At 68.5% G+C, this 115,343-nt stretch carries 99 protein-coding genes and 2 pseudogenes (1 of these 101 running past the window's edge); 37 read left to right on the forward strand and 64 right to left on the reverse strand.

Translation table 11 applies throughout. The annotated features are described in order from the left end of the window. Positions 1–198 precede the first annotated feature (198 nt). The 3 genes from ACWEKS_RS16810 to ACWEKS_RS16820 all read left to right on the forward strand — a co-directional run bounded on the left by ACWEKS_RS16810 (position 199) and on the right by ACWEKS_RS16820 (position 2,212). Positions 199–1,014, forward strand: coding sequence for a heavy metal-binding domain-containing protein (locus tag ACWEKS_RS16810; RefSeq protein ID WP_452340935.1), 816 nt, complete (start codon positions 199–201; stop codon positions 1,012–1,014). Further along, positions 1,011–1,382 carry a DUF5073 family protein gene (locus ACWEKS_RS16815; protein WP_452340936.1) on the forward strand — a complete coding sequence of 124 codons (372 nt, stop codon included), beginning with the start codon at positions 1,011–1,013 and terminating at the stop codon, positions 1,380–1,382. Before ACWEKS_RS16810 ends, ACWEKS_RS16815 begins: the two co-directional genes overlap by 4 nt. A 128-nt stretch (positions 1,383–1,510) precedes the next feature. Next, entirely contained in the window at positions 1,511–2,212 is a 702-nt protein-coding gene (locus tag ACWEKS_RS16820; protein WP_452340937.1) for an endonuclease/exonuclease/phosphatase family protein, read from the forward strand. Here ACWEKS_RS16820 and ACWEKS_RS16825 read toward each other — a convergent pair. After that, positions 2,209–3,201, reverse strand: coding sequence for an oxidoreductase (locus ACWEKS_RS16825; protein WP_452341066.1), 993 nt, complete (start codon positions 3,199–3,201; stop codon positions 2,209–2,211). The two genes, ACWEKS_RS16820 and ACWEKS_RS16825, sit on opposite strands and share 4 nt — an antisense overlap. A gap of 140 nt (positions 3,202–3,341) precedes the next feature. Here ACWEKS_RS16825 and ACWEKS_RS16830 point away from each other — a divergent pair, with 140 nt between their 5' ends. Further along, positions 3,342–4,163, forward strand: a complete 822-nt coding sequence (locus ACWEKS_RS16830; protein WP_452340938.1) for an alpha/beta fold hydrolase — start codon at positions 3,342–3,344, stop codon at positions 4,161–4,163. Positions 4,164–4,235: 72 nt separating this feature from the next. Here ACWEKS_RS16830 and ACWEKS_RS16835 read toward each other — a convergent pair whose 3' ends face one another. The 5 genes from ACWEKS_RS16835 to ACWEKS_RS16855 all read right to left on the reverse strand — a co-directional run bounded on the left by ACWEKS_RS16835 (position 4,236) and on the right by ACWEKS_RS16855 (position 9,850). After that, positions 4,236–5,072, reverse strand: a complete 837-nt coding sequence (locus tag ACWEKS_RS16835) for an enoyl-CoA hydratase/isomerase family protein (RefSeq protein WP_452340939.1) — start codon at positions 5,070–5,072, stop codon at positions 4,236–4,238. 30 nt (positions 5,073–5,102) lie between these two features. Beyond that, on the reverse strand, positions 5,103–6,176 hold the full coding sequence (locus ACWEKS_RS16840) for a DNA polymerase IV (RefSeq protein WP_452340940.1): 1,074 nt from the start codon (positions 6,174–6,176) through the stop codon (positions 5,103–5,105). Between the two features lie 64 nt (positions 6,177–6,240). Then, positions 6,241–6,711, reverse strand: a complete 471-nt coding sequence (locus ACWEKS_RS16845) for a hypothetical protein (protein ID WP_452340941.1) — start codon at positions 6,709–6,711, stop codon at positions 6,241–6,243. Between the two features lie 190 nt (positions 6,712–6,901). Next, positions 6,902–7,873 carry a class I SAM-dependent methyltransferase gene (locus ACWEKS_RS16850; RefSeq protein ID WP_452340942.1) on the reverse strand — a complete coding sequence of 324 codons (972 nt, stop codon included), beginning with the start codon at positions 7,871–7,873 and terminating at the stop codon, positions 6,902–6,904. Positions 7,874–7,969: 96 nt separating this feature from the next. Further along, the gene (locus ACWEKS_RS16855; protein WP_452340943.1) at positions 7,970–9,850 is read right to left on the reverse strand and encodes an ABC transporter ATP-binding protein; all 1,881 of its coding nucleotides are present in this window, start codon (positions 9,848–9,850) and stop codon (positions 7,970–7,972) included. Between the two features lie 177 nt (positions 9,851–10,027). On the opposite strand from ACWEKS_RS16855, the gene ACWEKS_RS16860 reads away from it, so the two are divergent. Together ACWEKS_RS16860 and ACWEKS_RS16865 are read left to right on the forward strand one after the other, a co-directional pair. Next, positions 10,028–12,799 (forward strand): FAD-binding and (Fe-S)-binding domain-containing protein, encoded by a 2,772-nt coding sequence (locus ACWEKS_RS16860; protein WP_452340944.1) that lies wholly within the window; start codon positions 10,028–10,030, stop codon positions 12,797–12,799. A gap of 370 nt (positions 12,800–13,169) precedes the next feature. After that, on the forward strand, positions 13,170–14,087 hold the full coding sequence (locus ACWEKS_RS16865) for a DNA-3-methyladenine glycosylase family protein (protein ID WP_452341067.1): 918 nt from the start codon (positions 13,170–13,172) through the stop codon (positions 14,085–14,087). Between the two features lie 7 nt (positions 14,088–14,094). Here the strand turns inward: ACWEKS_RS16865 and ACWEKS_RS16870 are convergent, their stop codons facing one another. Genes ACWEKS_RS16870 through ACWEKS_RS16880 form a run of 3 tightly spaced genes read right to left on the reverse strand, consistent with a single transcriptional unit; the run spans position 14,095 to position 17,088 of the window. Next, a complete protein-coding gene (locus ACWEKS_RS16870) occupies positions 14,095–15,369 on the reverse strand; it encodes an extracellular solute-binding protein (RefSeq protein WP_452341068.1) in 1,275 nt (424 codons plus the stop codon). 11 nt (positions 15,370–15,380) lie between these two features. Beyond that, positions 15,381–16,211: a carbohydrate ABC transporter permease gene (locus ACWEKS_RS16875; protein WP_452340945.1), complete on the reverse strand. Its 831-nt coding sequence runs from the start codon at positions 16,209–16,211 to the stop codon at positions 15,381–15,383. Continuing rightward, the gene (locus tag ACWEKS_RS16880) at positions 16,201–17,088 is read right to left on the reverse strand and encodes a carbohydrate ABC transporter permease (RefSeq protein WP_452340946.1); all 888 of its coding nucleotides are present in this window, start codon (positions 17,086–17,088) and stop codon (positions 16,201–16,203) included. Before ACWEKS_RS16880 ends, ACWEKS_RS16875 begins: the two co-directional genes overlap by 11 nt. A 195-nt stretch (positions 17,089–17,283) precedes the next feature. On the opposite strand from ACWEKS_RS16880, the gene ACWEKS_RS16885 reads away from it, so the two are divergent. From ACWEKS_RS16885 to ACWEKS_RS16900, 4 genes are read left to right on the forward strand one after another with little or no spacing between them, the layout of a single operon-like run. After that, positions 17,284–19,164 carry an SCO2524 family protein gene (locus ACWEKS_RS16885; RefSeq protein WP_452340947.1) on the forward strand — a complete coding sequence of 627 codons (1,881 nt, stop codon included), beginning with the start codon at positions 17,284–17,286 and terminating at the stop codon, positions 19,162–19,164. Beyond that, positions 19,161–20,093 (forward strand): SCO2523 family variant P-loop protein, encoded by a 933-nt coding sequence (locus tag ACWEKS_RS16890; RefSeq protein WP_452340948.1) that lies wholly within the window; start codon positions 19,161–19,163, stop codon positions 20,091–20,093. Before ACWEKS_RS16885 ends, ACWEKS_RS16890 begins: the two co-directional genes overlap by 4 nt. Beyond that, a complete protein-coding gene (locus tag ACWEKS_RS16895) occupies positions 20,090–21,139 on the forward strand; it encodes an SCO2522 family protein (protein WP_452340949.1) in 1,050 nt (349 codons plus the stop codon). Before ACWEKS_RS16890 ends, ACWEKS_RS16895 begins: the two co-directional genes overlap by 4 nt. A 12-nt stretch (positions 21,140–21,151) precedes the next feature. Beyond that, positions 21,152–22,135 (forward strand): SCO2521 family protein, encoded by a 984-nt coding sequence (locus tag ACWEKS_RS16900; protein ID WP_452340950.1) that lies wholly within the window; start codon positions 21,152–21,154, stop codon positions 22,133–22,135. A 30-nt stretch (positions 22,136–22,165) separates the two neighbouring features. Here ACWEKS_RS16900 and ACWEKS_RS16905 read toward each other — a convergent pair whose 3' ends face one another. The 4 genes from ACWEKS_RS16905 to ACWEKS_RS16920 form a co-directional block, all read right to left on the reverse strand. Then, complete coding sequence (locus ACWEKS_RS16905; protein WP_452340951.1) at positions 22,166–22,978, reverse strand: hypothetical protein; 813 nt, start codon at positions 22,976–22,978, stop codon at positions 22,166–22,168. Positions 22,979–23,028: 50 nt separating this feature from the next. Continuing rightward, positions 23,029–23,499, reverse strand: a complete 471-nt coding sequence (locus ACWEKS_RS16910) for a GNAT family N-acetyltransferase (RefSeq protein WP_452340952.1) — start codon at positions 23,497–23,499, stop codon at positions 23,029–23,031. 155 nt (positions 23,500–23,654) lie between these two features. Next, entirely contained in the window at positions 23,655–23,906 is a 252-nt protein-coding gene (locus ACWEKS_RS16915) for a hypothetical protein (RefSeq protein ID WP_452340953.1), read from the reverse strand. Then, a complete protein-coding gene (locus ACWEKS_RS16920; protein WP_040862491.1) occupies positions 23,876–24,079 on the reverse strand; it encodes a hypothetical protein in 204 nt (67 codons plus the stop codon). The genes ACWEKS_RS16915 and ACWEKS_RS16920 overlap by 31 nt, the downstream gene beginning before the upstream one ends. Positions 24,080–24,342: 263 nt before the next feature. Here ACWEKS_RS16920 and ACWEKS_RS16925 point away from each other — a divergent pair, with 263 nt between their 5' ends. Together ACWEKS_RS16925 and ACWEKS_RS16930 are read left to right on the forward strand one after the other, a co-directional pair. Then, positions 24,343–25,263 carry a helix-turn-helix domain-containing protein gene (locus ACWEKS_RS16925; RefSeq protein WP_452340954.1) on the forward strand — a complete coding sequence of 307 codons (921 nt, stop codon included), beginning with the start codon at positions 24,343–24,345 and terminating at the stop codon, positions 25,261–25,263. 38 nt (positions 25,264–25,301) lie between these two features. Continuing rightward, positions 25,302–25,505 (forward strand): DUF397 domain-containing protein, encoded by a 204-nt coding sequence (locus ACWEKS_RS16930; RefSeq protein WP_354840899.1) that lies wholly within the window; start codon positions 25,302–25,304, stop codon positions 25,503–25,505. A gap of 46 nt (positions 25,506–25,551) precedes the next feature. Here ACWEKS_RS16930 and ACWEKS_RS16935 read toward each other — a convergent pair whose 3' ends face one another. From ACWEKS_RS16935 to ACWEKS_RS16950, 4 genes are all read right to left on the reverse strand, one after another. After that, positions 25,552–25,707: a hypothetical protein gene (locus ACWEKS_RS16935; RefSeq protein ID WP_354840902.1), complete on the reverse strand. Its 156-nt coding sequence runs from the start codon at positions 25,705–25,707 to the stop codon at positions 25,552–25,554. Positions 25,708–25,837: 130 nt separating this feature from the next. After that, a complete protein-coding gene (locus ACWEKS_RS16940) occupies positions 25,838–26,584 on the reverse strand; it encodes a succinate dehydrogenase/fumarate reductase iron-sulfur subunit (RefSeq protein WP_379384410.1) in 747 nt (248 codons plus the stop codon). Positions 26,585–26,586: 2 nt separating this feature from the next. Next, the gene (locus ACWEKS_RS16945; protein ID WP_452340955.1) at positions 26,587–28,518 is read right to left on the reverse strand and encodes a fumarate reductase/succinate dehydrogenase flavoprotein subunit; all 1,932 of its coding nucleotides are present in this window, start codon (positions 28,516–28,518) and stop codon (positions 26,587–26,589) included. Between the two features lie 40 nt (positions 28,519–28,558). Further along, entirely contained in the window at positions 28,559–29,392 is an 834-nt protein-coding gene (locus tag ACWEKS_RS16950; RefSeq protein WP_379400718.1) for a hypothetical protein, read from the reverse strand. Positions 29,393–29,728: 336 nt separating this feature from the next. Here ACWEKS_RS16950 and ACWEKS_RS16955 point away from each other — a divergent pair, with 336 nt between their 5' ends. Continuing rightward, positions 29,729–31,030, forward strand: a complete 1,302-nt coding sequence (locus tag ACWEKS_RS16955) for a thiolase family protein (protein ID WP_452340956.1) — start codon at positions 29,729–29,731, stop codon at positions 31,028–31,030. Positions 31,031–31,416: 386 nt separating this feature from the next. Here the strand turns inward: ACWEKS_RS16955 and ACWEKS_RS16960 are convergent, their stop codons facing one another. From ACWEKS_RS16960 to ACWEKS_RS16975, 4 genes are all read right to left on the reverse strand, one after another. Beyond that, positions 31,417–31,704, reverse strand: a complete 288-nt coding sequence (locus ACWEKS_RS16960; RefSeq protein ID WP_379435940.1) for a hypothetical protein — start codon at positions 31,702–31,704, stop codon at positions 31,417–31,419. Positions 31,705–31,886: 182 nt separating this feature from the next. After that, entirely contained in the window at positions 31,887–32,873 is a 987-nt protein-coding gene (locus tag ACWEKS_RS16965) for an alpha/beta fold hydrolase (protein WP_452340957.1), read from the reverse strand. Between the two features lie 361 nt (positions 32,874–33,234). Further along, positions 33,235–35,190, reverse strand: coding sequence for an acyl-CoA dehydrogenase family protein (locus tag ACWEKS_RS16970; protein WP_452340958.1), 1,956 nt, complete (start codon positions 35,188–35,190; stop codon positions 33,235–33,237). Positions 35,191–35,317: 127 nt separating this feature from the next. Further along, entirely contained in the window at positions 35,318–36,502 is a 1,185-nt protein-coding gene (locus ACWEKS_RS16975) for an AAA family ATPase (protein WP_452340959.1), read from the reverse strand. Between the two features lie 188 nt (positions 36,503–36,690). On the opposite strand from ACWEKS_RS16975, the gene ACWEKS_RS16980 reads away from it, so the two are divergent. The 3 genes from ACWEKS_RS16980 to ACWEKS_RS16990 all read left to right on the forward strand — a co-directional run bounded on the left by ACWEKS_RS16980 (position 36,691) and on the right by ACWEKS_RS16990 (position 38,305). Beyond that, positions 36,691–36,948 (forward strand): hypothetical protein, encoded by a 258-nt coding sequence (locus ACWEKS_RS16980; RefSeq protein WP_354840935.1) that lies wholly within the window; start codon positions 36,691–36,693, stop codon positions 36,946–36,948. 220 nt (positions 36,949–37,168) lie between these two features. Continuing rightward, positions 37,169–37,840, forward strand: a complete 672-nt coding sequence (locus ACWEKS_RS16985) for a C40 family peptidase (RefSeq protein WP_452340960.1) — start codon at positions 37,169–37,171, stop codon at positions 37,838–37,840. A gap of 42 nt (positions 37,841–37,882) precedes the next feature. Further along, positions 37,883–38,305: an RNA-binding S4 domain-containing protein gene (locus ACWEKS_RS16990; RefSeq protein WP_452340961.1), complete on the forward strand. Its 423-nt coding sequence runs from the start codon at positions 37,883–37,885 to the stop codon at positions 38,303–38,305. 88 nt (positions 38,306–38,393) lie between these two features. Here the strand turns inward: ACWEKS_RS16990 and ACWEKS_RS16995 are convergent, their stop codons facing one another. The 5 genes from ACWEKS_RS16995 to ACWEKS_RS17015 form a co-directional block, all read right to left on the reverse strand. Continuing rightward, the gene (locus ACWEKS_RS16995) at positions 38,394–39,551 is read right to left on the reverse strand and encodes a cation:proton antiporter (RefSeq protein WP_452340962.1); all 1,158 of its coding nucleotides are present in this window, start codon (positions 39,549–39,551) and stop codon (positions 38,394–38,396) included. Between the two features lie 27 nt (positions 39,552–39,578). Next, positions 39,579–39,968 (reverse strand): hypothetical protein, encoded by a 390-nt coding sequence (locus ACWEKS_RS17000; RefSeq protein ID WP_452340963.1) that lies wholly within the window; start codon positions 39,966–39,968, stop codon positions 39,579–39,581. Positions 39,969–40,047: 79 nt separating this feature from the next. Next, on the reverse strand, positions 40,048–42,690 hold the full coding sequence (locus tag ACWEKS_RS17005; protein ID WP_452340964.1) for an acyltransferase domain-containing protein: 2,643 nt from the start codon (positions 42,688–42,690) through the stop codon (positions 40,048–40,050). 222 nt (positions 42,691–42,912) lie between these two features. Beyond that, positions 42,913–43,086 carry a type II toxin-antitoxin system VapB family antitoxin gene (locus ACWEKS_RS17010; protein WP_354840953.1) on the reverse strand — a complete coding sequence of 58 codons (174 nt, stop codon included), beginning with the start codon at positions 43,084–43,086 and terminating at the stop codon, positions 42,913–42,915. 143 nt (positions 43,087–43,229) lie between these two features. After that, a complete protein-coding gene (locus ACWEKS_RS17015) occupies positions 43,230–44,204 on the reverse strand; it encodes an NAD(P)H-dependent flavin oxidoreductase (RefSeq protein ID WP_354840956.1) in 975 nt (324 codons plus the stop codon). Between the two features lie 284 nt (positions 44,205–44,488). Between ACWEKS_RS17015 and fadD5 the strand changes: the two genes are divergently transcribed. Beyond that, on the forward strand, positions 44,489–46,054 hold the full coding sequence (fadD5, locus tag ACWEKS_RS17020) for a fatty-acid--CoA ligase FadD5 (protein ID WP_452340965.1): 1,566 nt from the start codon (positions 44,489–44,491) through the stop codon (positions 46,052–46,054). On the opposite strand, the gene ACWEKS_RS17025 is transcribed toward fadD5, so the two are convergent. Further along, a complete protein-coding gene (locus tag ACWEKS_RS17025; RefSeq protein WP_452340966.1) occupies positions 46,051–48,507 on the reverse strand; it encodes a flippase-like domain-containing protein in 2,457 nt (818 codons plus the stop codon). The two genes, fadD5 and ACWEKS_RS17025, sit on opposite strands and share 4 nt — an antisense overlap. A gap of 340 nt (positions 48,508–48,847) precedes the next feature. On the opposite strand from ACWEKS_RS17025, the gene ACWEKS_RS17030 reads away from it, so the two are divergent. Further along, positions 48,848–49,474: a GDSL-type esterase/lipase family protein gene (locus tag ACWEKS_RS17030; RefSeq protein ID WP_452340967.1), complete on the forward strand. Its 627-nt coding sequence runs from the start codon at positions 48,848–48,850 to the stop codon at positions 49,472–49,474. Here ACWEKS_RS17030 and ACWEKS_RS17035 read toward each other — a convergent pair. Then, the gene (locus ACWEKS_RS17035) at positions 49,420–50,919 is read right to left on the reverse strand and encodes a threonine/serine ThrE exporter family protein (RefSeq protein WP_452340968.1); all 1,500 of its coding nucleotides are present in this window, start codon (positions 50,917–50,919) and stop codon (positions 49,420–49,422) included. The two genes, ACWEKS_RS17030 and ACWEKS_RS17035, sit on opposite strands and share 55 nt — an antisense overlap. A gap of 182 nt (positions 50,920–51,101) precedes the next feature. Here ACWEKS_RS17035 and ACWEKS_RS17040 point away from each other — a divergent pair, with 182 nt between their 5' ends. Continuing rightward, entirely contained in the window at positions 51,102–52,019 is a 918-nt protein-coding gene (locus tag ACWEKS_RS17040) for a LysR family transcriptional regulator (protein ID WP_452340969.1), read from the forward strand. Positions 52,020–52,047: 28 nt separating this feature from the next. Continuing rightward, a complete protein-coding gene (locus ACWEKS_RS17045; protein WP_452340970.1) occupies positions 52,048–52,692 on the forward strand; it encodes a class I SAM-dependent methyltransferase in 645 nt (214 codons plus the stop codon). On the opposite strand, the gene ACWEKS_RS17050 is transcribed toward ACWEKS_RS17045, so the two are convergent. Further along, entirely contained in the window at positions 52,667–53,566 is a 900-nt protein-coding gene (locus ACWEKS_RS17050; RefSeq protein WP_452340971.1) for an NmrA family NAD(P)-binding protein, read from the reverse strand. The genes ACWEKS_RS17045 and ACWEKS_RS17050 overlap by 26 nt on opposite strands. A gap of 87 nt (positions 53,567–53,653) precedes the next feature. Between ACWEKS_RS17050 and ACWEKS_RS17055 the strand changes: the two genes are divergently transcribed. Then, positions 53,654–54,070: a winged helix-turn-helix transcriptional regulator gene (locus tag ACWEKS_RS17055; protein ID WP_379400700.1), complete on the forward strand. Its 417-nt coding sequence runs from the start codon at positions 53,654–53,656 to the stop codon at positions 54,068–54,070. Between the two features lie 39 nt (positions 54,071–54,109). Here ACWEKS_RS17055 and ACWEKS_RS17060 read toward each other — a convergent pair whose 3' ends face one another. From ACWEKS_RS17060 to ACWEKS_RS17070, 3 genes are all read right to left on the reverse strand, one after another. Next, complete coding sequence (locus ACWEKS_RS17060) at positions 54,110–55,663, reverse strand: phytoene desaturase family protein (RefSeq protein ID WP_452340972.1); 1,554 nt, start codon at positions 55,661–55,663, stop codon at positions 54,110–54,112. A 158-nt stretch (positions 55,664–55,821) separates the two neighbouring features. Continuing rightward, positions 55,822–57,357 carry an FAD-binding protein gene (locus tag ACWEKS_RS17065; RefSeq protein WP_452340973.1) on the reverse strand — a complete coding sequence of 512 codons (1,536 nt, stop codon included), beginning with the start codon at positions 57,355–57,357 and terminating at the stop codon, positions 55,822–55,824. An 89-nt stretch (positions 57,358–57,446) separates the two neighbouring features. Then, positions 57,447–58,349 carry an NADP-dependent oxidoreductase gene (locus ACWEKS_RS17070; protein WP_452340974.1) on the reverse strand — a complete coding sequence of 301 codons (903 nt, stop codon included), beginning with the start codon at positions 58,347–58,349 and terminating at the stop codon, positions 57,447–57,449. A gap of 66 nt (positions 58,350–58,415) precedes the next feature. Between ACWEKS_RS17070 and ACWEKS_RS17075 the strand changes: the two genes are divergently transcribed. After that, positions 58,416–58,838, forward strand: coding sequence for a winged helix-turn-helix transcriptional regulator (locus ACWEKS_RS17075; RefSeq protein ID WP_452340975.1), 423 nt, complete (start codon positions 58,416–58,418; stop codon positions 58,836–58,838). A gap of 12 nt (positions 58,839–58,850) precedes the next feature. On the opposite strand, the gene ACWEKS_RS17080 is transcribed toward ACWEKS_RS17075, so the two are convergent. The 4 genes from ACWEKS_RS17080 to ACWEKS_RS17095 all read right to left on the reverse strand — a co-directional run bounded on the left by ACWEKS_RS17080 (position 58,851) and on the right by ACWEKS_RS17095 (position 63,909). Beyond that, a complete protein-coding gene (locus tag ACWEKS_RS17080; RefSeq protein ID WP_452340976.1) occupies positions 58,851–59,489 on the reverse strand; it encodes a class I SAM-dependent DNA methyltransferase in 639 nt (212 codons plus the stop codon). Between the two features lie 9 nt (positions 59,490–59,498). Then, positions 59,499–61,442, reverse strand: a complete 1,944-nt coding sequence (locus ACWEKS_RS17085; protein WP_452340977.1) for a DUF6301 family protein — start codon at positions 61,440–61,442, stop codon at positions 59,499–59,501. A 135-nt stretch (positions 61,443–61,577) separates the two neighbouring features. After that, positions 61,578–63,509 carry a CocE/NonD family hydrolase gene (locus ACWEKS_RS17090; RefSeq protein WP_452340978.1) on the reverse strand — a complete coding sequence of 644 codons (1,932 nt, stop codon included), beginning with the start codon at positions 63,507–63,509 and terminating at the stop codon, positions 61,578–61,580. A 31-nt stretch (positions 63,510–63,540) separates the two neighbouring features. Continuing rightward, entirely contained in the window at positions 63,541–63,909 is a 369-nt protein-coding gene (locus ACWEKS_RS17095) for a MerR family transcriptional regulator (RefSeq protein WP_452340979.1), read from the reverse strand. Positions 63,910–63,993: 84 nt separating this feature from the next. Here ACWEKS_RS17095 and ACWEKS_RS17100 point away from each other — a divergent pair, with 84 nt between their 5' ends. Further along, on the forward strand, positions 63,994–64,779 hold the full coding sequence (locus ACWEKS_RS17100; protein ID WP_452340980.1) for an amidohydrolase family protein: 786 nt from the start codon (positions 63,994–63,996) through the stop codon (positions 64,777–64,779). 162 nt (positions 64,780–64,941) lie between these two features. Here the strand turns inward: ACWEKS_RS17100 and ACWEKS_RS17105 are convergent, their stop codons facing one another. The 3 genes and pseudogenes from ACWEKS_RS17105 to ACWEKS_RS17115 all read right to left on the reverse strand — a co-directional run. Continuing rightward, the gene (locus ACWEKS_RS17105) at positions 64,942–66,453 is read right to left on the reverse strand and encodes an LAGLIDADG family homing endonuclease (RefSeq protein WP_452340981.1); all 1,512 of its coding nucleotides are present in this window, start codon (positions 66,451–66,453) and stop codon (positions 64,942–64,944) included. A gap of 421 nt (positions 66,454–66,874) precedes the next feature. Then, positions 66,875–67,636, reverse strand: a complete 762-nt coding sequence (locus ACWEKS_RS17110) for a hypothetical protein (protein ID WP_452340982.1) — start codon at positions 67,634–67,636, stop codon at positions 66,875–66,877. Between the two features lie 15 nt (positions 67,637–67,651). Then, positions 67,652–67,915 (reverse strand): annotated as a pseudogene (locus ACWEKS_RS17115) (RBBP9/YdeN family alpha/beta hydrolase); the annotation flags it as partial. 15 nt (positions 67,916–67,930) lie between these two features. On the opposite strand from ACWEKS_RS17115, the gene ACWEKS_RS17120 reads away from it, so the two are divergent. The 3 genes from ACWEKS_RS17120 (at position 67,931) to ACWEKS_RS17130 (ending at position 72,177) form a co-directional block, all read left to right on the forward strand. Then, a complete protein-coding gene (locus ACWEKS_RS17120; protein WP_452340983.1) occupies positions 67,931–68,164 on the forward strand; it encodes a hypothetical protein in 234 nt (77 codons plus the stop codon). Between the two features lie 281 nt (positions 68,165–68,445). Beyond that, complete coding sequence (locus ACWEKS_RS17125; protein ID WP_452340984.1) at positions 68,446–69,798, forward strand: DUF1254 domain-containing protein; 1,353 nt, start codon at positions 68,446–68,448, stop codon at positions 69,796–69,798. A gap of 801 nt (positions 69,799–70,599) precedes the next feature. Further along, on the forward strand, positions 70,600–72,177 hold the full coding sequence (locus ACWEKS_RS17130; protein WP_452340985.1) for a hypothetical protein: 1,578 nt from the start codon (positions 70,600–70,602) through the stop codon (positions 72,175–72,177). Between the two features lie 23 nt (positions 72,178–72,200). On the opposite strand, the gene ACWEKS_RS17135 is transcribed toward ACWEKS_RS17130, so the two are convergent. Next, positions 72,201–72,827 carry a helix-turn-helix domain-containing protein gene (locus ACWEKS_RS17135; RefSeq protein WP_452340986.1) on the reverse strand — a complete coding sequence of 209 codons (627 nt, stop codon included), beginning with the start codon at positions 72,825–72,827 and terminating at the stop codon, positions 72,201–72,203. Between the two features lie 840 nt (positions 72,828–73,667). Here ACWEKS_RS17135 and ACWEKS_RS17140 point away from each other — a divergent pair. Further along, complete coding sequence (locus tag ACWEKS_RS17140) at positions 73,668–76,946, forward strand: protein kinase domain-containing protein (RefSeq protein WP_452340987.1); 3,279 nt, start codon at positions 73,668–73,670, stop codon at positions 76,944–76,946. Here ACWEKS_RS17140 and ACWEKS_RS17145 read toward each other — a convergent pair. Beyond that, positions 76,938–77,069: pseudogene (locus tag ACWEKS_RS17145) on the reverse strand (IS3-like element ISMysp3 family transposase); the annotation flags it as partial. The gene ACWEKS_RS17140 and the pseudogene ACWEKS_RS17145 sit on opposite strands and share 9 nt — an antisense overlap. 166 nt (positions 77,070–77,235) lie before the next feature. Further along, positions 77,236–78,660: an aldehyde dehydrogenase family protein gene (locus ACWEKS_RS17150; RefSeq protein WP_452340988.1), complete on the reverse strand. Its 1,425-nt coding sequence runs from the start codon at positions 78,658–78,660 to the stop codon at positions 77,236–77,238. A gap of 131 nt (positions 78,661–78,791) precedes the next feature. Here ACWEKS_RS17150 and ACWEKS_RS17155 point away from each other — a divergent pair, with 131 nt between their 5' ends. Continuing rightward, positions 78,792–79,385 (forward strand): TetR/AcrR family transcriptional regulator, encoded by a 594-nt coding sequence (locus tag ACWEKS_RS17155; RefSeq protein ID WP_452340989.1) that lies wholly within the window; start codon positions 78,792–78,794, stop codon positions 79,383–79,385. Between the two features lie 531 nt (positions 79,386–79,916). Here the strand turns inward: ACWEKS_RS17155 and dnaB are convergent. The 5 genes from dnaB to rpsF all read right to left on the reverse strand — a co-directional run bounded on the left by dnaB (position 79,917) and on the right by rpsF (position 84,973). Beyond that, positions 79,917–82,562, reverse strand: a complete 2,646-nt coding sequence (gene dnaB / locus ACWEKS_RS17160) for a replicative DNA helicase (protein WP_452340990.1) — start codon at positions 82,560–82,562, stop codon at positions 79,917–79,919. A 627-nt stretch (positions 82,563–83,189) separates the two neighbouring features. Beyond that, complete coding sequence (gene rplI / locus ACWEKS_RS17165; RefSeq protein ID WP_354841000.1) at positions 83,190–83,645, reverse strand: 50S ribosomal protein L9; 456 nt, start codon at positions 83,643–83,645, stop codon at positions 83,190–83,192. 17 nt (positions 83,646–83,662) lie between these two features. Next, positions 83,663–83,932, reverse strand: a complete 270-nt coding sequence (gene rpsR / locus ACWEKS_RS17170; RefSeq protein WP_040814320.1) for a 30S ribosomal protein S18 — start codon at positions 83,930–83,932, stop codon at positions 83,663–83,665. A gap of 64 nt (positions 83,933–83,996) precedes the next feature. Further along, entirely contained in the window at positions 83,997–84,548 is a 552-nt protein-coding gene (locus ACWEKS_RS17175) for a single-stranded DNA-binding protein (RefSeq protein WP_356996014.1), read from the reverse strand. Positions 84,549–84,682: 134 nt separating this feature from the next. After that, entirely contained in the window at positions 84,683–84,973 is a 291-nt protein-coding gene (gene rpsF, locus ACWEKS_RS17180) for a 30S ribosomal protein S6 (RefSeq protein ID WP_452340991.1), read from the reverse strand. Positions 84,974–85,219: 246 nt separating this feature from the next. Here rpsF and ACWEKS_RS17185 point away from each other — a divergent pair, with 246 nt between their 5' ends. Continuing rightward, on the forward strand, positions 85,220–86,635 hold the full coding sequence (locus ACWEKS_RS17185; RefSeq protein ID WP_452340992.1) for a glycosyltransferase family 87 protein: 1,416 nt from the start codon (positions 85,220–85,222) through the stop codon (positions 86,633–86,635). Here ACWEKS_RS17185 and ACWEKS_RS17190 read toward each other — a convergent pair. Then, positions 86,537–87,097, reverse strand: coding sequence for a CGNR zinc finger domain-containing protein (locus ACWEKS_RS17190; protein WP_452340993.1), 561 nt, complete (start codon positions 87,095–87,097; stop codon positions 86,537–86,539). The genes ACWEKS_RS17185 and ACWEKS_RS17190 overlap by 99 nt on opposite strands. A gap of 84 nt (positions 87,098–87,181) precedes the next feature. On the opposite strand from ACWEKS_RS17190, the gene ACWEKS_RS17195 reads away from it, so the two are divergent. After that, positions 87,182–88,108, forward strand: coding sequence for a DMT family transporter (locus tag ACWEKS_RS17195; RefSeq protein ID WP_452340994.1), 927 nt, complete (start codon positions 87,182–87,184; stop codon positions 88,106–88,108). A gap of 58 nt (positions 88,109–88,166) precedes the next feature. On the opposite strand, the gene ACWEKS_RS17200 is transcribed toward ACWEKS_RS17195, so the two are convergent. Beyond that, a complete protein-coding gene (locus ACWEKS_RS17200) occupies positions 88,167–89,306 on the reverse strand; it encodes a DUF475 domain-containing protein (RefSeq protein ID WP_452340995.1) in 1,140 nt (379 codons plus the stop codon). 100 nt (positions 89,307–89,406) lie between these two features. Then, positions 89,407–89,982 carry a TerD family protein gene (locus ACWEKS_RS17205; protein WP_379400682.1) on the reverse strand — a complete coding sequence of 192 codons (576 nt, stop codon included), beginning with the start codon at positions 89,980–89,982 and terminating at the stop codon, positions 89,407–89,409. Positions 89,983–90,195: 213 nt separating this feature from the next. On the opposite strand from ACWEKS_RS17205, the gene ACWEKS_RS17210 reads away from it, so the two are divergent. From ACWEKS_RS17210 to ACWEKS_RS17225, 4 genes are read left to right on the forward strand one after another with little or no spacing between them, the layout of a single operon-like run. Beyond that, positions 90,196–91,398, forward strand: a complete 1,203-nt coding sequence (locus ACWEKS_RS17210; protein WP_452340996.1) for a hypothetical protein — start codon at positions 90,196–90,198, stop codon at positions 91,396–91,398. Positions 91,399–91,438: 40 nt separating this feature from the next. Continuing rightward, a complete protein-coding gene (locus ACWEKS_RS17215; RefSeq protein WP_452341069.1) occupies positions 91,439–92,650 on the forward strand; it encodes an HpcH/HpaI aldolase/citrate lyase family protein in 1,212 nt (403 codons plus the stop codon). Beyond that, positions 92,647–95,100, forward strand: coding sequence for a phosphoribosyltransferase (locus ACWEKS_RS17220; protein WP_452340997.1), 2,454 nt, complete (start codon positions 92,647–92,649; stop codon positions 95,098–95,100). Before ACWEKS_RS17215 ends, ACWEKS_RS17220 begins: the two co-directional genes overlap by 4 nt. Positions 95,101–95,118: 18 nt before the next feature. Continuing rightward, positions 95,119–95,922 carry an HAD family hydrolase gene (locus tag ACWEKS_RS17225; RefSeq protein WP_364609748.1) on the forward strand — a complete coding sequence of 268 codons (804 nt, stop codon included), beginning with the start codon at positions 95,119–95,121 and terminating at the stop codon, positions 95,920–95,922. On the opposite strand, the gene ACWEKS_RS17230 is transcribed toward ACWEKS_RS17225, so the two are convergent. The 5 genes from ACWEKS_RS17230 to ACWEKS_RS17250 all read right to left on the reverse strand — a co-directional run bounded on the left by ACWEKS_RS17230 (position 95,923) and on the right by ACWEKS_RS17250 (position 99,875). Further along, a complete protein-coding gene (locus ACWEKS_RS17230; protein ID WP_452341070.1) occupies positions 95,923–96,681 on the reverse strand; it encodes an isocitrate lyase/PEP mutase family protein in 759 nt (252 codons plus the stop codon). Further along, positions 96,662–97,396 carry a dihydroxyacetone kinase phosphoryl donor subunit DhaM gene (dhaM, locus tag ACWEKS_RS17235; protein ID WP_452340998.1) on the reverse strand — a complete coding sequence of 245 codons (735 nt, stop codon included), beginning with the start codon at positions 97,394–97,396 and terminating at the stop codon, positions 96,662–96,664. The genes ACWEKS_RS17230 and dhaM overlap by 20 nt, the downstream gene beginning before the upstream one ends. An 8-nt stretch (positions 97,397–97,404) precedes the next feature. After that, complete coding sequence (dhaL, locus tag ACWEKS_RS17240; protein WP_452341071.1) at positions 97,405–98,022, reverse strand: dihydroxyacetone kinase subunit DhaL; 618 nt, start codon at positions 98,020–98,022, stop codon at positions 97,405–97,407. Beyond that, positions 98,022–99,023, reverse strand: a complete 1,002-nt coding sequence (gene dhaK / locus ACWEKS_RS17245; protein WP_452340999.1) for a dihydroxyacetone kinase subunit DhaK — start codon at positions 99,021–99,023, stop codon at positions 98,022–98,024. The genes dhaL and dhaK overlap by 1 nt, the downstream gene beginning before the upstream one ends. A gap of 81 nt (positions 99,024–99,104) precedes the next feature. Then, positions 99,105–99,875: a hypothetical protein gene (locus ACWEKS_RS17250; RefSeq protein WP_452341000.1), complete on the reverse strand. Its 771-nt coding sequence runs from the start codon at positions 99,873–99,875 to the stop codon at positions 99,105–99,107. Between the two features lie 89 nt (positions 99,876–99,964). Between ACWEKS_RS17250 and ACWEKS_RS17255 the strand changes: the two genes are divergently transcribed. Next, positions 99,965–101,509 carry a TerD family protein gene (locus ACWEKS_RS17255; RefSeq protein WP_452341001.1) on the forward strand — a complete coding sequence of 515 codons (1,545 nt, stop codon included), beginning with the start codon at positions 99,965–99,967 and terminating at the stop codon, positions 101,507–101,509. Here ACWEKS_RS17255 and ACWEKS_RS17260 read toward each other — a convergent pair. The 3 genes from ACWEKS_RS17260 to ACWEKS_RS17270 form a co-directional block, all read right to left on the reverse strand. Beyond that, positions 101,506–103,119: a glycosyltransferase family 87 protein gene (locus ACWEKS_RS17260; protein ID WP_452341072.1), complete on the reverse strand. Its 1,614-nt coding sequence runs from the start codon at positions 103,117–103,119 to the stop codon at positions 101,506–101,508. The genes ACWEKS_RS17255 and ACWEKS_RS17260 overlap by 4 nt on opposite strands. Before the next feature lie 93 nt (positions 103,120–103,212). Beyond that, complete coding sequence (locus tag ACWEKS_RS17265; RefSeq protein ID WP_452341002.1) at positions 103,213–105,726, reverse strand: transglycosylase domain-containing protein; 2,514 nt, start codon at positions 105,724–105,726, stop codon at positions 103,213–103,215. A 469-nt stretch (positions 105,727–106,195) separates the two neighbouring features. Beyond that, positions 106,196–106,609 (reverse strand): DUF5318 domain-containing protein, encoded by a 414-nt coding sequence (locus ACWEKS_RS17270; RefSeq protein WP_354841034.1) that lies wholly within the window; start codon positions 106,607–106,609, stop codon positions 106,196–106,198. Positions 106,610–106,888: 279 nt separating this feature from the next. Here ACWEKS_RS17270 and ACWEKS_RS17275 point away from each other — a divergent pair, with 279 nt between their 5' ends. Together ACWEKS_RS17275 and ACWEKS_RS17280 are read left to right on the forward strand one after the other, a co-directional pair. Continuing rightward, positions 106,889–107,446 (forward strand): PadR family transcriptional regulator, encoded by a 558-nt coding sequence (locus tag ACWEKS_RS17275; RefSeq protein WP_040862623.1) that lies wholly within the window; start codon positions 106,889–106,891, stop codon positions 107,444–107,446. Then, a complete protein-coding gene (locus ACWEKS_RS17280) occupies positions 107,439–108,536 on the forward strand; it encodes an inositol-3-phosphate synthase (protein WP_452341003.1) in 1,098 nt (365 codons plus the stop codon). Before ACWEKS_RS17275 ends, ACWEKS_RS17280 begins: the two co-directional genes overlap by 8 nt. Before the next feature lie 59 nt (positions 108,537–108,595). Here ACWEKS_RS17280 and ACWEKS_RS17285 read toward each other — a convergent pair whose 3' ends face one another. The 6 genes from ACWEKS_RS17285 to ACWEKS_RS17310 form a co-directional block, all read right to left on the reverse strand. After that, entirely contained in the window at positions 108,596–109,021 is a 426-nt protein-coding gene (locus tag ACWEKS_RS17285) for a GyrI-like domain-containing protein (RefSeq protein WP_452341004.1), read from the reverse strand. Positions 109,022–109,028: 7 nt separating this feature from the next. Further along, entirely contained in the window at positions 109,029–109,484 is a 456-nt protein-coding gene (locus ACWEKS_RS17290) for a GyrI-like domain-containing protein (protein ID WP_354841042.1), read from the reverse strand. A gap of 335 nt (positions 109,485–109,819) precedes the next feature. Beyond that, positions 109,820–112,126 (reverse strand): transglycosylase domain-containing protein, encoded by a 2,307-nt coding sequence (locus ACWEKS_RS17295; RefSeq protein ID WP_452341005.1) that lies wholly within the window; start codon positions 112,124–112,126, stop codon positions 109,820–109,822. 136 nt (positions 112,127–112,262) lie between these two features. After that, entirely contained in the window at positions 112,263–113,162 is a 900-nt protein-coding gene (locus ACWEKS_RS17300) for a carbohydrate ABC transporter permease (protein WP_452341006.1), read from the reverse strand. Beyond that, complete coding sequence (locus ACWEKS_RS17305) at positions 113,162–114,136, reverse strand: carbohydrate ABC transporter permease (protein ID WP_452341007.1); 975 nt, start codon at positions 114,134–114,136, stop codon at positions 113,162–113,164. The genes ACWEKS_RS17300 and ACWEKS_RS17305 overlap by 1 nt, the downstream gene beginning before the upstream one ends. Before the next feature lie 124 nt (positions 114,137–114,260). Next, on the reverse strand, positions 114,261–115,343 hold the 3' portion of the coding sequence (locus ACWEKS_RS17310) for an ABC transporter substrate-binding protein (RefSeq protein WP_452341008.1). It continues 222 nt past the right edge of the window; only the last 1,083 of its 1,305 coding nucleotides appear in the window; its start codon lies beyond the right edge, outside the window — the gene reads right to left on this strand; its stop codon occupies positions 114,261–114,263.

Here is a 115,343-nt window from a genome sequence, read left to right on the forward strand (position 1 = left end):
ACTCGACGGTGGAGTGCACGCCCTCCAGCGCGGGTAGCCCGCCGCCCTGCTGCAGCACGTAGGACGGCGCGCACGCGGGCGAGGTGCTGTCGTAGCTGTGAACACGCACGGCTCCCGGCCATTTCGGCAGGCTCCGAACCTGACCGGGTCGTACCCTCGTTTAGGGGTCCATCGGGGATCCGACGGAGGGCGAACGACATGCAACCGAACCAGCCCGGTCAGCCGAATCAACCGAACCAGCTCGATCAGGTAGCGGGCGAGCGGCTTTCGCACGCGAACCGGATCTTCACCTCGGATCTGTCGGTCAACGAGTTCGCGCTACTGCACGGGGCGGGCTTCGAACCCATCGACCTGGTGATGGGCGTGTCCGTCTATCACGTCGGGTTCCAGTTCACCGGGATCCGGCAGCAGCAGGAGTTGCCGGTGCTGACCGAGGCCACCTATCGGGCGCGGTGGAATGCCATGTCGCGCATGCAGGCCGAGGCGGACTCGCTCCAGGCCGACGGGGTGGTGGGGGTGCGGCTGGAGTGGCGGCAGCACGGGGAGTCGATGGAGCATCTGGAGTTCATCGCGGTGGGGACCGCGGTGCGGTTCGCGAAATCGCCGGGCAGCTATCGGCGGCCGAACGGGCAGGCCTTCACCAGTCACCTCTCGGGGCAGGACATGGTGACGCTGATGCGCACCGGCTACGCCCCGATCGCCTTCGTCATGGGTAACTGCGTGTTCCACGTGGCGGTGCAGGGCTTCCGGCAGATGCTCAGCCAGATGGGCCGCAATATGGAGATGCCGCAGTGGACCCAGGGCAACTATCAGGCCCGCGAGCTGGCCATGTCGCGCATGCAGGCCGAGGCCGAACGGGACGGCGCGAACGGCGTCACCGGCGTCAGCGTCGATATCTCCAACTACGCGTGGGGATATCACACGGTCGAGTTCTACGCCTCGGGCACGGCCATCCGCCGCATCGGCGACGGCGACCCGATCATTCCGCAGTTCACCCTCGGCATGGACTCGTGAGCGATTTCGATACCGGGGCCGCCACCCGCGCCATCGATGCCGCGCTCGGCGGCCCGGGCGGCCTCGGACTGGTCTTCACCGTCTTCGCGGGCGTCCCCGGGGTGACCCGGACACCGCCCCGCAAATCTCTGTTCCGCTCCGAGCCGGAGCGGGTCCAGATCGGTTCGTGGCGTTACGAGGTCACCTCCGACGATCGGATTCGCGCGGCCCACGTGGTGGGCGGCATCGTGCTGGCCGAGGAGCTGCTGCCGGCCGCCACCATCGCCCCGCACCTGGCCCGGGCGCTCGCCGAGATCGCCGCCTCGTACGGTCCGACCGCGCTGCCCCACCTCTCGGCGGCGCTGGACGTACTCGCGGGTCCGGGCTGAGCACAAATGTCGAAGAAGGGCTGCACCGACGATCGAGAGAGGGCTGCTTGGCAACCAACCGGCGAATATCCTTTGTTTCACATGAAACGAAACCCGCACGGTCAGTTGGTTTCTCGTAGGGTGCGTAGGTGATCACCATTGCCACCTGGAACGTCCTGCACCGCGTCCACGCCGACAACTGGGACAGCGAGATGGCCGCGCGCTGGCCGCAGGAGGCGAAGCGGATCGCGGTCGTGACCGCCGCCGTCGCGGCCCGGCCCGAAGCGGTCATCGCGCTCCAGGAGGTTAGCGGCGATCAGCTGGCGAGCCTGCGGGAGGCGCTGCCCGACCGGACTTTTCACGTCCTCGACTACCCGCGCATTCCGAGCCCGCGCCGGGTGCCGAGCACCCTGGCGGATCGCTCCGAGCATCTCGTGCTGATCGTGCGCGGGCCGAGCCGGTTCGTCACCGCGGAGCCGCACGCGGTCGATCCGGGAAAAGGCCTGCTGGCGGCCGAGATCGACGGCATTCTGATCATCGCCACCCATGTCAGCGGGGACCGGCGCCGGGCCGGCCAGCTCGAGCGCCTGGCCGCGGTCGCCGGCGACGGCCCGGCAGTTCTGCTCGGTGACTTCAATGTCGGCCGGGACGATCTCGCCGCCGCGTTGGGCGCCGGCTTCACCATCCCCGGGTTTCCGCCGGATTCCGTCCCCACCCGGCCCCGGACGGCCGGTTCGAAATCCCAGTTCATCGATCATGTGGTCACGCGCGGCGTGCCGGTGCGCGGTGTCGCGGTCGAGGATGTGGCCGGGGCGTCCGACCACAACCTCGTGCGCGCGATCGTCGGCTAGAACTCGCCCGCGACCCCGAGAATGGTTCGGCCGGAGTGGGTTCCGTCCAGGATGGCGCGCAGCACCGACTCCGCCTCGGTGATGGGTGCGAAATTCTCCAGCAACGACAGATGCCGGGGCTTCAGGTCCTTGGCCAGCCGCGCCCACAGTTCACGGCGCTGGGCGATCGGGAAGTGCGCGGAGTCGATACCGATCAGGGACACGCCGCGCAGGATGAAGGGCATGACCGTGGTGGGCAGGTCGGAGCCGCCGGTCAGGCCCGAGACCGCCACCGCGCCACCGTATTTGACGGTGCTCAGAATGTGGGCCAGCGAGGTCCCGCCCACGCTGTCGACGGCGGCCGCCCACTGCGCCTTGCCGAGCGCGCGCAGCTTCTCCCCTTCGCCGGGCTGCCGGCCGATGACCGAGGCGGCGCCGAGCGCCGAGAGCAGTTCGCCCGCACCGAGTTTGCCGGTGGAGGCCACCACCTCGAATCCGAGCCCCGACAGAATGTCCACCGCCACACTGCCGACGCCACCGGTCGCACCGGTGACCAGCACCGGGCCGGAGCCGGGGGTGAGACCGCGGTCGAGCAGCGCCTGCACACTCATGGCCGCGGTGTAGCCCGCGGTGCCGATGGCCGCCGCCTCGCGCGGGGTCAGGCCGTCCAGCTTCACCACCCACCCGGCCGGAATCCGTGCGTACTCGGCGAAACCACCGTGGTGGGCCACGCCGATGTCGTAGCCGTGCGCGACGACCAGGTCGCCGGGCGCGAATTCCGGATCGCTGGAGGACACCACCTCACCGGTGAGATCGATGCCGGGGATGAGCGGATACTGCCGCACCACGCCGCCGCGCGGGGTGATGGCCAGCCCGTCCTTGTAGTTGGCGCTCGAGAAGTGCACCTTGATCGTCACGTCGCCCGGCATGAGGAAGTCGTCGGCGACCTCCTCCCGGATGAGGGCGATCCCACTGTCCGTTTCGTGTGCCACCATCGCCTGGAACTCCATGTCCAGAGCATAGGTCGCCACCTGCGCGGACGCGCCACCTTCCGGACCGATCGCGCCCGTTACCCGGCAGGTAATCGCTTTCGTTCCCGCGCTTTGCGATTGTCGAATCAGCGATCGAATTGCGAAGGAGCGCAGCAGATATGCCGACTTTCCAGACCACCACCGACGGCACCACCCTCTACTACCAGGACTTCGGCTCCGGCACCCCGATCCTGTTCGTGTCGGGCTGGACGCTGAACAGCGACCAGTGGGAATACCAGATGCACTACTTCCTGGCGCAGGGCTACCGCTGCGTCATGATGGACCGGCGCGGCCACGGCCGCTCGGACACCCCGGCCACCGGCTACGACGTCGATACCCGCGCCGACGATGTCGCCGCCCTGATCGAGCACCTCGACCTGCGGGATCTCACCATCGTGGCGCACTCGGCGGGCGGCGGCGAGACGGTACGCTACCTGAGCCGGCACGGTTCCGATCGGGTGGCGCGAATCGCGCTGCTGGCCCCGGCGATTCCGTTCATGATGCTCACCGACGACAATCCGATCGGCATCCCGATCGAGGCGCTGGAGGGCCTGCTGGAGCAGCTGCGCACCGACCGGCCCAAGTGGTTCGTCGAACGGTCCCAGGGCTATTTCGCCACGCACCTGCGTCCGGGCGTCACGCAGGCGGTCATCGACGAGGAGATCAGGCGCTGCCTGTCGGCCTCGCCGTACGCGATCCAGGTCATGCAGCGCGAAGCGTTCACCACCGATCACCGCCCCGATGTGGCCGCGCTGACGGTCCCGACGCTGCTGCTGCACGGCATTCCGGACCAGTCCATCCTGATCGATGTCGCGAGCCGTCAGGTCGTGAAGCTGGCCCCGCACGCGGTGCTGAAGGAGTACCCGGACGCCGGGCACGGTCTCTACATCACCCACGCGGCCGAGGTGAATGCCGAGATCCTCGACTTCATCAAGGGCTGACGGCGAACTCGAGGACCGAGAGCTCCGGCATGACTCGCCCCCGACCTCGGCCGGGGGCGAAACCCGTTGTCCTCAGGCGAACTTCGGTGCGCGCTTGCCGGTGAACGCGGCGATGCCCTCCTGCCCGTCGGCGGAGTCGGCGCAGCGGGTGATGAAGGCCGCCTCGGTGTCCAGCTGCTCCTCGAGGGTGTGCCGCGAGGACACCAGCAACAGCTTCTTCACATTGGCGTTGGATCCCTTGGGGCCGGTCGCGAATTCCTGCGCCAGCGCCTCGACGGCGGCGGTCAGCTCGGCATCGGGCACCACCCGGTGCAGCAGACCCCACTCCAGCGCCTCCGCGGCGGACAGGGTGCGGTTGGTGAGCATCAGCTCCTGGGTCTTGCGCAGGCCGATGATCCGCGGCAGATAGTAGGACGCGCCGCCGTCGGGGCTCAGGCCGACCTTGGTGTACGCCATGGTGAAGGCGGCGGATTCGGCGGCGACCACCAGATCGCCGGCCACCGCGAGGCTCATGCCCGCGCCGGCCGCGGTGCCGTTCACGCCCACGATGAGCAGCGCGTCCATCCGCGCCAGCGCCGACACCGCCCGGTGCAGGGTCCCGGCCAGCTTCTCGATGAATGCCCCGGTGTCCGCGCTGGCGGCCATGGCCCGCACGTCGCCGCCCGCGGAGAAGAACCGTCCGGCCGCGGTCAGCACCACGACCTTCACCGTGGGATCCTCCGAGCAGTAGGTGGCCGCGCGCTCCAGCTCGTCCGCGAGCGCCTGATCGATGCCATTGGCGGCATTGGGCCGGTTCAGCGTGATGCGGGCGATCGGGCCGTCGTGCTCGAACAGGATGTTCTCGTAGTCGTGCCCGCCCGTCGCCCCGCCGCCACCCCTGTGGGAATCGCTGCGCGATGCTGAGTTCATTCGAGTGCCTTCCGTCGGGTGGAACCTGGATCACAGCATGGCGTACTCGACCCGGACCCCGAGCAACCGGATGGGCCGATCCAACTCGAAGGCGTGCAGCACTTCCAGCGCCGTCTGCACGATCTCGTCCACATCGGTGGTCGGTGTGGATAGCTTCCGCTGCTTGCTCCGGGTGAAGAAGGTCTTGGTACGCACCGTGACACTGACCCGCCCGACGGCCCGTCCGGTCGCGAGGGTCTCCTCGGCCACCTGGGTGGCCAGCCGCACCACCGCGGCATCGATCTCGGCGCGTTCGGTGAGATCCCGCGGGAAGGTCTCGGATCGGCTGTGGCCCACCGGTTCTCGCGGCTCGGCGATGTCCGTGTCGCCCGCGCCGTGCCCGAGCACCCACAGATACGGCCCGGTATTGGGGCCGAACTCCGCCGCGAGCGCCTTCCGGTCGGCGGCGGCCAGGTCGGCCACCGTCTCGATCCCCAAGCCGCTCAGGCGTTTCGCGATGCGCGCGCCGATGCCCCAGAGCGCGGAGGTGGGCCGGTGCGCCATCAGCTCGACCCAGTTGTCCCTGGTCAGCCGGAAGATTCCGGTTCCGGTGTCCGCCGCAGGCGGCTCGTCGGCCGACCGCGCCGACTTGCCGACCGCCTTGGCGAAGCCGGTGGCCAGCTTGGCCCGGGTCTTGTTGTCCCCGATGCCGACCGCGCAGGTCAGCTCCAATTCCGCGACGGCGGACCGGATCTCACGCGCCAGTTCCCCGGGATCCTCGGTGTCCACCGCCAGGAACGCCTCGTCGAAACCGAGCACCTCGACCCGGCCGGGGAAGGTGCGCAGCAGCGCCATGATCTCCTCGGACGCCTCGGCGTAGCCGGCGAGGTCCTGGGGCAGGAAGACGCCGTCGGGGCAGATCCGCGCGGCCGTGCGCAGCGGCATGCCCGCCCGCACCCCGAAGGCCCGGGCGGGATAGGACGCGCAGGACACCACCTTGCGGGGTTCGGCCGGATCGCCGTTGCCGCCCACGATGATCGGCTGCCCGCGCAGCTCCGGATGCCGCCGGAACTCGACCGCGGCCTGGAATTGGTCGAGGTCGACGTGCAGCAGCCAGCGCGTCACTCCTCCGTCATACCGCATGGTCTCCCGGAATGCCGGGAACTGCCGAAACGGTCAGCGGGAGCGGTCAGCGGGAGCGGCGCAACCACCTGAGCGGCGAGCGGTAGGCGTAGCGCGCCTTCACCGCACCGGTGTCCACCGCACCCGTGACCCGGATCAGCGGCGCGCCCGGGAATCGCGGCAGCTTGACCCGGTTGGCCACCGAGCCGGCGCCCGGCTGCACGCCGTCCGTGTCGACCCGCCAGCCGCGCGGCACGATCAGCACGACCGTCCCGGCATCGGCCTCGACCCGGATGTCGATTTCCCGCCGTGAGCACCGGGCCCGGGTGAAGTCCAGCACCAGCTTGCCCGAAACACAGTCGGCCACCAGCTGTTTGGGGACGATCCAGTCGTCGTCGGTACGCTTGGTGCCGCTCGTCACCCGTAGTTCCATGGCAGGGGTATCGGCGCTGGGCTGATATCGGCGGGCGCCGAACATCCGCTCGATATCGTCGACACGGGTCGCGGGCGTGTGCCGCTGCTCCTTGGTACGGGTCACCGAAACTCCTCCCCCGGCATGTGAAACGATCTTGTGGGGTATGCCATGGGAGCTCGAATTATGCCGCATAGCAGGGCATTCCGGGAGGTCGGAGCGGCCGCTGTGGCCACAACACGGTGTCGGTTCGGGCACGGCCAGATCACGATCGTGCCCGAACGCGGCTCCGACCCGCGCGTGGTCGCGGTGACGGCTAGCGGCGGCCGAGGAAGACCGTGGTGGCGCCGAGAATGTAGATGTCCTCGCGCGCACCGATGAACGTGTCGGCGGCCGGATCCAGCAGCGCCGCCAGGGTGGCCCGATCATCCTCGCCGATGCGTTCGCCGACCCGCTCGCTCAAGCCGCCCAGCCAGGCGACGACGCTCTCGCGCACGGCCGGCGCGGGCGGCGCGGGGTGATCGATCAGCACGCTGAAGGAGGTCGCGTCGGCCAGCCCGGCCCGGCTCAGCGCCACATTCCAGCCGTAGGGCATGGGGGTCGCGGCGGTGATGTCGGCCCGCATCTGGGCGAAGCCCGCGTCGCGCAGGGCCAGCAGCCGGTCCTGGAGTCCGGGCGCGCCGACGCCGAGTTCCCAAGGCAGGCAACGCATCGACAGCCCGCCCTCGGCCAGCGCCAGCCAGCCGCCCGGCCGCAGCAGCCCGGCCAGGCGCGCGGTGCCCGCCTGCTGATCGGGCAGGTGGTGCACCATGCGCGAGGCCCACACCAGATCCGCTTCCGGGATCCCCGCGCCGAAGTCCGCGGCCGCGGCGTCGGCGTGCACGGTCCGCACCCGCACCCGATCGTCCCCGTCCAGCGCGACCTTCACGGCCTGCTGGGCCGCCTCGAGCAGCTCCGGCACCGCGTCCACGATGACCAGACCCCCGCCGCCGCGGGCCAGCAGTTCCCGCGCGAACGCGACACTCTGGCCGCCCGCTCCCGCGCCGATGTCCAGCACGGTCGCTTCCGCGCCGGCCGGGATCAGGGCGACCAGCCGCCGCGCGATCTCGGCATTGGCGCCGGCCGACATGGCGTCATCGCGCCGGAGATCGTCGACCATGGCCGCCCAGTCGATCCCGTCGTGGGTGTGGCCGTGTCCGTGCCCATGTTCGTGGCCGTGCCCATGTCCGTGACCGTGGGCATGCGGATGTCCGTGCGTGCCTGCCTGTTCGTGCGAGTGAGCGCTCATACTCCGACGCTATCGGCGCGCACCCGGACGGCTCGAATCCTTTTGCCGATCCGGCAAGGTGTCCGGTCCGATCGGACTGCCGTGCGCCGGGTCCGATCAGACTGTCGCCGCGGCACCGGAATCGGCGAACTGGGTGCGGTAGAGCTCGGTGTAGCGGCCGTCTGCGGCGAGCAGTTCGGTGTGTGTACCGCGCTCCACGATGCGGCCGTGCTCGAGCACCAGGATCTGGTCGGCATTGCGGATGGTGGACAGCCGGTGCGCGATGACCAGGGCGGTGCGGCCGTCGAGGGCCTCGGCCAGCGCCTCCTGCACCGCGGCCTCGGAGGTGGAGTCCAGCGAGGCGGTGGCCTCGTCCAGGATCACCACGCGGGGCTGCTTGAGCAGCAGCCGGGCAATGGTCAGGCGCTGGCGTTCCCCGCCGGAGAGCCGATAGCCGCGCTCACCGACCACGGTGTCCAGGCCGTCGGGCAGCGACTCGATCAGCTCGCGTAACCGGGCGCGCTGCAGCGCATCCCACAGCTCGTCCTCGGTGGCCGCGGGGCGGGCGAGCAGCAGATTGGCGCGTATGGTGTCGTGGAACAGGTGCCCGTCCTGGGTGACCAGGCCGACGGTGTCCTGAATCGACTGCCCGGTCAGCTCGCGCACATCCATGCCGCCCAGCAGCACCGCACCGGAGTCCACGTCGTAGAGCCGCGAGACCAATTGCGCGATGGTGGATTTCCCGGCCCCGGAGGAGCCGACCAGCGCCACCATCTGCCCGGGCTCGGCCCGCAGCGAGACATCGTGCAGCACCTCCTCGCCGCCGCGGGTGTCGAGCGTGGCCACATCCTCCAGCGAGGCCAGCGAAACCTTGTCGGCCGACGGGTAGCCGAAGGTGACGCCGTCCAGCTCCACCGCCACCGGGCCCGCGGGCACCGGCACCGCCAGCGGCGAATCCTCGATCAGCGGCTTCAGATCCAGCACCTCGAAGACCCGCTCGAAGCTGACCAGCGCCGACATCACATCCACCCGGGCGCTGGCCAGCGCGGTGAGCGGCGAGTACAGCCGGGTCAGCAGCAGCGAAAGGGCCACCACCGCACCGGGTTCCAGCTCACCCTTCAGTGCCAGATAGCCGCCCAGCCCGTAGACCAGGGCCAGTGCCAGTGCCGAGACCAGGGTGAGCGCGGTGACGAACACCGTCTGCAGCATGGCCGTGCGCACCCCGATATCGCGCACCCGCCCGGCGCGCAGCCCGAACTCCGCGGACTCCTGCCGCGGCCGGCCGAACAGTTTGACCAGCGTCGCGCCCGGCGCGGAGAACCGCTCGGTCATCTGGGTGCTCATGGAGGCGTTCAGCCCGGCCGCCTCACGCTGGATGCCGGCCAGCCGCTCGCCCATGCGCCGGGCGGGGACGACGAAGACCGGCAGCAGTACCAGGGCGAGCAGGGTGATCTGCCACGACAGCCGCAGCATCACGGCCAGCGTGAGCACGAGGGTGACCAGGTTGGTGACGACCCCGGACAGGGTGGTGCTGAACGCGCGTTGCGCCCCGATAACGTCATTGTTGAGCCGGCTCACCAGTGCGCCGGTCCGGGTGCGCGTGAAGAACGCGATCGGCATCTTCTGTACGTGATCGAACACCGCGGTGCGCAGATCGAAGATGAGCCCCTCTCCGATGCGCGCCGACAACCACCTGATCACCAACCCCAAGCCGGCATCCAGCACCGCGACCGCCGCGATGATCCCGGCCAGCGTGATCACCGTGCGCGGCGCGCCGTGCCCGACGATGGCGTCGACCACTCGCCCGGCCAGGACCGGGGTGGCCACCGCCAGCAGCGCCGACACGATGCTGAATACCAGGAACGCCACCAGCTGCCGATGGTGTGGCCGCGCGAAGGCGAGGATCCGCCGGGCAGTGGCCAACCGCAGCGGTCGCTGCTCTGTGGGCGCGTTCATCTGCCGATACAGCTGATTCCACGCCACGGATTCGATACTCATCCCCGCTCCTCACCGGTCACGGGATCCATCGAACCCCGCACCACCGACACTAATACCTCAACAAAGGTTGAGATCAAGTCCATCCGCCCAGGCCAGCGGTTCGCGCTGAGCGAAATCCGGCGCCCGCCACCGGGCCGGATCGGCGAAGCCTCGCGATGGCGCGCATAGGGTTGGGGCGTGAGCGAGGCGTGGGAGCGAGCGTTGCGGGCGGTGATCACCGGTGAGGTCGACACCGGGCCCCGGCGGCGGGCCGAGTACTCCTCGGACGCCTCGAACTACCGGATCCTCCCGCGCGGCGTGGTCTTCCCGCGCGATGCGGCCGATGTGCGGGCGGCCCTGGATGTGGCGCGCGCGGAGGGGCTGACCGTGACCGCGCGCGGGGCGGGCACCTCGGTGGCGGGCAATGCCATCGGACCGGGTCTGGTGCTGGACTTCAGCCGCCATATGAACGCCATCCTCGACCTCGATCCCGAGCGCCGCACCGCACGGGTGCAGCCCGGGGTGGTGCTGGCCGCGCTGCAGCGGCGCGCGGGCGCGCACGGGCTGCGCTTCGGCCCGGACCCGTCCACCCAGAATCGGTGCACGCTGGGCGGGATGATCGGCAACAATGCCTGCGGTCCGCGCGCGGTGGCCTGGGGCCGCACCTCGGATACGGTGCGCGAGTTGCGGATTCTCGACGGGATGGGCATCGAGCGCACCCTGGGCGCGGACCTGTCCGTACTCGCGGGCCTGCCCGAATTCACCCGGACCCACCTGGCGCTCATCCGCACCGAGCTGGGCCGGTTCGAGCGGCAGGCGTCCGGATACGCGCTGGAACATCTACTGCCGGAACGCGGTTCGTCGGTGGCCAGGGCCTTCGTCGGCACCGAGGGCACCTGCGGGCTGTTGCTGGACGCCACCGTCGGGCTGGTTCCGGTGCCCGCGGCGACCGTGCTGGTGGCGCTCGGCTACCCGGATATGCCGGCGGCGGCGGACGATATCGCCGCCGTCATGGCGGTGCGGCCCATTGCCGTGGAGGGCATGGACGCGCGCCTGGTCGACGTGGTGCGTGCCCATCGCGGCGGGGTGCCCGATCTGCCGCGCGGCGGCGGCTGGCTGTTGATCGAAATCGACGGTGAGACAAGCGAACAGGCACGGGACAAGGCGGAGCTGCTGCGCGGGAGCGCGCACGCGCTGGATTCCCGCGTGGTCACCGACCCGGCCGAGGCGCAGGCGCTGTGGGGCATCCGAGCCGACGGCGCCGGCCTGGCCGGCCGCACCCCGGACGGCCGTCCGGCCTGGCCGGGCTGGGAGGACGCCGCCGTGCCGCCCGACCGGCTCGGCGACTACCTGCGCGAGTTCGAGGCGCTCCTCCGGGACCACGGCCTGGATGGCCTGCTCTACGGTCATTTCGGCGACGGCTGTATCCATGTGCGCCTGGATCTGCCGATAGCCGATGCGCCGCAACGCTTCCGGTCCTTCCTCGAGGGCGCGGCGCGGCAGGTGGTGCGGTTCGGCGGCTCGCTCTCGGGTGAGCACGGCGACGGCCGGGCGCGCTCGGATCTGTTGCGGTTCATGTACTCCCGGGCGGCCCTGGACGCCTTCGCGGGCTTCAAGGCGCTGTTCGACCCCGATGCCGTGCTGAATCCCGGTGTGCTCGTGCATCCCCGCCCGATCGATGCCGACCTGCGCCTGGCCGGGCTGCGCCCGCTGCCCACGACCGGTGGTTTCGCTTTTCCCGCCGACGGTGATCTGGCCACGGCCGTGCATCGCTGCGTCGGAGTCGGCAAGTGCCGGGCCGACACCCACGCCGCGGGCGGGTTCATGTGCCCGTCGTATCTGGCCACCGCCGACGAGAAGGACAGCACCCGCGGCCGGGCCCGGGTGCTGCAGGAGGTGGTCCGGGGCGCGCTGGATTGGCGGTCGGACGCCGTCGCCGAGTCGCTGGATCTCTGCCTGTCCTGCAAGGCATGCCATTCCGACTGCCCCGCCGGCGTCGACATGGCGACCTACAAGTCGGAGACCCTGTACCGCCGCTATCGGCACAGGCTGCGCCCGATCGACCACTACACCCTGGGCCGCCTGCCGCGCTGGCTCGGACCGGCGACGCGGCTCCCGCGGCTGGTGAACGCGCTCGGTGCGGCGGGACCGCTGCGCCGCCTCGGCCTGCGGTTGTCCGGAATGGATCCGCGTCGCGAGGTGCCCACGATGGCGCACAGGAGTTTTCGGCGTTCCTGGCGGCAGCCGGTGCGCACCGGCGACTCCGCACCCGGGGTGATGCTGTGGATCGACACCTTCACCGACGCCTTCGATCCCGAGATCGCCGGTGCCGCCGTGGAATTGATCGAGTCACTGGGCCATCGCGTGCGCATCCCCGACTCCCGGGTCTGCTGCGGTCTCACCTGGATCAGCACCGGTCAGCTGGACGGCGCGCGGAAGCGGCTGCGCGCCACCGTCGATGCCCTGGCCGCGCATGTCGGTGCGGGTGGGGTGGTGGTCGGGCTGGAACCGTCGTGCACGGCCGCGCTGCGCGAGGATCTCCCGCGCCTGCTGCCCGAGGATCCGCGGGCGGCCGCCGTGGCGGGCGCGGTGCGCACCCTGTCGGAATTTCTGGAGGGCGAGCCCGGCTGGCGGCCGCCGGACCGCAGTGGCCACACCGTGCTGGTGCAGCCGCACTGCCATCAGCATGCCGTGCTGGGGTTCGCGGCCGATCGCCGAATACTGCGCGGCACCGGTGCGAAAGTGATCGAGATCACCGGATGCTGTGGGCTTGCTGGTAATTTCGGAATGCAGCGCGGCCACTACGACGTATCGGTCGCGGTCGCCGAGAACGGCCTGCTCCCGGCACTGCGTGCGGCGCCCGTGAATTCGATCCTGATCGCCGACGGTTTCTCCTGCCGGACCCAGGCCGCACAGCTGGCCGGCCGCCCGTCCCGGCACCTGGCCCAGTTCCTCCTGGACCGGCCGTAATCGGCACGGACCGGCCATGATCGGCACGGACCGGCCATGATCGGCACGGACCGGCCATGATCGGCACGTTCCGGCCCTGACCGGCGCAGACGAAGGGGCGCCCGCCGTGGCGGGCGCCCCTTCCCTCATCGTCAGCTGCCGAACGGCAGCATGCCGGGCGCAAGCTGGTAACCGCTACTACCGGCGAACACGTTTCCCCAAACGCCGAGCAGGAAATTGATCAGGTTGGTGATCATGCCGAGTACCTCCAGTGCCGGATGCCATTAGTTTGCTGAGCAACCAAGACAATCGGAATGAACATCGCCGCCGTCGATCTTCGCGTTAACAATAGAATGGCGCGGTGACTTCAGCGCCGCCCGGAATCGATCGGATGACGGTCGAGCGCGCCCGCACCCTCCGTTCGGATCGGCCGCTGGATCTGGCCGCCACCATCTCCCCGCTGCGCCGCGGCTTCGGCGATCCCTGTCATCGCGAAACTCCCGACGGCTCGCACTGGCACGCCTCCCGCCTGCCCTCGGGGGAGGTCACCTACCGGCTGCGGCAACTCGATCGGCAGACGGTCGACGCCCGCGCGTGGGGTCCGGGCGCGGAGGAGTTCCTGGCGGGGCTCCCCGCCATGCTCTGCCTGGACGAGGACCTCGGCGATTTCGCCCCCGAGCATCCCAAGGTCGCCGAGGCGCACCGCCGCAATCCGGGGCTGCGCATGCTGCGCACCGGCCTGGTGTGGGAGGCGCTGGTCCCGGCGGTGCTGGAGCAGAAGGTGCACACCAGGACCGCCCACGACTCCTGGCGGAAACTGGTGTGGCGCTACGGAACTCCCGCCCCCGGTCCGGCCCCGCAGGGCCTGCGGATCATGCCCGACGCCGAGACCTGGCGGCACATCCCGTCCTGGGTCTACCATCGCGCCAATGTCGGCCCGCAGCGTTCGAAAACCATTGTGCTGGCGGCGCGTATCGCACCGAAGCTGGAGCAGGCGGCCGGGCTGAGCCACGCCGACGCCGCGCAGCGGCTGCGCACGGTGCCCGGGATCGGGGTGTGGACGGCCGCTGAGATCGCCCAGCGCGCCTTCGGTGATCCGGATGCCCTCTCGGTGGGCGATTTTCATCTCGCGGCCACCGTCGGCTGGACGCTGCTCGATCGTCCGATCGACGACGACGAGATGGTCGAGTACCTGGAACCCCTGCGCCCGCACCGATATCGCGCCGTGCGGCTGCTCGGCCTGGCCGGGTTCGCGCGCAAACCGAAGTTCGGCCCGCGCACGCCCTACACCGATCACAGTCGCATCTGAGCGCCGATCACCGCTGGGCGGCCGCCGCGTCGGCCTCCCGCTGCGCCCGGGCCAGCGCGTCCGGGACGGGGATGCGGCCCAGGTACATCTCATCGAAGATCGGCGTCATCGCGTCCAATGCGGCCGGGAATCCCGCGCCCCCGCCCGCCGCGATCTCCTGGTCGCGCAACACATCGAAGAACGGTGACACGTCGACCCCGTGCCGGGCCCAGTAGTCCCGATACACCTGTTGTTCGGATACCACGGCCGGAATCGTCGCCCCGTCGATGCCGAGGTAGCGGTTGCCCGCCGCACTGCCCAGCCAGGCCAGCACCCGCCGCACCGCCGCGGGGTGCGGGGTGGCGGCATTGCCCGCGAGGCCGATGGCATTGTTGGCGCTCACCCGCCCGGCCGGGCCCGCGGGAATCATGGCCAATCCCCAGTGGAATCCGGCATTCTGGGCAATTGTGGCCAGATTGAAGGTGCCCGACTGGAGCAGCGCCATCCGGCCCTGCAGGAAGGCGTTCTTGGCGAAGTCGCCGCTGGTATTGGTGTCCGCGGCCGAGGGGGAGAGCCGGTCGGCGACCAACCCCAACGTGTAGCCGAAGGCGTCCCGTCCCTGCGGGGAATCGAAGGCGAACCGGCCGTCGCGCTGGAGCTGCCCACCGGCCGAGCCCAGATACGGCAGGGTGATGGATTGAAAGTCGTTGGCGGCGTTGTACGGCCACTCCGATACCGGGGCCAACCGTCGCAGCAGCGGCCGGAAGGTATCCCGCGCCGGGTCGGGGCTCCAGCGCGCCGCCGTGACCTCGTCCGGGTCGACCCCGGCCTGTGCCAGCAGGTCCCGGTTGACGTACACGGCGGTCCCGCCGTCCACGAATTGCGGTACCGCCCACAGCTTTCCGGCGCGTGTGTACTGCGTGACGGCCTGCGGGTCCCAGGCTCGGGCCGCCTGCGGTCCCAGTGCCGCACCGATATCCATCAGGTGGCCGCTGTCGGCGTAGTCCTCGTAGAGGTTGGTCCAGAACAGGTCGTCGGCGATCCCGCCCGCGACATCCAGCCGTAGCTTCTGCGCGTAGGAAGCCCACGGCACCAGCGTGATTCGCACCTCGACATCGGGATTGGCGCGCTGGAACTCGTCCAGCGAGGCCCGATACGCGGAGACGAAACTCTGATCCCAGATCCGCAGCCGCACCACCGTGCGCCCGCCGCTCGCCGTATCGCGGCCCAGCCACAGGGCCGCGGCCACCAGCAGCACGCCGACCACGACCAGCCCGAGCAGGGCCCGGGTCGAATCTTTGATCCGGATCCCTGTCATTTGATCCCCGTCACCGCGATGGAGGCCAGGACCTGCCGCTGGAACACCACGAACAACAGCACCAATGGAACGATCGCCAGCGTGGTGGCGGCCATGATCAGCGTCCACTGCGCGTTGTACTGGGTCTGCATGGTCGCCGTGGCCACGGTCAGCACCTGCCATTTCGGGCCGGACGCGGCGACCAGCGGCCACATGAAGCTGTTCCACTGCGAGACCACGGTGATGACGGCGAGCGTGGCCAGGATCGGCCTGCTCATCGGCACCACGACGCTCACCAGGATGTCGAGGGTCGAGGCCCCGTCCATCCGCGCCGCGTCGATGATCTCGTCCGGAATGGCCCGGAAGTACTGGCGCAGCAGGAAGATCGCGTACGGCGAGCCGAACAGGAACGGCAGCACCAGCGCCCAGAAGCTGTTGAGCCAGCCCAGCTTCGCGAACATCAGGTACAGCGGCACCAGGGTGACCGCGCTGGGCACCATCATGGTCCCGAGATACACCCAGAACAGCACGTCACGACCGGGAAAACTGGTGCGCGCGAAGGCATATGCCGCCATGGCCGAGGTGACCAGCTGCCCGCAGGTGATGCAGAGCGTCATCAGGGCGGTGACCGCGACCGCCCGCCCCAGGCCCTGGTCCAGCACGGTGCGGAAGTTGTCCAGCGTCGCGGGATGCGGTGTGGCCAGGGCGGATTCGCTCGCGAACTGCTTCGGCGTCTTGACCGCGGTCAGGGCGCTGAGCACCAGCGGAGCCACCGTCAGCAGCGCCCCGAGGATCAGCGCCGCGTACGCCGCGACGGCCCGGGCCGCCACCCGTCGTTCAGTACTCATGACTGGTCCGATCCCGGAAGTATCGGTGCTGCACCACCGTGATCACGAACATGACCGCGAACACCACCACCGCCATGACCGCGGCCCGCCCCGGATGCGCGGCCTCGAACGCCTCCGAATACATCCGCATGGCAACCACATCGGTGTGGTGGTCGGGCCCGCCCCGGGTGAGCGCGTACACCGCGTCGAAGGTCTGGAAGACGCTCAGCACCCCGGTGACCAGGACGAAGAACATGGTCGGGCGCAGCAGCGGCAGGATCAGCCAGCGAATGCGCCGCCGGCCGGTGGCCCCGTCCAGCGCGCCCGCGTCCAGGATCTCCCCGGGTATGGCCCTGATCCCGGCCACGAAGAACAAGGCCACGTAACCGACATTCATCCACACGATCACGGCGGCCACCGCCGGCAGCGCCAGCGTCGGTGAGCTCAGCCATTCCACCCGCCGTCCCAGCAGCGCATTCAATGCCCCGCCCGTGGGTGCGAAGATCCACTGCCACACCACCCCCACCGCCACCGGCGCACACATCCACGGCAGCGCGTACACCACCCGCAGCACGGTCCCGCCCCGCCCGCGCCGCGCCAGCACGGCCGCCACCGCGAACCCCAGCGCCGTCTGCACCGGCACCACCAGCGCCGTCAACGCCAGCGTCACCAGCAGCGAATGCCCGAACTGCCGATCCTCCAGCACCGACCGCCAGTTGCTCGCCCCGGTGAATTCGATGGGCCCCAGCAGATTCCAGCTGTGCGCACTCAGCCACAACACCACCGCGATCGGCACCAGCAGGAAACACCCGACCCCGATCAGGCTCGGCAGCAGCAGCGCATAGCCCACCGCCGCCTGTCTGCGCCGGGCCGAACCGCGGCGAACCGTCCGATCCATGAGCAGCGACGCTACCGGGCCGCTCCCGGCGGCCGCGCCTTCCCACGCCCGATCTGCCCGATATTGCCCTGTGCGCGATGCGATTTCGAGACGGCGTCCCACCCGGTGCCGGGCGACGGCGCATGATAGTTTGTGCCGCGCTCGTTCATAGCTATGACGGCGAGGCTGGCCACGACAGGGCAGGGGACGGCGTCGATGAGAATCAAGCCACGGGAACAGATCCTCGGAGTCTGGCGGTCGCTGCTGACCGCGTGTTATCGGGATGGCGAGTGGGTGTGGGACGGCCGCAACGGCTCCAACTCCATCAGCGACGCCGAACAGCTGCTGTGCCTGCTGTACCCGGCGACCGAGATCGACGGCTTCGGGCTGGAGCATCCCGACGAGATCGCCGACGACATCCGCGAGGTGCTCTCCCCCCTCGGCGACAATGGCCTGCGCATCGGCGAGCGCGTGGTCTGGCTGCTCGAGCAGTACATCGACCGCCACACCGACCGCGACCCCGACTCCGACGCCGCCCTGCCGAATTTCGCCGCGGGCAGTTACCTGGCCACCTCCGACGGCGCCGAGCCGACCCCGGCGCAGCGCACGCTCGAGGTCGTCGACTCCTATTCCATGTCACTGACCCTGTGCCTGGCCGCGCTGAAATTCCTGCGCGGATTCAGCGGCCCGGTCGCCGAACTGGCCGTGGGCCGGCGGATCAAGCTCGCCGTGGACCTGGGCCCGCGCATCGAGGCGCTCGACGCGCTCATCAATGTCCGGCTCACCGCCGCCATGGTGGGCCTGATCCGCAGCTTCGTCGTGAATACGGTCTCGCCCAAATCCGCCGCGGGGCAGGCCATGCTGTCGATGCTCAACCAGACCGGCGGCTCCCCCGACGCGGTGGTGCACGCCGTGCAGCAGCGCCTGGACCGGGTGCGGATCCGGCTGCGCAACGACGCCACCCTCAGCCAGGTGGAGGGCGTCGACCTGGACAGCGGCGACATGCTGTTCGAATGTGGTTGGAGCTGGGCCATTGTGCGCAAGGCCGCGTCCATCGACTTCGTGGACATGCCCATCGCGGATCAGCCCGGTCATGCCGTCGCCCGGCCCTACCTGCACTTCACCGTGGTGGCGCTGGACGGCATCAACGACCTCACCTCGGTGCGCACCCGTGAACTCGACCTGCTCAACGGCGAGCAGCGCCGCCTGGCCGAGGCCCTGCAGCTGCGCTGGGATCTGGCCCAGCGCTACTGGGCGGCGGTGGCCCGCTTCGGCAACGGGCGCTGGCCGCTCGAGGACATTCCGTGGCGTACCTCCGACGGCGAGGAATCGGACTACTTCAGTCTCGTCGTCTCCGCGGTGCTCATGCAGGATCTGCTCAACCGCGAGGCCAACGACGACGATCTGGACCGCGCCGCAACGATTTTCGACGAGCTGGCCCGCCGCGGCCGCATCGTGCGCCGCTTCACCGCCGACGATCCGGCCCGCACCATGCACACGCCGGGCGTGAGTCTGCGCCTGCTGGGCAGCGAGGCGCTGGACGGCCCGCTGCTGCTGTGGACGGTCTCCGATTACGCCACCGTCCTTTTGAAACGCACCCTGCAGGCCGCGCGGCTCTCCGGCACCATCGAGACCCGCGACCAGCTGATGACGCTGGCCCAGGCCACCATGGACCACCTCGACCTGCGCGCCTTCCGCGAAGGACCGGCCACCGGCCTGTGGGACGATCCCAGCCGCATCTTCGGCGGGCCCGAAAACCACCTGCCCTCCTGGTATCTCACCGAGCGCGTGGTCGAGTGCATGGTGACCGCCGCGCGCCTGTACCGGGAACCGCCGCTGCGGGCGCCGACCTCGGTGACCCGGGCCATGGAGCTGCTGACCGAGGCCGAACACCTGCTCAACCGGGAGATGCTGGAGCTGAGCGAGACCGACGTGTCGGCCGGCCGCACCGCCCTGGCCCTGGCCGAGCAGCGCCTGGAACGGGCCCGCACGCTCATCGACGAGCGCCCCGGCACCGCAGTCAGTCTCGCCTCGCAGGCCCTCTTGGAACTGGACGAGCTCGCCTACGCCCGGTTCGACGCCACCAGGAGCGTGTGATCGTGCTCGTGTTCTCCTCTTCGGACAAGGGCGGCACCGGACGCTCGGTCACCAGCTGCAATATGGCCTACTGGCTGAGCATGAAGGGGTACAAGGTCGCCTACCTGGACTTCGATTTCGGATCCCCCACCGCGGGTGGCACTTTCGAGATCAGCCGGATCGACAACGGGGTCCGGGACGGGACCGGCCTGCACGCCTATCTGCTCGACGAGAACGGGACGCCGGCGCGGCTGAGTGTGCGCTCCGAGACCGACCGGATGGAACTGAGCCGGTCCCGGCATCCCTCCGGCCGCCTGGTGCTGTTTCCCGGCGATCTCGGCGGCTCCGAGTTCACCACGCTCGACGAGCGCATGATCGATCGCTGCGCCGCGCTGTTCGCCACCTGCGAGCAGGAATTCAATGTCACCTTCGTCGATCTGAGCGCGGGCCGATCCATCGCCCTGGCCCTCGCGCTCAGCGCGACCCGGCACCCGCAGCTGTCCCGCGCGGTGTGCCGCTGGCTCATCTTCCACCGCTGGACCCGCCAGCACATCGCGGCCGCCCGTGGCCTGGTGCACGACGAGCACGGCGTGCTGGCCGTCGGCGAGACCTGGGGACACGACCGGGCCGAGCTGCTGAATTCGCTGCGCTTCGTCCGCACCGCGGTGCCCGAACTCAACCTGACCGCCGGACTCCGCCCGGCCCAGGCCGCCTGGCTGCAGGAACAACACAACACCCTGACCCGCGCGGCCAACCGGCACGGCATGGGCGAGAGCGGGATACTGGGCAAGATCCCGGTGGAACCGATGCTGCAGTGCCGGGAACAGGTGATCCTGGATGTGGATGTGGCCGCCCACGTCGCCAATGCCGAGACCGTGGCCGCATTCCGCCTGCTCACCGAGAAACTCATGAACGACGCCGTCTGGGAACAGGTGGAGGTGCGCCGATGAGCTCCGCGACCGACTACAGCGAGGCGGGCGAACGCAATCGCGTGGCCGGCCAGCCGCTCTCGCATCTGTCCATCGAGGTCGGGCACTTCTATATGGACGAGCTGGTCGACGGCGTCGACCGGATCCACGCCCAGCTGCGCAAGGTGGCGCCCATCGTCCAGACCCAGATCGCCGCTGCCGAAGCGGAATTCGGGGCGGGCGCCCGGGTCAGCACCTGCTTCCTGGTCGACGACTACTTCTGGACCCGCACCGCCAACCGCCCGCGCGATGCCCGGCGCACCGCCGACCCGCGCCACGTGCTGGAGCAGCTGCTGGCCGCCGCGGAGGAATGCGGTGTGCGCATCGACTATCTGGCGCGCGAGGCGGGATGCGCCGAGGTGCCGTCGTTCCAGGATGGTGAACCGGTCGGCGAGCCGGTGCGGCTGGCGGAGATGATGGCCGCCCGCATCGTCGCCGAACCCGAGCGCGACAGCACCGGCCGCCGCCCGCCCACCGTCGAGTCGGGCTGGCTCTGCAATGGCCGCCGATCCTCGGAATTCGATGCGGGACAGGCCATGCGCATCTCGCGCTACCGGCCGCCGGAGGAATTCGGCGCGCGCAATCACTCCATCTTCCTGGATGTGCAGCTGTGGAGCCGCCGCCTGGAGGAAGAGGGCGATCAGCAGGTGGAGCGCATACTCTGGTCCTGCCCCTTCCTGGCCGCCATCTGGCAGTTGCTGCGGCTGGGCCTGATTCGCAACGAGGGCGCCATGGTGGCGGCCCCGGTGCCCTGGGAGGAGCCGTGGCCCGGCGACTGGTCCCGGCTGCCCGCGGTGGTGAAACTGAATCCGAAGGCCAAGCCCTTCGCGGCCTATCGGGCGCTGTCGGTGCTGCCCTACAGCTATCTGGGCATCGAGCACGCCGTGCGGGTCATCCTCGACCATCTGCAACTCGATGACGATGTGCAGGCGAAGCTCGCCGAACGCGGTGCGGGCGAACGGATTCCGGTGCAGGTGCCGCGCCGGGCCACCCACCGGTTGAACCACATCTTCCTGGGTGACGTCTGAGGTGGCCGCCCGGTGAGCGAGCCGCTGGTGCTGCTGGGGGAGGTACGCACGGCCCTGCTGCCCAATGCGGGGGGACTGGCGGCGCGGGAGGCGACAGCGCTGCTGTCCCTGCTGCCCGGGCAGCGGGTATTGATGCGGGAACGACCGCTGGCCCTGGCGATTTCGCCGGGTTCCGCCGTCGGGGTGGACTGCAAGCTGGCCACGGTGTCCGGATCGGACAGCCGTGCCATCGGGACGGTGGCGGCGCACGCGATCCTGGTGGGCGGCCGGGTGATGCAGAGTTCGGCCTGTTCCACGGTGGTGCGGACGGCCGACAAGAACCGGCGGCCCTGGTCGCACTACCTGGATCAGGTCGGGACGCTGGAGGTGTGGCACCGCATCGCCGACGACGCCGCGGCCGCCGTCGATTTCACCGAGGGGTTCCTGGAGGGCTCCGGCGCTACCACCCTGGACCTGGGCTCGGTCAGCGACCGGCTGCTCACCCGCGTGCGCACCGATCCCCGCCTGGATCAGCAGCCGCCGGTGCGCTCCAGCGCCACCCGGCTGCGCTGGGCCGCGCGGGTCGCGCCGCCGGTGGGCGGCGCCGTGCGCGGGCGCACCCTGTTCGCCTTCCGGCTCGAGGACGAGCACACCCGGTCGGTGCGGATCATGGTGCCGACCGCCCGGGATCTCGGTGCGGTGCAACGCTTCTGCGAGGACCTGGCCGTGCACGACTGGCTGCTGTCCACCCTGGGCGCGGCACTGTCCGAGGCGGATCGTCCCATGCCCGAACGCGATCCGTCCGCCGAGCTGGCGCCGCTGCTCGAACAGCTGGTGCACCTGTGGATGCCGGGCGCCCACACCCCGCCCCGGCTGCGCGAACTGTGGACGCGGCTGGAGTCCGATCCGGGCTTCACCCGGCAGTGGACCGCGCAGGTCGGACATCTGCGCGACCGGCTGGCGGTGGCGACCCTGGCGGCGCTGCGCAGCGCCAAGATCAGCACCGTCCAGTGGTGACCGGCGGATCCGACCGGCGGCGCGACCGGATCAGAGCCGGAACCAGCGGCGCACCAGCAGCGCGAAGAACACCGACATGGTGACCGCGCCCAGATAGCTCTCGAGCACGAACACCGCCCGCCCGCCGACCCGCAGGTTGTCGGTATCCCCGACGCCCAGCGGATTCAGGTAGTTCATGAACACCTGGTACACGGTGATGGCCGGCGGCTGATCCGACCGCAACGTGACCGCCACCACGAAGACCAGCAGCTGGAACGCCACGAACCACAGCATGCGGAAGGGCCGGTAACCGTAGCCGCAGATGAGATCCGGGACCAGGCCGCCGGCGCGCCGCCAGGCCGCCGGCTGCGCCAGCCGCCGCGCCCGGGCCAGTGCCAGGCCGCAGCGATCCTCGGCATCGGTGTCCTCGTCGATGCGGTAGAGACTTCCGGCCCGGCGGTAGGCCAGGGCGGCGTGCGCGGGCAGTCCGGCCTGCACCAGTGGGCGGCCCAGCCGCTCGTAGGCCTCGGCCAGCAGCCGATTCTGGGTGCGGCTCAGGCGCAGTGGCCCGCGGAACTCCACCTCCGCGGCGATCAGGGCCGCGAGCAGCTGGTTGACCGCCATCGGCTGCGGCGCCGCGGTGGCGGTGTGTTCGAGGACCGGTGCGTAGAGGTGGGCGAAGACGAGACTGTCACCGGCCCTGCGGATTCCGGGCGGATCGTAGGTCGCCACCACCGCCTCGGTGTGCCGGGTGAACAGGTCCAGCAGCGGCTGTTCGGTGGCGCGGCGGCGCAGGCCGTGCGGCTGCTCCAGGAATTCGGTGACGTTGTCGGCGTAGGTGTCGGCGTGGCGCTCGATGCGCATGCTCATATCCGTCACGAACGGCGACGATGGAGCGCTTTTCTCGAGCATGATCAATGATAGATCCTGTGCACCAGCACATCTCGCGGCTCGTCTGCGCCGAAGTAGGCGGCCTCGTGGTCGGCCCACACGAAGCCGACCTCCTTGTAGAGGTGGTAGGCGACCCGATTGCCCGGCTTCACCGTGACGAAGACCTGTTCGGCGCGGGCCCGATGGCATTGGGCCAGAGCGGCTTCCAGCAGTGCCCGGCCGTGGCCGCGGCCCCGGCACTCGGATGCCACCGCGAAGCCGAGAAACCAGGCCGTGCGCTCTCCGTCGAGGGCGGTGAGCACGTAGCCGCAGAGCTCCCCCGCGTCCTCGGCAACCGTCCAGTTTGCTCCGTGTAGCTCGAAGAGCTGCCGGAGTACGAAATACGGATACGCGAGATGCTCGAATTCGACCACCTCGAGTGCGCGGATCGCGTCCAGATCCGACAGTGACGCGATCCGGCACGCCGGATCGTCCGGCAATTCGAAGGCCGACAACGGTGTTCCCCTCCACCCCGGGCACAAGTGCGATGGATTCCAGGGTAAGCGTCACACCGAATCTTGGGTGCGGTTCGGCCGCCGGCTGTCTGCGGAGCGGGCGGCCGAACCGCGCTGCAGCACGCGGTGGGGACTGCGCCACCGCTGCCCGGAGGTTAGGCGCGGGGCGCTCGAAAGCGCTGTGCGGCAGCGTTCATCGCGGCGGGGGGCCTTTCCCGGTTCACCCCGGGCCACGAAATCCTGGTGTAGACGTGTGCCTTCTGGTGGCGGAGCTGTGCTGTCCGGGCGTCGAGCAGTAGCCACAGCATCCGGTGGACGAACCGGTCGTAGCCGGTCGGTACGGGATCGGGGCCGGCCTGGGCCGGTGCGGGGCCGGTCATGGCAGTGCCCGCTCGTCGAGCACGCACCGTCCCTCCTCGACCAGCGTCGCCCGTGCTCGTCGGCGTACCTTGCAGGTCTGCACCGTGCAATCGAGGTGCAATTGCATTGCGGCGTGCGCTTGTTCGACGGTCATCACACCCGGATCACGGCGGCAGCGCGACAGACCGGCAATGTGCATGTTGAGGGACGTCAGTTGCATGTCCAGACCACTCCTCGTTCCCGCTGGTTCCTGAAGTGCCCGGAGGTTCAGGAAAGGAAAGGGGTCTAGCTACACCGCTCCGGGCACATCTCCAGCACACCACGAGCAGACGCCAGGCGGGCGAATTTCGAGCAGGAGAACGCAAAATTGCGCGAATTCCCAGCAGTGAATCCACCTGGGGGAGGACGATTCTCCAAAGTGGACGAAGCCCTCGCCCGCCGTCGAGCCCCGATCCATGCCCGCGACCGCGAATGGAGCGTGTTGTGTCCGAAGGTCCCGCGTCATCCACCCTGCCCCGCCGTCAGCTCGGTCGCTATCTACGGGACTGGCGCATCCAGGCAGGATTGACCATCGCCGAAGCCGCCAAGCTGATGGAGTGGGGCGCGAGCACCTTGCAGCGGCTCGAGAAGGGCAACGCGGACCGCATCCGCACCATCGACATCCAGGAGCTGTGCCGCATCTACGGGATTCCCGCCGAAATCGCCGAGGGGCTCAAGGGTTTGGCGCAGCAGGCGGCGGTCAAGAGCCGGTGGCACTCCTACGGCGACCTGATTCCCGAGAACTTCGACGTCTACGTCGGCCTGGAGGCATCCGCGCAGCAGTTGTCCTGCTACCAATCGGAATTGGTGCCGGGCCTGCTGCAGACGGTCGAGTACGCAAGGGCCCTGAACCGGCTGGGATACCCGGAAGAGACCGTGGTGGAGGTGGATCGGCGCGTTCAGCTGCGTATGCAACGGCAGGCCATGATCACCCGCCGCATGCATCCGGCGACCATCGCCATGGTGTTGCACGAATCGGTATTGCGCCGCCTGGTGGGAGGTGCAAGGGTGATGGCGGCGCAAGTGCGACACTTGGCGGAACTGAGTACCCGGTCCAATGTCGCGCTGCGTATCCTGCCCTTCGCCGCCGGTGTCCCCCTGGGACTTTCGACCGGACCGTTCGTGATTCTGGAATTCGGATGCGACAGCAAGGGGCAACCGGTGGAGCCCCCGGTGGTCTACGTGGAGGGGTTCACCGGCGATCTGTATCTCGAGAGACAGGGCGACGTTCAGCGTTATCGCCGGGCCCAAGCGGGCCTGGAACGCTGCGCGCTGGACGTTCAGAACAGCAGAAACCTGCTCCGGCAGGTGGCGAAGGAGTATGCCGCCTGGGCGGTCGAGCCCGGAGGCGGTAGCGGAGCGTAACCATGTAGGGCTCCGCACAGGCGATGAAAGGACAGAGCATGAGTGTGGATCTTTCCGGGGCCCGCTGGTTCAAGAGCAGCCGCAGCGGGGCCGGTAAGGAGTGCGTCGAAGTGGCGTTCCTGCCCGCGGGCCGAGTGGGCGTGCGGGACAGCAAGAATCCGCAGGGCCCGGCGCTGGTGTTCGGCGCGGCGGAATGGGGATCCTTCACGGCGGGCCTCGAAAACGGGGTCTTCGACCGGTGATTCGCTGAACGAGGGTCCACGGGCCCGGGCCCGTGAACCCTCGGTATCAGAGGATTGCGACCACACCCATGGCGACGGCGGCGACCAGTACGCCGATCGCGACGGCGGGCATCAGTGCGCCGGTGAGTACGTATACGCCCATCGCCGATACCGCGAAGAGCATCCCTACGATCAGCCGTTCGACCCAGTCATCGGGACCCATTTTCCGGTACCGGGGACGCGCATTCTTGAGTCCTCGGTCCACGAATAGTTGGATACCCATGCTTAGCCGTCGCAAACATACTTCCGTTGCCAAACGGCAGCCGTTTCGTGATCAACAACCAGCTCGGCCATCAGCGCCGGAAGAGCTTGTTGCCCAGCCAGACGATCGGGTCGTACTGCCTGTCCACCACGCGTTCCTTGAGCGGGATCAGCGCGTTATCGGTGATCTTGATGTGTTCCGGGCACACTTCCGTACAGCACTTGGTGATGTTGCAGAAGCCCAGGCCCGCATCCTCTTGCGCCAGTTCCCGGCGGTCGGCCACATCCAAGGGATGCATTTCGAGTTCGGCAATGCGCATCAGGTATCGCGGACCGGAGAATGCGTGCTTGTTGTCCTCGTGATCACGGACCACGTGACAGGTGTTCTGGCAGAGGAAGCATTCGATGCACTTGCGGAATTCCTGCGACCGTTCCACATCGGTCTGCTGCATCCGGTACTCGCCCGGCTTCAGATCCACCGGCGGCGTGAAAGACGGTACTTCGCGGGCCTTCTGGTAGTTGAACGACACATCCGTGACCAGGTCGCGAATAACCGGGAAGGTGCGCATGGGCGTCACCGTCACCACTTCTTCCTGGGTGAACGTCGACATGCGGGTCATGCACAGCAGCCGCGGCCGCCCGTTCACCTCGGCCGAGCACGAACCGCACTTGCCCGCCTTGCAGTTCCAGCGCACCGCCAGATCGGGCGCCTGGGTGGCCTGCAGCCGGTGGATGATGTCGAGCACCACCTCGCCCTCGTTCACCTCGACGGTGAAGTCCTGCAGGCCGCCGCCCTCGGTGTCACCGCGCCACACCTTGAACTTCGCCTCGTAACCCATGGCTATTCCGCCTTTCCGGCGTCGTCCCGCAACTCTGCGAGATCGGCGGGGGTGTAGTACTTTTCGAGCTCCGCCAGGTCGAACAACCGGAGCAGGTCGGTGCGCATGGGCACCTGGGCCTCGGGCGTGACGGTCACCGACGGCACCGAGAATCCGACCTCGTCCGGGTCGATGGTGCAGACCAGCAGCTTGTTGCGCCACACCGGATCCATGCCCGGATGGTCGTCGCGGGTGTGGCCGCCGCGGCTCTCGGTGCGCAGCAGTGCGGCCTGGGCGACGCATTCGCTGATGAGCAGCATGTTGCGCATGTCCAGGGCCAGATGCCAGCCCGGATTGAACTGCCGGTGGCCCTCCACGGTGACGTGGTCGTAGCGGTCGCGCAGCTCGGAGAGATGCGCGACGGCCTGCTTCAGTTCGTGTTCCTTGCGGATGATGCCGACCAGATCGTTCATGGTCTGCTGCAGGTCCATGTGCAGCGTGTACGGGTTCTCGCCCGGGCCGCCCTCGGTGGGCGGATCGAACGGCGTCACAGCCGATTTCGCGGCCGCGGCGATATCGGTGTCGGCGATCGTGGGCCGTGCGGCCAGCTGCTCGACATAGGTGGCCGCGCCCAGTCCGGCGCGCCGGCCGAACACCAGCAGGTCCGACAGCGAGTTGCCGCCCAGCCGGTTGGAGCCGTGCAGGCCGCCGGCGCATTCACCGGCCGCGAACAGGCCGGGCACCGTGGCCGCCTGGGTATCCGGATCGACCTCGATGCCACCCATCACGTAGTGGCAGGTCGGCCCGACCTCCATCGGCTCCTTCGTAATGTCCACGTCCGCCAGCTCTTTGAACTGGTGGTGCATGGACGGCAGCCGCTTGATGATCTGGTCGGCGGGCAGGCGGGAGGAGATATCCAGATAGACGCCGCCGTGCGGGGTGCCGCGCCCGGCCTTCACCTCTTCGTTGATGGCCCGCGCGACCTCGTCACGCGGCAGCAGATCCGGTGTGCGCCGGGCGGAATCGTTGTCCTTCAGCCACTGGTCCGCCTCCTCGATGGTTTCGGCGTACTGGCCCTTGAACACCGGCGGGATGTAATCGAACATGAACCGCTTGCCGTCGGAGTTCTGGAGCACCCCGCCGTCACCGCGCACGCCCTCGGTGACCAGGATGCCCTTCACCGACGGCGGCCAGACCATGCCGGTCGGATGGAACTGCAGGAACTCCATATTGATCAGCGACGCCCCGGCCCGCAGCGCGAGCGCGTGCCCGTCGCCGGTGTACTCCCAGGAGTTCGAGGTCACCTTGTACGACTTGCCGACGCCACCGGTGGCGATCACCACCGCGGGCGTCTCGAACAGAATGAAGCGCCCGGACTCCCGCCAGTACCCGAAGGCCCCGGCGATCCGGTCGCCGTCCTTGAGCAGCTCGGTGATGGTGCATTCGGCGAAGATCTTGATGCGCGCCTCGTAGTCACCGGTCTGCGCGTAATCCTCCTGCTGCAGCGAGACGATCTTCTGCTGCATGGTGCGGATGATCTCGAGCCCGGTGCGGTCGCCGACGTGCGCCAGCCGCGGATAGGTGTGGCCGCCGAAGTTGCGTTGACTGATCCGGCCGTCCTTGGTCCGATCGAACAGCGCCCCATAGGTTTCCAGCTCCCACACCCGGTCGGGGGCCTCCTGGGCGTGCAGCTCGGCCATGCGCCAGTTGTTGAGGAACTTGCCCCCGCGCATGGTGTCCTTGAAATGGGTCTGCCAGTTGTCCTTCTCGTTGGCATTGCCCATGGCGGCCGCGCAGCCGCCCTCGGCCATGACGGTGTGCGCCTTGCCGAACAGGGACTTGCAGACCACCGCCACGGACAGCCCGTGCTCACGGGCCTCGATGACCGCACGCAGGCCGGCACCGCCGGCACCGATCACGACGACGTCGTACTTGTGCCGCTCGACTTCAGGCATGGAACCGAATACTCCTGGGAGACAGAGGAATAGAGGACTGTCAGCCGATGAGGCGAGGATCGGAGATGGTTCCGCTCGCCACCAGCATGACGTAGAAATCGGTGAGGACCAGCGTGCCCAGCGTGGTCCAGGCCAGCTGCATGTGCCGGGTGTTCAGCTTCGACACCACGGTCCAGAAGCGGTAGCGCACTGGGTGCTGCGAGAAGTGCTTGAGCCGTCCGCCCGCGATGTGGCGGCAGGAGTGGCACGACAGCGTGTACGCCCACAGCAGCAGTGCGTTGCCGGTGATGATCAGCGTCCCCAGGCCGATGCCGAAGCCGCCGCCCTTGGCGTGGAAGGAGATCACCGCGTCATAGGTGTTGATCACCGAGATGATGATCGCGACGTAGAAGAAGTAGCGGTGCGCGTTCTGGATGATCAGCGGAAGCCGCGTCTCCCCCGAGTATTTCGCGTGCGGCTCGGCCACCGCGCAGGCCGGCGGCGACATCCACACCGACCGGTAGTAGGCCTTGCGGTAGTAGTAACAGGTGAGCCGGAACAGCAGCAGGAACGGCAGCACCAGGAAGCCCAGTGGAATCCACATGGGCAGGTGGCCGACCGGCGTGCCGAAATGGCTGGAGCCCTCGACGCACGAGGCGCTCAGGCAGGGCGAATAGAACGGTGTCAGATAGTGGAAGTCCGGCACCCAATACGCGCTGCGCACAAAGGATCTGATGGTCGCGTAGATGACGAAGGCCGCGAGCCCCAGCACCGTCGCGGCCGGCGGCACCCACCACCGGTCGGTGCGGAGCGTGCGTGCCGAAATGGCAGCCCGTCCCCTACTGAAAACCCCGGTAGTGCTCGATTCAGAAGCCTTGACTGGTGCGGCGCTCACTGCTGGATGCCTCGCTGCTCTACCCCGTGGAACGTCATCGTTACCTCCGGCATCGAATGTGATGGTGAGCACCTTACGACAGGGGTGCTATCACTCGAGCTCGCAACAGCTATTTCGTGATCCCGTGATTTGCGCCACATTTCCTGTAGCCCTCAGTGATTCGTTTGCTTGGTGAACAAACGGCAATCTCGCGAACTCGCCGGGCTGTCAGAGTGTTTCGGATTCCGGCCCGTGCGCAGGTCGGGCGGCTCGTCCGCGGCGGTTACCGGCCGTCATATGACAGCAACAACCGTGTGGTGGCCTGTCGGTCTGCTGAGGGTTCGAAGGGAGCCGGTAATGAGACGCGCCGCCATCGTCATGCCGATGCGCACGCCCGTGGGTCTGCCCGGCGGAGCACTCGCCGCGGTGCCGCCGAACCGGCTGGTCGGCACTGTCATCGCGGCGGTGCTCGGCCGCTCGGGCATCGATCCCGCGCGGGTCGAACAGCTGGTCACCGCCGTCCCCGCGGCCGAGGCCATCCGCTCGGCGCTGCCGCAGTGCGGACTGTCGCCGGAGCTGGGTGACTTCGCCCTGGGCGAGGGGCCCGGCAGTGGACTGCGCGCCCTGATCACCGCCGCCATGATGGTGCGCACCGGCGCGGCCGACGTGGTGCTGGCGGTGGGCGCCGAATGCTCCAGCGCCGCAGGGGGATTCGACGCGCAATCCGCCAGCGTCCCGCCGCTGCCCGGCGTCCGCCCAGGGCCCGCGGCCGGCGACGGACCCACCACCGACCAGCAGATCGCGATCTGGTCCGCCGAACCCGCACGCGGACAAGCGGATTCGGACCTTGCTGAACAGCTGGCCCGCGACCACGAGCTGGGCCGGGCCGCCGCCGACGACTTCGCCGCGGTCAGCCACCGCCGGGCCGCGCGCGCCCATCGCCAGGGTGTGTTCGGCGCGGAGACCGCGCCCGTCGTGGTGTGCGCGCGTCCCGGCGATCCCACTTCCGCGGTGGTGCGCCTGGTCGACCGCGACGAGGGGTTGCGCGACGATGTCTCACACCGCGCCTTCGCGGCGCTGTCCCCCTTCCGGCCCGACGGCGTGACCACGGCCGGAAACAGCAGCAGCCGCGGCCTGGCCGCCGCGGCCTGCCTGGTGGTGGCCGAGGACCGGCTGGTGGATCTCGGCCTGGAGCCGATGGGCTACCTGCTCGACTGGGTCAGCACCACCGCTCCCCCCGGCGTCCCGGTGCCCGCCGCCACCTCCGCGGTCGCGAAAGCGCTGTGGCGCGCCGGTTTCGAACTGTCCGACCTGGAGCTGCTCGAGGTGGAGGAGACCTCCGCCGTCGAGGTGCTGGCCCTGGCCCGCACCCTGGGCCTCGGGGGCGACACCGCGGAGCGCCTGAACGTGCACGGCGGCGCGATCGCCCTCGGTGACCCGGGCGGCGCGGCGGGTCTGCGCATGGTCACCACCATGCTGCACGAACTGGCCCGCCGCGACGGCGGTCTCGGCCTGGCCGTGACCCCCGCGGGCCCCGGCAGCGCCCTGGCCGCGATCTTCGAATCCCCCGATCTGGAACCGGTTTCGCAGGCCCCGCGCGGCGCCCGCTTCCGCGGCGTCGGCGGCCGGCGCTCCGGCCGGGGCCGGCACCGTCACTGAGAACCGGTCAACCGCCGCCGAGGACTGGTCGCGCGGGCGGAGCCGGACGACCGCCGTGTCCCGGGCGAAGGCCGCCGCCAGCTCCTCGCGGTTGACGCTGCCGTCCGAATTCAGGCTGATGCGAACTGGGCGCGGTCTACCGGGAACGCAGCCGCGATCTCGACCTGGGCCCGCATCGCGATCCCGCGGTGGACGCCGTGGTCTCCTACCTGTCGGCCCGGGGCGTCGAGGCCGGAGATCTGCGCACCCCGGCTCTGCTGCTGGTCGGCGCGGCTCATCAGCGCGCCCTGCAGCGGCAGCTGAGCCCGCCCGCCGCGCTCGCCGAATTGCCCAGCCCCGACGCCATTGTCGAGGTGGCCCTCCCGCTGTTCGAAACGAAGGATCAGTTACTTGGTGCGGGGGCGGGAGTGGAAGCCCAGGCCCTCGTCCTGCGCGCCCATCCAGGCCGCCTCATCGTGCTTGGCGTCGGGGACGTAGATCGTCTCCTGCTTGGCCTGCGGTGCTTCCGGCGGCGGCGCCTGTTCGAACTCGTCGGTGTCGATGACGAGCCTTTCCAGATCGTTCTCCAGCCGGCGGACCGTGCCCGCGTCTCCGTAATGCGAACGCAGTGCGGTGACGCACTGCCGGAGCTGGCCGACCGCGTAGCGGAGTTCCGCAATCTCGCTGCGTGTCATCGAAACCCTCCTCGAGCCGTGTGACAGACCACACATCGTGATCTACAACACAGTACGTGATCGTGCGGGATTCGTCTCGTCGGCAATCAATATTCGCAGCTAGAGGGCCTGTCACCGGGTGCGGAATTGGGGCGGCGGACGTTTCAGATCTTCGAAACCGCCCGTCGCGGATGATCTTCCGGCTACCCGGCGATGGCGTACTCCGGCCCGCAGTCGGGACCGCAGTCCGGGTCCGCGCCGCGCACCGCCGCGGTCGCCCGGGCCACCAGCGCCACCACCGCGGCGGCCACCTCCTCGGCCCGCTCCAGGATCACGCTGTGCCCGGCGCCATCCAGCCGCACCAGCTCGGCGTCGGTGACCTGGGAGGCCAGCACCACCGAGTGCGCGAACGGAATCATGAGGTCCGCGGACCCGGCCAGCACCAGTACCGGAATCGAGCCCAGCCGGTGCAGGGTCGCGGTCTCGTCGAAGCGGATCAGCGACTCCAGGAAGCTGGCCATGGTCAGCAGCGAGGTGTCGTTGAGCATGGCCGTCGCCACCGCCAGCATGCGCGGGCTCACCTTGCGGGTGCCCAGGGTGGCGTCCCGCAGGATGGGCTCGAAGATGCGGCGGCTCAGGTGTTTCGAGGCCTGCATGGCCCGCGGCGCGCGCCGCACCGCCACCCGCAGCGAGTTCACCGCCGGTGCGCTCAGCAGCCGCCCCAGACCCACCCGGGTCACCCCGTTGGCGGCGCTGGAGAGCAGGCCGACGCCGACCACCCGGGTCCCGATCGTCTCCGGATACAGCCGGGCGTAGGCCAGCACGGTCATGGCGCCCATCGAATGACCCACCAGGACAACGGGTCCGGCCGGCACCACGGCCCGCAGCACCGCGTCCAGATCCCGGGCCAGCTGCTCGATGGTGTACGTGGAAGGGTCGGCATTGCCGGAATCCCCGTGTCCGCGATGGTCGTAGAACACCATGTGGGTGTCGTCGCCCCAGATCTGCAGCAGGTGCCCGCGCATGAACGCCCACGATTCGGCGCGCAGGCAGTGCCCGTGGACGAACACGACGGTGACGGGGGCGTCGGTGGTGCCGAACTCACGCACCGCGAGTGGCACGCCGTCATCGGCGGACACGGTGATGTGGTGGCCGTCGAAATCGGCCGCGCGGGTGTCGATCGTGGACATGACGTCCTCCCGAAGAGTGCGCCTTCTTGCCCGGTTGTCGATAGAAATAACCCCTGCGTTAACCCCCCACACCAGGCGTTATGGACAAGTTGTCCAACTGTCTCCGCTGATCTATGCACGACTGTCGGGGGATCTGTCGGAGTCTCGCCACATTGCAAGACCCGTGTAGAAATCCCTGTACGTCCGGTCGGCGTGGGCAATTTCTACTCAAATCTAGTGAATGGACTAGGTAAAAGTAGATTCATATCGCATCGACAGTGACCGGGGTCCAGTACCGCATCGTCACATTCCGGCTGTCATCACAAACTGCCGCTCTCTAGCAATCGGACTAGAGAGCGGCAGATTTCTGTGCGGAGCTTGGCTACGTGGCCACCCCCGTCTTCGTGGACGGGAGGAACGGGCGCAACAAGTTCTGTTCCACCGACGGCCCGAACTGCCATTCGGCGATCCAGGGGCCGGTGCCCTCGCTCGGATCCAGTGCGCCGCCCTCGAGCCAGCGGTAGCGCCCGTCGAGGATGCCGCGGGTGAGGTCGGTGTCGGCGTCATCGGTGTTGGACCAGAGATCGTCGAAGAGCTTCTCGACCCGCAGGCGGGCCTGGCGGCAGAAGACCTCGGCGAGTTCCTCGGCCGCCACGCCGTCGGGATTGCCGTCGACCCGCAGGGACTGGGCGCGCACGCAGGCCGCGGCCATGGCGAACAGTTCCGCGCCGATGTCGACGATGCGGCCCAGGAAGCCCTGCTTGTACTCGAGCTTGGCCTGCCAGCGCGCCATGCCGTACATGAGGGCGCGGGCCTGCTTGCGTGACATCCGCTCGACGAAGCGCATGTGCCGGGCCAGCGGCCCGAATTCGCCGTAGCCGACCGGCGCGGTGCCGGCGCCGACGGTCAGCTGCGGGAACCATTTGGCATAGAAGCCGCTCGCCCCGACCGCCGCCTTGGCCTTGTCCTTGAGCTCGGCATTGCGATCCACCAGCGCCCCGGCCGCGGCCATGTGGGCATCGGCCATCTCGCGGGCGATGAGCAGCCGCATGATCTCGCTGGAACCCTCGAAGATGCGGTTGATGCGCAGATCGCGCACCAATTGCTCGGCGCCGACGGCTCTTTCGCCGCGGGCCCGCAGCGAGGCCGCGGTCTCGTAGCCGCGGCCGCCGCGGATCTGCACCAGTTCGTCGGCGATCCGGCACGCCATCTCCGAGGCCCACAGCTTGGCCAGCGCGGCCTCGATACGGATGTCGTTGCGGTTCTCGTCGCACATGGTGCCCGACAGATCGAGCACCGACTCCAGCGCGAAAGTCGTTGCGGCGATGTAGGAGAGCTTCGCGCCGACCGCGCCGTGCTCGCCGACCGGGCGGCCCCACTGCACGCGGGTGGCCGACCATTCCCGCGCGATCTTGAGCGACCACTTGGCCGCGGCCGTGCACATGGCCGGGATGGCGAGGCGACCGGCATTGAGGGTGGTGAGCGCGATCTTGAGCCCGTCGCCCTCGCGGCCCACCAGATTCCGCTTGGGTACGCGCACCTTGTCCATCCGGGTGACACCGTTCTCGATGCCGCGCAGGCCCATGAACGCATTGCGCCGCTCCACCGTGATGCCGGGGCTGTCGGCCTCCACGATGAACGCGGAGATGCCGCCGCGATGGCCCTCGCTCTTGGGCACCCGCGCCATGACCACGAGCAGTTCGGCGACAACGCCATTGGTGGTCCACAGCTTCACGCCGCTGATCTCGTAGGCCTCCCCGTCCGCGGTCGGGGTCGCGGTGGAGGCCATGCGTGCCGGGTCGGAGCCCACATCGGGTTCGGTGAGCAGGAACGCGCTCACCGCGCCCTTGGCGCAGCGCGGCAGGAACTCTCGCTTCTGTTCGGGGGTGCCGGCCAGCTTGAGCGGCTCGGGCACGCCGATGGACTGGTGCGCGGAGAGCAGCACGCCGAGGCTGGCGTGTGCGGAGCCGACCAGCATGAGGGACTTGTTGTAGCCCACCTGCGACAGCCCGACCCCGCCGTACTCCTCGGGAATCTTGAGGCCGAAGCAGCCGAGTTCGGCCAGCCCGCGCACGTATTCGTCGGGGACGCGGCCCTCGGCCTCGATGCGCTGGCCGTCGATGGTCTCGCAGAAGGCCCGCAGCCGGGTCAGATAGGCCTCGGTCTTGGCGGCGTCCGCGGCGTCGGGGCGCGGAAATGGATGGATGAGGTCGAGCCGGAACCGGCCGAGGAACATCTCCTTGGCGAAGGACGGCTTGGCCCAGGTGGTTTCGCGGGATTCCTCGACCAGTGCCCGGGCTTGTTCTTCGGTGGCGTCGACTTTGGCGGCAGTCGCCATGATGTCCTCCTCGACCGTGATGAGAATCACATTCGAGTGTAGGAGTCTTTGTTACCCGCCGGTAGGGGCTGGCAAAGATCAAAAAGCCTTGTCACAAGATGATCTTGATCAGCTGGCTAATCTTCGGTTATTGAACGCCGCGCAGGTATCGGCCGAAATGCGGCACCGTGAAACCGATGGTTCCGCGCTCGGCCGAGTAGATCAGACCCTTCTTGATCAAGCCGTCGCGCGCCGGGGACAACGAGGCGGGTTTGCGTCCCAGCTCGAGCGCCACCGCCGAGGTGGCCACCGGTCCGTCGTCGCCGGACAGGTCGGCCATGGCGCGCATGTATTCGCGCTCGGCCGGCGTCGCTCGCTCGTAGCGGGAGCCAAAGAAACCGACCGCCAGCTCTTCTTCGGCCGCAGGCGACGCCACTGCCACATCCTCGGCCGAGATCGGGCTCTGCGCCGCCGCGTCCCAGGCGGCCTTGCCGTATGCCTGCACGAAATACGGGTACCCGTCGGCCTTCCGGTACAGCGCGTCCAGCGCCTCCTCGGAGAACTTGACGTTCTCCCGCTCGGCCGGCGCGATGAGCGCCTGGTCGGCCGACTCCCGATCGAGCCGATCGATGCGGTGGTAGGAGAACAGGCGCTCGGAGTAGCTCTTGGACGCGGTCAGCACCGCGGGCAGATGCGGCAGACCCGCCCCGACCACGATCAAAGGCGCGGCGTCCTGGCTCAATTCGTGGCAGGCCCCGCAGATGGCCGAGATGTCGGCCGCCCCGAGATCCTGCATCTCGTCGATGAACACCGCGATGCCGATGCCCAGATCACGCACCAGCGCCGCCGCCTCCATGAGCAGCTCCACCAGATCGATCTCGATATCGCCGGAGTCGGCCCGCCCGGTCACCGCGGGCACATCGATGCCCGGGTTCCAGCGTTCCCGCATGCCCTTGCCGTCGGTGGAGCGCAGTGCGAAAGCCTTGAGAATCCCCAGGAAATCGTCCACCTGCTCCGGATTGCGGTGTGTCACAGCGATCGAACGCACCGCCATGTGCAGCGCCGAGGCCAGCGGCCGCCGCAGTTCCTGATCGGGGCGGGCCTCCAGCTTCCCGGTGCCCCAGCCGCGCGAGCGGGCCGCCGAGCGAAGCTGGTTGAGCAGCACCGTCTTTCCGACGCCGCGCAAACCGGTGAGCATGACGCTGCGTTCCGGCCGTCCGCGCGCCACCCGCTCCAGCACGATGTCGAAGGCGTCGAGCTGCCGGTCCCGGCCCGCGAGCTCGGGCGGTCGCTGCCCCGCGCCGGGTGCGTAGGGATTCCTGACGGGGTCCATGCGGCCCAACCGTAGCGCGGTCGTCGCGGATTATCCGGGCATCTATCGAGGACACTAGAGACAGCTATCGACCGGCATACCGGCTGGGCCGATTCGCGATCGGCGGAAGTAGATACAGCGAGTCCGCGGTGTCCCCGGGGGTCTCTACCCTTATGCCTGATTCGTTGGGATCCAGCGCAGGAGGGTTCATGTCGGAAGAAGCCGTACCCACGCCCACCGTCGCGGAGGTGGTCGAATCCTGGAACGTGCCCGCCGAGGCGATCGTGGCCGCGCGCATCCGCAACAACATCCTGGTGGCCATCGAGCGCGGGTACGACGATCCGCAGCTGGTAGCCGATCTCGCGGTGGGTCCGCTGGTCATGGCGCTGGGGCAGTTGGAAGTCGATCTCGCGGACGCTCGCCGGCGGATTGCCGAGCTGGAGCGGGCGATCGAGGCGAAGGATTGATAACGGGCGTATTGACCACGTATATCGTCTCGTGATCCACGGCCCTATACCCCGAATTACTTGTTCAGCGGGGCATTTTCGTAAAGATGCGACGCGCCTATCGTGTCGGGTGGACAACACGGCGACCTAGTCGTAATCTTCTCGTGACTTAGCGGAGTCTGTTGCTTCATCGGAGAGGCAGCCCGCGACGTTACAGCAGCAAGATCGGAGATGCGGCTCAGTGGGTAAGCACAGCTTGCAGCAGGAATCTCGGCTTCCGAATTCCGTGAAGGGCGCCATCGTCATGGGTGCGATGGCCGCGACGACTACCGGCGTGTTCCCGGCGATCACCGCCACCGCCGCCACCGTCGAGATCCCGGGCATCGGAAACTTCGACGTGCCGGACGATTTCGCGCCCCAGGTGCAGCAGTTCAACCAGACGGTCAAGGACGCCGAGACGGCGCTGCAGACCCCGGGTGGACTGGGCGGCGGCGCTCAGGTCGGCGTCCCGGCTGCTCCCGCTCCGCAGTTCCAGCTGCCCAGCATCTTCCAGAAGTCCAGCTCCGTCGGCGACATCGCGCTGCACGCCGCCGAGACCAAGGTCGGCGCCCAGTACTCCTGGGGCGCGACCGGTCCCTACAGCTTCGACTGCTCCGGCCTCGTGCAGTGGGCCTACAAGCAGGCCGGAGTCGAGCTGCCCCGCACCAGCTTCGAGCAGTCCAACGTCGGCGCCCCGGTCGCCTTCGAGGACCTGCAGCCCGGCGACATCGTCATCACCAACGGTGGCGGCCACGTCGGCATCTACGCCGGCGACGGCAAGCTGCTGAACGCCGTGCAGACCGGCACCCCGGTCTCCTACACCAACCTGCACGCCAGCCAGGTCGTCACCGCGCGCCGCATCATCAACGCCTGACGCACATATCATCGTCAACGCCCGACGCAGTATCGTCGACGTGTGACCACTGCTCCACTGAGCACCACGGCTCAGGCCCGAGTTGATTCTTGGACCTGGGCCGTCCGCATTTTCAAGACCCGCTCCGCGGCCGCCGCGGCCTGCCGGTCCGGGCATGTGCGGGTCAACGGCGTACCGGTCAAGCCCGCACACCAGCTGAAGCCCGGTGACGAGATCCGCGTCCGCGTCCATGGTTCCGAACGCATCGTCATCGTCGAGCAGCTCATCACCAAGCGCGTCGGCGCGACCGTGGCCGGGCAGTGCATGATCGACAAGAGCCCGCCCCCGCCCGACCCGCAGCTGACCGCCCTCCTGCCGCGCCGTGATCGCGGCGCCGGACGCCCGACCAAGCGCGAGCGCCGCGAGACGGACCGGTTGCTGGGGCGCGACCTCCCCGGCCTCCCCGGGGCTTCAGCGGACGGCTAGGAGCCGTCGACAGCCTTGCGCCCGTGCCGAAGCTCGGGTGCCAACCCGATTTCGGACGTGCCCGGCGAGTTACCCCCGACTCACGAAATCAGTTGTCTCGCTGGGATATTGCGGCATCGCCCGGCGTGCCCGTGGACGCCGCCCGCGCTCCCCACGCGGCGGCGGCGATGGTGACCAGCGCGCCGAGCATGAGCGCGGCCGGTTCGCCCGGCTTCAGCACGTGCAGCTGGGTGCCGACCGTGACCGCCGCGACCGGCACGCCGATCTGCGCGGAAGCGATGGCCCCGAGCGGAATCGGCTGACCCAGGAACCGCATGAGCACGTGGGCCAGTACCGCGCCCGCGCCCAGTGCCAGGCCCAGCAGGATCAGGTGCGGGTGGTCGCCGAATTCGCGCAGGTTCAGCCGTGCGCCGAGCCAGACGAAGAACAACGGTGCGAGGAAGCCGTCGCTGATGGCGAAGAGCTGCTTGGCGACTCGGCGCGGTTCCCCGATGGCCGCCACCACCAGGCCGAGTGCGAAGCCCGCCAGCATGATCGAGACGTGACTGCGGGTGGCGAGCGCGCCGAGGGCGAACAGCAGGGCGAGGCTGACCCGCAGTTCCAGCGCGAACTGCCGATCCTCGGAGATCTTGTGCAGCCGATGCCGGATGCCGGAGTCCTCGAGCCAGCGCAGGAAGAAGTACGCGACCACCGCCGCCCCGGCCACCAGTAGCGCCCCGAGCGCTGCCCGGCTCGCATTGTGCGGATCGATCACCAGCGGCAGCGCCACCACCGCGGCCGCGTCGGCGATGGCGACCTGAGCGGTCATCTCCAGCACGGGTTTTCCGCTCAGCCCCTGGGAATCGATGATGGGCAGCACGATGGCCGCCGAGGAGGAGGCGAGCAGAACGGCGTAGAGCAGTCCGTGCCCGGTGTCGAACCAGGCCGCGATGCCCTGCCCGGCGATCACCGAGAGCACGCCCACCAGCACCGCGCGCAGCGCGCCCCGCCCCAGCGCCGAGCGAATGGCCGCGTCCCGCACCGGCACGTGGGTGCCGGCCACGAACATGACCACCGCGAAGCCGACATCGGCGATGAAGGCGAAGGTCGGGTCCTCCGGGTGCAGCAGGCCGAAGCCGGTGGTGCCGAAGACGATTCCGGCCAGCAGTTCACCCAGGATGACCGGCAGGTGCCAGGACTGCCGCCAGGCCAGCCAGGGCCCGGCCAGGCCGAGCAGGGTGATGAGGGTGAGGGTCTGGAAGGTCACGGCGTCGTCGTCTCGGCATTCACGCGGTCAGGGCAGGGAGGCGATCTTCACCGGGATCGCGATGTTCTCGTCGGTGTAGTAGATGGCGCAGACCCGGTGGTAGCCGTCCACGATCTGCATGGGCACGGCCTTGCGGAAGTCCCCGCGCACCACCAGGATCGGCGAGAGCGCCAGGCCGGCCGTGATCTTGGCGAGGTCGCGGCGGACGAAGGGGTTGTAGGTCGGCAGGATCTCCAGCTGGGAGGCGCGCAGCAGGTCCTTCGCCTTCTTGTGCACCACGGGGGCGTCGCGCAGCTTCTGGATGACCTTGTCGACGATGTCCGGCTCCGCCAGCATGTCGAGGTAGTCCGCCGCGGCCGGGTAGTCGTGCTCGTCCGGCTCCTTCTTCCACTTGACCGTGATCTCGGGGTCCGCCATGGAGCCATCATTCCCGTGCGACCGACCGGTCGCCTATGGACACGCGGATTCGGTCCCAATTGACCGTTTTGCCCGGCTGTCAGGCTGCGGGGCCGACCACCCACTCCACGCAGATGACCCGCCGATCCACCTGCGCCGCCGCCAGTTCCCGCACCGCACCCGGCTCGGCCGCACTGGGTACGCAGGTCAGCAGCACGGTGAAATCGGTGGGATCCGCCGCCGTCAACTCCAGCAGATTCGCCGCCGCCACCAGCCGCGTCTCCCCCGACGCGTGCACCACGCCCCGGACGGCCGGCCCGCACTCGCGAATGTCCTGCAGCGCCGTCGCCAGATCGGTGCGATCGGCGCAGTCGCACCGCATCACCACGATCCGCTCCTCCATCCCCGTCAACCCCGCCGGCAGCGGGCGCGGCGTGCGGGTCAGCACCACCACGTCCCGCGCCCCCGCCTCCAGCAGCCAGCGCACCGCGACCTCGCCCTGCGGGCCCAGCCCGCCCGCGACCAGATACGTCCCGTCCGGCCGGATGTCGACGGCCGGAAAGGCCGGTGCCGGCGGCTGCCCGGCCGGGTACGCCGCGCCGAAGCCGCCGTCGCGCCACCGGCGCCGCGCACCGGAATCCGTTCTGCGCCATTGCCGTTGCGGTGGTGCGGCCGTCAGTGAGCCGAGGGCCGTCCAGTCCACGGCGCACCCGTCCAGATAGCGCCGCGCGATGGTGTGCAGGAAACTCTCCGCCTCGTCGTCGCGGGACAGCACGGCCTGCGCGCCCTCCCGGAACGGGGCGCGCTCCCGCAACCCCGGGGTCAGCACCGGCTGCGGCCCGATCTCGAGAATCCTCGAAATCCCGTCGGCGGCAGCGGATTCCAGCGCCGCGGCCAAGTGGATCGGATGCCACGCATTGGCAGCCCAGTAGGCGGCGTCCGTGCGCAGATCGTCCGCGGTGGCGGGCGGTGCCGTGGTGCGCGCGGTCTCGTCCCCGGTGGCCCGGGTGTCCGGCATCCGGGGCACCGGGCCGGGCCGGGTGGTCGAGTAGAACGGCAGCTGCGGCGGATTCGCCTCGAGATCGATGAGTTCACCGTGCAATTCGGCGGCGCGGTCGCGGATCGCCGGCAGGTGCGCGGCGGCGGGTATTGCGTCGGCCGGGAGGCGCTGGGCGAAGATGGTGCGGCGATGGGCCCGCCGCACCAGGGCGTCGACATAGCGGGGCTCGCCCGCCACGGTGATGGCGGTCGGACCGTCCACCGCGGCGACGGCGACATCGGCGCGCATGGGCTCGACCAGCCGGGTCACCTCCGTGAGGGTCGCCTCGAGCACGACCGCGGCTCCACCCCCACCGGCCCGCTCGAGCAGCCGCGCCCGCGCCACCGCCACCCGTGCCCCGTCGTCCAGCGACAGCGCGCCGCTCGCGACCGCGGCGGCCACCTCGCCGGCGCCGTGCCCGGCCACCGCATCCGCGTGCAACCCCACCGACTCGAGCAATTCGGCCAGTGCGACCTGAAAGGCGAACAATGCCGAATGCTCGAATACGATGCCGCGTGCGCCGGATTCGCCCGAAGTGTCGCCCTCGCAGCCGAATTCGCGCGCGCGATCGGGACCGTGCTCGCCGCCTCGACCCGCAGGGGTCGTTCGGTGGAATCCATTGCGTGGCGTCCAGACTCGTGGGCCGCCGGCCGCTGCCACGGCGTCCACTGCCGCGGTCAATGCCGCCGCGAAGACCGGGTACCGGGCCGCGAGCGCCCGTCCCATGCGCGGGTGGCCGCCGGTTCCGGGGAAGAGGAAGAGCGTGCCGCCGTCGGGATCGGTGCGGACCGGGTCGAAGATGCCGGTCGCCGCGCGTGGGAGGGGTGCGGGCGCGACCGTCCCCGTGGTGCGGGCGATCGCGGGCGTGGTGTCGATGCGGCGGGCCAGCGTGCGCAGGTGGGCCGCGGCCTCGGCGCTGTCGCGGGCGAGAACCCCGGCGCGGGTGGGTTCGGGTATCAGCCGGGCAGTGGCGGAGGCGAATTCGCGCAGTGAGCGATAGGACCCGATCGCGACGGCCCAGCGCAGCGCGAGGGCGTGGATGGCGGCCGGGTCGCGTCCGGTGAGGGGCAGGAGAACCGGGGGTTCGTCGCCGCGGTCGAGGGCGGGGGTCCCACCCGGTCGCGCGGGGTCGTCCAGGGCGATGTGTGCGTCGGGGCTGTCCGCCTCGGGGAATCCGATGGCGGGCCCGCCGATATCGGCGTAGCGGCGGGTTCGGGTCCGGAGCGCGTCGGTCGTGCGCTGCAGCACCAGGACGGTGCAGATGCCATTGCCGCCGCCGGCGCCGGTGCCGCGATTCCTGGGCACCGGTATCCGAAGGTCCGAAATGTCCGGTAGCAGAGCGAGATCCACACCGCCCGCGATGACGAAGGGCACGGCTTCGTCGGCCAGCAGACGTACGCCCATATCCACGGCGACCAGTGGTGAGGCGCGCCGGCTGTCCACGGTGAGGCTGGGACCGCGCAGGTCCAGGGCACGCGACAGGTGGTGGGCGCTATTGGTGCCGCCGACCGCGCCGAAGACCACCGCCGCATTGGACGTCGGTGCCAGACAGCCCAATCCGGAGTCGTCCAGTGCTTCCACGGCGACCTCGAGGTTGGTGCGCTGGCGCGGGGTGAGCCCGGCGGCCACGAGGCGATCCATGCCGAACCACTCGTGATCGAACTCCAGACCCGTCGACCGGCAGCCGACGCCAACGATCGACACCCGGGGGAACGGGGTGGGATCGGTCGATGCTCTCGTACTCTGCCGCACAGGAATGCCCTCCCGTGTCCGCGCGCTGTCGGCCGTCGAGGTACCACCGGCGATTCTGCCAAGAATTCGCCGCGGCCAGAAGAGCTTTCGCGCAGGCGAATTCGTCAGCCGGCGCTGTGCAGGTCAGCGCCTATCCGATCGCCCCGAAGGCCTCGGGGTCATCGTTGCGCATGATTACGAGGCCGTGGCCGTCCGCCCCTGGAAGGGATGGTCGAAATCCTCGGCGGTGGCATGGGAACTGAAGAACCGCAGTGCTAGGTTCACCGCGTCCTGTTCGGTGTTCACACCAGAGATGGCCATGGTCCGGCGCAGCGCGTCGTCGTCGAGATAGATTCGAGTGATGGCCATTTCAGGCACCTCCGCCGCATCCGTCGTGTCCTCAAAGCATGACGGATCCAGCAGGCGCCGATAGCCGGAATGGCCAGAGCCCTTGGCAGGAAATGCCAAGGGCTCTGTCGTAATTGTCTGGGAAGTACGGACTTTCGCCGGAATTATCCGATCATGCCCGCGAGCCGCTGCTGGATCAGCGCCTCCGCCTCGGTGACCATCCGGGAGACCAGCTCACCGCAGGTCGGGATGTCGTCGATGAGGCCCTGCACCTGACCGGCCGACCAGATGCCGGCGTCCAGGTCGCCGTCCTCGAACACCCGGCGGCCGCGCGCGCCCGCCACCAGATCCTTGACATCCTCGAACTTGCCGCCGGCCTTTTCGATCTCGACGACCTTGCGGCTGATCTCGTTGTCCGCCACGCGGGCGGTGTTGTGCATGGTGCGGAAGATGAGCTGGGTGGCCCGCTCGGAGTTGGCGACGATCTGCTCCTTGACCGTCTGGTGGATCGCCGACTCCTGGGTGCACATGAAGCGGGTGCCCATGTTCACGCCGTCCGCGCCCAGCGCCAGCGCCGCGACCAGGCCGCGGGCGTCGGCGATACCGCCGGAGGCGATGACCGGGATGTCGAGGGCCCGGGTGGCGGCCGGAATCAGGATCAGGCCCGGCACATCGTCCTCGCCCGGGTGCCCGGCGCATTCGAAGCCGTCGATGGACACGCCGTCCACGCCGATCTTCTGCGCCTTGAGCGCGTGCCGCACGCTGGTGCACTTGTGCAGCACCTTGATGCCGGCTTCCTTGTAGTACGGCAGGAAGGGCTCCGGATTGGATCCGGCGGTCTCCACGATTTTCACGCCGGACTCGATGATCGCCTGCACGTACTCCTGGTACGGCGGCGGGTTGATCGACGGCAGGATGGTGACGTTCACGCCGAAGGGCTTGTCGGTGAGCTCACGCGCGCGGTCGATCTCGCGGCGCAGATCGTCGGGGGTGGGCTGGGTGAGCGCGGTGATGATGCCGAGACCACCCGCCTCGGAGACGGCGGCGGCCAGTTCGGCGCGGCCGACCCACATCATGCCGCCCTGGACGATGGGGTGCTCGACCCCGAAGGTCTCGGTGAATCTGGTCTTCAGTGCCATGGGCGCTGTCCTCTCCCTGCCTCTCGCAAACTGCCCCGATACTCGCATAGTTGCATATGGAGCGACAACCCTGATGTGAGTCAGGGTTTGCACCTGACCAGGGCTTTGACCAGTGCACCCGGGACTGGCCGCTTCTGGATGCGGGTGCCTACCAGGCTCGAATATGTGCTCTGAACTGCTGAATGAAGCTGTGAGAACTCATTGGTGAAACCTTCTCTGTAACCCTTGTCACGTCAGAAAGTTAAGCGCTATTCTCACAGGCGATCAGCGTGAAAGGACACCGCATGACCTTCCAGCCGCTAGACGAGCCGATTCGGTCGCGTCGCAACCACTGGGTGAACCAGGTCGCGACCCACGCGGCCATGCGGCCCGGTCAGGTCGCCTTCAAGTACAAAGGCGTGGACACCACCTGGAAGCAGTTGCACGAGCGGTCGGAGCGGTTCGCCGACGCGCTGTCCCGTCGAGGGGTCGGGTTCGGCGATCGTGTGCTCATCCTGGCGCTGAACTACACCGAGTACATCGAGGCCGTCATGGGCATCAATGCGCTCGGGGCCATTGCGGTGCCGGTGAACTTCCGGCTCACCCCGCCCGAGGTCGCCTATATCGTGGCCGACTCCGGGGCCAAGGCCATCGTCACCGACTCGGTGCTGCAGCCGCTGGCCGTGGGCGTCGCCGGGCAGGCCCCGGACCTGTCCACGGTCGTGGTCATCAACGGGCAGACCGGCGCGGGTGTCATCGGCTACGACGACTTCCTGGCCGAGCCGGGTGAACCGCATGCGCCACTGGACATTCCGGAAGAGACCCCCTGCCTGATCATGTACACCTCGGGCACCACCGGCAGCCCGAAGGGTGCGGTGCTCACCCACGCGAACATGAGCGCGCAGGCGCTGACCTGTATCCGGGCCATGGAGATCACCCCGGACTCCATCGGCCTCTGCAGCTCACCGTTGTTCCACATCGCCGGGTTGGGCTCGCTCACCCCGTATTTCATGCTCGGCGGCAAAACGGTGCTGCATCCGCTGGGTGCGTTCGATGCCACCGAATTCCTCGACGCGGTCGAGGCCGAGCGGGCCACCGCCGCCTTCTGCGTGCCGGTGCAGTGGCAGCTCATCTGCGAGGAGCCGACCGTCAAGCAGCGCAAGCTCGCGCTGCAGGCGCTGTGCTGGGGTGCGGCCCCCGCGTCGGACACGGTGCTGCGCGCCATGGCCGACTGCTTCCCGAACGCCTTCAACGTGGCGGTGTTCGGCCAGACCGAGATGTCACCCATCACCTGTGTGCTCGAGGGCAAGGACGCGCTGCGCAAGATCGGCTCGGTCGGCCTGCCCATCCCCACCATCCAGGCCCGCGTGGTCGACGACGAGATGAACGATGTCGCACCCGGTACGGTCGGCGAGATCGTCTATCGCGGACCGACTCTCATGCAGGGCTACTGGAACAAGCCCGAGGCCACCGCGGAGGCCTTCCACGGCGGCTGGTTCCACTCCGGGGACCTGGTCCGCCAGGACGAGGAGGGCTTCATCTACGTGGTGGACCGCAAGAAGGACATGATCATCTCCGGCGGCGAGAACATCTACTGCGCCGAGATCGAGAACGTGCTCTTCGCGCACCCCAAGATCCACGAGGCCGCCGTCGTGGGCCGCGCGCACGAGAAGTGGGGCGAGGTGCCGGTCGCGGTGGTCGCGCTCATCGACGGCGTCGACGACCTGACCCTCGAAGAGCTGGAACCGTTCCTGAACGAGTCCCTGGCCCGCTACAAGCACCCCAAGCACCTGGTGGTCGTGCCCGAGCTGCCCCGCAATGCCAGCGGCAAGGTCGTGAAGGTCGAACTGCGCAAGGCGTATTCGGCCTAGATCATGTCCTTGGCGGTGAGCCAGCGCATGATCGGCCAGCCGCAGAACACCGGCAGCCAGCAGGTCAGCACCCGGTAGAGCAGGACGGCGGGGACCGCGATCCCCGCCGAGACACCGAAGGCGGCCAGACCACCGATGAGGGCGGCCTCCACCGCGCCCACCCCGCCGGGGGTCGGGGCGGCCGAGGCCAGGGTGCCGCCGATCATGGTGACGATGGTGACGGTCACGAAAGTCGTACTGCCGCCGAAGGCTTCGATGCTGGCCCACAGCGCCAGCGCCATGCCCAGGGTCGTGGTGGCACAGCCGCCCACGATCATGGCCAGCCGGCCGGGCCGCCGGGCCAGATCCTTCAGCTGGCCCACCACCTCCGCCAGCTGCGGGCGCACCTCGTTGAGCAACCACTTGCGGACCTTGGGGACGAACATGGTCACGCCCAGCAGGCCCAGCAGGGCGCCCGCCACCAGGTACAGCACGGTGGCACTGGGCACGAAATGCGACAGGTTGGTGGAGGTTCCGGCCAGCGCGCCGAAGATCAGCAGCAGCACCACGTGGGTCACCACCTGCACCGTCTGCTGCAGGGCCACCACCGCGGTGGCCCGCACCGCACCCAGGCCGCCCTTCTGCAGGAACCGCACGCTCAGCGCCAGCCCGCCCACGCCGGCCGGGGTGGTGGTCGCGGCGAAGGTGTTGGCGATCTGCATGAGCAGCAGGTTGCCGAACCTGACAGCCTCGGAGGCGCACGCCCACAACGCCATTGCCGCACCCACATAGGTGAGGGCGGACACGGTCAGCCCCAGCAGCGCCCAGCCCCAGTTCAGATTGCGCAGCTCCGAGGCGAAGGTGGGCACCGCGCTGATGTACGGGTAGGCCACGTACACCAGGCCGATGAGCAGCACCAGCTGGATGATCTGGTTGCGCGAGAAGCGGGTGATCTGCGCGGCCTCGATCCTGTCCTGCCCGGTCTGCGCGGCCACCTCCGCGCGGATGTCCTTCATCAGCTCGCCCGCGTCCGGCACCGCCTTGCGGAGGTGGGTGGGCACCGCGGTCTTGGTGAGCCGGGCCGAGGCGTCCAGCACCGCCTGCTTGTCCAGTACTTCGAGCGCGGTGCGCACGGCCGGGCCGACACCGAACAGATGCGCGGAGGACAGCAGCAGCTGGGCCACGTCGGAGTCGAAACGTGCCTGGTACGCGCCGAATTCGGATTGCACGAACCCGCCGAACAGCACGGTGCCGTCGTCGAGGACCCGGATCTCCTCGGCGTGCAGTTCGCCGTGCGAGATCTGGGCCTGGTGCATGCTGTGCAGCGCCTGCCACACCCGGGTCAGCACCGGCTCCCCGTCGGCGGCGGCCAGCGGCCGGCCCTGGGGCACGGTGTGCGCGTACACCATCCAGCCGCGGTCCAGCGCCGCCACGGTGAGCGGCTTGTTGCTGGCCAGGCCCAGATCGGCGATGGCGAAACCCATCAGGGCGCGATGCTCGACCGCGCGGCGCATGGAGGCGAACGGCGCCGGGTACTCGCCGCTGCGAATCGTGAGCCAGCGCTTGAGCTGCTGCAGCATGCCGCGGCTGCGCTGGTTCGCGCCGTACATCTCGATGATCAATTCATTGTCCGGTGAACGGGACTCACCGGACTCCGCCGCGGTCCCGGCCACGGCGGGCGCGCCGTTGGGTGAGGCGCCCAGTTCCGGCTGCGGCACCGTGCTCGCCGAAAGCACCAGTGGCCCACGGGCGGCCGGGCGCAGCACCTTGAAGGCGGTCACCCGGAACCCGCGCTGGGCCAGCACCCGCACCGCCGCGTCGAGCGGCACCTCGAGCGCGGGCGTGCCCACCACCAGCACGATGACCGCGCCCACCAGCCAGCCCACCACCAGGCCCAGCGCGGCCCGGGCGGGCACCACCAGCGAGACGAACAGGTGGATCGGCACGAAGGCCAGCAGCAGCGTCCACCACCAGCGTCGCGCCCGTGCGGGCAGCCACGGGCTGGCCACCGTGAGCGTCGCCGCCAGCATGGCGATCCAGCGCGGATCGTCGAGGAACTGCGACAGGAAGGTGTTGACCTGTCCCGGTTCCGACAGATGCCAGCGCGGTGCGGAGAAGCCGGTGCCGGTGATGGAGAACAGGCCCAGCGCGATCAGGCCCGCGGAGACGAAGCCCGCCAGCAGTTTCCACTGCCCGCGCAGCACCAGCCGCACCAGAATGGCGAAGGGCAGCGCGAGAATGGCGATGCCGTAGACGATGTAGACCAGGTTCGACTGTTCCGGGGTCAGGAACCCCACGATGCCGGAGACCGAGCGTTCCAGCGCCTCCCACTGCGGCCTGGTGATCAGCGATCCGGCGATGACGATGGCCACCGACAGCGCGGACAGCACAACGCGCAGAATGTCACTGGTCCGGCGGATCCGCGGCTGCAGCAGGCTGCCGGAGACGGGAATCTCCCGCCCGTCGACTCGCATGTCCTATTCGCGCTTTCGGATCGTGGGAACGGCTGTGGTCCCAAGGTCGGCTCGGTGTGAGTATGCGGCAGTCGACGGCATCACCGACCACCCAACACGCCGTAACCGTAACAGTGTCTGATTCGCCCCTCTGCTCCGCTCCGGGGCGGGTTCGCGGCCCCCGAGGTCTCGATTCTTCCCTCCTCCGCTTCGCTCCCCCGCTGCAAGGCGGAGGTCTATTCCAGCCGCGGTCCAGCATCGAGACGGGCCGCGACCGCCTCCACCTCCCTGCGGCTTCCCTGTTATTCCTGCTTGATGCGAGTCTTTGAAGGATCGCGAACGGGCGTGCGAGGATCGGGCCGTGGTGCTCGATCTCCGTGTCTGTTTCGTCGGTGAGTCCTTCGTCGCGGGAGTCGGTGATCAGCGATGCCTGGGCTGGGCGGGCCGGCTGGCGGCCCGGGCCACGGCGGCCGGACAGCCGCTGACCTGCTACAACCTCGGCATCCGGCGGGAGAACAGCACCGAGCTGCGGGCCCGCTGGGAGGCCGAGTGCACGCCCCGGCTACCCGCGGGTGCGGACTGCCGGGTGGTGATCTCCACCGGTGTCAACGACACCCAGCTCGAGGACGGCCGTCCCCGGGTCGATCCCGGTGAGTCGGAGCGCAATCTGGCCGACATCCTGCGCCGGGCGCGGGAAAAGGGCTGGCAGACAATGGTGGTCGCGCCGCCGCCCAATGTCGACGACGACCACAATGCCCGGCTGCTGGCGCTGGACGCCCGCTTCGCCGACCTGTGCGACGAGGCCGCGGTGCCCTACCTGCGCGCGCATCAGCCGTTGCGCGAGAACCAGATCTGGATGCGCGATGTCGCGGCCGGCGATGGCTTCCATCCGGGCGCGACCGGCTACGACGAGTTCGCCGCCCTGCTCGCGCCTCACTGGCTGCTCTGGCTGGCCGATCCGGGCTCGGAACTCCCGGTGGTGCGCTGAGTTTCGGTTCCGGGTCCCAGCCAGTCCTCGACCATGCCCTGGAGCCGCGGCTCCCGGGCCGAGGTCACCAGGCCCGAGCCGACCAGCACGCCCAGCGCGATGGCGAGCACGGTGAGCACCGCGGTGACCAGGATGTGCAGGCCATTGGGGTCGTTCTCGGTGACCAGCGCGGAGATCCCGCTCAGGCTCATGCCGCCGGGCACCAGCATCCAGAAGGCGGGCAGGAACACCACCTGTGTCGGCGGGGCGTCCTTGAAGCGCTGCACCAGGTATGCCACCGGCACCGCCACCATGCCGCCGAGGAACGAGCCGAGCAGCCCGCCGCCGAGCTGGGTGCCCAGCTGCTGCCCGCAGAACGCCGCGTACAGCACGATCAGCAGCCAGCCCAGGGATCTCTGCGGGGCGCTGGCCCGCCAGCTGTGGCCCAGTCCGATCAGCAGCACCCCGAGTATCGGTGTCCACCAGCCCAATCCGTGTCCCGCCTGTGGTGACACCGTGGGCAGCGTGCCCAGCAGCTGCAGCCCCACCAGCACCCCGAAGGCCAGCAGCACCAGCTTGTTGAAGCCGTAGATGGTGCGGCTGGCGCCCGCGATCATGGATCCGGTGGCCAGCTCGATGGACCCGTTGGTGAGCATGGCGCCCGGCAGCAGGCTCGACACCGAGGGGATCAGCAGCTGGGAGGGATTGCCGCCGCCGAGCGCGTTGGGAAAACCGAACGACAGCAGGGTGACCACCGCCCCGGCGAGCACCGGCAGGCTGGTGTACAGCAGCCGGAACCGGTCGGCCGCCATGATCAGCAGCTGCACCGCCAGCCCGAGCACCATGTAGCCGAGCAGGGCGGTGGAGGTGGGGTTGAGCATCAGGCCGAGCCCCACGGTGAGCACCACATTGCCGGTCAGCAACCGCCACACCGGTGTCGGCTGCGGCGAGGCGAGGATGTCCTCGAGCGCCGCGGTGGCCTCGGCCGGCGGCGGCAGTTCGCTGGTGATCCGGTCGATGAGTTCGTAGAGCGCGGCGATCTGATCCAGGCGCAGCGTGTCGGAGTCGGCCTCGAGCAGGTCCATCGCCGATCCGCGCGAATCCTGTACGCGCACGAACACTCCCGTGGGCAGCACGAAGAAGTGCACCTCGGTGGCGTCGTAGCGGCACGCCAGTTCGTCGAGGATGTCCTTTACCCGGCCGGTGGTCTCGCCCGAGCGGATGAGGGCTACGCCCATGTGCCGCAACAGATCCAGCAGGTCGGCGGAGATGGGTGGTTCCTCCGGCGGCGGGGCCTGCTCCGCCGGGGCGACCGCGCCGGGGCCGACCCGCCGCAGCCAGCGATCCATGGATCCGGCGGCCTTGCGGGTGGCCCCGTAGAGGCTGCGCGACAGCGCGCCCCGGCCGCGCGTCGTGCGCCGGTGCGGTGGATGGTGCCGCGACAGACTCGTAGCCCTCGCCTCCATAGATGAGCAACTTCGTAGCAATCAAAATCTAGCGCGCGGCGGGCCCGGATCCGCCGGACGCGAGCCATCTCACTCCCATGCATCCTCGCTCTGAAGCGGAACTGCCGATAGCATCCCGCCCGAATCCCGGCTTCCAAGCCATCGGGTATGCCTACCGGTTGCCCTCTTCCTAACCTGGTGGCATGGATATCGATACGCGACTGCTGCGTTACTTCCTGGCAGTCGCGGACGCGGAGAACCTGCCGCGGGCGGCGCAGCGACTACATGTCGCGCAGCCCGCGCTGGCGACCCAGATCAAACAGCTGGAACAGCAGCTGGGTGTGGAGCTGTTCATTCGTTCCCGCGCGGGCTGGACCCTCACCGCGGCCGGCAAGGTACTCGCCGAGCAGGTGCCGGCGCTGCTGGCGTCCTGGGACCGGATCCTGCGCGACACCAAGAGCGATGCCAGCCGCGCCTCCCGGGTGCTGCGGCTGGGCTGCGTGAACAGCGCTGCCGACGGCCATATTCCGGAGATCATCCGGGTCTTCCACCGGCTGCACCCGGACTGGCAGGTCGATCTGCACCAGGGCGGCTGGACCGACCCGACCGCCGGGCTGGACGAGGGCGACGTCGATGTCGCCCTGCTGCGCCTGCCCTTTCCGGGCCAGGACGAATACCACCTGCGGGAGCTGTTCGCCGAACCGCGCTGGATCGCGCTGCCCGAGGACCATCCGCTGGCCCAGCGCGACGACATCGCCTTCCGGGAGCTGTGGGACGAGCCGTATGTCGCCTCGCCCGCGGAAACCGGCTGGTGGCGCGACTATTGGATGGGCCTGGACTCGCGGCCCGCGGACACCGCCATCATCGGGGCCATCGCCCGCAATACCGAGGAATGGCTGCGCGCCATCGCCAATGGCTTCGGCGTGAGCTTCACCCCCGCGTCCACCGCCCGCACCGAGCACCCGGGCGTGGTGTTCCGGCCCGTGCACGGCATCGGCCCCACCCGGGTGGCGGTGGTGTGGCCGGACGCCTCCGAGACCGATCCGGTCATGCGGTATTTCATCCGCTGCTGCTCCGACATCATGGGCCAGCACGGCGCGGACGGCCGTCGCACCTCCTGACCGCCGCCGGTCGGACATGATTGGGGGCATGAGCGACCAGCACGAGCACTGGCAGCGCACCTACCGCACGCATCCGGAGATGTACGGCGACGAGCCGTCGGAGGCCGCCGTGTACGCGGCGCGTCTGTTCCGCGAGCGCGGGGCCCGCGACGTGCTGGAACTGGGCGCGGGCCACGGCCGGGACGCACTCCACCTGGCGCGCCAGGGTTTTCGGGTGACCGCCGCCGACTTCAGTGCCGTCGCGCTGGCGCAATTACGGGAGCGGGCGGACGCCGAAGGCGCGGGCGACCGGGTCCGCACCCTGGAACACGATGTGCGCCAGCCGATTCCGCTGCCCTATCGCAGCGTGGACGCGGTGTACGCGCACATGCTGCTGTGCATGGACCTCAGCACCCAGGAGATCCGCGACCTGGTCGCCGAGATCCGCCGCGTCCTCAAACCCGGCGGCGCGTTCGTCTACACCGTCCGCAATACCGACGACGCTCACTTCGGCAGCGGTAAATCCCTCGGCGACGACATCTACGAGCACGGCGGCTTCGCCGTGCACTTCTTCTCCGCGGAACTCGTCGAGGCCCTCGCCGCCGGATGGGAGCTGCGCGACCGGCATTGCTTCGAGGAGGGCGAGCTGCCCCGCCGCCTGTGGCTCGTCACCCAGCTGCTCCCGGCCCGCTGACCGCCGCCGCGATCTCGGCGCGGATCGGGCGCGGCGCGCCGGACAGCAGGGTGGGCAGATCGCTGTGGGTGGCGTGCAGGAAGCCCGCCTTCAGGTTGGAGAACAGCGACACCGTGTGCCCGATCCGATACGGTTCGAGGCCTGCGCCGACCAGGCTGTCGCGCAGCTCGGTGAGCGGCACGTCCCGGTATTCGACCGGGCGGCCGAGGGATTCGCTCAGCAGTCCGGCGATCTCCGCGCCGCTGACCGAGGTCACACCCTCGAGCTCGTAGGTGCGACCGGCGTGCGCGGTGGACGCTCCGGCGCGCAGGTCGCGCTCGACCTCGGCGGCCACCCGCACCGCGACCTCGGCCAGATCCTCCCGCGATACCCCGGAGATGCGGCCGGTGCCGAACGGTGCGGCGAAAACCCCGGTGGCGGCGGCGGATTCGGCCGCCCCGGCCGCCAGGCCCACCGGCACCTCGCTGTAGAACCCGTTGCGCAGCACCGTCACCTCGAAAGGCGCTGCGGCCAGCTGCTTCTCGGTCCACAGGTGCGGGACGGCGATGGTGGTGTGCCCGGCCGACGCCGAGAGGCTGGTGTAGACGACGTGCCGCACCCCGGCGGCGGCCGCGGCGGCCACCACCGCGCCGTGGCGGGCCGTCACCACATCGTCCTCGGCGTATCCGGCGGAGATGAACACCAGCGTGTCCACGCCGTCGAAGCCGGCGGTCAGGGATGCGGGATCGTCGAAATCGATGCGCCGGGCGGTGTTGTCGCTGTGCTGCGCGGCCGTGGAGCTGGTGCCCGCCACCACCTCCAGATCCGGCCGGGCCCGCAGGCCCGCCAGTACCAGTCCGCCCAGAGCGCCGGAAACGCCGGTCACGAGAATCATTGCGCTACTCCTTGCGTTGCGAAGGTCGTGGACCACGACCTGACCGAGCTTCCGACGACGGTGGCGACCTGGGAAGAAGGCACTTCGGTGTCAGTCACGAACACCGCTGTTACCGACCAGGCCGCAGCCGCTGTTCCCGCCGGGCCGTGTGGCGATGACCACTGCGGCATCCGCGACACCCTCGACCGGATCGGCGACAAATGGACCGTGCAGGTGCTGGTCGAACTGCGCAAGGGCGTGCGCCGGTTCGGCGAGCTGCAGCGCGCGGTGCCGGGTATCTCGCAACGCATGCTGACGCTCACCACGAAAAGGCTGCTGCGCGACGGGTTCCTGGAGCGCACGGCGTACCCGACCATTCCGCCGCAGGTGGAGTACCGGCTCACCGAGATGGGTGAGAGCCTGGCCGGGGTCGCCTTCTACCTGGCCGACTGGTCCCGCGCGCACATGGACGCGGTGGCCGCGGCCCGCGCCCGGTGGGACGCGGAGCACGGCGAACTGGACTGAGCGCCGATTCCGGTCGCTCGGCCCCGCACGCGGATTCGCTCAGCCCGCCTCGAGGACGGCCATGGCGGCATTGTGGCCGCCGATGCCGCTGACGCCGCCGCCGCGTACCGCGCCCGCGCCGCACAGCAGGACATTGCGGTGCCCGGTCGCGACGCCCCACCGGGCGGCGGGGCTGTCGTCGGCATCGTCGGCGCGGTAGGGAAAGGACAGGTCCGCGTGGAAGATATGGCCGCCGGGCATGCTGATCTCGCGTTCGAGTTCGACCGGGGTGCGGGCCTCCAGGCACGGGTTGCCCTCGCCGTCCAGGGCGAGACAGTCGCGGATCGGTTCGGCCAGCACCGAATCCAGTTGCGCCAGTGTGGCATCCACCAGCCGCTCCTTGGCGCCGCGCGGATCGTCGGCGAAAAGCCGTGCGGGCGTGTGCAACCCGAACAGGGTGAGGGTGTGGAAGCCGCGCTCGTTCAGCTCCGGCGCCAGGATCGACGGGTCGGTCAGGGTGTGGCAGTAGATCTCCGAGGGCGGGGCCGAGGGCAGCGTGCCCGCCGCCGCCTCCCGGTAGGCGCGCTCGAGCTGACCGGCCGATTCCGCGATGTGGAAGGTGCCGGCGAAGGCGGTGCGCGGATCCACCTGCGGGTCACGGAGTTTCGGTAGTCGCCGCAGCAGCATGTTGATCTTCAGTTGCGCGCCCTCGGGTTTCTCGGCCGACTCGCCCAGCAGTCCCGCCAGCACGTAGGGCGCGGCGTTCACCAGCACGTGCCGCGCGCTGGCCACGTGCCCGTGATCACCGTGCAGGTAGTGCACGTCGGCGGTGTCGCCGTAGGGTTCGATGCTGGTGACGGTGCATCCGGTGCTCAGCTCGGCCCCGGCCGTGCGGGCCGCGCCGGCGAGCGCGTCGGTGAGCGCGCCCATGCCGCCGACCGGCACATTCCAGTCGCCGGTGCCGCCGCCGATCACGTGGTAGAGGAAGCAGCGGTTCTGCCGCAGCGCCGGATCGTGGGCGTGGGTGAAGGTGCCGATGAGCGCGTCGGTGAGCACCACGCCGCGCACGGTGTCGTCGGCGAAGGCGGCCTCCACCGATTCCCCCAGGGGCCGTTCGAAAATCGTCTCCCAGGCGGTGGAATCGTCCACCGTGCGCTGCAATTCGGCGCGGGTGGGCAGCGGGTGGGTCAGAGTCGGGAAGACGCGCTCTGCCAGTCGCCCGGTCATGGCGTAGAAGCGCTGCCAGGCTTCGTAATCCCGCTCCGATCCGGTGACCTGCGCGAAGCTGGCGCGGGTGGCGGCCTCGGAACCGTTGTCCACCAGTAGCCCGGTGCCACCGATCGGCGTGTACGACGAGATGCGCCGCTTGCGGGTCTCGAAGCTGAGGTCCAGATCCCGCACGATGCGCTCGGGCAGCAGGCTCACCAGGTAGGAGTAGCGCGACAGTCGCGCGTCGAAGCCCGGGAACACCCGCTCGGACACCGCCGCGCCACCGGTGTGAGCCTGGCGTTCCAGCACCAGCACCGAACGCCCGGCCCGGGCCAGGTAGGCGGCGGCGACCAGGCCGTTGTGGCCGCCGCCCACCACGATCACGTCGTATCCCGCTCGCGTCATGCGCCCATCGCATCACACTGTGCTTGATTTGCCTCCGCTTCGCTCCGGCGGGTTCGCGGCGCTGGAGTCTCGTTCTTCCCTCCTCCGCTCCTCCGCTTCGCTCCTCCGCTCCGTCAGTCCAGAACGAGACGCGCCGCGAACCTGGGCGCGGGGCGCGGCTAGCGGCCGCTCATGTCGAGTGCCGCCAGGTGGCTGAACAGGACCGACGCGCCGATCGGATTGCCGCCGCCGGGGTAGACGGTGCCGCTCACCGCCGCCATCGTGTTGCCTGCGGCGTAGAGGCCCGGGATCGGCTCGCCGGCGGTGTCCAGCACGCGCGCGGCGGTGTCGGTGCGCAGCCCGCCCTTGGTGCCCAGATCGGAGATGCCGAAGGCGGCCGCGTGGAACGGGCCCTTCACGATCGGGGTCAGTGGGGGCTCGCCATTGGAGAAGGCGCGGTCGTAGGCCTCGTCGCCGCGGCCGAAGTCCGGATCCACGCCCTGGGCGGCGAATTCGTTGAAGCGGGCCACGGTCGCCACCAGTGCGTCGGCGGGCACACCGACTTCGGCGGCCAGGCCCTCGAGGGTGTCGGCGGTCTTCCACAGGCCTGCCTCGACATAGCGTTCCGCGTCGACCATCGGCACATTGCTGGCCTTGATGGGCGGCACGATGCCCTCGGTGTCGTCGTAGACCATCCAGAACGGAAGCGTCGCCGAGCCGTCGTTCAGGTGCTCGATGATGTCGCGGCCGAGCCGGTCGTAGGGCGCGGACTCGTTGACGAAGCGCTCACCGGCCTGGTTGACGAAGATGCCGCCGGTGAACCACAGCGCGAAAGCGGCGCGCCCGTCCGGGTGCACCAGGCCCGGCGACCACCACGCCTGATCCATCAGGTCGGTGTCGGCGCCCACCGCGATGCCCGCCTCGTGCGCCTTACCTTGATTTCCCCACGGCCCCATGGTGTCCCGGGCCACGCCCGGCACCCCGTAGCGCTGCCGCAGTTCGTCGTTGCCCTCGAAACCGCCGGCGGCCAGCAGCACGCCCTTGCGGGCCCGGATGGCCACCCGCGCACCGTCGCGCTCGACGATCGCCCCGACCACCGCGCCGTCCTCGGTCACCAGCTCGACCAGCGGGGAGTTCAGGTACAGCTTGGCGTTGGGGTACTTGGACAGCCCCAGCAGGAACCGGCCGACGAGGGCCCGCCCGCCGATCAGGTAGTCGGGCTGCGGGTCGCCGTGGCGATCGGTCCCGAGCGGCCCGCGCACGGAGTCGCTCAGCTCGCCCAGCTTCGCGGCCCGCAGCGGCGCGGGGATGATGTGCCGCTTGCCGTCCAGCCGCGCCTTGGGCGCCTTGCCGAAATAGTCCGGCCACGGGAACATCTGGAATTCGAAAGCCTCGTCCTGCTCCAGGTATTCGATGACCTTGGCGCCATTGCGGACGTAGGTCTCCTGCAGCTCGGCCGGGGTACGGTCACCGACCACGGACCGGAAGTAGGTGAGCGCGTCCTCGATGGTGTCGTCCACGCCCGCCCGCTGCAGCACCGGATTGCACGGGAACCAGACCCCGCCGCCGCCCGAGAACGAGGTGGTACCGCCGAACTTGTCGGTGGCCTCCACCACCGCCACCGTCAGCCCCTCACGCGCCGCCGTATAGGCCCCGGCCAGGCCGCCGCCCGACCCTGCCACCAGGACATCGACTTCTTCGTTCCAGTCCGTCACCGTTACTCCCTGATCAACGTGGTCTCTCCGCGACGGTATGCGCCGGGAGCGGCCCGTGCATCAAGTATCCCGATGGCCGGAAAGCCGGATCAGTCGTGCCAGGTGGTCAGGACGATCTTGCCGCGCACCCGGCCGGATTCGCTGAGCTTGTGCGCCTCGGCGGCATCGGCCAGGGACATCACCCGATCGATCTCGGCGTGCAGCCGCCCGGCCGCCACCAGGTCCGCGACCGCGCGCAGGTCCGCGCCGGACGGGGTGAACCAGAGGCGGTGATAGCGGGGATCGTCGAGCGGCTCCTCGCCCTGGGCGTCGATCATCCGGCCGTGCGGGGTGAGCACCCGCAGCGAGCGGGCCGCATAGTCACCGCCGACCAGATCGAACACGCTGTCCACAGCGCTGACGGCGGTGGTGAAATCGGTTGCCGTGTAGTCGATCAGCTCGTCGACGCCGAGGCCGCGCAGGAAGTCGTGATTGGCCGCACGGGCGGTGCCGATCACGTAGGCACCGCGCGCCTTGGCGATCTGCACCGCCAGATGCCCCACGCCGCCCGCCGCCGCGTGCACCAGAACCCGTTGTCCCGGTTGGACATCGGTGAACGCCTGCCACGCGGTGAGCACCGCCGTCGGCAGGGCGGCGGCGTGGATGTGGTCGAGCCCGGCCGGCCGGTGGGCGAGGAACTGCGCCGGGGTCACCGCGTATTCGGCGTAGGCGCCAGAAGGGCTGAGCACATTCCCGAAAACCTCGTCACCGGGCCGGAATTCGGTGACCTCCGTGCCGACCGCGGTGACGACACCCGACAGGTCGAAGCCCAGCGTGAACGGCGGCGGGCCCAGTTTGGTGACCGCGCCCGAGCGGAGTTTCCAATCGGCGGCATTGATCGAGGTGGCGGCCACCCGCACCAGCACCTCGCCGGTGCCGGGTCGCGGAACATCGACCTCCACCGTCTCCAGAACATCCGGTCCACCGAGGGTGCGCTGACTGATCGCTTTCATGATCTCGATCCTGCGCCGGATAGTATCTCGGGGGAAGAAGGCACTCTTTTGATCCCGAGGTACCTCATGGATACCGTCTCCGACTGGGAACCATCCGGAAATCTGGTCGACAGCTACCTGCGGCGCTGCCCCGCCCGCGACATCCTCGCGGTGCTGGCCGACAAGTGGGTGCTGCTGGTGCTGGGCACCTTGCGCAACGAGGGCGGGCCGATCCGATTCAACGAACTGCGCCGCCGCCTCGACGGCATCACCCAGAAGGTGCTCACCCGCACCCTGCGGGACCTGGAACGCGACGGGCTGGTCCGGCGCACGGTGTATCCGACCGTGCCGCCCCGGGTGGAGTACGCGCTCACCGACATGGGCGCCGACCTGGGCCGGATCACCCACGCCATGGGACAGTGGGCGCTGCAGCACGCCGAGGAAATCACCGCCGCCCGAACCGAATTCGACGAGCGGGCGGCACGGGAACCGGAACCGATCCGGCCCTGACCACCGGCACTCTCAGACCCTGACCGCGAGCACGGTGGCGTGCGGGGTGTACTCGTCCGGGCGGGCCTGTCGCGACAGCGTGGCGGTGGCCCGGAAACCATGGGCGGCCAACGCTTCCGCGAAGGTGACCGGCGCCCACCGGTAGGCGGGGGCGACCTTGTGCGCGTAATCCCGCACGCCCGTGGGCTCGTCGGCGGCCTGGAAACCGAACACGGCGTGCCCGCCGGGCCGCACCACCCGCGCGAACTCGGTCAGCACCGCCGGAACCCGGTGCGGCGGAATGTGAATGATCGAGTACCAGGCCACCAGCCCGGCCAGGGCGGCATCGCCATACCGGAGTTGCTCCATCGGACCGACCTCGAACGGAATGTCCGGGTACTCCTCCCGGGCCAGGCGGATCATCTCCGGCGACAGATCGACCCCGGACATCTCCAGCCCCGCCGCCGCCAGATACGAGGTGACCCGGCCCGGCCCGCAGCCGATATCGGCCACCGCGCCATTCCCGTTCTCCCGCACCGCTTCCGCGAAGGCGTCCAGCATCGATCGGTCGAAGATATTGGTGTGCAGCTGCCGGTGGAAGAGCTTGGCGTACAGCTCCGCCACCTCGTCGTAGGCGGCCCGGGTGACGCGCATGTCCTCGCTGTCGATCATGCCTCGACTCTAGGCGTCCGGCGCGGCCGCCTGCGCGCCGATCGCGCCCGTCGACGGTGCGCGCACCGCCTGATACTCGCCGTTCAACAGCACGCGCAACCGGGCCTGCGGCGGCATCAGGGTGCGCAGCGGCAGCACCGCCAGCCGGGCCAGCCGGCGCAGATCACGCGGCAGGGCGGGCAGCGGAAGATCGATGTGCCACAGCGGATATCGATGATCGGGATGCTGCCAGCCGTCGCGCAGCATGAATTTCAGGACGCGCGGGGACAATTCGCGAGCGGTCGCGCTGGCCAGTTCCAGCCGCAACAGCTCGTGGCCCTGGTCGTGGTCGAGATTGATCCGGGCGCGATGCGGTTCCCCGGCGTCCACGGTGAGCTGGCCGGACTCGGTGAGATCGGCGATCAGGGCGGCCAATTCCTCATAGCACTGCGCCCATTCGCGATCGTGGGCGCGGAAGGCGGCGCGCTGCTGCTCGATGATGAGGCGGCGGTCGCGTTCGCCCGGCCGCACCAGGTACAGCTCCACCGTGTCCGGCTCGGTGACCAGGCCCACCGTGAGCCGGTCGCCGGGCCAGGCCGGCCCGTGCGCCTGGCCCAGCACCGCATGGCGCGGCGCACCGAACTCGGTGCGGAAGCCGTCCAGGGCGCGGGCCTGCGCGGCGGTGCGCTGCTCACGCACCTCACCGGGCAGGCCCTCGTCGTAGAGGAACGATTCGATGCTGTCGCTGAGGGTGACACAGACCGCCTCCAGCCGGTCACCGTCGAAGCAGAAGCGGGCGCGCGGCTCGTCCACGCCCAATTCGGTGTCCGCCCACACCGTGCGCTCGCCGGTATCGCTGTCGTGCAGCGGTTTCCAGCCCACCGCGGCCGCGAAGCCGTCCAGATCGGCGCGCGTCCAGGTCCAGTCGAAAGCCCGTGCCGCGCGCGCTATCTCGACACCGGCGGGCACGTCCACCCGCAGCGGCCCGGCATCGAAGTCGGAGAGGGCGTGGCGGCGCAGGAATTCGGCGCGCTGGCTGCGGGAGGTGGGATGCGGGGGGACACCCAGCGGCGTCACGTCCAGATCCGCGCCGCCCTCCACCCAGGCGTCGGCCACCAGCTCGGTGGGCGCGGTGACACCGACCGTGCGCAGCGTGTCGGCGGTGCGCAGTGCCAGCCCGCTCATGGCCACGGTGCCCGCGCGCCGGGACAGGGTGCGCGTCCAGTTGTCCTCGCGCGGCGGCGTCCAGCCCAGGTCGATCAGCCGCTGCTCGGTCTCCGGGCCGTAATACCAGGTGGGGTCGATGAATTCGGCGCGGGCCAGTTCGCCGGTCAGCTGCTCCGGCCCGGCGTCGAACTGCACGAAGCGGCTGCCGGGCGCGGTGATCAGCAGGCGCGCGTCCACCGGCAGCGTCTCCACGAAGCCCGCCAGGTTCTCGGCGAAGCGGGTCCAGGCGCCCGCGGCGGCGCGGCGGCGGGCGGTCTCGTGCCGGCGTTCCATCCAGTACCGCTGCGCGGTCGGGTTCACCAGCAGCAGATCGACGGTGTCCACACCGATGGTGAGGCCCGCGAACACGGTCGGGAAACGCCAGGCCGGACCTTCGGCCGGGCCCGCGGCCGGGCTCTCCGGATCGCCCCAGTGCTCGGTGAACAGGGCCGCCGTGCGGGCCAGCGCCGCGTCCAGGAGTTCCCGGCTGCCGAACTCCGCGGGGGCCGGGCAGTCGGAGATGGTCACGCGCACATGGTCGAGGCCGCGGTCGCTGCCCCAGAACATGGCCGAGTCCCACCACACCGACAGCCCGGTCCGGGAGAAGACCGGGCCGGTACGCAGTGTGCCCACCGGCTGCGGACTACTCCATCCGACCAGCCGGGCGAATTCGGAGACATTGCCGGAGCCCCAGCGCCAGCCGAACCCCGCTGCCGCTCTCACGATCTCGACCGCACCCGCGGTATCGACACGCACCTCGAAAGCCACCCAGCGACACTAACCCGCCCCGGCCGTGCCGGGGGCCTTCGCGATCGTGATTAGTCTGTAGGCGGCCGGTGCTTCCCGCACGGGGCGGACAATCCACGGGAAGCCCGGCCACGGTCATGATCGGGGGCGAATATGTCAGTGCGCCAGCGGGAAACGTGAACTTCCCGCGTCGCCCGCCGGAATGATGGGCAACACCAACGCCGAGGGGTGATCCTGGTCGTGATACACGGTCTGCGTCGCGATCTGCGTATTCGTGTTCTGCCCGAACGGGTCACCGGTATTCGGATTCGGTGCGAACTGCGGGAAATCGCTGCTCGACACCTCCACCCGGATCGACGACCCGGCCTTGACCAGATAGCTGGTCGGCCACACCTCGATCGTGAACCGATACGGCTGACCCGGCACGATCGGCGACGGATGATCGAGCGAATCGCGGAACGCGGCGCGCACGATCCCGTTGTTGAGATTCACCGTCGAGCCGTCCGGGGCCACCGCCACCAGCTTCGCGGTGAAATCGGTGTCGGTCGCGGTCGAGGACGCCCATAGCGTCACGCGAATCGGGCCGGTGAGTTCGGTGTCGGAGGACATCGGCGCGGTCGTGTACGTCAGCACATCCGAACGCTGCTCCACCACGAACTGATCCACCGGACCCTGCGGTCCCGTCGACGCACCACAGCAGGAGTGCCCGCCGGCGCTGGGCACCGGATTGAGCGGGTCGTAGTCGTAGCGATCCGGCTGCTGCGCGTCCTGCGGGGCATCGGTGGTGAGCAGCCCGGCCCGGCCCTGAATCCCATTGCCGCCATTGCCGGACAGGTAATAGGTGGTCCACCGGGTATTCGGCAGCGGCCAGGCCGAGGCCGACTTCCACCTGTTCGCACCCATCAGGAAGTAGTCGACCACCGGCTGCCCGGACACCTTGTTGTCCTTGCCCTTCAGGAAATGGTCGTACCAGGCCAGCATGAGGTCGTTGATCGGACTGTCGCCCGCCGCACCGCTCGCCGCCAGCATCGGGGTCTCCACCTTGCTGCCCGGACGTCCCCAGCCGACGTGATCCCACGGGCCCAGCACCAGCCGCTGCCCCGCACGAGCCTCCGGCGTGCCGCCACCGGCCACCATGCCGGAGAAATTCTGCACCCCGCCGGCGAGGAAGGCGTCGTACCAACCCTCCACATCCAGCACCGGGACCTTCACGTTCGCGTACCGATCGCGAATGCTCCACCGCTTCCAATAGTCGTCGCGGGTGGAATGCGAGATCCAGTCGTAGAACCACGGCGCGACCACCGGATCACCCGGGTGCAGTGGCGGAAACTGCTGATACGGGCGGAAACCCAGCCAGCGCGTGTAGTCCGCGCCATCGACCCCCAGCTGCTTGGCGGTGGCGGTGTCACCGCGATTGAGGGCCGCGCTCGCGCCGATGGTCTCCATGGCCCACGGCTCCACGAACGCCAGCCGGAACGCACCGCCCTCATAGGTCCAGTCGTCGTAATAATCCGAGGCGGTATTGGCGGGCACGATGGTCGTCAGATGCGGCGGCGCGCCGACGGCCGCGAGCCATTGCGTCGCACCGACATACGACGAACCGTACATCCCGACCTTGCCATTCGCACCCGGCAAGGTGGCGGCCCACTCCACCGAGTCGTAGCCGTCGTTGGTGTCATTCGCGAACTCGGTGAAGGTGCCGCCCGACTGCCCCTGACCCCGAATATCCTGCACCACAACCAGATAGCAGTGCGAGGCGAACCAGTCCGGGGTCTGGTAGCGAAACGGCTGGACCTGCGCGGCCGCCTTCCCGTACTGCGTCCGCATCAGAATCACCGGCACCGGATCCGCCGACACGGGCCGATACACATCCGCTTTCAGCACCACGCCGTCGCGCATGGTCGCGGGAACATTCTCCTGCTTGTCGACCGCGCACGACCCGCGCCCGTCCGACGGCGGCCAGCTCGCCGCCCCCTGCGGCGCCGACCCGTTCCCCCCGCTCCCACAGCCCGCGACCACCAGCGCGATCGCCCCGGCCACCGCCCCCACTCGAGCGATACGACCGCGCCCTCTCCCACTACGGCTCATTGATCGACCGTAACCCCGGTCCCACGCCCACTCACCGGCAATCGGGCAAAGCGGGCCGATCCCACCGCGCGACCTCCGCGGCCAGCACGGCCCGCGCCCGCGTGATGGCCACCAGCGACCGGTCCAGATCCGCGATCCGATCGGTCAGCCGGCGCCGCGCCCGCTCACACCCGCCCAGCTGTCCGTCCGAGGCGAAGCACGGCAGCAGCTCCGCGACACCCGACAGCTCGAGACCCACCTCGAGCAGCGTCCGAATCCGGCGCACCCGTTCGACACTCGACTCCGGGAAGTCGCGGTAACCATTGGACCGCCGCCCGGCCTCCAGCAGGCCGCTGCGGTCGTAGTGCCGCAGTGCGCGGGCGCTCACCCCACTGCGCTGCGACAGCTCGCTGATCAGCATCCATGTCCTCCGGCTTGACCTTGACCCCAGTGTCAACGTTTAGCGTCGAGCCGCTGCCGCCCATTCCCCGCCGGAGGAAACGCCATGGTCACCGATGTCCACGCCCACATCACCACCGACCCCGCCGCACAGCTGGCGCGCGCGAAGCAGGCCGGCGTGGATCGCACGGTGCTGCTGTCCACCCGGGTCCACCCCGAACGCGCCCGCACGCTCGGCGAGGTGCGGGCCGAATTCGCCAGGCTGACAGCCGTTATCGGCGGTGCGGACGCGGCGGCGGACGAGGTGCGGGCGGCCATGGACGAGGTGCTGCGCGCGCTGGACGCGCACCCCGACACCACCCTCGCCTTCGCGAGCCTGCCCTCGCTTCTGCCCGCCGAGCGCCTCGGCGAATGGTTCGAGCCCTACCTGACCCGCCCCGGCATCGTGGGCATCGGCGAGGTCACCCCGCCGCCCGGCCAGGCCGTGCGCATCGAACCGGTGCTGGCCGTCAGCGCCGACCACGGCGGGATACCCGTACTGGTGCACGGCTTCGCACCCAACACCCTGGACGATCTCCGCACCTATGCGGCACTGGCCGCCCGCTATCCGTCCGTGCCCGTGATCGTCGGCGCCCTGGGCGGATTCCACGCCCTGGATCTGGTGGAGCTGGCCGCCGAGCGGCCCAACCTGCACATCGATCTGTCGAGCGCGCTACAGGTATTCGCGGTCGCCGCCGCCGCACGCGAAGTCCCCGATCAGTGCCTGTTCGGTTCGAACACACCCTACGGCGACGTGGTCGCCGCGCGACACACCGTCGAGGCCGCCATCGCGGATCCAGCAGTGCGAACCCTGCTCCTGGAGGAAAACTTTCAACGAATTCTCCGCCCCTGACCTGCGGGTAAACCCGAATCCCCAAGATTGTCGCTAATTTTCAGCAACGAATCCTCCGGGGCGGACGATAGCCACATCGAGCGAGCGTGACGACGGGAACTGCCCCGCCGTCACGCTCGCTTGCGTCCGGAGCTCAGAGCTCGCGATGAATCGAGCCTGGTGTCAGAGTCCCGCGTAGACCGAAACACCCTGTGCGATGAGGTTTTCGGTGCCCGGGACCGTGGCGGCAAACACCTCTTGCTCGCCGAGATCGCTGATCTCCGTAATGCGATCCCAGAAAGTATCGTTGGTACACAGCATGGCCAGTTCGGGAGCATCCAGGACGTCTGCTGCTCGGGCCAGACGCGGGCGGCTGGGCGAGTGCTTCCACATGGTGGACCCACAGAACTTGGTTCCCATCGCAGATTGGAACTCTCGATGGGTCATTCCTCGGGCCTGCAAGAGTGCTCGAACGGTGTCCCAGATCCCCTTCGGGATCGTGTCAACGTTGGTGTTCGAAGTCATCGCATCGAGCTTGACCAAGCATTCCTCTGCGATCACGCCGCGTGCTCCGTGTACACCGATGTCCTCGATGAAGGCGCTCTGGTTGTCGACACCATCGATTCGGACATGCCAGCAGTCGCGGTATCCGGCCTTCTGGATCTTCTTGATGCGTCCATGCACTCCGAGACGGAGCAGCAGACAGGCGACATCCTCAATAAGTCTCAGGCTTGTTGACGCGTAATAGATCTGGGCTTGATGGCCCTGCTCGTTCCAGCGCACGGAACCGTCGGTGGCCCACAGATGTCTGATGAAAAGTGTCAACAGATCGGTGGGCAGGGTGAAGACCGGCCCCGGAATGAACTTGTCGTAGCTGCGCAGTCCGAAGAGGCCGAGCCCATCGAGCCATGCCGCAATCGGGTTGTGTTTTCCGCGAGCGAGCCGGTACGGAGCCGGCAGTCGGAGTGTGGTGACTCTCGCTGCCGCATAATCATCCCTGACGGCCGTGATGCCGAAGTGAGAGGCAGCCACCGTTGCGGCAGCAAGATTCTCCTCGTCGATGCTCGCATAACGGATGGGCTGGCGCTTCACGCAAGAGCCGTCACCGATCATGTGTGCCAACAGGATTATCTCGGCATCCACCATATCTGTGGCGTGTACGGGCTGGGGAATCCAACGGGGGATGGCCGTACGATCGCCAACCGTGAGTGAAGCCAGCTGTTTCCAGCCGTTGATGGTCAGCAGGCGTGCTTCGGTCGTCAGATCGATGGAACGGCCGGAGGCAAGATGAAGTCGCATGACTTCGCCACGGCCGCAGGGGAATACATTCTCGAGTGGCATGGTGACAAAGCGCATCTGCTTGTCCAGCGACCATGCAGAAGGCCGCTCACCGCTGTTGATCAAGGTTGCTAGCGATACGGGAATTCCATTGTCGGCGGGTAAGACTCGTGTGGAAGCAGCGAGACCGCCCAGTCTGCATCGGTCGAAGTGGTTGGTGCGCCTACCGTTTGCTTCATCAGGAGCTTGGTTCTGTATGGTCTCAAAAGTCGTGGCCAGCCATAACTCTCCGACCTGCGGGTTTTGAAGTTGTCTCACAACTTGGCCACTACGTTCTGTCTCAAAAAGATGGCCATTCTTCAGGATTGGCAAACGGCGTCTGATCTGCCGGTCGAAGCCATCCCATGTGGTGCCCAAAACCTTCTTGCGGCAGGGAATCTCGATCGGGATTAAACGTCACGTGATGGATGTGGCTACCTTGGAGCTTAGACATAAGGCCTGTTTGTCGAGGCCTGGTGGGCCGCTTTTGGGGAGCACGCCCAGTTCATCCAGATCCGCAAGATCGACCGTGTCTGGGCTACCAGAGCGGCAACGTTTCGTCATACCTCCTCGGCGATTGTGCAATGCGATCGCCCGCCACACCTGATCGGCGTCCGATGTGGACACCGCCTTCGGGGTGATTCACTCATCCCGCCTGCGGAAATATGTGGTGGAGAAGGGATTTCAGCGCGAGTCATTTCCTGGGTTTATGCCGTCGCGGCGGTTGGGTGGCGGGTAGGCCATGGCCGCGCACCCGGAACGGACGTGATCCCCGGGTGCGCGGTTGTGGCGCGGCCTGCTATTTCGCGGGCGCGGCGGGTTGTGCGGGGTCTTTGCAGTAGGCGAGCTCGGGTGGGCAGGGCGAGAGGATGGTGGAGAAGTACTGGATGGCGGCGAACAGGGTGATGGGTCCGCCGGCGACGACGAGCCCGGCCATGGAGCCGACCGCGGCGAGGGTGGCGGCGCCGAGGACGCAGCCGGCGACGGCGGCGCCGACGAAAGGCGCGAGCAGGAAGATGACCGGGCTGGTGATCGCGGCACCGACTGCGGCGCCGGTCAAGCAGCCGACGCCGGCGCCGAGGACGGCGCCCAGGACGGCGCTGACGGCGGCGCCGATCGTGAGCCGCTGGGCGAAGGTGCCCAGGGCTTGCGCGTCGCGGGGGTTGACCGATTCGGCGATCTGTTTGGCGGCTTGGTCGGTGGTGATGACCTGGTCGCGGGAGACGGCCTCGGCCGGGCGGGCGTCGGTCCTCGATGGTGTGAGGGTTGCTGTGCCGCCGTCGATCTGGGCGTTGATCGGGTAGGCCGTGTTGTCGATCTGGTAGGTGAGCGGGATGGCGGCGACCGGTTGATCGGTGTGGTCGGTGACGACGAGCTGGTCGCCGTCGACCTTCAGCTTGCCGTCGTTGGTCGTGAGTACGGCGGCGTCGCCGCGTCGGGCGACTTCGTAGTGCACGGCGTTCGGCGCTGGGTCGGCGGGAGCGGGGTTGGCGTGGGCCGTCGCGGTGGTGAGTGCGATGGCTGTCGCGGTGAGCAGTGCGGCGGTGGTGGTTTTCCTCATCGGGTGTTCCTTGTTTCATCTACGGGATTGGTGCGGATCTGGGATGGTGCGCACCGTGTTCGGGGTCGCGTCGTCGATCAGTTGCCCGGCTTGTGGCCGGGGTCCGTAGCCGGCGGCGGGGTCGAGGTGTCCGACCGGGCCGGCGTCGATCAGGCGGCTGCCCCAGGCTTCGGCCAGGCCGGCTACGCGCCGGCGGGTGGCGAAGGGGTCGTTGGTGCTCGCGGCCACGGCGGTGGGGAATGGCAGCCAGCGTCGCGGGATCGGGTTCGCACAGCCTCGCATAAACTGTCAGACATGACAACTGTCATTACCGACATTTTTAGAATCCGCGGCGCTCCCAGTGGCTCACCCCCGGCTGCCGACCGGATCGGCCAGCGGGATCCGAGCGGGCTCTTCGGGCGGCTCCTCTTGCTGATCGCGAAAGGCATTGTCGCTGGCATCATTTCGGTGATCCGCGCTTTCGGTGTACCCGAGAATTGGATCGAGGTCACCGCCTCGAACAACTGTCATCAACGACAGTTGTCATAACTGACAGTTCATGGAAGGGTGTGGTCGGCGCAGCCCACACCCGCCGACTGCCGAAGGTCACCTGACCAGTTGATAGCCGCCAGATGTCGCGCGCTGTCGATATGGCCCGGTAATCCACAGAGCTGAATTGCCGGCGACATGCCTTGTTCGAGGGTCCGATGCGTCGGACGCTCTGTACGTAGGGGAACCAGGAGGAATTGGTGGACCAGATGCGGAATCCTGAGACGCGGAGCAGAACCGGGCTCGGTGGATGGGGCGTATCCCGCCGCGGGTTCATCGGGATGACGGCAGCGGCAGCCGCCTTCGGACTGTTCGGGCGCGCGGTCATCGCGCAGGGCGATGCCGCCGTGTCCGGCGATCCCCGTGATATCGCCGCTGACGCCTACGTCTTCGGTTATCCGCTGGTGTTGATGGACATCACGCGCGCGGCGAACGGGGCCGGTCTGGCGACGAATCTCTTCCTGACGCCCCCGCCCGTCGATCCGGGGGCGAAGTCCGTGGTCGCACCCAATGTGGACACCTTGTACGCCTCGGCCTGGCTGGATTTGCGCAACGAGCCGGTCATCGTGCAAGCACCGACCGCCTCGGACCGGTACTGGCTGTTGCAGTTCATGGATGCGTGGACCAACACCGTGCACAACCCCAGCAGCATCGCGCCCGGTACGGCCGCCGGGCAATCGCCCCACCTTTACGCGGTGACCGGGCCCGGGTGGTCGGGCACCTTGCCCGAGGACGTCACTCGGCTGCCCCTGCCCACTGATCGCGGCTGGCTGATCGCCCGCGTCGAAAACCGCAGCGCAGCCGATCAGGCCGCCGCGGAGGCCGCGCGGAAACAGCTGGTCATGGCCCCCCTGAGTGCCTGGAGGCTCGGCGTGCGCCCGGCCCCGATCCAGGTACCCGACGCTATCCTGCACGCGCAAAGCACACCGCCGCCGGAAACGGTGGCACGCATGGACGGCCGCACCTTCTTCAACCACCTGTGTAATGCCATGGCCGCCACCCCACCCGAGGACGCTGCGGCCCTGGCCCGCTTCGCCGGAATCGGCATCAAACCCGGCAGCACGGACTTCTCCCTGTCCGACGCGGACCTCGACGCCGCGGTCCAGGACGCCCGCCAGCGTATCGCCGACTATCGAAATCCCCAGGCCAAGAACGAGAACGGCTGGTCCTTCGACGTCAACCTGGGCAGCTACGGCACCGACTATCTGCTGCGAGCGAGCGTTGCCATGCGGGCATTGGGCGCCAACCTGCCCAAGGACGCCATCTATCCGATGCTGATCGCCGACGCCGGAACACTGGATGCGCCCCGTCGCTACCGGCTGCGTTTCGCGCCCGGAGCAACCCCACCTGTCGATGCGTTCTGGTCACTCACCGCCTATACCGCCGACCGATATCTGGTATCCAATGCGGCGGGTATCTATGCCGTCGGGCACCTGGTCCCCCCGGTGCCCGGCCACGACGGCTCGGTGGAACTGGCCATCCAGGCCGCCGATCCGGGACCGGATGTGCCGCAGGGCAATTGGCTGCCCATCCCGGACTCCGGCGAATTCGGTCTGTTCCTGCGCCTCTACGTCCCGAAACCGGAAGCCTTCGACGGCCGCTGGCAACCACCCGCACTGACCCTGGTCTCCTGATCCGACGGGGTCTTCAGGCTGCGCCGCCCAGCGTCGGGCGGCGGCTGCAGCCGTGTTCTCGGTGAGCTGGCGATCTGCGGAAACGTTAGGGACTTGCCAGCGAAGTCGTCTGTGGGGCAACCCTTCTGCGCATGGGCGGCGGAAATGTCGCCGTGCACCCTCGGCCGAATCAATGTCGCATACCCGGACACCAGCGCCGGGTGCTTGATCGTGCCCTACGACGTCGGTCCCGACACCATGCTCACCATCACCGGCCGGTTCTCCGACGCCCGCTACATGTCGTTCAACACCTACGGCAGCGAGGCCGCCAACTTCACCTACGGTGCCGCCCCCGTGCTGGCGGACTATCTCATCGCACCCGACGCGGGTTCGGCCAATCCGTGGCGGCAGTCCAGCACCGGGTGGCGAGTACGCCATCACCGTGCGCCCGGATGCGCATGCGAGCGACCCCGACGAGCTGCCGCTGACGCACGCCGCAGTACTCGGCTGTTCACAACGGCCGGACCCCGGCCGCGCGCGGACCGTGCGCCACGCGGTGCACACCCGCCACGATGCCGATCGCGCTGGTGCCGATGCGCACCTGAGCAGGCCTTACGTCCGGCGTCCATCGTCCGACGTCCGACGTCCGACGTCCTGAGTCTCGCGAGACCAATGATGGGCCGGTATCCGCTACGCCTGGGAAAGCGGTACGCTAAATTCTGTCATATATGACAGTTTTACGGATCGTCCGGTTCCGAGGGCTCCACATCCGGAGTCCTTTCGGCAGCTGATCCGGCGAACGTGCCCCTGAAAGAGAGTTCTATGTCATCACGATCCCAGGCGCGGCCCAGACGGCTGCTTGCTGCCGCGAGACCACTACCGGCGTTCCTCATCGCTGTTCTCACGCTGCTGTCCCTTACTGCCGCCGGCGCACTCACGCCGCTCGCGACCGCCGGGCCCGGCGCATCGAGCGGAACCTCGAGCCGCGTCGGCGGCCGATTCACCGACTGTTTCTGGCATAACGGCGCCTACGGCGCGCATGACATCAACACCGCCTACCCGGACGCCGACGCGACCTACTGGGGAGCGACATTCAACCGCCCCGCAGGCTCGACGCTGACTCTCGAAGGGGAATTTCCGCACAGTCGTTACTTCTCGCTGATCAGCTACGACCTGCTCGGGGCGGCGGTCGATGGGCTCGCTGACTATCAGATCGATCCGAATTCCGGTGCCACCAATCCGTTCCGGGCCGGCGAGCACCGCGATGCCACCGACCGTGCCTTCACCGTGAATGTGGTCGACAAGCAGAACCCCGGCTTCACGCTGAATCATCACAGCACCGAGGCCCCACGCAATGTCCTCTACACCAAGTCCAACACGGCCGCATCGAACTTGCCGGTCGTCGGCGGTCTGATCCCCGAAATCCTGCTTACTCGGGTCTATGTGCCCGACGCCGGACTACCGCTCACCGGCGGGGTGCCGCTGCCCCAACCCAAGTTGGTGCTGAAGGACGGCACGGTACTGACCGGACAGGCCGCCTGCCAGGCCTTGCACTCCGAGGATGACCGTACGGCCACGAACCTGGCCACCGGCTCGCTGAACCTCAACCTCAACACCTACCGAGCGCTCCGATACCCCGACAAATTGAACGCACCGTGCAACGTGCTACCCGGCATTGCCGAGTCGCTGATCGCCCCTGGCTGCCCGACCATCTACACGGCTCCGTCGGCGCTGGTGCAGGTGCCCAGGCAGGTCCCCGACACGTTCCCGGCAACCTATCCCGCGCAATGGCGGTCTCAGTACGACCGCCGGTATCTGCTGCAGCTCTACACCGGCGACAACGCACCTGGCGCCGAGTCCAACCCGACTCGGTCGGGCGGCGGCGGGTTCTTTCCCAATGTCGACAACAACTACATTCGCACAGCCCTCAACAGGAAGTTCGGCAAAGTTGTTGTCCTGCAAGGCAAGCTGCCGACAACGCCCACAACATTCCACGGTGACAACATCATGGGCTCCGGCCAGGTCCGCTACACCTCGTTCTGCATGAACGAGTCCGTCTACACGACCGCTGTCATGGACTGCGCCTACGACGAGCAGATCCCTACGGACAAGGACGGTAACTACACCATCGTCATCAGCCGGGCCGAGGACCGACCCGCTGACGCCAACGCCCAGCACGGCGTCGGATGGATCGAATGGTCGCCACGTGGCGACGGCGACCAGGATCCGGACTTCGGCTGGCTGCAGATTCGGCACATGCTTCCGGACCCGGACTTCGCCAACGCCGTCCAGAACACCCGGACACCGGGCGACGAATCGACTGTCATGGGCCCGTATCTGCCCTCGGTCACCTATTTCGCCGACGGTGCCGCGTTCGACTCGTGGCACTCCACGAACTGAGCTGAGGCCGCCTGGCGCACGTGTTACGTGCGCCAGGCGGCGGGCAGTGCACTGAATGCCTGCTCGATCAGCTCGATCAGATCCGGTCGCGAATCGGCGTCCTGCATTCGAAGTTGCCGGTCACGTAGTAGAACGCTGCGCAGTACCGCGACCGCCGTCCGGCCGTAGAGGTCGGCGAGGAAGTCGAGGTCGGCAGGAACCGGGTCCATACGGGAGAGCCGGTCACCGATAGCGGCCGCGATGGCCTCCTCGAACCTCAGGGCCAGCGATAGCCCGGACAAGCCCAATCCCGCCTCGGAGCGCTGCTCCAAATACACCGAGAGCACGGTCGGGCGAATCCGACCCCGGTTCGGCTGGATCAGTCCGAGGACCGCGCGTTGGACCGCCACCAAGGGGGCCTCATCGTTCGGCCTCGCGCGAATCTGATCGGTGAGCAGCGGCAGCCGCGTAATCAGCTCGTCGACCAGCAACTCTTCCTTGCCGGCGAAATAACGGAAGAACGTCCGCTCGTTCACCCCCGCTTGATCGGAGATCTCCCGAATCGTCGTCGCCGAGTAGCCTCGCTCGGCGAAGAGTCGGTCGGCCGCCGCCTGCAACGCCTGCCGCGTAGCCATCTTGTTCAACTCACGTCTGCCGCGCGCCTGTGTCACATCACCACCGTATCGGGGCTGATCGCCGGCATCGACGCTGCCGCACGGAATCGCCGACCTCGGTGGGCACACCGATCTCCGCGACGCTGTCGGTCACCGCGCTCGGCAGTCCGGTGTCGCGAGTTCGCATTCGATGCGGTGGGCGGCACTTGCAGCCGCCGAAAATCCAACGGATATGGCCTGGCCTCGGCGGACGGTCCGAGTTGATGGCGTGACGTGGAACTTCGTTGGATTCCGCGCCTGCCAGTCCGGTCAGCCCCTACCCGCTGACGGACACACCTTGGCTCGCTGAGGGGGTCGACAACGCCGGACCATTTGCGTATCCGCCTGCCGCGGTACGCCTGTGTTGCGTGCCGAGGGGATCGTCGTAGGCGTGCGTTCGCGAAGCGTCCTCGATTCGCCGTTTGATCTCGGCAGAACCCCCGGACCCGGCAGTGGGGACCGCGAGCGTTGGATCTGCTCGGTTCACTCGGCGATGTTGGCGAGCATGGCCGACAGCCACCGGGCCGCCGGCGGCGCTACCCGCGATAGGACGTACATGAGGTGTGCCTCGGCCGCGATGGGGGCTACCGCACGGTTGTGGTCGATGGCGTCGAGAATGTTGGATGCAGCGCGCTGGGGAGTGTAGCCGCGCTTGGCGTAGGTGCTGGTGGTCTTCGCTTTGCGTGTATCAGCGTTGTCGCCTCGATAGGGGCTGTTGTGGGTGATCGCGCTGTTGATGACAGGGATCTGAGGCGGCCGTCTACGATCGGCTGCCGTTACAGGCCGGTGAGATACGCTGAGGGTTGTCCGCGCGCGTTGTCCGGTTGCTGGGCATGCGCTGGGGGATGGCTACAGCCTATGAGCGAGAATGATCTGTTCCGGACAATCCGTGACGTATCCGAACCGGTCGCGGAGGAACTAGCCGCGGCCGGGTTCGAGGATGTAGAGGAGATCGGGCGGGGCGGCTTCGGTGTGGTATTCCGTTGCACCCAGCCCGAGCTGGACCGGATGGTGGCGGTGAAGATCCTGACCGCCGAGCTCGACGCAGAGAACCGGGAGCGATTTCTACGGGAGCAGCGGGCGATGGGTCGGCTGACCGGGCATCCCAATATCGTGACGATGCTACAAGCGGGTACCACCGCGAGCGGACGCCCGTTTCTGGTGATGCCGTATCACCCGTTGGGCTCCCTGGATGCGCGGATCCGCGGGCAGGGCCCGCTGCCGGTGGAGACCGTGTTGTGGATCGGTGTGAAGATCGCGGGGGCGCTGGAGTCCGCACATCGCCTCGGTATCGTGCATCGGGACGTGAAACCGGGCAATATCCTGCTGACCGACTACGGCGAGCCCGCGTTGACCGACTTCGGCATCGCGCGCATCGCCGGTGGGTTCCAGACGGCGGCGGGAACCCTCGCGGGGTCGCCGGCATTCACCGCACCGGAGGTGCTCGAGGGCGAGACTCCCACTCCGGCAGCGGACGTCTACGGGCTGGGCGCCACCTTGTTCTGCGCCTTGACCGGGCATGCCGCGTTTGAACGGCGCAGCGGGGAGAACGTGGTGACCCAGTTCCTGCGGATCACCACCCAGCCGATGCCGGACCTGCGCGAGTACGGCGTCGTCGAGGGCGTGGCCACGATGGTGGCGACGGCGATGAGCCGTGATCCGCGCGAACGGCCCTCGGCGGCGACGCTCGGGGAGGCAATCCGGCAGGAGCAGCGCCGCTACGGGTTCGCGGTCGAGGAGATGGCGATACACGTCGCCGAACCGGAACACGAGCACCGAGACCGCACGCCCGCCATGCGGGGGTGGCGTCCACCGGCGGCGGCGCTACCACGGGGTGCCGACAGTTTGCCGTTGACGTTGACCAGTTTCATCGATCGCCGCAGCGAGATGGCGGAGGTGAAGAATCTGTTGTCCTCGGTCCGGCTGGTGACACTGACCGGGATCGGCGGGGTCGGCAAGACCCGGCTAGCGCTGCGGGCGGCGGCAGCAGCACGGCGGGAGTTCGCCGACGGGGTGTGGCTGGTCGAGCTGGCCGACGTGTCCGACCCATCGCTGCTGGTCGACGTGGTGGCCGCTGCCCTGGGGCTGCGGGACGATCCGACACGGCCGCTGCAGCAGGTGGTGGTGGAGTTCCTGGCCACGAAGGAGTTGCTGCTGGTGTTGGACAACTGCGAGCAGCTGGTCGCATCGGTGGCGGAGTCGGTCGAGACCTGGTTGCGGGACTGTCCACACCTGCGGATCCTGACCACCAGCCGCGAACCGCTGGACATTGCCGGGGAGATGGTGCTGCAGGTGTCGCCGCTGACGGTGCCGGACCCGGACCGGACGCCGTCGCTGCAAGGACTACCCCGCTACGCCGCGGTGACGTTGTTCGCCGACCGCGCGAGCGCGGTGGTGCCGGGTTTCGAACTTTCCGAGGGCAACAAGTCCGCGGTCGCCCGTATCTGTGCCCGGCTGGACGGGTTACCGCTGGCGATCGAGCTGGCTGCGGCCCGGATGCGCACCATGTCGCCCGAGCAGATCCTGCAGCGGCTCAACGATGGGTATGCGCTGCTGACCCGCGGCAGCCGCACCGCGCCGACGCGGCAGCAGACCCTGCGATGGTGCATCGACTGGAGCTACCAGTTGTGTACCCCGGCCGAGCAGCGGCTGTGGGCCCGGCTGGCGGTGTTCGCCGGTGGCTTCGAAATCGACGCCGCCGAACAGATCTGTGGCGCCGATATGGCACCGGACGATCCGCTTGATGTGTTGTCCTCGCTGGTGGACAAGTCGATCCTGATCCGCGACGAATCCAACGGCGTGGTGCGGTTCCGGATGCTCGAGACGGTCCGCGACTTCGGCCGGCAGGGGCTGCGGGAGTCCGGCGAGGATCAACTGGTGCGGCGCCGGCACCGCGACTGGTACCAGCGGCTGGCGCTGGACGCGGAGGCCGGATGGATCAGTGACCGGCAACCCTACTGGATCGCCCGACTCGACCGTGAGCAGCCGAACCTGCGCGGCGCACTCGAATACTGCCTGGCCGAGGACACCGATGAGGCGGCCGAAGCTGGACTACGCGCCGTCAGCGCACTGTCTCTGTTCTGGATCTTTCGGGATCTGCACGACGAAGGCCGACGCTGGATCGACCGCGCCCTGGCCCACCCGCGCGCGCACTCGATACCCGACCGCGTCAAGGCGCTCCATACCGGCACCGTATTGGCCGCGACGCAGGGCGATCTCGAGTCGGCGGCCGCGCTCGCGGAGCAATCCCACGCGTTCGCCGAACAGGATCCCACTCCTATGACCCAGGCGTTGGCGTCTTACACCGATGGCTTCCTGGCGCTCTACATCGGTGACCTTGCTCGCGCGTTCTCCCCCCTCGAACGTGCCATCGACGTGTTCAGCTCGAATCGACAGGGATATCTCTATGTTGGCGCCTTGACGTTTCTCGGTCAGGTACACGCCCTGCAGGGCGATACAAAGCGGGCGATCGAGTGTCAGGAGCAAGTGCTCTCCATCACCGAGGCCTGCGGTGAATCGCTGTTTCGCCCGATCTCGCTGTGGGGCATGGGATTTGCGGTATGGCGACAAGGCCGGCGACAACGGGCACAAGAGCTGCTCGAGCAGGCGCTGCGCGTCAACCGTCGAACAAGTAGCCCGCTCGTCGCCGCGTTGAGTCTCGAGGCGCTGGCCTGGACCGTCGGCGCCGGCGGTGACGCCGAGCGCGCGGCCGTTCTGATGGGAGCCGCGAAGGAACTATCACGGTTCGTGGGTAGCGCTGCGGGTATCGTCGCGGGTTCACTTCCCTATCACGACGCATGCGACCGGTCGGCGCGTGCCGCCCTGGGGGCACGCAGGTTCCATGCGGCCATTCAGAAAGGCCAAGCGATGGGTATGGACGAAGCCGTAGCCTACGCAGTTGGCGAGCAACCCACCGAGACCACGCCGGGTCCCGACGTGGGACTGACCAAGCGCGAACGCCAGGTTGCAGATCTCATCGCCCAGGGCCTCACCAACAAGCAGATCGCGATCAAGCTGACGATCTCCCAACGCACCGCCGAGGGCCACGTGGAACACATTCTCACCAAACTCGGATTCACCTCCCGGGCACAGATCGCAGCCTGGATCACCGAACACACCGAACGACAGAATCATTGACCGCAATCGAGACATCGCGCGCGGTGAATCCGGTCCCAGCGTTCGTGCCCACCGCGATACCGTGCGCTGCAGGTGCGCCCACATCTTGGCCGACCCGTACAACGACTCCGGGGAACGCCGGCCACCGCGTTGCGCTGAAGTTGGTTGATCCGTCATCTTCAGCTCACCAGGGTTGTGTACACAACTAGTCATCCGCTTCCCATAAGGGGACATCAACCTTCGCCGGCGATTCCGTTGCAGCCCTTGATGACCGGATCATCCAGCGGTCAGCGCACTGATCTCCTCCGGATCAGCCGCGACGCATGAGCCGTCGAACCAGGCCGATCTCACGGGCCGAGTAGGGCGGGACGACCATTCGCAGGGTGTCGGGCACGAGTGGCTTACGGAGAACAGGCTTGTGGTGACTGAACGTCTGCCACGAGTAGCTGCCGTGATAAGCACCCATACCACTGGCCCCGACCCCACCGAACGGCAATCCACTCGCACCCACGTGAATGATTCCCGCGTTGTGAACCACAGCGCCCGAGGAGGTTTCACGCTCGAACAAATCCCGGGTCTGCGCCGAAGCGGTGAACACATACAGCGCCAGCGGTTTATCCCAGGTATTCACCAACCGCACCGCATCCTCGGCGGAGGCGACGGGCAGGATCGGAAGGATCGGCCCGAAGATCTCCTCGCGCAAAATCGCATGGGAGGCCTCGGGCCCGATCACTGGCGGAGTCTCGCCGGGCAGCAGCACGACCGTCGGTGCGAGATAGCGGTCAGTTCGGTCACGCTGTCCACCGATCACTACCTCGACTCCTTCGAGGTACCCGACCACACGATCGAACTGACGCTGATTCACAATCCGCCCGTAATGCTCCTCCACTTGGGGATCACTGCCCCACATGTCGGTGATCGCCTCACGCAATGCATTGACCAGTGCGGGAACTCGATCGGGGGTGGTCATGACGTAGTCGGGGGCGACACAGGTCTGCCCGGCATTGACGAACTTCGCCCAAACCAGCCGGCGCGCGGCGGCATCGAGATGGGCGTCGTCGTCGAACCAGACCGGGGACTTGCCACCCAATTCGAGAGTCACCGGTGTCAGGTGTTCGGCGGCTGCCCGCATCACGATGCGACCGACCGTGCCACTGCCGGTGAACACGATGTGGTCGAACCGCTGTTCCAGAAGTTCGGTCGTTTCCGCGACAGCCCCCTGGACGACTCGAACCGCACCATCGGGAAAGTAATCCGGGATCAGCCGGGCGACGAGATCGGCTGTGGCGGAGGCGAGTTCACTGGGCTTGAGAACAACTGTGTTGCCGGCCGCCAGAGCACCGACCAGCGGCGCGAGCAATAACTGCGCCGGGTAATTCCATGGCGCGATGATCAGCACCGCCCCGAGCGGCTCGGGGATCAAGCGGGCGCGAGCGGGCATGAGCGCCAACGGGATCGGCGCCCGGCGCGGCTTGGCCCAGCGGCGCAGATGACGCAGCGAGTGCTCGATCTCGGCCCGGATCACCTCGAGCTCGGTGAGTTGCGCTTCGGTCGGGTTCTTGTGCAGGTCGGCCCACAGCGCCGCCTCGATCTCGGCCTCGTGGTCATCGAGCATCCGCCGCAATGCGCGCAGATACGCGATGCGCTGCGGCAACGGGCGAGTGGAACCGGAGTCGAAATGTGCTCGCGCGGCCGCCACGGTGTCGGCGATCGGCGTACTGGTCGCGATGTTCATTCTTCCACCATATTCGAAACGGAAAGACTTCGTTTCGAATATGGTGGCACCGTCCGGCTACATGGGAGAGAATCCAGGGCATGACGACTGCGCCCGGCGCACCACGGAGAGGCCGACGCCAGGATCCCCGCGTGGATCGCGCCTTGATCGAGGCCGCCATCGAGGAACTCGGCGAGTCCGGATACGCGGCTTTCACGACCTCCGCGGTCGCGCATCGCGCCGGCGCCTCCACAGCGTCGCTGTATCGACGGTGGTCTTCCAAGCACGAGTTGACCGCGGCCGTTGCCCGGCAGATCGCACTCGATGAGCTCGGCGAAGTCGACACCGGCGCCCTCGAAGGCGATATTTTGGAACTGCTCGCCCGCAAGCAACGAGTGTTGGACGCCAACGCTGGGCCAGCGTTGCTGTCGCTGATGGGACACGCCGCGCACAGTCCGGAACTGCGCCGCATTCTGCACGACGAGGTCTACCTGGCCACTCGTGGCAGGCTCGCAGCCATCATCGATCGCGCGGCTGAGCGCCGAGAGCTCGAAAGAAGCATCCCTGCAAACGAAGTCGACCTGCTGGCCCTGGTCTTGATCGGCACCGGGCTGGCGCGCTCGGCCTTCATGGCGAACAACACGATCGCGGGTCCCCCCCATCCTCCCCCACCGATCGATCAGCTGGAAACCGAGTCGAGATTGCTGCTCCTGACGATTCGCAGCCGCCCGCACAAGGAGCTGTGAGCACGGTGGAAATCGCGACGCCAGGCCCTGGCCACATCGGTTCATGGAGCTCGCAGCGCGTTGGCCAGCCTTTGTCTCGAAATAGTGGCCATTTCTCCATGGTCGACGGGGGGAATCGGCGCGGATCGGCCCTCAACAGGCCGCAACCGAGTCCTATGAGGCGATTGATCGATCGGATCGCGCGATGCCCGGCCCTGCGGGGTAAGGCTCACGCCCAGGCTCGCTCACGCCGATTCCCCTGCGTCTGAGAACCATCAGACAGGTATCGACGCACCGAAGGGCCGCAACGGATGACGACAGGGAGCGGGCAACTCTGGTGTCCGACCAGTGATTTGGCTGATCTCTGGCCCGAGCGGATCGCTGCTCCACGCCAAGACCACCGCACGTGCGGCAGGCCCGTCCCGTCAGACGAAACGACACGCCTCGACGCGGGGCCGAAGCGGAATCTGTCTCAAAATGATGGCCAATTGGCCATCGAGTGGCCAATCATTTTGAGATTTGGCCATTCATTTTGAGACCCTACATCTGCGACTAACCTCGTGCCATATCGACAAATCGGCTCAAATGCAATTGGTGCGCAACGGTGATGGTCGCGGTCGGACCGTTTCGATGCTTTCCCAGGATGAGATCTGCTTCGCCGCCGCGAGGGTCGTCCCGCTCGAAGGCATCTGGGCGATGCAGCAGGATAACCATGTCCGCGTCCTGTTCTAGTGATCCCGATTCGCGCAAATCGGACACCATGGGCCGCTTATCCGTCCGCTGCTCCGGACCACGGTTGAGCTGCGAAATCGCGATCACCGGCACCTCCAGCTCCTTCGCCAGAAGCTTGAGGCTACGCGAGAATTCGGAAACTTCCTGCTGACGTGATTCGACCTTTTTGCCCGATGTCATCAGCTGGAGGTAGTCGACCACCACAAGGCGCAGATCGTGCCGTTGCTTGAGCCGTCGGGCTTTTGCCCGAATTTCCATCATGGTCAGGTTCGGCGAATCATCAACGAACAGTGGCGCTTCGCTGATCTCGCTCATCCGCCGCGCCAGCTTGGTCCAGTCATCGTCGCTCATCCGACCCGAACGCATATCGCCCAGTTTGATTTTCGCTTCCGCGGATAGGAGGCGCATGACGATTTCGGTGCGGCTCATTTCCAGCGAGAAGATGACACTGGCCAGACCATGCTTGATGGAGCAGCTGCGCATGAAATCCATTCCCAGCGTGGAATTATGGGTTGGGATCATGGAGCGGCCGGCGAGGTAGAGGTGGTCGGAGTTTGCCACTTCTACGCAGCGGACCGGGACCGACGGGATCGGGCGGACGTCGACGATGAAGCGGGAGCCGGAACGCGCCGTATTCGTCGCGCCGCGACGCAGCTTGTGCAGCAGCTCTTTTCGGCTCAGCCCGAAGACCTCGTCCTCGGTTGCGAAGGTCAGCGTGTAAGCGGTCGAGGTAGCCTCGGCGCGGCCCCGGACTCGCTTGGTCGACAGCTGGCAGCGGTAGCCGAGGCTCACGATCAGCTCTTCGGTGTCCCGGGCCAGCCGCGGGTTGGTCACCGTGAACTGGACAGATCCGCCATTGGTGACGGTGCCGTCGGTATCGAGCAAGCCGGCCAGCAGGGCGCGTCGCTGTGCTTCGGAAGCGCGGAGGTAGTCGAGGGGGATGTGCTTGTCGCCGAGCACACCGAGGGTGCGCAGGCGAGCCTGCACGCTGCCGATCGCATTTCGGCAGGACTGGCACAGGCGGAGCCCGATGGACGGCCCGCCGCATTGCGGGCAGGTCGGCGCGGGTACCGGACCCGAGACGAAACGCGCCTTGCCGCCGCATGATCGGCCGCACGTGCGGACTTCACTGGTGAACGGGATGAACTCCGAGCCGCAGACAACGCACTCGCGGGGCTCGACCGGTGCATCCTCGGGCAGCCGCAGGCTGTACCGCAGTGGCGCGGAATCCGAGTGTGCCGCAAGGATTCCCTCGTTCTCGATCCGATGAATGATCTCCGGATCGGCCGTGGTCAGCTGCGCACACGCCGAACTGCCGTCGCCGAGCCAGGCGCCCAGCGTGTAAGGGGGCACGAGCAACTCGCGGTCGGGCAGTTGCAGTGCCTCGCTGTTCACCACGGAGTGGTTGAGGCGTCGGTCCGCGGTCGCACAGCGCACAGTGGCCGCGATCTCGACGGTCGTGCGGATCTCGGCGAAGGTCTTCTGATTCCGATACCGGTTGTAGCCGGTGGCGGCTTGCTGGGCGGATCGGCGAGAGGAGCGGGTCTCGGTAAGCCACTGATGCTGCTCGTCCGCGACTATCACTGCACCGTCCGAGAATTCGACCTCGTAGCAGGGCCGGCCCGTCATCACCTCGGTGTCGGCCACAACCCGTGTGGGCCGCCCTTGGGCGTCGAGCAGCTCGTCTCCGACTCGGACCTCACCCATGGTGGTCCAGCCGTTCGGTGTGGGCAGCGGAGTATCGAGAGCAAGCGCCTTACCGACACCGGGTCGGGCCGCGACGATGATCATCTGGCCCGGGTGGAGGCCATTGGTGATTTCGTCGAGTTCGGTGAAACCTGTTGGGACGCCGAGGGAGATGCCGCCTCGGGAGGCGATGGAGTCGAGTTCGTCCATCGTGGGCTGGAGGATGTCGGTGAGGGGGGCGAAGTCCTCGCTGGAGCGGCGTTCGGTGACGTCGTAGAGCTCGGCCTGGGCGCGGTCGACGACCTCGGCGACGTCCTGGCCGTCGGCGCCGGCGTAGCCGTACTGGACGATTCGGGTGCCCGCCTCCACCAAACGGCGCAGGATCGCCTTCTCCGCAACGATTTCGGCGTAGTAGCCGGCGTTGGCCGCGGTGGGGACCGTTTGGGTCAGCGTGACCAGATACGGGGCCCCGCCGATGCGCTTGAGCTCGCCGCGGCGGTCGAGGGTGGCGGCCACCGTCACCGGGTCGGCCGGTTCGCCGCGGCCGTAGAGGTCCAGGATGGCGTCGTAGACGGCCGCGTGGGCGGGGCGGTAGAAGTCGCCGGGGCGGATGACCTCCACGACATCGGCGATGGCGTCCTTGGACAGCAGCATGCCGCCCAGGACGGATTGCTCGGCGGCCATGTCGTGGGGTGGCTGACGGCCGAAATCCTCGCCGGGGGCGTCGGGATAGTCGGAGGGCCCGTGATCGTCGTGGCCGCGATCGTCGATGACTGCCATCGGCTCGACCGTCCTCTCTCCTCGCGCCCGGAACGAGTCCATGACCGTTGTACGCCTGCGCACCGACAGGTTCGGTCCGCCACGCGGCCCCGCCACGCCGAGTTGTGCAGGCGCGGTGGCAAACCCGTGGTGGTGGGCGCTGGATACACGGAGTCGTGTCGTCCCGGGCAGTGGTCACGACATCGAATGCGAACCTAGGCGACCGGACGGTGACCCGCCAAACCGAGCTGTGTACACACCTGTGGACAACGTGGGTATTGTTCACCAACTGTTGTGCACCCCCTGTGGAAAACTTGGGGACAACAGTCGATGTGGTCAATCAATACGCTGGTAGTGACCGAATTTGCAGTGTGTGTAATTGTGGATCAATTCGGTGCGGCGTGTCGCTGAACGGTAACGTCTGGGCGTGTTGGGTGAACGAACGGTCTCGCGCCTGTGATCTGTCACACAATGAGAATGGTTGGTTTGCCGAGCAATCCACAACCCGGACGAACATCGTGAATTCTGCATGCCGACACCTCGCCCCGGTAAACCCGACACGCAATCAGCGAATACTTGGCAAACAGAAAAATCGAACAAAGAAATCGGAGGCCACCCCACAGCTGAGGCGGCCTCCGACGAACCGAATTACTCGGCGGCAGTGACCTGCAGGTCGACCTTGGCGATCACATCCGGGTGCAGGTGCACCACGACACCGTGCTTACCGGTGCTCTTGATGTGGGCCTTCGGCAGCTCGATGCTGCGCTTGTCGACGACCGGGCCACCGGCGGCCTTGATGGCCGCGGCGACATCGGCGGCGGTGACCGAACCGAAGAGCTTGCCGGTGCCGGCGGTCTTGACCGCGAGCGACACGCCGGTCAGGCCCTCGATGGCCTGCTTCAGCTCGTTGGCGTGGTCCAGGTCGCGCACGCGGCGGGCATCCTGCGCCCGGCGAATGCCCTCGACCTGCTTCTGCGCGCCACGGGTGGCGACAATCGCCAGGCCGCGCGGCAGCAGGAAGTTGCGGCCGTAGCCGTCCTTGACCTCCACGGTGTCGCCGGGCGCACCGAGGTTGTCGACATCAGCGGTGAGGATGAGCTTCATTGCTGTGCCTTCCTTTCTCAGCGGGCGGTGGACACGTAAGGCAGCAGAGCGACCTCACGCGAGTTCTTCACGGCGACAGCGATATCGCGCTGGTGCTGGACGCAGTTGCCGGTCACCCGGCGAGCGCGGATCTTGCCACGATCGGACACGTACTTGCGCAGCAGCGCGGTGTCCTTGTAGTCGATCTTGGCGCCGGCCGTGTTGTTCTTCTTGCCAGCCTTGTCTTCCTTGCAGAAGGTGCAAGCCTTCTTCTTCAGCACCTTTTCGCGTGCCGGTGCTTTGGCCATGGTCTTTCAACTCCGTAATTTCGGGAACCCAGCCGTCGGGGCGGATTCCGGGGAAAGCCGTTGTCTAGAACGGCGGTTCGTCGTCCATCGCGCCGCCCCCGAAGGAGCCGGCCGCGGGGGCACTGCCCCATGGGTCGTCGCCGGCGCTCTGGCCGCCGCGACCCCCACCACTGCCACCACCGGAGAAGCCGCCGCCTTGCTGGCCGCCGCCCTGTCCGCCACCGCCGAAGCCGCCGCCACCACCGCCACGGGTGGTCTTGTTGACTTTCGCGGTCGCGTACCGCAGGGAGGGACCCACCTCGTCGACCTCGAGTTCGACGACCGTGCGCTTCTCACCCTCGCGGGTTTCGTAGGAGCGCTGCTTGAGTCGTCCGCTCACGATCACTCGCGAGCCACGGGTCAGACTCTCGGCCACATTCTCCGCAGCTTCACGCCAGATGTTGCAGCGCAGGAAAAGCGCTTCGCCGTCTTTCCATTCATTGGTATTACGGTCGAACACACGGGGAGTCGACGCGACGGTGAAGTTCGCGACGGCCGCTCCCGCGGGCGTGAATCGAAGCTCGGGGTCAGCCGTCAGATTGCCGATGACGGTGATGACCGTGTCGCCTTGGGCCATGGTTCCTCCTGCTTTCCGGTGCAGTCCGCAATGCGCTCGCCCGTGCACGCCCGATCAGGGGCTCGGTGCACGGTTTGCCAGTCAGCCTAGAGATAGGCACCGACGGTTACGAGCGACGTTGCGGGAGGACTGGACTACTTCTTGTCGAGGCGCAGCACCTTGGTGCGCAGCACCGACTCGTTCAGGCCCAGCTGGCGATCGAGTTCGCTCACGGTTTCGGGCTTGGCGGTCAGGGTGACGACCGCGTAGATGCCCTCGGCCTGCTTGGCGATCTCGTAGGCGAGACGGCGCTTACCCCAGATGTCGACGTTGTCGACCTTGCCGCCCTCGGACCCGACAACACCCAACATGTTGTTCAGGTTCGGGCCGACGGTGCGCTCGTCCTGGCTCGGATCGAGAATAACCATCACTTCATAATGACGCACGGACCTCATCACCTCCTGTGGACTGTGAACGGCCCACGGACTGTCCGTGGGCAGGAGGGTTCGTTGCGTCAGCAACCCGACAAGGCTACATGAGGGAACACGGTGCCCGACGCCGGGGTATCGAGGCTCTTGCTCGCGTGTTCACGCCGGCGGCGGCCGGGCGATAGATAGGCATGGCCTGCGAAATCGGGCCAGTCCCGAGCTTGAACACGCGGACACGCCTAAGAGAGTCCTATGGTGGTGCGCATGCCGAACCGACCCGTCGCCAGCGCAGCGGTCGCTCGCCGCCGCGAGGCGGGCCGGTCGATGATCGCGGTCACGTCGACGCTGGTGTGCGGGGTCACCCTGCTGATCGCGTATGTGAACAAGGCGCGGTGTGCGGGCGGGCCGTTCGAGGAGTCGGGTCGCAGCGCCATTTTCGATGTCATCAAGGACTCGAATGTCTGCTATTCCGATATTCAGTACCTGTGGCTGGGCCGCGGGATCAATGAACACGTCTTTCCGTATATAACGGGCGGCATCACACCCGATGGCCAGTTGACCGGCGGCGCGGTCGAGTATCCGGTGCTGAGCGGTCTGCTCATGTGGATCGGCGGCATCGGCGCGCACACCGATGCGGACTTCCTGCTGCACTCGGCGCTGCTGCTGGCCCCGTTCGCGTTGCTCACCGCGTATCTGCTGGCCCGGATGGCGGGTCCGGCGGCGCTGCTGTGGGCGGCCGGTCCACCCCTGGTGCTCTACGCCTTTCACAATTGGGAGCTGCCGGTGGTGGCCACCGCGGTGGCCGCGTTCTACGTGATGACCGTGCTGACCCGATATTCCCTGCGGGACCGGGCGATAGCCGCGGCGGTATTCCTGGCGATCGGCTTCTGTTTCAAGCTGTATCCCGGAATCTTCGTGCTGCCCTTGCTGATCTACGTGCTGCTCGGTGAAAACCCGCTGCGGGAACGGCGATTCGATGTGCGCGGTGCGCTCATGGTGGCCGGTACCGCGGTCGGCACGGTGGTCGCGATCAATCTGCCGTTCGCGCTGGCGGGTTATGACGGCTGGCGGGCGTCGATCACCTTCCAGCAGCTGCGGCAGGCCGATATCACCACGAATTCCATCTGGTACTGGGGTTTACGCCCGTTGTTCGCCCAGACCAGCGAGGGCGAGTCGACGTTCCAAACCGTGGTGTCGGCGGCCTCGCCGCTGCTGGTGCTGGGGTCCTTCGCGCTGGCCTGCTGGCTGGGCTGGCGGCGGTATCAGCTGGCGGGGGTGTATCCGTGGATCGGTGTCAGCGGCGCCATGCTGTGTGGATTCCTGTTGTTCCACAAGGTGCATTCGCCGCAGTACACGCTGTGGCTGATCCCGTTCCTGGTGCTGCTGGAGGTGCCGTGGAGCTTGACCGTCACCTACCTGATGGCGGACGCGTGTATCGGGATCGGCGTCTTCCGCTACTTCTATGCCCTGGGTGCGGGCCGTGATGCCGGATTCGAGCAGAACATCGTGCAGATCGGCGTGTGGGGCCGGGCCGCGCTGCTGGTGGCGTTCTTCTTCCTGTTCGTGACGGCGCGGGCGCGCTCAGCCGGCCGGCTCGGTGTTCCGGGCGCGGAACGCCTTGCTCTTGGCCCGGTTTCCGCAGACCGCCATATCGCACCAGCGGCGCGAACCGCCGCGTGAGGTGTCGATGTAGAGGCGGGTGCAGGCGTCTCGCCCGCATTCCTTGATGCGGTCCCGATCGGGGCTGCCGAGCAGTTCGATGGCGGAGCGCGCGACGGCCGCGAGCGCGGAATCGAGTGTCCCGCTACGGTGCACGCTGCCGTCGGCGCGCAGGGTCAGCTCGGGCGGGGTGTCGTGAGCGTGCCGGTTGACGAGTCGCCGGTCGGCGTCGGCGGCGGGTTCGCCGTCGAGGGTGGCCAGCATCAGCCGCCAGGCGGCCTCGCGTAGCTTCACGGCCCGCGTGCGGGCGCCGGTGCAGTCCGGCGCGGTGTCGAGGATGCCTGCCGCCGTTACCCATTCGGCGAGTTCGTCGTCGGTGCTCAGCCGGTCGATGAAGGTGGTGCGTCGTTCCTGGGCCGTACCGATGAAGTTCAGCGCGAGATTGCCGCTGACGAACAGGTGCGGATCGGCGAAGGTGGACATGCCCTCATCGTAACCCCCTTGACAGGTTATTCAAGGAAGTGCCACGGTATAACCACCTGAACCGGTTAGCGGCGTGGAGGAATCATGGACAACCGGCTTTTCGAAGTGGCGGGCCCGCCGGCCCTCATCCTCATGTGGAGCAGCGCCTTCATCGCCGGCATCATCGGCGTGGGCGCGGCGCCGCCCATGCTGGTGCTGTTCGCCCGCTTCGGCATCGCCGGCCTGCTGCTCATCGCGTATGCCCTACTGGCGCGGGCGGTCTGGCCGCGCGGCAAGGTCCTCGCGCACACGCTGGTGGCGGGCCTGCTCATGCAGATGGTGCAGTTCGGCGCCTTCTACACCGCCATGCACGAGCACGTCACCGCCGCCGTCATCTCCCTGGTGCAGGGCCTGAGCCCGGTGGTGATCGCCGTATTCGCCGGTGGCCTGGGCGAATCCGTGAGCGCCCGGCAGTGGCTGGGCTTCGGGGTCGGCGGTCTGGGCGTGGGCCTCGCGGTGGTCGATCAGTCCAGCTTCTCGCTGGTGGGTCTGCTGCTGTGCGTGGTCGGCCTGCTCGGCCTCAGCCTCGGCACCGTGTACCAGAAGCGCTTCACCCCCGCGATCGATCCGCGCACCGGCACCGCCCTGCACGTGGCGGTCAGCGCGCCCTTCGCGGGCGCGCTGGCCGTGGCGGGCGGCGACTTCCACATCGCGGACCCGGCCCGCTTCGCCGGTTCCATGGTCTGGATGGTGCTGGTGAATTCCATGGGCGCGTTCCTGCTGCTGAACACCATGCTGCAGCGCTGGGACACCACCCGCGTCAGCCGCTTCTTCTTCGCCATCCCGGCGGTGACCGCGGTGACGGCCTGGCTGGTCATCGATCAGCCGTTGCGCCCATTGACAGTTGCGGGCTTGGGCGTAGGACTGGTCGGCATGGTCCTGGCCTCCCGTCGCGCCGCGCCGAACCCCACCCCGGCCGAGCCCGGGACTGTCCGCCGCCACCTCTCGATGCCGCAGCCCGCGCGGGTGTGACCACTGCAGGAAAGCCCACCACACGCGCTGGTGTGGCGGGCTTTCCAGTCTCGGTGGATCAGCCGACGGGGCTGGGCTCCAGGTCTGCGGGTTCGTCGTCCTCGTCCTCGTCGTCCTCGTCCTCGTCGGACTCGGCCTTCTCGCGCCGATTGCGGATCACGCTGGTGATGAACGCCGCTCCGATGAAGGCCACGCCGACCAGGCCGCTGATCACCTCGTTGACGTGAACGCCGATGGTGATGAGCAGGATGACCGCCAGTGCGCCGATGGCCCAGAACGCGCCGTGCTCGAGGTACACGTATTCCGAGAGCGTGCCCTTGCGCACCAGGTAGACGGTGATGGACCGGACGAACATGGCGCCGATCAGGCCCAGGCCCAGGGCGATCAGGATCGGGTCGGAGGTGATGGCGAACGCGCCGATCACGCCGTCGAAGGAGAACGAGGCGTCGAGCACTTCCAGATACAGGAACAGGAAGAACGCCGCCTTGCCGGTCGCCTTGATGATGGCCGAGGGCCCCGCCGCGGCCTGTTCTTCGGCGTGCTCCTCGGCATGGAACAGGGAGCCGAGCCCGTCGACCAGGATGTAGGTCATCACGCCGAGGATGCCGGCCAGCAGCACGGTGGACCGGTCGTCGTCGGCCGCGATGAATTCCGCCGCGATGACGATGCCGCCCAGGGTGAGCACCACCGCGAGCATGTCGAGTTTGCCGAGTTTGGCCAGCGGGCGTTCGATCCAGCCCAGCCAGGTGATCTCGCGCTCCTCGAGGATGAAGTTGAAGAACAGCAGCAGCAGGAACGCGCCGCCGAAGGCCGCGATCTGCGGGTGCGCGTCGGTGAGCAGCTTCTCGTAGGAGGGGCTGCCGTCGGCGAAGGTGAGGGCCCCGTCGGCGGGCGGGTTCATGGCCAGGTCGAAGGCGCGAACCGGGCTGAGGCCGGCGGTGATCCACACGATGGCCAGCGGAAACACCAGGCGCATACCGAAAACCGCGATGACGACGCCGACGGTGAGGAAGATCCGTTGCCAGAACTCGCTCATCCGCTGCAGGATGCTGGCGTTGATCACCGCGTTGTCGAAGGACAGCGAGACCTCGAGGACGCCGAGGATGGCGCACAGCAGCAGGGCCGTGGCACCGCCGTACACGAGGGCCGCGAGCAGCGACAGTACGGTGACGATGATGGAGAGGCCGAATATTCGCACCGCAGCGGGCCTTTCGTTGTGCCGGGTCGTGGACGGGGTGGGCGGACACACGAAGAGGGCTCGTGCGACCGAGCCCTCTTCGTGTCGCTAGTTGTTCGATTCAGACATTGACGCCGAAGTCGCGAGCGATGCCCGCGAGGCCGGAGGCATAGCCCTGGCCGATCGCACGGAACTTCCACTCACCATTGTTGCGGTAGAGCTCGCCGAACACCATGGCGGTCTCGGTGGACGCGTCCTCGGAGAGGTCGTAGCGGGCCAGTTCGGCGCCGTTGGCGCGGTCCACGACCCGGATGTAGGCATTGCGGACCTGGCCGAAGCTCTGGCCGCGCGAGTCGGCGTCGTAGATCGACACCGGGAAGAAGATGGACTCGATGGCCGGCGGGGTGTTCGCCAGGTCGATATTGATGACCTCGTCGTCGCCCTCGCCCTCACCGGTCAGGTTGTCGCCGGTGTGCACGATGGTGCCTTCCGGGGACTGCAGGTTGTTGAAGAAGATGAAGTGCTTGTCCGACAGCGCCTTCTTCTCCGCGCCGGTCGCGATGGCGCTGGCGTCCAGGTCGAAGTCGGTGCCGGTGGTGGTCCGGACGTCCCAGCCGAGGCCGACGGCCACCTGGGTCAGGTTCGGAGCCTGCTTGGTCAGTGAAACGTTGCCGCCCTTGGACAAACTGACACCCATTGCGGGAATCCTTCCGTTGTAGCGCGTTTGACGTGTTTCTTGGCTAACGGCGTGTCCTGCGTGTCGGTTCCGCCGCCTCGACAGTAATGGTTTTCCCAAGTCTTTGGTAGGGAAAGGTCAACCCTCGCGCGCGGAAGCAACTGTCATCTGACAGATTTTCACAACCCCTCGCCGTTGTCGCCCCGACGAGCCGCTTCTCCTACCATCGGGGGCGTGGCAGGCCGTCGACGCGGATGGTTCCGGGCACCCCGGAACAACGAATGGGTGCAGCAGGCCCGGCAGGTACTGACGACCGCATTCCTCGATATGGACCAGCGGCAGACCATTGCCGAGGCCGCCGTCACGGCATCCGCCGCACTGTTCCCCGAGCGCGGCATGGCCGCGCGCTGGGAACCGGTGCGCGCCCGCTGCTATGACGCCTCCGGCGCCTACCTCGCCCTCAACGACCGCCTGGAGCAGGCCGAACGCGAGGACGGCGGCCCGGTCGCCCAGCCCGAGATCGACACCGTCATCCGGAGACTCGCCGACGCCGCGCGCGGGGTCGACGAGTTCTACCGGGGCAATCAGCCCCACCTCGAGCATGCGGTCGCGGTGTACGGCTCGGTGCCGCAACTGGTCTCGCAGGTGCGGGCGCAGGCGGCACGGCTGCGGCAGGCCGCCGACGCCTCACCCCATGCCGCCTACCCCTCGATCCGGCAATGCGCGGCCGCCGTGGATGAGGGACTGCTCACACTCGAGGCCGCGGTGGCCACCGGCGCCGGCGGCGCCGCCCGCGACGCCGCCACCCGGCTCGAGACGCTGAACCGCGGCCTGTCCACCGCCCTGGAAGCCGCACCCGGCAAACAGCATTCGGCCACCACCGCCCTCGCCTCCGCCGCCACCCGGCTCGATGCCGCTCGCAACCGCCTGGACCGCATCGCTCCGGCCATGTCGGCGTTGCTGCGGGAATTCGCGGCTGCGTCGTCGAACGATTTGGCCAACAATGAGCGACAAGCCCGGGAGGCCGTCGCGGCCGCCGACGCGGATCTGGCCCGCGCCCGGGCCGCCCTGGCCAACCACGACCCGGAGGACGCGCTCGACCTGACCACCACCGCCCGCGCCCACCTCGCCACCGCCGAGGAGCGCGCCGAGACCGTGACCGATCGGCTCGCCGTGCTGCGCGCGGTCCGCGACCAGCCGGCCGAGCGCGCCAAGGCCGTCCGCTTCAAGCTGCGCGACGCGCAGATGCTCGCGGTCAACAAAGACGTTGTCCCGCAATGGGGTTCGGTGCTCGACGCCCAGGCCGAACGCCTGGATCGCGCGAGCGCGGGCCTGACCGGACGCCACCCCGACTACTGGGCCTACGTGTCCGAACTCGACGCCATCTCCGCGTTCGTCGCCGGAGTGGTCGAGCGCATGCGAAATACCGACAGATAGACCGAAAGTCAGCAGGAGGACGACCGCGACGATGACCGCGATGATCACCAGCGATCCGGATGTCGCCCCGGTCTCCCTGCGGAAACGCTTCCCGCTACGGCATTTCCGGCAGGTGCCGGGCCCGGAGCTGCGGCGGCTGTTCCACCGGCTGCCCGAACCCTTCGGCGGCACCGCCGACCGCCACCTGCTGGCCATGGCGCTGGGCGCGACCCTGTACGTGCCCGCCACCCGGCCCGATCTGACCGCCACCATCCTGCGCCGCGCCGAACGCGGCGTGTGCTCGATGGTCATCGACCTCGAGGACGCGGTCGCCGACCACGCCGTCGAAGCCGCGAAATGGCAGGCCGCCCGGACCGTCGACGAACTGGCCGCCAGCGGCGAGGCCTACCCGCTGCTGTTCGTGCGGGTCCGCGACCCGCACAGCATCGGTGAGATCGCCGACCGGCTCGGGCCCGGGGCGGCGGCGCTAACCGGCTTCGTGCTGCCCAAATTCGACAGCTCCTGCGCGGCCGACTACCTGCACGCGCTGGGCCTGGCCGCACAGCGCCTGGGCCGCACCGTCTTCGGGATGCCGGTGCTGGAATCCCCCGTCCTGGTGCATCGCGAGAGCCGCGACCGCGAACTCCGCCGGATCGGCGCGCTGCTCGCCGAGCACCGCGAACGGATTCTCGCCGTGCGGATCGGGGCCACGGACATGTGCTCCACCTTCGGGATTCGCCGCGACCGCGACCTCACCATCTACGACGTGCGCGTGGTCGCCGACGTGATCGCCGACATCGTCAACTACCTGGGTCGCACCGACGGCACCGGCTTCACCATCACCGGACCGGTCTGGGAGTACTTCGCCGACCATGCCCGCATGTTCCGGCCGCTGCTGCGCACTTCTCCGTTCGCCGAGGTGGACGCCGTCCCCTTCCGGCAGTCGCTGGTCAGCCGCGATATGGACGGGCTGCTGCGGGAGATCACCCTGGACCGCGCCAACGGGATCCAGGGCAAGACCGTCATCCACCCCTCGCATGTGGCCGTCGTGCACGCCCTCTCGATCGTCACCCACAAGGAATACGCCGATGCCGCCGGCATCCTGAGCACCGCCGCGGGTGGTGTCGCCGCCTCCGAGTACCGGAACAAGATGAACGAAATGCGCCCGCACCGCAGCTGGGCGCACCAGATCATGCTGCGCGCCAAGGTCTTCGGCGTCGCCAATCAAGGAGTCTCCTTCGTGGACCTGCTCAAGGCCCTGGTCGAATCGTGACCGCCGATCCCGCGCTACCCTGGGCCACCCGGCACCTCGGGCTCACCCTCCGCCACACCGATTCGGCACTGCTGGCACCTGATTGGCGCATCGACACGCTCGTCGAACCCGGCCTGCGCCGCAATCCCCGCCGCGCGCACCTGCTGGTCTCGACCGTGCTGGGGAAACATCTCCCGACCGACCCGCATCGCGTGCTCGACGCGGGCAACCGGCTCGGCGACCTGGTGCGCGAGCTGCTCGCGGGAGATGCTGCGCCGCAGCCGAATCGGCCGGTCACCGCCGCGGTGGTGCTGGGCTTCGCCGAAACCGCGACCGGACTCGGCCACACCGTGGCGGCCCGCCTCGGCGCGCGCTGTTACCTGCACTCCACCCGTCGCGACGTGCCCACCGCCGAGACCCTCGCCGGTTTCGAGGAGGGCCACTCGCACGCCACCTCCCACCTGCTGCAGCCGATGCCGGCCGCGATCTTCCACAACGACCTGCCCATGGTGCTCGTCGACGACGAGATCTCCACCGGCGCAACCGCTCTGGACGCCATCCGGGCCCTGCACACGCACACTCCCCGCAGTCACTACATCCTGGCCTCGCTGGTGGACATGCGCACCGAGGCCGACCGCCGCGCCTTCGACACGGCGGCGGCCGGACTCGGCGCCCGCATCGACACCGTCTGCCTGGCCAGCGGCAGCACCCGCCTGCCGGCGGGCCTGATCGACGCCGTCACCGCCCTGCCCGAACCGGTACTCAACCCGATCGCGGATCGCACCGGAGCCTGCCGCCGCGTCGAACTGCCCTGGCCGCAACAGGTTCCCGAAGGCGGCCGCCACGGTTTCCTCGACTCGGATGCCATGCCCTTCGATGCGGCGCTCACCCACGCGGTGGCCGAGCTGACCCGTGCCCTCGCGACGGTGACCGATGCGACGGACCCTCGGCGCCCGGTGATCGTCGTCGCCCACGAGGAACTCATGTACCTGCCGCTGCGGATCGCCGCGGCCCTGGCGGACAGTGGAATCCCCACCCGATATCAGACCACGACGCGCTCCCCCGCCTACGTCCTGGACGAGGCGGGCTACCCGCTGCGCCGCGGATTCCGTTTCGCCGCACCCGAACTCGGTGAGGAAAGCCCGCGCTTCCTCTACAATGCGCGCTGGCCGGGCGCCGAGCCCGCCGCCGACCCGATCCTGCTCGTCATCATCGACCGTCCCGCGGACACCGAAAAGCTCACGGCTGCCGGTGGACTCGTCGATGTCCTGACCGCGTCGGGCGCAGACGTGCTGCTGGCCGTGCTCCCCGACGCGGACCCGCGCGCCCTCGCCGCCGCCCGCTCGGGCCGCGCGCGGGAGCTGCCGGAACCGTTGTACGGGCCGGAGTTCGGGTCGTATGCGCGGGACGAGGTGGCGTGGCTGTTGACCGATCTGTCCGGGGTGGCGCTGGAAGCCGATGTGGCGGAGCGGGAACGGCGGATTCAGGCGGGGGTGGCGCATTACGCGGAGTCGCTGCCGGTGGAGTATCAGCCGGACGCGGCGTACCGGGAGTTGTTCGAGCGGGTGCTGGCGGACAGCGCCGAGCGGCTGGCGCTGGCGGTGGCGACCGTGTCGGAGTTGGTGATCAGCGAGCGGGGCCGCGACGTGGTGCTGGTGTCGCTGGCTCGGGCCGGGACGCCGGTGGGGGTGCTCATGCGGCGCTGGCTGGGGAGCCGGGGAATCGAGGTTCCGCACTACGCGGTGTCGATCGTGCGGGATCGGGGGATCGACGCGACCGCACTGGATTATCTTGCCCGGCAGCACGATCCGGCGCAGGTCGTGTTCGTGGACGGGTGGACCGGCAAAGGCGCGATCACCCGGGAGCTGACCGCCGCACTGGATGCCCATCACGCGGCGGGCGGGGCGCGGTTCGACCCCGACCTCGCGGTGCTCGCGGATCCGGGCAGCTGTGTGCGGACCTACGGCACCCGCGACGACTTCCTGATCGCCTCTGCCTGCCTGAATTCCACTGTCTCGGGACTGGTTTCGCGCACGGTGCTCAATGCCGGCCTGATCGGGCCGGGACAGTTCCACGGGGCCAAGTTCTATCGCGAGCTCGCGGGCCAGGATGTGTCCGGCCATCTGCTCGACACCGTCAGCGCCTGCTTCGACCGGGTGCGGCCGCTGGTGGACGCGCGGGTACGCGACCTGCGAGCCGCCGACCGGAACCCGACCTGGGCGGGCTGGGAGTCGGTGGAGAGTGTGCGGGCGGCCTACGGGATCTCCAGCGTGAATTTCGTGAAACCCGGTGTGGGAGAGACGACCCGGGTGCTGTTGCGCCGGGTGCCGTGGCGGGTGCTGGTGCGGGATCCGCACGCGGCGGAACACGCCCATATCCGCCTGCTCGCCGCGGCACGCGGCGTGCCGGTCGAGACGGTGCCGGATTTGGCGTATGCCTGTATGGGCTTGATCAAGGAAGTGAAGGGGTAGCCGGTGCGGCAGCACGGGATGATGGTGGCGACGGATCTGGATCGCACGGTGATCTACACGCGGGCGGCCTTCGGGAACACCGAACCGGACACGGTGTGCGTGGAACACCATGAGGGACAGCCGCTGTCGTACATGACGGTCGTCGCGGCGCAGCGGCTGAGCAGGCTCGCCTCGGCGGCGGCCGTGGTTCCGGTCACCACCCGCACCATCGAGCAGTACCACCGGGTCCGGCTGCCCGGCGGGCCCCTGCCCTACGCGGTCACCAGCAATGGCGGCACCATCCTGCGCAACGGGCTCCCCGACCGGCGCTGGCGTTCCGCGCTGGACGCTCGGGTACGCGCGGAATGCGCCACCCTGGTCGAGGTGCGCACCGAACTGCGTGCGCGCGTGGACGAATCCTTCGCGCTGCGCCTGCGCGAGGCCGACGACCTGTTCTGCTACCTGGTGGTGGACCCGCAGCGGGTGCCCGCCGGCTTCCTCGCCGACTGGGACGCCTGGTGCCGCCCGCGCGGCTGGACGGTCTCCCAGCAGGGCCGCAAGATCTACACCATGCCCGCGCCGGTCTGTAAGAGCCGCGCGGTGCAGGAGGTGCGCCGCCGCCTGCTGGACGCCGGCGAACTGCATCCCGAATCGCGCCTGCTGGCCGCGGGCGACGGTGCGCTCGATGCCGAGATGCTGCGCACCGCCGACGTCGCCATCCGGCCCCGCCACGGCGAACTGGAACAGCGGAACTGGAACCACCCGCGCGTGGCCGTCACCGCGGCGTCGGGCATCCGCGCCGCGGAGGAGATCCTCGACTACTTCCTGCGGGTCCGGTCCTGATCAGCGCCAGCCGGCCAGCAGGGTGTTCGCCGCCTCGGTGAGGGCGCGCTGCAGGAACGGGCCGAAACTGACTCGCGCCACGCCGAGTTCGGCGAAGTAGGCGGGCGAACCCTGGTCGGGCAGGCCGATGGCATTGACCGGCAGCGGCAGTTCCGAGGTCAGCGTGCGCTGCACGTCCGGCTCGTGCCGGCCCACCGGGTACAGCACGTCCGCGCCCGCCTCGGCGGCCAGCCGCAGCCGGGTGAGCGCGCTCTCCAGCCGCTCCTCCGGGGCGCCGGTGTCCGGGCGCAGGAACACGTCGGTGCGGGCGTTGATCACCACGTGCACGTCGGTGGCGTCCGCGGCGGCGCGCAGCTCGGCGACCAGGTCGGCATGCTCCTGCGGGGTGCGCAGCCGCCCGCCCTCGCTGTGCACGGAGTCCTCGAGATTGAAGCCGATCGCGCCCGCCTCGAGCAGGCCCTCGATGATCCGGGAGGGCTTCTCGGCGTAGCCGGACTCCAGGTCGACCGACACCGGAATGTCGACGGTGGCGGTGATCTCCCGGACCCGGCCCAGCACCTCGGCGAAGGTCATGCCCTCCCGGTCGGGCTTGCCCATGGAATCGGCGAGCGGGTGGCTGCCGATGGTGAGCGCCCCGAATCCGGCGTCCTGCACCAGCTTCGCGGACCAGGAATCCCAGACCGTCGGCAGGATCACCGGATTCCCGGGCTGGTGCAGGGACAGTAACGTCGTGGCTTTCTCAGCGAGGCTGGTCATGATCTCGATTCTCGGTCACGGCGCGGACTTTGGCGACCGCCCGCGCCGCTTCGGGCCCGGTCGCGCTGACTTCCAGCCGCTGGCCGGGATGCACGCCGAGGGTGAGCACCCGGGTCAGGCTGTCGCCCGGGACCGGACCGGCGCCGGTGGTGGCATTGCGCAGGGCCACCACCGCCTCGACCTCGCGCAGGGCCGAGACCAGCGCGGCGGCCGGGCGGGCGTGCAGGCCGTGTTCGTTCGTGACCTCGATGATTTCGGTGATCGCCGAATCATCCACAGGCTGCACAGCTGTGGATGACTGTGGATCGCCGGTGAGGCCGGTGCCGGCGGAGTCGGCGAGCTGCGCGCGTTTGGCGGCCAGGGCGTTCCCGGCCTCCCGCGCGACCGCGTCCAGATCGCCGCCACCACCGGCCGCGGCCAGCGCCGACACCAGGCCCTCGACCAGCGGTCCGGCGGAAAGCCGCACGGCGACGGGGGATTCGAGCAGATCCAGCGCGGTCTCGGCGGACAGCACCGCGCTGCCCAGATCCATCAGCACCAGGACGCCGTCCCCGCAATCGGCGGCGGTGATCGCCTCGGCGACAGCGACGGCGTCGGTACCGAATTCGGTATCGGACAGTCCCGCCGCGATCCGGACGGGCACATCCTGATCGGGCAGCAGCCGGGCGGCCAGCGCCACCGCCGCCTCGGCCAGCGCCCGGCTGTGCGAAACCACCACCAGGCCAATCATCGCAGCGCCTGTCCGGCGGCCCGGACCAGCAGCGCCGCACTGGTGGCACCCGGATCCTGGTGTCCCGCACTGCGTTCGCCCAGATACGAGGCCCGCCCCTTGCGCGCGACCAGCGGCGTGGTGGCGTCCCGGCCGGCCTCCGCGGCGGTCACGGCGGCATCGAGAGCCTGCTGTGCCGACCCGCCACCGGCGACGTGCTTCTCGAGAGCGTCGGCCGCGGGTCCCAGCGCATCGACCATGGTCTTGTCGCCGGGCTCGGCCTTGCCGCGCGCGATCACACCGTCCAGCCCGGCCCGGAACCCGCGCGCGAAATCGGCTATATCGGAACCACTTCCGATCGCCGCGGCGAAGCGCAGGAAGAACGTCCCGAACAGGGGACCGCTGGCACCGCCGATGGTGCGGATCAACACCATGGCGGTCTGCTTGCAGATCTCCCCGGGGCTGCCCGGAGTCGAATCATCCAGCGCCGCAACGGCAGCCGCCATGCCGCGCTGCATATTCGTGCCGTGATCGGCATCGCCGATCGCCGCGTCCAGCGCGGTCAGCTCGGTGGCGTTCTCGTCGACCAGTGCCGCGAAATCGCGGACCCACGCGGCCGCGTCCACCGCCGCCATCAGATCCCCCACCGCAGCGCCGGAGTCCGCACGGGCGCGTCCCACAGCGCCGTCAGCTCCTCGTCCAGCCTGGTCAGCGTGATCGAGCAGCCCGCCATTTCGAGCGAGGTGATATACGGGCCGACCAACGAGCGCTCGACGTGGATCCCGTGCCCGCGCAGGATCTGCGACACCTCGTCGAACATCACATACAGCTCGATGAGCGGCGTCCCGCCCATCCCGTTGAGGAAGCACAGCACCCGGTCACCCTGTGCGAAGGGCAGATCCGCGAGGATCGGCTCCAGCAGCAGCTGTGCCACATCCCGCGCCGGGGCCAGCGGCACCCGCACCCGGCCGGGCTCGCCGTGGATGCCGATGCCGATCTCCATCTCGTACTCGCCCAGCTCGAAGGTCGGATGCCCGACCGCCGGGACCGTGCACGAGGTCAGCGCCATGCCCATGCTGCGCGACTGCGTGTTCACCGCCTCCGCGACGCGCGCCACCTCCGCCAGCGGCCGGCCCTGTTCGGCGGCCGCGCCCGCCATCTTCTCCAGGATCACCGTGGCGCCCACGCCGCGCCGCCCGGCGGTGTACAGGCTGTCCTGCACGGCCACATCGTCGTTCACCACCACCGACCGCACCTCGGTACCGGTCCCGGCGGCCGCCAGCTCGGCGGCCATCTCGAAGTTCATGACATCGCCGGTGTAGTTCTTCACGATGTGCAGCACGCCCGCCCCGGCGTCCACCGCGGCGGTGGCGGCCTGGATCTGATCGGGCACCGGCGAGGTGAAGATCTCCCCCGGACAGGCCGCGTCCAGCATGCCGAGCCCGACGAACCCGCCGTGCAGCGGCTCGTGACCGGAGCCGCCGCCCGAGACCAGGCCCACCTTGCCCGGAACCGGCGCGTCTGCGCGCACCACGATGCGCTGTTTCAGATCCACCCGCAGTTCGGGATGCGCCGCGGCCAGTCCGCCCAGCGCGGCAGCCACCACCTCGGCCGGATCATTGATGAGCTTCTTCACCGAATTCTCCCCTCGGAAGGCCGGTTCGGTTCCCTGCGAGCCAGACTCGCACCGCCGGTGCGGCTTTGGTGGCGATTCCGGCTAATGCTGTGGCTCGGCCGGCTCCTCCAGCGTGCGGGCCAGCTCGATATCGGTCACCAGTTGCACCATCAGATCCCGCAATTCGCAGTCGGGCAGGTGCTCGGCCGCGAATTCGAACGGCTCGGACACGTCCAGCCCGCCCTGGGTGGCGGCCAGGATCACCCAGGGAATCCCCACCTCGGCCACCCCGAGCCGCTCCCGGATCAGGTCGGTGGTGTCGTCCACCAGGTCGGCCCGGGCGGCCACCGTGGCCGTCATCTGCTCGTCCAGTTCGGCGCGGCGGCGCTCCAGCAGCCCGGCATCGGCGCCCGCCTCCTGCATGGGCGTGGTACGCACCGACCCGTCCTCGTAGACCTGGAAGCCCTCGTTCACGCAGATGGTGCCCAGCTTCACCTCGGCGTCGGCCAGTTCGGGCAGGGTGCGCAGGCAATCCAGCACCGCGTCCAGCGCCGCCACCAGGCGATCGCGAATATCGCGGCGGCGCACCAGCTCCCGATCGGCGTCCTCCCGCTCGGACAGCACCTGTTCGACCGCGCGGCCGATCTGGAAGGCCATGGCGGTGGACTCGGGGGCCCAGCCGCCGCTGGGGACGTACTCGCCACGTTTGGGGGTGATGGTGTCCAGGAAGGCGTTCACGGCATCGAGCAGGTCGCGCAGCTGGTCTCGGGACACGGCGGGGTGCCGGAAGGCTCGCAGATACTGTTCGTGCGCTTCCGCGGGATCGACCTCACCGTCGCTCACCCAGCCGATACTGCCACGCCGTCCGGGCATCCCCGGACACCACCGCAACCACGGCGCGGGTCCGTGTCGCCATGGTCTCGTAGAGTGGCAACGACAGCACCGACAACGAAGGGTCGATCTTGTCCGCAGTTTTGGTGAAGGGCCAGAACGGCCCTCTGAGCGTCCATGACCTGGTGATCAGCGTGCAGGTGGCGGCACCGGCCGACCTGTCCGCACTGCTGGTCACCACCGCCGGCACGGTGCGCTCCGATGCCGATTTCGTGTTCTTCAACCAACCCTCCGGGCCCGGTGTAACCCTGCGGCCGGGCCCGCCCGGTCAGCCCGCCGTCCTCGCCGTGTCGCTGGACGCGATTCCCGCTGATATCGAACAGCTTCGGGCGGTCATCACCCTCGACGACGCCACCGCCAGCTTCGGGCAGCTGTCCGTGCCGGTCGCGCAGGTCAGTGATGCGGCCGGAAACGCGTTGTACGAGTTCCGGATCGAGGGCCTCAGCAGCGAATCCATCGTCATCGCACTGGAGTTGTACCGGCGCCAGGGCGGATGGAAGGCCCGCGCCGTCGGACAGGGCTACGCGGGCGGATTCGCCGCGCTGGTCACCGACCACGGCGTCCAGGTGAACGAGGCTCCGCAATCCCCCGCATCGTCCCCGGCGCCGCCGCCCCCGCCCGCCCCGGAGCAGTTCGCGCCCGCGCCGCAGCAATTCACCTCCCCGCCACAGCAATTCGCGCCCGCGCCGAGCGGATACCCGGCCCCCGCGCCCACCGGCAACTACACGCCGACCGGCGGCTACCCGCCGCCCGCACCGGGACCGGGTTATCCACAGCCCACCGACCAGTACCCGCCGGCCGGGGGCTATCCGCCGCCGCCCGCGCACTACGCGCCCACCGGCGGCTATCCGCCGCCCGCACCGACCGAGCAGTACCAGCCCACGGGCGGCTACCCGCCGCCGACGGGCACGGGGTATCCGCCTCCGGGACAGTCGTATCCGCCACCGCCCGCCTACCAGCAGCCCGTCGGCGACTATCCCCCGCCGGCGGGCGGTTACTCGCGGCCGGCGCAGGAGGACCGCGATCTGCCGGTCGGCCACGCCGTCAGCCTGGTCAAGGGCCAGCGCATCAACCTGCGCAAAGAAGGCGGCAGCGCACTGGGTTACGTGAAGATGGGCCTGGGCTGGGATCCGGTCAAGCGCGGCGGCATCTTCGGCAACAAGTCCGTCGACGTGGACCTGGACGCCTCGGTGGTGCTCTTCGCCGACCACAGCCCCGTCGATGTCGTCTACTACGGCAGCCTCAACTCCAAGGACGGGGCCATCCGCCACCAGGGCGACAACCTGACCGGCGAGGGCGACGGCGACGACGAGGAGATCATGGTCGATCTCTCCCGCGTCCCGGCCCAGGTCACCACGCTGCTGTTCATCGTGACCTCCTACAAGGGCCACACGTTCGAGCAGATCGCCAACGCCTACTGCCGCCTGGTCGACGCCGCCACCAATGCCGAACTCGCCCGCTACACCCTCGCGGGCGGCATGTCCTTCACCGCCATGGCGATGGCCAAGGTGTACCGCCCGGCCCCGGGCGCGGACTGGAAGCTCCAGGCCCTCGGTGAGGGATTCCAGGCCAAGCACCCCGGCGAGGCGGTGCCGCAGCTGGCCCGCTTCCTCTAGGGCGCCGGCATCGACTGCCTGGGCCGCAGCAGCGGCGGCAACCAGGCATGCGAAGGATCCGGGGCGCGGTCGACGATGCCGCCCCCCGGATCGTCGGCGCCGTCGCGACGCACCGGATCCTCATCCGGACGATAGATCCGCCGGATCACCAGGACGCACAACCCGATCACCGCCAGATCGCGCAGCACCACCGTGCCGGTGAACCACTGCTCGGGCAGGCCCTTGTGGTCCTGGCCCAGGTAATAGAACATGCGCGGCACCCAGACCAGGGCGTCGATCGTCATCCACGCCAACAGGATTCGCCGCTCCGGCAGCGCCAGCACCGCCAGCGGCACCAGCCACAGCGAATACTGCGGGCTCCACACCTTGTTGGTCAGCAGGAACGCCGCCACCACCAGAAATGCCAACTGCGCCAGGCGCGGCCGGCGCGCCGCGGTCAGGCCGATCCAGCCGATGCCCGCGCAGGCCGCCAGGAACAGCAGCAGCGACACCGCGTTCAGCACAGTGGGCGCCTGCTGCGCGCTCAGTATCCCGTCGAAGCCGGTCCAGCCGGTGAACGAGGTGATCACGTTGTAGACCGAATCCGGGTCGGCATGCCGTTCGGTATTGAGCCGGAAGAACTCCCACCAGCCGTTCGGGTACAGCGCCGCGATGGGCGCGTTCACCGCCAGCCAGGTGATGGCCGCCGCCGCGATGGCCCCGCCCGCCGCGCGCAGCGGCCGGATGCCGCCCCACGCCGCCTCGTCCTCACCGAGTCGCTCGGCGCGGGCGCACAGGATCAGGATCGGCCCCAGCAACAGCAGCGGATACAGCTTCGCCGCCCCGCCCAGGCCCAGTAGTATGCCCGCCAGCACCGGCCGCCGCCGCGCCCAGGCCAGCAGCCCGCCCGCCGCGAAAGCCGTTGCCAGCGTGTCGAAATTGGTGAACGCATGCACCAGCACCAGCGGCGACAGCGCCATCAGCGCGGCGTCCCAGACCCGCCGTCCGGCCGTCAGTGCCGTCGCCCAGATGGTCACCAGCCAGGCCAGCGAAAGTCCGATGGCCACCACATCGAAGTAGATGACCACCTCGAGCGCCTGGTGTCCCGGCAGCGGAGACAGCTTCCACGCCTTGGCGATTCCCATGGACACGTACTGGTACAGGCCCGACAGCACCGGATACTCCATGTACCGGACCTGCGGGCGGCCGTCGGGGAACTCCACCCACTGCTTCTTGTACGGGAAGGCGCCCTCGTTGAGATGCTCGGCCCCGTACAGCGGGACGGTGTCGGAGTAGCACATGGCGATGTACTGGCGGCCGTTGTTCCAATCCAGGCCCATGACGCCGTTGGCGTCCGGCCGCTGCTGGATGCAGCCCGCCTTGCCGAACCAGCTGAACGCCAGGAACAGCACCGCGAACGCCATCAGCACCCGCATGGGGGTCCAGAAACGCACCCGGCCGATCACCGCGTGGTCGCCGACCGGCCCGCCGATCAGATCGCAGAGCTGCGCGGTCAGCGTATCGGTGCGACTGGGCTTGTCCCGGTCGTCGGCCGACCGCAGATCGGCCGCCAGCGGTTCCGGGGACTCGTAGACCACCGGCGTATCGCGCTGTGCGCCAGCATGTTCCACTCCAGCTGCCTCCCCCGGCTTCAGCGCGTCACCGGCCGGCGCGCCCGAGGCGCCCGGCCGGTACACCAGTTCCTGCTCGATCACGGCAGCAGGCTACCGAGTCTGCTGCCGTCCGTTGCCGTTGCCGGTCCCATTGCCGTTTCCATAGCCGCCGTTCGGTGCGGTCGTCGGTGTCGAACCGTCGGCCGGCGCCACCGGCTGACCCGGCATCGGACCGGTCCCATTGCCGTTCCCGTTGCCATTGCCATTGCCATTGCCCTGATCCTGGGTCTCCGGCTGGGATTGCCGCTGGTTCTGCGGATTCGGCGCCAGCCCCGGAACCGGAATCGACCACGGCAGACCCGGAATCGGCATCTGGCTGGTGGTGATCACCGGCGGCGCCACCGGCTGCTCGGTGGTCGAGGGCGCGGTGTACGGCGCCGACCACGACGGCACACCGGCCTGGCCGCCGATCACGCCCGGCTTCGGGAAGTTCTCGTTGGGGGTGCCCTTGAGGGCGCCGTCCATGGTGGCCTTCCAGATGTCGGCCGGCAGACCCGAGCCGTAGATCATGCCGCCGCTCGCATTGCGCAGCGCGTCACCCTGATCGGTACCCACCCAGACCGCGGTCGACAGCGACGGGGTGAAGCCCACCATCCAGGCGTCGCGGTTCTCGTTGCTGCCGTCCTTCTGGTTGGTACCGGTCTTGGTGGCCGAGAGGCGGCCGCCGGCGAGCTGGTGGTTGCGCGACCACGCCGCGATGGGCTTCATCGCGTCGGTCACGTTGTCCGCCACCGACGCCGAGACCCGCTGCTCACCCGCGGTCTCGCCGCGATCCAGCAGCACGGTGCCGTCGGAGGCGACGACCTTCTGCACGAAGTGCGGCGCGTGATACATGCCCGAGGCGGCCAGGGTCGCGTACGCGGAGGCCATGTCCAGCGTCCGCACCCGGTACTGGCCCAGCACGATGCCGTTGTTGGGCGCGCTGCCGTCCGGCTCGACCAGCGTCTTGCCCACGCCCGGAATGGTGTCCGGGATACCGAGCTTGTGCGCCATGTCGGCGATCTTCTGCGGGCCGTTGCCCGTCATGTCCAGCTCCATGCGGTAGAAGCTGGTGTTCAGCGAGCGCTTGAGCGCCTCGGCGATGGTGCACATACCGCACTGCTCGCCCTCGACGTTGGTGATCGTGATGCCGTGCACGGTGACCGGCGAGGAGTCGTACAGCGTCGAGAGCGGCTTGCCCATCTCCAGGTTCTCGGCCAGACCGAACACCTTGAACGAGGAGCCCGGCGGCAGACCCTGATTCGCGTAGTCCAGGCCCTGGCCGTCGGAGCCGCCGTAGTAGGCGCGCACCGCACCGGTCTTCGGATCCACCGACGACAGCGCGGCGCGCAGCTTGTCGGGTTCGCCGTCCATCACCTTGGTGACCGCGTCCACCGCCGCCTGCTGGGCCTTGGGATCGATGGTCGTGGTGATCTGCAGGCCCTCGGTGTTCAGATCGTGCTCGGTGATGCCGGCGGCCTCGAGCTCCTTGAGCACCTGGGTCTTGATCAGGCCTTCCGGCCCGGAGTCCAGCGTCTTGTCCTTCTGCGCCTGCGCCGCGGGAATCACGGTGGGGTACTGCATGTTCGCGCGGTCCGTCGCGGGCAGGTTGCCGCCGTCGACCATGCCGTCCAGCACGTACTTCCAGCGCGCCTGCGCCCCTTGCGGATTCTTCTCCGGATCCAGGTTCGACGGCTGCTGGATGGTCGCGGCCAGCACCGCGCCCTCGGCCACCGACAGGTCCTGGACCTTCTTGTCGAAGTACGCCTTGGACGCCGCGTCGATACCGTAGGCGCCGCGGCCGAAGTAGATGGTGTTCAGGTACGCGGCCAGGATCTGATCCTTGGACCACTGCTTGGCCATCTTGGCCGAGATCACCAGCTCGCGCAGCTTACGGGTCAGCGAGTGCTCGTTACCGACCATCGCGTTCTTCACGTACTGCTGGGTGATCGTCGAACCACCACCGGCGTCGGTGTTGCCGGTGAGCTGACCGACGAACGCGCGGCCGAAGCCCTGAATGGAGAAGCCCGGGTTGGTGTAGAAGGACCGGTCCTCCGCGGCGATCACGGCATTGCGCACGTGCGGCGGAATCTGGTCGATCGTCACATCGGTGCGGTTGCCCTCCGGCGGAATGACTTTGGCCAGCACCGAACTGCCGTCGTTCATGAACATGGTGGCCACCTGATTGTTCTTCAGGTCGCCGGGCTGCGGCACGTTCACCGTCGAATACGCGTACAGGAACACCGAACTCGCCAGCCCGAGCACCAGTGCCATGCCGATGTAGACCAGGCGCCGCGCCAGCCGCCAATACGAGGTCTTGCGAGAGCCCTTGCCGCCCTTGCCGCCGCCTCCACCGGAGCCGCCACCAGGCCGCCGCGGCGGCGGACCCGAGGGGGTGCCGCCCTGCGCGCGCCGGGCCGCGGGCTGCGCGCCCGACGGCGGGCGGGTGCGGTCCTCGGCCGGGCGCGGCCGGGTACCGGTGCCCGCGCCCGAGCGCACCGCACGATCGTCGATCCGCTGGGTGCGGTCGGAGGTGGCCGCCCGCGAGATGTGATTCGGAACCGCCTGGCGCGCTCCGGTATTCACCCTCTCGTTCGGGCCGGAATTGGCGGGATTGGGAAGCCTGCGTGTCGCATCCGGATTGCCGGGACGCTGGGGCGGGGGCCCCGGGCGCCGCGGCGGCTGCCCGCCCTGCGGCGCGGGTCCGCGCTGCGGCTGCCCGTTGGGTCCGCGCGGCGGCATGCCACCGGGACCTCCCACGGGTCCGCGCTGCGGGACACCATTCCCCGGCCCGGGACGTCCCGCGGGCTGACGTGCCCCGGGCGGCGGTCCTGCCGGTGTCGCTCCACCTCCCTGTGCTTGCGGCGGGTAGCCGCCGGGGCCGGGTTGCGAACCGCCACGGGGGCGGCCGCCGTGCGGTCCGTCGTCATAGGGCGATGTCACAGCCTGGCTCTCCAATAACTAGGTCGATACGGTCCGGGTGGCTCGATGCGGTCACGCGCGTGCACCGCGGCGGGCAGGCTCCTGCCCGCTGTTCAGCAGTCGACGTGGCCTCTCACTCGGCGGCCGTGCGCCGGGCGCTGGTGCGCCGGCGGCGTGTCGGCGCCGGGGCCAGCCCCAGCACATAGGACTGCACCAGATGGTTCCAGCTACAGGTCCGGCACACCTCGACCACATGCACCGAGAACTCTTCCCGAGTCTCGGCCAACCGGACCAGTTCCTCCGGCGTGCGGGCGGAGCCCGCCACGGGACCGAGCCCGTCGCCGTAGACCCACGATACGAGAGTCAGCTGCTCCTTCCTGCAGATAGGGCATGTGACCTCGCTCCCCCGCCCATGGAACTTCGCCGCACGCAATAGGTACGGATTCGCATCGCACACTTCGGCGACGTCCACCCGGCCCGCGTAGACGTCGGCCAGCAGGGACCGGCGCCGGAGCGCATAGTCCACTACCTGCCGCTGTATTCGCACGGGACCCAGAGTACTTGCGGGCCCCCGGAGCACGCACGCGCTGTTCCGCCTCCCCGGAACTTTTGCGGACGGCCGGGAGCCGTCGGCACTGGTCACCCGGGCCGGCGGGTGGGTGCCAACCCGATCCCGAGGGGGTACCCGGTGAGTTACCCGATCGGGCGGAGATCGGTCGTCACGTTCGGATACGCCGCATGGCGCGTGTAAAATATATCGGCGCGATATAGTTTGGAACTGCATCCATCGGTTAGATCTGAACAGCACAGTCAGGAGGTGAAGCCCGTGCTCGAGTTGGCAATCCTCGGGCTGCTCCTCGAATCACCGATGCACGGCTACGAGCTGCGCAAGCGGCTCACCGGTCTGCTGGGCCCGTTCCGGGCCTTCTCCTACGGGTCGCTGTATCCGACCCTGCGGCGCATGCAGTCCGACGGCCTCATCGCGGAGGAGAGTCCGCAGGGCTTGGCAACACGCCGTGCGCGGCGCGTCTACAACCTGACCGACACCGGGCGGGAGCGGTTCGCCGAACTGCTCGCCGACACCGGACCACAGAACTACACCGACGACGGCTTCGGCGTTCATCTGGCCTTCTTCGGCCGCACCCCCGCGGAAGCGCGGATGCGAATCCTGGAGGGGCGGCGGAGGCAGGTCGAGGAGCGCCGAGAAGGACTGCGGGAAGCGATAAAACGCGCCAGCGGGCAACTGGACCGCTATACCCGCCAGCTCCATCAACTCGGTCTCGAATCAAGCGAGCGCGAAGTGCGCTGGCTCAACGAGTTGATTGCTGCGGAGCAATCGACGAAGGCGGCACCACAGAAAGAGGGAAATATCGGCCATGAGTGAGATCAACACCGAAGTTCGGGTGGCCATCGTCGGCGTGGGTAACTGCGCATCTTCCCTGGTTCAGGGCGTGCAGTACTACAAGGACGCGGACGAGAATTCGACCGTTCCCGGGCTCATGCATGTGAAGTTCGGTCCCTACCACGTCCGCGACGTGAAGTTCGTCGCCGCGTTCGATGTCGACGCCAAGAAGGTCGGCTTCGACCTGTCCGACGCGATCTTCGCCAGCGAGAACAACACCATCAAGATCTCCGACGTGCCGCCGTCGGGCATCACCGTGCAGCGCGGTCCGACGCTGGACGGCATCGGCAAGTACTACGCGCAGACCATCGAGCTGTCCGAGGCCGAGCCGGTCGACGTCGTCAAGGCGCTGAAGGATGCCAAGGTCGACGTCCTCGTCTCCTACCTCCCGGTCGGTTCCGAAGAGGCCGACAAGTTCTACGCCCAGTGCGCCATCGACGCGGGTGTGGCCTTCGTCAACGCGCTGCCGGTGTTCATCGCCTCCGACCCGGAGTGGGCCCAGAAGTTCGTCGACGCCGGCGTGCCGATCGTCGGTGACGACATCAAGTCCCAGGTCGGCGCGACCATCACCCACCGCGTGATGGCCAAGCTGTTCGAGGACCGCGGCGTCGTGCTGGACCGCACCTACCAGCTCAATGTCGGCGGCAACATGGACTTCAAGAACATGCTCGAGCGCGAGCGGCTGGAGTCGAAGAAGGTCTCCAAGACCCAGGCCGTGACCTCCAACCTCGAGGGCCCGCTCGCGGGCAAGGTGTACGACCGCAACGTGCACATCGGCCCGTCGGACTATGTCGAGTGGCTCGACGACCGCAAGTGGGCCTACGTCCGGCTCGAGGGTCGCGCCTTCGGCGACGTGCCGCTGAACCTGGAGTACAAGCTCGAGGTGTGGGACTCGCCGAACTCGGCCGGCATCATCATCGACGCCGTGCGCGCGGCCAAGATCGCCCGCGACCGCGGCATCGGCGGCCCGGTCCTCCCGGCGTCGGCCTACCTGATGAAGTCCCCGCCGAAGCAGCTCGCCGACGACGTCGCCCGGGCCCAGCTCGAGGCGTTCATCATCGGGGCCGAGTAGGAACCCGCAACGCAAAGGGCGGCATCGCGAATCGCGATGCCGCCCTTCGTCGTTCGATGTCAGTCGAGGGAGACGTAGACCTCGACCGAGGTGGGGCCGGTGTAGCGCTCGATCTCCGCGGCGTGGGACCGGGTGATGGTGCCCGCGTTCTCGGCCTTGGCGACCTTCGCCCAGGCGGTGCGCAGCAGGTCGTAAGGCTTGTCGGAGACAACGAATTTCGCGTAGCGGCCCGACGGGATGCGGGTCATCACATCGCCGGTGTCGAGGTCGGCCATGCTCGAAAGCTCGTATCCCAGAACGGCAACCGCGTGGTCGTTCTGGCCGATGTAGGCCGCGACGCGTTCGACGCTCTTCTCGCGGGCCAGGTAGCGGTCCCAGGTGAAGTTGACCAGGTCCAGGTCGCGGGCGGTGACCTCGCGGCCCGCCAGGGGAATGGTCAGCCCGCCGACCAGGAACTCATCCAGGGTGACGATTTCGAAGTCCACAGCTCCCCTACCCCTCCGCGCTCAGATCCAGCGCGACGAAAACCTCCACCGTCCGGTTGTCCGGATAGTGCTCGAAATCCCCGGTGTAGGCGCGCACCAGGGTGCCGGCCGCCTCGAGGTCCCAGACCGTGCGCCAGATCGACACGATGGTGTCGCCGAGATTGTCGCCAGTGCGATTGAAGCGGGCGAATTTTCCGGCCGGGATACGGGCGAGTACATCGCCGGGCAATAGGTCGTCCGCCTTGTTGCATTCGTAGCCCACGATATGTGTCAGATACGAACCGATCTCGGGTGCGTGATCCACATAGGCGGTCGCCGGCGGGCCGGGCAGATCGCGTGCCAGATTACGTTTCCAAGCCTCCTCGACCTTCGCGCGGCGCGGCCCTTCGACCGCGAGTGCCGGACTGCGTAGCACCGTTCCGGCTACCAGCGTTTCGTGGCGTTCAACGACATTGAATTCCACCGGCGTCGCCCCTATGTCTCGTGCTGTTTCCGACCCCACCCTGCTCCCAACCCGCATCCTGCCACCGGCATTCGGAGTCGCTGAATCCGGTGGCGGCTTCCACAATATCCGCGGCCGCGCAGAGATGGGCAAGGAGGCGCGAAACATGATCTCTCCCGCCGCCCCGGGACTGCTTCCCCGCCTCCCCGAGACTTCAGCGCATGGTTGAGAGCCGTGGGAGTTGGGGACGCGTGCCGGCGGTTGGGAGCCGAATCCATTGTGGAAGTCCCCGGTGAGTTACCCCGACCGTTACGAAATCAGTTGGCACATTGGCATACGACGACAAGTCACCTGGCTCAGCCGGGGACGGGGACGCTGAGGCCGGGGAAGATTTCTACCTGTTTGGGGGTGGGGGCTGGGGGGATGACGAGGACCGGTTGTTGTTGGGGGGACGGGGTGGGTGGGTTGAGGATGTCGTAATTGCCGTTGCTGGGGGGTGTTGCGGAGGTCGGGTCGGGGGGCTGGTTGGGGATCAGGTTGCCGGGGGGTGAGGTGGGGTTGGGGAATTGGTCGATGGGGGTGCCGTCGAGGGCGGCGTCCATGGTTTGTTTCCACAGGTCGGCGGGGAGGCCGGCGCCGTAGATGGGGGCGCCGCGGGCGGTGCGGATGGGCTGGGGCTGTTCGGTTCCCATCCAGACGGCGGTGGAGAGGGTGGGGGTGTAGCCGACCATCCAGGCGTCCTTGTTCTGGCCGGTGTCGCCGAGCTGGGTGGTGCCGGTCTTGGCGGCCGAGGGGCGGCCGCCGGCCAGGGTGTGGCCGTTGGAGTAGGCGGCGATGGGGAGCATGGCCTGGGTCACGGTGTCGGCGATCGAGGACTGGATGCGCTGTTCGGGTTTGTTCGGGTCGGCGCCGCGGTCGAGGAGGACACGGCCGTCGCCGGTCACCACCTTCTGGACGAAATAGGGGGCGCGGTAGGTGCCGGAGGCGGCGAGGGTGGCGTAGGCCGAGGCCATGTCGATGGGGCGCACCGAGTAGGCGCCCAGCACGATGGCGGGCAGCGGCGGGCCGCCGCCGTCCTCGGTGAGCGTCTTGCCGGGCAGGCCCGGGATCTGGTCGGGGATGCCGGCCTGATGTGCCGCGTTCGCAATGGCTTTCGGGCCCTCGAACAGGGATTGGGCCAGCCGGTAGAAGCTGGTGTTGAGGGAGCGCTCGAGCGCTTCGCCGAGCGAGCAGATGCCGCAGGACTCGCCCTCCACATTCTGGATCTTCTCCCCATTGACGGTCAGGGGTGCGCTGTCGAGCCGGTACGACAGGGAAATGCCCTGCTCGAGTGCGGCCAGCACGGCGAAAGTCTTGAAGGCCGAACCGGTTTGCAGCGGGGCCTGTGCGAAATCGAAGCCGGTGCCGTCGGGTCCGCCGTAGTAGGCGCGCACCGCCCCCGAACGCGGGTCGATCGACACGACAGCGGTGCGCAGTTCGCCCGGCTGCCCGCCCAGTACCTTGCCGACCGCGTTCAGCGTGGCCTGCTGTGCTTTCGCGTCGATGGTCGTGATGATCTGCAGCGCACCGGTATTCAGCTCGCGTTCGCTGATGCCGGAGGCGCGCAGTTCGCGCAGGACCTGTGCGCGGATCAGCCCCTCGGGTCCGCGCGGGGTGCTGTCGTCCACCTGGGCGACCGGGACGATGGCCGGAAACTGGGTGGCGGCGCGGTCATTGCGGTTCAGTACCCCCATCTCGACCATGCCGTCGAGGACGTATCCCCAGCGGGCACGCAGCTGATCGAGGTGGGTCTCCGGATCCAGCAGCGAGGGGGTGCGGATCACCGAGGCCAGGACCGCGCCCTCGGCCAGGGTCAGTTCGGGCGCGGGTTTGCCGAAGTACGCCTTGGCCGCGGCCGAGATGCCGTAGGCGCCGCGACCGTAGTAGATGGTGTTGAGGTAGGCCGCGAGGATGTCGTCCTTGCTCCATTCGCGGGCCATCTTCGCGGAGATGATGAGTTCGCGCATCTTGCGGCTCAGCGTGCGTTCCGAAGTCAGGAAGGCGTTCTTCACATACTGCTGGGTAATGGTGGACCCGCCGCCCGCGTCGTCGCGGCCGAGCAGGTTGTCGCGGGCCGCACGCAGGAATGCGGAGGTGGAGAAGCCCGGATTGCGGTAGAAATTGCGGTCCTCGGCCGACAGCACGGCCCGGCGCACCGGCAGGGGCACCTCGGATAGCGGCACCGGCACCCGATTTCCTTGCGGCGGAACGACCTTCGCGATCACCGTGGTGCCGTCGGAGCCGAGGATGGTGGCGATCTGGTTGGTCTGCACTGTATCCGGGTCCGGGATCTCGGCGCTCCAGTAGGCGATGCCCACCAGGGTGGTCGGCATGATCACCAGGACCAGGAACAGTGCCAGCAGCAGCCGCCGGATGCGCTGCCCGCGGGTGCGGGGCGGTTTCGGCGCAGCTTCGGGCTGGTCGGGACCCGGGGGCGGTTTCGGGCGCCGCCGGGGCCGGCTGTGCGCGTGGGGACGCTGTCGATACGCGGCCGTGGTGGCCAGCTCGTCCCACCCGGCGGTGCCGGTCGATGACCCGGCGGTGCCGGTCGGTGACGCCCCGGCGGTGCCGGTCAGTGACGCGGATCTGCCACGCCGCCTGCTGCGGGACGAGCTCACGAGCATCTCCTTCCGGAGCGTCGACAAAGCTTTCGAGACGGCCGCGACCACCCCGCGCGGCGGGACCAATGCTAATCGACACGCCCGGACGGAGCGGGTAAGTGATTCGGGGACAACGGCCCCGAACCACCTACCCGGACACTCAGCTCTTGACGCCGCCGGCGGTGAGTCCGGAGATGATGCGGCGCTGGAACAGCAGCACCATGATGACCAGCGGGATGGTGACGATGGTGCCCGCGGCCATGATCGCGGTGTACGGCGGCACCAGCGGATCGTTGCCGGAGAAGCGGGCGATCGCCTTGGTCACGGGCTCGGTCTTGTCGCTGGAGAGCAGGGAGGCCAGCAGGTACTCGTTGACCGCGGCGATGAACGCCAGGATCGCGGTGGTGAACACCGCCGGCGCGGCCAGCGGCAGCATGATCAGCCGGAACGCCTGGAAGCGGGACGCGCCGTCGATGCGGGCGGCCTCCTCCAATTCCCATGGCAGTTCGGCGAAGAACGAGGCCAGGATGTACACCGTCATGGGCAGCACGAACGAGATGTTCGGGATGATCATGGCCTGGTACTGGCCGATCCAGCCGATATTGGTGAACAGCTGGAACAGCGGCGTCACCAGCACGACGGCCGGGAACATGGAGGCCGAGAGGACCAGCCCGGACACCAGGTACTTGCCCTTGAAGGTCAGCCGCGCCAGCGCGTAGGCCGCCATCACGCCGAGGATCAGCGCGGCCGCCGTGGTGGCGCTGCCGATGATCACACTGTTGACCAGGGCCCGGCCGAAGTTGTTGCCGCGGCTGGTGTCGAAGGCGTTGCGGAAGTTCTCGAGCGTGACGTGGGTGGGCCACGGGGTGTTGTCGAAGGTGTAGGCCGGATCGCGCAGGGCGGTGACGACCATCCAGTAGAAGGGGCCGAGCCCCCACACCAGCACGATCAGCGCGCCCAGGTACACGCGCCCGGAGGACAGGCGTTTGGTCCACGAAACCGATTGCCGGATAGGCTTTTTCGGCTCGGCCACGACATCCTTCGTGAGTTCGATGCTCATCAGTGCGCCTCCCGCTGCTCTTCCTGGGTGCGAACGGCGTTCGCCCCCAGCACCTTCACCAGGAAGAACGCGACGGTGAAGATGAGCAGGAAGGTGATGACCGACAGCGCGGAGGCGCTGTTGGGCAGCGATTTCGATTCCGTCACCAGCATCGAGACGGTGCGGGTGGCGGCCAGGTTCCGCGTCATGATGGCGGGCAGGTCGTACAGGCGCAGCGCGTCCATGGTGCGGAACAGGATCGCCACCAGCAGAGCGGGTTTCAGCAGCGGCAGCGTGATGTTGACGAAGCGCTGCCAGGCGGACGCGCCGTCGACCCGGGCGGCCTCGTAGACGTCCTCCGGGATCACCTGCAGGCCGGCCAGAATCAGCAGCGCCATGAACGGGGTGGTCTTCCACACGTCGGCGATGATGACCGCGAAGCGGGCGGGCCAGGCGTCGGCGGTCCAGAGGATATGGGTGCCGAGCACCCGGTTCACCACGCCGTTGTACTGGAACATGAACTCCCACAACCGCGCTGTGACCGCGGTCGGGATGGCCCAGGGGATCAGCACGGCGGCGCGCAGCAGCGCGCGGCCCTTGAAGGTCTTGCCCATGATGACCGCCATGCCCAGGCCGATGGTGGTTTCGAGCGCCACCGTGACCACGGTGAACAGCAGCGTGACCCCGACGGCGGCCCAGAACTGGGAGCCGGTGTTGCCGGGCGGGCAGGACACGGTCTCGCCGAGCGAGTTGGTGCACTGCTGCAGCAGCCAGTGGCTGTAGTTGCCGAATCCGGCGCTGCCGCCTTCGACGAACATGCCGGTGGACTTGTCCAGGCCCGCGTCCTTCTGGAAGGACATCCACACCGCCCGGCCCACCGGATACCCGATGACCACCGTCAGTGCGAGCAGCACCGGCGTGACGAACAGCCACGCCCGAGCCGAAACCCCGAGGGCGGCTTCGCGGCGTTTCGGTCGTGGCTGGTCGTTGCGCATTGCTTTTTCCGTCAGGTCGGGTGGCGGCGCGACATCGGTCGCTCCCGAAGGACGTGACACCTTTTCTTCTCTCCTACGGGGCTACGCGATGGATCGTAGTGCGCGCATCGGGTGTGAGCGCGGCTCAGGATCCGGCGGTTTCGATGCCCTTCTGCATGGCATCGATTGCGGCGTCGACAGATTCCGTTCCGGTGATCGCAGCATAGGCGTTGTCCTGGATGGCCTTCGACACCGCCGGGTAGAAGGGGGTCACCGGCCGCGGCACCGCGGAGGCGATGGAGTCCTTCAGCGCGGACAGGTACGGCATCTTGGCGATCAGGGCCGGATCGTCGTACACGGAGGCCCGCACCGGCGGCAGCGCGCCGGCGGCCACGATGTGCTGGGCGTCCTCGCTGATCAGGAAGCGCAGGAAGTCCAGCGCGGTGGCCTTGTTCTTGGAGAAGGCGCTGATGGCGGCGTTGTAGCCACCGAGGGTGGACGCACCGATGCCGTCCTTGCCGGGCAGCGGGGCGACCGCGAACTTGTCCTTGACCGCGGAGGCGTCGGAGCCCGCCTCGCCGAAGGAGGACGGCCAGCCGCGCATGAACATCACCTTGCCGGTGACGAAGGCGTTCTGCGACTCCGGCTCCTTGAAGGTGATGACTTCCTTCGGCATGTCGCCGTTCTTGTAGGCGTCGACCAGGGTCTGCAGGCCCTGCTTGGCCTGCGGGCTGTTCACGGTCGGGGTCTTGCCGTCGGAGCCGACGAAGCTGCCGCCGAAGGCGTTGATGACCTCGGCGGTGTTCACGGTCAGACCCTCGTACTGCGCGAACTGTCCTGCGTAGCAGCCGATTCCGGCGTCCTTGGCCTTCGGGCAGTCGGCCAGCAGCTCGGTCCAGGTCTTGGGCGCCTCGGGCACCAGGTCCTTGCGGTAGAACAGCAGGCCGCCGTTGGTGTTGCGCGGGGCCGCGTACAGGGTGCCGTTATAGGTGGCCGACGCGACCGGCGGCGACAGCAGCGTGGAGGTGTCGATGGCGAAGGAGTCCTTCAGTGGCTGGATCCAGCCCTTGGCGGCGAACTCCGCGGTCCACGGCACGTCGAGTGCCACCACGTCGTAGTCGGATTCCTTGGCGCGCAGGTGCTGCACCAGGTCGTCGTACTGCTGGGAGGCGTCGTTGGACTGCTCCTTGAAGGTCACCTTCTCGTCCGGGTGCGCGGCGTTCCAGCG

The organism is Nocardia sp. NPDC004711, from assembly GCF_053601595.1.

Excerpts from the sequence above, each read along its gene's own strand:
- ACWEKS_RS16810 (WP_452340935.1), top strand. The coding sequence starts at position 199 with ATGCAACCGAACCAGCCCGGTCAGCCGAATCAACCGAACCAGCTCGAT.
- ACWEKS_RS16825 (WP_452341066.1), bottom strand. The coding sequence starts at position 3,201 with ATGGAGTTCCAGGCGATGGTGGCACACGAAACGGACAGTGGGATCGCC.
- ACWEKS_RS16830 (WP_452340938.1), top strand. The coding sequence starts at position 3,342 with ATGCCGACTTTCCAGACCACCACCGACGGCACCACCCTCTACTACCAG.
- ACWEKS_RS16835 (WP_452340939.1), bottom strand. The coding sequence starts at position 5,072 with ATGAACTCAGCATCGCGCAGCGATTCCCACAGGGGTGGCGGCGGGGCG.
- ACWEKS_RS16850 (WP_452340942.1), bottom strand. The coding sequence starts at position 7,873 with ATGAGCGCTCACTCGCACGAACAGGCAGGCACGCACGGACATCCGCAT.
- ACWEKS_RS16855 (WP_452340943.1), bottom strand. The coding sequence starts at position 9,850 with ATGAGTATCGAATCCGTGGCGTGGAATCAGCTGTATCGGCAGATGAAC.
- ACWEKS_RS16865 (WP_452341067.1), top strand. The coding sequence starts at position 13,170 with ATGACGGTCGAGCGCGCCCGCACCCTCCGTTCGGATCGGCCGCTGGAT.
- ACWEKS_RS16875 (WP_452340945.1), bottom strand. The coding sequence starts at position 16,211 with ATGAGTACTGAACGACGGGTGGCGGCCCGGGCCGTCGCGGCGTACGCG.
- ACWEKS_RS16880 (WP_452340946.1), bottom strand. The coding sequence starts at position 17,088 with ATGGATCGGACGGTTCGCCGCGGTTCGGCCCGGCGCAGACAGGCGGCG.
- ACWEKS_RS16885 (WP_452340947.1), top strand. The coding sequence starts at position 17,284 with ATGAGAATCAAGCCACGGGAACAGATCCTCGGAGTCTGGCGGTCGCTG.
- ACWEKS_RS16895 (WP_452340949.1), top strand. The coding sequence starts at position 20,090 with ATGAGCTCCGCGACCGACTACAGCGAGGCGGGCGAACGCAATCGCGTG.
- ACWEKS_RS16905 (WP_452340951.1), bottom strand. The coding sequence starts at position 22,978 with ATGCGCATCGAGCGCCACGCCGACACCTACGCCGACAACGTCACCGAA.
- ACWEKS_RS16920 (WP_040862491.1), bottom strand. The coding sequence starts at position 24,079 with ATGCAACTGACGTCCCTCAACATGCACATTGCCGGTCTGTCGCGCTGC.
- ACWEKS_RS16930 (WP_354840899.1), top strand. The coding sequence starts at position 25,302 with ATGAGTGTGGATCTTTCCGGGGCCCGCTGGTTCAAGAGCAGCCGCAGC.
- ACWEKS_RS16935 (WP_354840902.1), bottom strand. The coding sequence starts at position 25,707 with ATGGGTCCCGATGACTGGGTCGAACGGCTGATCGTAGGGATGCTCTTC.
- ACWEKS_RS16940 (WP_379384410.1), bottom strand. The coding sequence starts at position 26,584 with ATGGGTTACGAGGCGAAGTTCAAGGTGTGGCGCGGTGACACCGAGGGC.
- ACWEKS_RS16945 (WP_452340955.1), bottom strand. The coding sequence starts at position 28,518 with ATGCCTGAAGTCGAGCGGCACAAGTACGACGTCGTCGTGATCGGTGCC.
- ACWEKS_RS16955 (WP_452340956.1), top strand. The coding sequence starts at position 29,729 with ATGAGACGCGCCGCCATCGTCATGCCGATGCGCACGCCCGTGGGTCTG.
- ACWEKS_RS16960 (WP_379435940.1), bottom strand. The coding sequence starts at position 31,704 with ATGACACGCAGCGAGATTGCGGAACTCCGCTACGCGGTCGGCCAGCTC.
- ACWEKS_RS16965 (WP_452340957.1), bottom strand. The coding sequence starts at position 32,873 with ATGTCCACGATCGACACCCGCGCGGCCGATTTCGACGGCCACCACATC.
- ACWEKS_RS16970 (WP_452340958.1), bottom strand. The coding sequence starts at position 35,190 with ATGGCGACTGCCGCCAAAGTCGACGCCACCGAAGAACAAGCCCGGGCA.
- ACWEKS_RS16975 (WP_452340959.1), bottom strand. The coding sequence starts at position 36,502 with ATGGACCCCGTCAGGAATCCCTACGCACCCGGCGCGGGGCAGCGACCG.
- ACWEKS_RS16980 (WP_354840935.1), top strand. The coding sequence starts at position 36,691 with ATGTCGGAAGAAGCCGTACCCACGCCCACCGTCGCGGAGGTGGTCGAA.
- ACWEKS_RS17000 (WP_452340963.1), bottom strand. The coding sequence starts at position 39,968 with ATGGCGGACCCCGAGATCACGGTCAAGTGGAAGAAGGAGCCGGACGAG.
- ACWEKS_RS17010 (WP_354840953.1), bottom strand. The coding sequence starts at position 43,086 with ATGGCCATCACTCGAATCTATCTCGACGACGACGCGCTGCGCCGGACC.
- ACWEKS_RS17015 (WP_354840956.1), bottom strand. The coding sequence starts at position 44,204 with ATGGCACTGAAGACCAGATTCACCGAGACCTTCGGGGTCGAGCACCCC.
- fadD5 (WP_452340965.1), top strand. The coding sequence starts at position 44,489 with ATGACCTTCCAGCCGCTAGACGAGCCGATTCGGTCGCGTCGCAACCAC.
- ACWEKS_RS17025 (WP_452340966.1), bottom strand. The coding sequence starts at position 48,507 with ATGCGAGTCGACGGGCGGGAGATTCCCGTCTCCGGCAGCCTGCTGCAG.
- ACWEKS_RS17035 (WP_452340968.1), bottom strand. The coding sequence starts at position 50,919 with ATGGAGGCGAGGGCTACGAGTCTGTCGCGGCACCATCCACCGCACCGG.
- ACWEKS_RS17040 (WP_452340969.1), top strand. The coding sequence starts at position 51,102 with ATGGATATCGATACGCGACTGCTGCGTTACTTCCTGGCAGTCGCGGAC.
- ACWEKS_RS17045 (WP_452340970.1), top strand. The coding sequence starts at position 52,048 with ATGAGCGACCAGCACGAGCACTGGCAGCGCACCTACCGCACGCATCCG.
- ACWEKS_RS17050 (WP_452340971.1), bottom strand. The coding sequence starts at position 53,566 with ATGATTCTCGTGACCGGCGTTTCCGGCGCTCTGGGCGGACTGGTACTG.
- ACWEKS_RS17060 (WP_452340972.1), bottom strand. The coding sequence starts at position 55,663 with ATGACGCGAGCGGGATACGACGTGATCGTGGTGGGCGGCGGCCACAAC.
- ACWEKS_RS17070 (WP_452340974.1), bottom strand. The coding sequence starts at position 58,349 with ATGAAAGCGATCAGTCAGCGCACCCTCGGTGGACCGGATGTTCTGGAG.
- ACWEKS_RS17075 (WP_452340975.1), top strand. The coding sequence starts at position 58,416 with ATGGATACCGTCTCCGACTGGGAACCATCCGGAAATCTGGTCGACAGC.
- ACWEKS_RS17080 (WP_452340976.1), bottom strand. The coding sequence starts at position 59,489 with ATGATCGACAGCGAGGACATGCGCGTCACCCGGGCCGCCTACGACGAG.
- ACWEKS_RS17090 (WP_452340978.1), bottom strand. The coding sequence starts at position 63,509 with ATGAGCCGTAGTGGGAGAGGGCGCGGTCGTATCGCTCGAGTGGGGGCG.
- ACWEKS_RS17095 (WP_452340979.1), bottom strand. The coding sequence starts at position 63,909 with ATGCTGATCAGCGAGCTGTCGCAGCGCAGTGGGGTGAGCGCCCGCGCA.
- ACWEKS_RS17100 (WP_452340980.1), top strand. The coding sequence starts at position 63,994 with ATGGTCACCGATGTCCACGCCCACATCACCACCGACCCCGCCGCACAG.
- ACWEKS_RS17110 (WP_452340982.1), bottom strand. The coding sequence starts at position 67,636 with ATGAGGAAAACCACCACCGCCGCACTGCTCACCGCGACAGCCATCGCA.
- ACWEKS_RS17120 (WP_452340983.1), top strand. The coding sequence starts at position 67,931 with ATGACAACTGTCATTACCGACATTTTTAGAATCCGCGGCGCTCCCAGT.
- ACWEKS_RS17125 (WP_452340984.1), top strand. The coding sequence starts at position 68,446 with ATGACGGCAGCGGCAGCCGCCTTCGGACTGTTCGGGCGCGCGGTCATC.
- ACWEKS_RS17130 (WP_452340985.1), top strand. The coding sequence starts at position 70,600 with ATGTCATCACGATCCCAGGCGCGGCCCAGACGGCTGCTTGCTGCCGCG.
- ACWEKS_RS17140 (WP_452340987.1), top strand. The coding sequence starts at position 73,668 with ATGAGCGAGAATGATCTGTTCCGGACAATCCGTGACGTATCCGAACCG.
- ACWEKS_RS17150 (WP_452340988.1), bottom strand. The coding sequence starts at position 78,660 with ATGAACATCGCGACCAGTACGCCGATCGCCGACACCGTGGCGGCCGCG.
- dnaB (WP_452340990.1), bottom strand. The coding sequence starts at position 82,562 with ATGGCAGTCATCGACGATCGCGGCCACGACGATCACGGGCCCTCCGAC.
- rplI (WP_354841000.1), bottom strand. The coding sequence starts at position 83,645 with ATGAAGCTCATCCTCACCGCTGATGTCGACAACCTCGGTGCGCCCGGC.
- rpsR (WP_040814320.1), bottom strand. The coding sequence starts at position 83,932 with ATGGCCAAAGCACCGGCACGCGAAAAGGTGCTGAAGAAGAAGGCTTGC.
- ACWEKS_RS17175 (WP_356996014.1), bottom strand. The coding sequence starts at position 84,548 with ATGGCCCAAGGCGACACGGTCATCACCGTCATCGGCAATCTGACGGCT.
- ACWEKS_RS17185 (WP_452340992.1), top strand. The coding sequence starts at position 85,220 with ATGCCGAACCGACCCGTCGCCAGCGCAGCGGTCGCTCGCCGCCGCGAG.
- ACWEKS_RS17190 (WP_452340993.1), bottom strand. The coding sequence starts at position 87,097 with ATGTCCACCTTCGCCGATCCGCACCTGTTCGTCAGCGGCAATCTCGCG.
- ACWEKS_RS17195 (WP_452340994.1), top strand. The coding sequence starts at position 87,182 with ATGGACAACCGGCTTTTCGAAGTGGCGGGCCCGCCGGCCCTCATCCTC.
- ACWEKS_RS17205 (WP_379400682.1), bottom strand. The coding sequence starts at position 89,982 with ATGGGTGTCAGTTTGTCCAAGGGCGGCAACGTTTCACTGACCAAGCAG.
- ACWEKS_RS17215 (WP_452341069.1), top strand. The coding sequence starts at position 91,439 with ATGATCACCAGCGATCCGGATGTCGCCCCGGTCTCCCTGCGGAAACGC.
- ACWEKS_RS17225 (WP_364609748.1), top strand. The coding sequence starts at position 95,119 with ATGATGGTGGCGACGGATCTGGATCGCACGGTGATCTACACGCGGGCG.
- dhaL (WP_452341071.1), bottom strand. The coding sequence starts at position 98,022 with ATGGCGGCGGTGGACGCGGCCGCGTGGGTCCGCGATTTCGCGGCACTG.
- ACWEKS_RS17250 (WP_452341000.1), bottom strand. The coding sequence starts at position 99,875 with ATGCCCGGACGGCGTGGCAGTATCGGCTGGGTGAGCGACGGTGAGGTC.
- ACWEKS_RS17280 (WP_452341003.1), top strand. The coding sequence starts at position 107,439 with ATGAGTGAGATCAACACCGAAGTTCGGGTGGCCATCGTCGGCGTGGGT.
- ACWEKS_RS17295 (WP_452341005.1), bottom strand. The coding sequence starts at position 112,126 with ATGCTCGTGAGCTCGTCCCGCAGCAGGCGGCGTGGCAGATCCGCGTCA.
- ACWEKS_RS17300 (WP_452341006.1), bottom strand. The coding sequence starts at position 113,162 with ATGAGCATCGAACTCACGAAGGATGTCGTGGCCGAGCCGAAAAAGCCT.
- ACWEKS_RS17305 (WP_452341007.1), bottom strand. The coding sequence starts at position 114,136 with ATGCGCAACGACCAGCCACGACCGAAACGCCGCGAAGCCGCCCTCGGG.